This window comes from Allobosea sp. (assembly GCF_035999205.1).
GTDB lineage: Bacteria > Pseudomonadota > Alphaproteobacteria > Rhizobiales > Beijerinckiaceae > Allobosea.
The window spans coordinates 56,322-168,149 of record NZ_DASYHA010000026.1 but is presented as its reverse complement, the minus strand read 5'-3'; the positions used below and the strand labels follow the sequence as shown (position 1 = coordinate 168,149).

The following is a 111,828-nucleotide window of genomic DNA, read 5'->3' as shown; positions in this document are numbered from 1 at the left end:
CGGCCATCGTGGTCGCCTCGGTCGCAGCCTTCCTGCTGTCGGAGCTGGCCGATTTCGCCGTCTATACCCCGCTGCAAAAGCGCCGATTTGTCACCGCAGTGTTCGCCTCCAGCATCGTCGGCCTGGTGGTCGACAGCATCGTCTTCCTGCAGCTCGCCTTCGGCAGCCTCGATTTCGTCAGTGGCCAGATCATCGGCAAGGCCTGGATGGTGCTGCTGGCCCTGCCGCTGATGTACCTGCTGCGCCGGCGCGACGAGAAGCTCGGTCTCGCGGCGGCCTGAGCGCCGCGACGCCTGCGGGCTTGAGATCGCGGCGCTTTTCGCTTATGAGCCTGCCAGCGCCCGACTGACACCCTTGGAGGCACGGGCGCGAAACGAAATGGCCGCCGGCAGGCGGCCTTGTCATTTGAAGCAAGGACATACCATGACCGCCGTGAAGCAAATCGAGGCTTCGGCGCGCGCACAGGTCGGCAAGGGGGCCGCCCGTGCAGTTCGTCGTCAAGGCCTGACACCCGCCGTGATCTATGGTGGGGGCGCCGCTCCCGAAGCGATCGCGCTCGACGCCAACAAGACCCGCCTGATGATCTATGGCGGCCACTTCCTGACCACGATCTTCGAGATCTCGATCGGCGGCAAGAAGCAGCGGGTCATCCCGCGCGACTACCAGCTCGACCCGGTCAAGGATTTCCCGATCCATGTCGACTTCCTGCGGGTCGCTGCCGGCCAGACCGTGACGGTCGAGGTTCCGATCCACGTCGTCGGCCAGGACGCCAGCCCCGGCATCAAGAACGGCGGCGCGGTCCAGATCGTCGAGCACTCGCTCGAGATCACCGTCGAGCCGGAGCTGATCCCCGAGTTCTTCGAGGTTTCCGTCGCCGGTCTCCAGATCGGTGGCTCGCTCGAAGCCAGCGTGATCAAGCTGCCGAAGGGCGCCAAGCTGACGGTCGGCTCGGACGCCACCATCGTGACCATCGTTCCGCCGATGGCGGAAGAGGCCACCGATGCGGCCGCCGCTCCGGAGGCCGAGGCCAAGGCCTGATCGGCCCCATCCTCGCGACAGAACGACAGACGGCCGGGTCATCCCGGCCGTTTTGCTATCGGCAGCAATGCCTCCAGTCATAAGCGCTCGTCATGCTGATCTTCGCAGGCCTGGGTAACCCGGGCTCCCGCTATGCCGGGAACCGCCACAATATCGGCTTCATGGCGCTCGACGAGATCGCGCGCAGGCACCGGGCCTCGCCCTGGCGCGCGCGCTTCCAGGCCCAGGCCTGCGAGGCGACGCTCGGGACCGAGAAGGTCATCCTGCTCAAGCCGCAGACCTACATGAACGAATCCGGCCGCGCGATCGGCGAGGCCGCGCGCTTCTTCAAGGTCGAGCCCGCCGACGTGATCGTCTTCCATGATGAACTCGACCTCGCCCCGGCCAAGCTCAGGGTGAAGATCGGCGGCGGCAATGCCGGCCATAACGGCCTGCGCTCGACCACGGCGGCGATCGGCAACGACTATCGCCGCGTCCGGCTGGGCATCGGTCATCCCGGCCTGAAGGAACTCGTCCACGCCTATGTGCTGAACGATTTCGGCAAAGCCGAGCTGCCCTGGGTCGAGGATCTCTGCACGGCCTGTGCCGACAATGCCGAGCTGCTGGCGAAGCACGACGATGCCGGCTTCCAGAACAAGGTGCATCTTTTCATGGATGCTCGCGGCCACGCCGCCGTGAAGCGCCTCGGCGAGAAGGCGACCGATTGAGGCGCAGCGCGCTTCAGTAGGGCAGTTGCGCGCCGGCCTTGGCGATCGTCACGCGGCTCGCGCTGAAACTGCCATCGGCCTGCTTTGTCGCCGTCATCGCGACCTGCACGCCGGCCACGAGTTCCCCCGCCTGTGCGGGCACCGCCATGATGATGTTGGCCTCGGGCGTGATCGTCACCTTCTGCTCACCGCCCGGATAGGTCAGCATGATCGTGGAGCCGTCGACGCGCGAAACCGTCTCGGCCACGGTCGCATTGGTCATCGTACTTTCCGGCAGCACGCTCCAGGGACGATGCCCCTCCCCCGTACCACGCATCGCTTCGGAGAAAATGAAGACCTGCACCGCCAGCAGCGAGCCATCCAGCTGTGGCCGCGCTCCGACACCGACGAAGCTGCCCTTCTTGATATCCGCCGCCGTTGCCTTGACGACGCCGCCGACCGCATAGCCGGAAGCCAGCGCGACCTGTGCCGAAGCGCCGTCGACTGTCTTGACGACAAGTGCATTGCCCTCGGCCTTCTCGACCTCGCCTCGAATGCGCGTCGTCAGCGACTGGGCCTGCGCCGCCGCCGTCAGTCCAAGAATGAAGAAGGCGGCAGCGAGAGAACGCATCGGCAAGGCTCCATCGTCCGGGAGAAGGTCGCGCCCCCAGTCCTGCGCCCCCGCGGGCAGGCGTGCCACGCACGTTCGTGTGATCCGCCGATGGCTGGTCTGCACCGTGCCATCTTGTGTTTGTCGCGCCTCGACGCCAATAAGACCCCAAATCTTCAACGCATCGACGAGCCCCGCATCCGGCGGCTCCGCAACGGATCGGTCTCATGGGTTTCAAATGCGGTATCGTCGGCCTGCCGAATGTCGGCAAGTCGACCCTCTTCAACGCGCTGACGCAGACGGCGGCCGCACAGGCGGCGAACTACCCGTTCTGCACGATCGAGCCGAATGTCGGCGACGTCGCCGTGCCGGACGACCGGCTTGAGAAGCTTGCCGCCATCGCCGGCTCCAAGGAGATCATCCCGACGCGGCTGACCTTCGTCGACATCGCCGGCCTCGTGCGCGGCGCCTCCAAGGGCGAAGGCCTCGGCAACCAGTTCCTCGCCAACATCCGCGAATGCGACGCCATCGCCCATGTCGTGCGCTGCTTCGAGGATGGCGACATCACCCATGTCGAGGGCAAGGTCGCGCCGATCAACGACATCGAGATCATCGAGACCGAGCTGATGCTGGCCGACCTCGAAAGCCTCGAGAAGCGCGTGCTGCCGCTGGAGAAGAAGGCCAAGACCGGCGACAAGGACGCCAAGGAAGCGGTCGAGCTGATGAACCGCTGCCTCGTGCTGCTGCGCGACGGCAAGCCGGCCCGCCTCGTCCAGGTCGCACCGGAAGAGCGCCGGGCCTTCGACATGCTCGGCCTGCTCTCCTCCAAGCCGGTGCTCTATGTCTGCAATGTCGAGGAGGCCAGCGCCGACAAGGGCAACAGCTTCTCCGACGCTGTAAAGAAGCGTGCTGCCGAGGAGAACGCTGTCGCGGTCGTCGTCTCCGCCAAGATCGAGAGCGAGATCGCGGTGATGCCCGTGGAGGACCAGAAGGACTTCCTCGAGGCCGTCGGCCTGGAGGAACCTGGTCTGAACCGCGTCATCCGCGCCGGCTACGCGCTGCTCCACCTCGTGACCTACTTCACGGTTGGTCCGAAAGAGGCCCGCGCCTGGACCATCGAGAAGGGCACCAAGGGCCCGGCCGCTGCCGGCGTGATCCATAGCGATTTCGAGAAGGGCTATATCCGCGCCGAAACCATCGCCTATGACGACTACATCGCCAACAAGGGCGAGTCGGGCGCGCGCGAAGCCGGCAAGTTCCGCCTCGAAGGCAAGGAATACGTCGTCGCCGACGGCGACGTGCTGCATTTCCGCTTCGCCAACTGAGCCAGTCCGCTAACGAGCAAGGCCGCCGACGCGATGCTGTATTTCGAGGATTTCATCGTCGGAGAGACGGTCTCGGCCGGCAGCATCGCAGTCTCGCAGGACGACATCATCGCCTTCGCCTCGCGCTTCGACGCGCAGGACTTCCATGTCGATCCGGAAGCGGCGAAGGCGAGCTTCGGTGGCACGCTGATCGCCTCGGGCTGGCATAGCTGCTCGCTGCTGATGCGATTGATGGCGGAGAGCTTCCTCCTGAACTCCTCGGGCATGGGTGCGCCCGGTATCGAGGAGGTGAAGTGGCTCCGTCCGGTCCAGCCCGGCGACCTGCTGCATGGCCGCCGCACCGTGACGGAGATCAGGCCCTCGCGCTCGCGCCCGGATATGGGACTGATCCGCTTCCGGCTCGAACTCGTCAACCAGCGCGAGGAGCCAGTGCTGGAGCAGGCGAACTGGATCATGTTCGGCCGGCGCGGCTCCGATGCGGCGCAGCCCGCAGGCGACTGGCTCGCCCATCCGCCACGCTATGTCCCGCCGGTCTTTGCCTCGCCAATCGAACCGCCGCTGAAGCCGACGCAAGCCGCCCGCTTCTTCGACGACATCGAGATCGGCCAGCGTTTCGAGCTCGGCAGCTGCGTCTTCACCGCCGACGAGATCGTCGCCTTCGCGCGCGCCTTCGATCCGCAGCCTTTCCACATGGACGAAGAAGCGGCGCGGGCAAGTTCCTTCGGCCGCCTCGCCGCTTCCGGCTGGCACACCGCCGCCGTCTGGATGGCGACGATGGTGACGCATCGCCAGCGCCAGCTCGCCGCCTTCGGGCCCGGACGCGCGCCGCGCCTCGGCCCCTCCCCGGGCTTCAAGAACCTGAAATGGTCGAAGCCCGTCTTTGCCGGCGACCGCATCACCTATCACTCGGCGGTGACGGACAAGCGCGCCAGTGCCTCGCGGCCGCAATGGGGGCTGTTCTTCCACCACAACACCGGCGTGAACCAGAATGGCGAGGAGGTGTTCAGCTTCGACGGCTGTGTCTTCATCGAGCGGACACCCTCCTGACGACACTTCCCGATCTGTGTCACAGGCCGATGGCCTGTGCGGCCGCGATGCTTCTGCAAGCGCCCCCTACCCTGTAGGCAAGAAGGTTCAAGGTCGCGATCACGGCGGCCGGACAAGAACCTCCAGGGAGAAACCGATCCGTGCCGACCGGACGCGTCTTCAATACCGCCCAGATGGCCGCGCGCGCCCGCAAGCGCCTGCCCCGGGCGATCTTCGACTTCATCGAGGGCGGCGCTGGCTCCGAGATCGCAGTGGCCCGGAATCGCGCCCGCTTCGAGCAGATCGCCCTGATGCCTCAGGCCCTGCGCGATTGCTCAGCCGCTCATTCCGAGGTGACGATCTTCGGCCGTCGCTACGCCGCTCCTTTCGGCATCGCGCCAATGGGCTTCGCCGATCTGGTTTGCCCCGGAACAGACCGCGCTCTGGCTCAGGCGGCCCGGGCAGCGAATGTGCCCTATACGCTGTCCACGGCGGCAACGACCTCGATCGAGACGATAGCCCCGATCGCGCAAGACAATCTCTGGTTTCAGCTGTATCCGGGCTCGGATGAGGCCATCGCAGCCGGGCTGATGCAGCGGGCGCTCGCTGCCGGCGTGACCACGCTCCTGGTCACGATCGACATCCCCGTGCCGGCCAGGCGCGTCCGCGATCTGACCAACGGGCTGGCGATCCCACTGCGGCCATCGCTGCGTACCGTCCTCGATGTCGCGCGCCACCCGGCCTGGCTGCTGCGGGCGGCGCGCGGCGACCGCCCGGGCATGGCCAACTTCGTCGACGGAAAGGGCTCGCTGAGCGGGCTCGCCCATGCCGAATTCGTTTCGCGCCAGCTCTCCTTCCCCGGCCTCGACTGGCGCCGGATCGAGGCCATCCGCAAGGCTTGGCCGTATCACCTCGTCATCAAGGGCATCCTGAACCCGCAGGACGCCGTCATGGCCGAGCGCATCGGCGCCGACGGCCTCGTCGTCTCCAACCATGGCGGCCGCCAGCTCGATGCCGCCCCCTCCTCGATCGAGGTCCTGCCCGCGATCCGGGAGGCCTGCGGCGACCGGCTGAAGCTGATCCTCGACAGCGGTGTGCGTACGGGAGACGACATCGCGCGCAGCCTCGCTTCGGGAGCGGATTTCGTCCTGCTGGGACGGCCCTTCCTGTTCGCCGTCGCGGCCCTTGGCCTCGCGCACGGCCCGGCCGCGATCATCGACATGCTTCGCGCCGAATTCCTGAATACGCTGATCCATCTCGGCTGCGCCGACCCGGCCGAACTCGGCAGCGACCATCTCTGGCCGGGACGCCATCTCTCGCTGAGACAGGGCTCGAATCGATGAAGATCGCGATCATGGGAGCCGGTGCCGTCGGCTGCTATTACGGCGCCATGCTGGCCCGGGCCGGCCATGAGGTGACGCTGATCACCCGGCCCCAGCATGTCCATGCGGTCCGCGAGCGCGGCCTGGTCTTCGAGAGGCGTACGTCGACCGAGAAGCTGCCAGTCGCAGCGGCAACGGACGCTTCCGGCGTCGCCGGCACCGACGTAGTCCTGTTCTGCGTGAAGTCCGGCGATACCGCTTCGGCCGGCCGGGAGATGGCGCCCCATATCGCTGCTGGGACAACGATCTTGAGCCTGCAGAACGGCGTCGACAATGCCGAGCGGCTGCAGGAAGTTCTGGGGCGGCCAGTCATTCCGACCGCCGTCTACGTCGCATCGGAAATGGCGGGCCCCGGCCATCTCCGCCATCATGGTCGCGGCGAACTCGTCATCGGGTCTGGCGCGTCGAGTGCGGAGATCGCCGAGGTTTTCGGACAGGCCGGCATTCCAACCGAAATCTCTGGCAACGTCGTCGGCGCGCTCTGGTCGAAGCTGATCGTAAACTGCGCCTACAATGCCCTCTCGGCCATTCCGCAGCTTCCTTATGGGCGGATGATTGCAGTCGACGGCGTCCGCGCCTGCATGAAGGAAATCGTCGCCGAATGCGTTGCCGTCGCCAGACAGCGAGGGGTCGAGGTCGATGACGACATCCTCGATAAGGTGCTGGCGCTCGCCGCAGCGATGCCCGACCAGTCCTCCTCGACCGCCCAAGACCTCGCGCGCGGCAAGACGACCGAGATCGATCACCTCAACGGCTACGTCGTTAGGACCGGCGCGAAGCTCGGGATCGCCACGCCGGCGAACCGGCTTCTCACCACCATCGTCAAGCTGATGGAGGAAAGCGCACGCGCCTGAGTGACACGCCGACGTCGGCGGCGAAGCGCCGGGTGGGCATGCAGCCGCGCGCATTGTCGCACGTCGAAGACCCATGCCAAGCTGCCCGCAAACCGGTGGCGGTCAAAACAAGAAGCACCGGGCAGGAAACGAACTCCAAGGAAACCAACTCAATGAAGCGCAGATCCTTTTTGAAGGGCGCCGGCGTCGGCGCCGCCGCCGGCATCGCATCGCCGGCGATCGCACAGGGCACGCCATCGATCACCTGGCGCCTGGCTTCGAGCTATCCGAAGTCGCTCGATACGCTCTATGGCGCCTGCACCTATCTGTCGGAGGCTGTCTCTGCGGTCACGGATGGCAAGTTCAAGATCCAGGTCTTCGCCACCGGCGAGATCGTGCCGGCCCTGCAGGTCGCCGACGCCGTGACCAACGGCACCGTCGAGATGGGTCATTCCGGCTCCTACTTCTACATCGGCAAAGATACCGCTTTCGCCTTCGGCACGGTGATTCCGTGGGGCCCGAACAGCCGGCAGATGCAGGCCTGGCTGTTTCATGCCGGCGGTCTCGAACTGCTCAACGAATTCTACGCCAAGTTCAACATCTACAACCTGCCCGCCGGCAATACCGGCGCGCAGATGGGCGGCTGGTTCCGCAAGGAGCTCAAGTCAGCGGCCGATCTCCAGGGGCTGAAGATGCGCATCGGCGGGCTCGGCGGCAATGTCCTGCAGAAGATGGGCGTGGTGCCGCAGCAGCTCGGCGCCGGCGACATCTATCCCGCCCTGGAGCGCGGCGTCCTCGACGCAGTCGAGTTCGTCGGCCCCTATGACGACGAGAAGCTCGGCTTCGCCAAGGTCGCGCCCTACTACTACTACCCCGGATTCTGGGATGGCTGCGCCGAGCTCAGCTTCTTCATCAATCTGGAAAAGTGGAACAGCCTGCCGCCGACCTACCAGAAGGTGCTCAAGAACTGCGCCATGGCCGCCGGCCACGACATGCAGGCGAAATACGACGCCCTCAACCCGCCCGCCCTGAAGCGGCTGATCGCCGGCGGGGCGCAATTGCGGCCGCTGCCGAACGACATTCTCAAGGCGAGCTATAAGCACACCAAGGATCTCTACGCCGAGATGTCGGCCGCCAATCCGAACTTCAAGAAGATCTACGATCACCTCTGGGCCTTCCAGCAGGACAGCACGCGCTACTGGCAGATCTCGGATCTCTCGTTCGACCTGATGTCGGCTACGGCACTGCAGCAGCGCTGGCAGGACGGCTAAGCTACGACGCCGACCTGAAAGAAGCCGGAGGCCTGCGAAGCGGCCTCCGGCATACCTCGCCTAGCACGACGATTACTCCAAGCTTGGCCTGTCCGGGTTTCGGTCGGATTCCGTTGGGCAGCTGAAGCCCTCATCCAGCAGAGCCATTGAAGGGCCGTCTCGGCCGATGTTCCAGGAACACCCGAGCCATCGGGGGCGCCGGAGCATCGTTCGAGGCGGCCCTTCTGCGTCCGGCATGAGGGTTCATCCGCTCCGTCGCATAAAAAATTGCATATTGGAGATTTTATCCAATTGACAAGCGGGAGCGATCTCCCGTCTTTTAGGCACGCTTTCGAGGGTCCGAAGAACCGAGAAACCGCATGATCGCGCCCCTGCCCACCCGTGCGAAGCAGCCGCAGTTCCGCCAGACCATGACCGGGGCGGCGGTCGCGGAGCTGCGCCGGCGCATCCTCTCCGGCTCGGTTGCCGCCGGTGAGGCCTTGCGGCAGGACGCGCTGGCGAAGGAGTTCGGCATCAGCCGCATCCCGATCCGCGAGGCCTTCCACCAGCTCGCCGCCGAAGGGCTGGTGACGCTCCACCCGCATCGCGGCGCGGTCGTGACGGCGCTCTCGGCCGCGGACATCGCCGAGCTCTTCGACCTGCGTGCCATGCTGGAGCCGGACCTGATCCGGCGCGCCGTGCCGCGACTGCAGCCAAGTGACTTCGCCCGCGCCGAAATCATCCTCGCCGAATACGACGCCGCGATCCGCGAAGGCGACCTCGATGCCTATGGCGAGCTGAACACCGAGTACCACCTCTCGCTCTACCAGGTTGCCGGCCGCCAGCAGACGCTCGAGCTCGTGCGCGTCCTTCTCGCCAATACCGACCGCTACACTCGCGTCCAGCTCACCATGTCGGATGGAGCGACCACACGGGCCAAGCGGGAGCATGCGGCACTGCTGGATCTGTGCCGCATGGGCGATGCGGAAGGGGCGGCCCGATTGACGCTCGACCATGTGCTCGCGGTTCGCCACGACCTCCTCGAGCTCCTGCAGGATGCCGACGATGCCGAGGCTCAGCCATCCGGCATCGCGGACGGCTTGCCGGCCGCCTGACCACCCGGCGCTTTCGACCACGATTTCTCAAGACAGATCAACGAGGACAGCAGGCATGACGATCGGAGTGGGGGGCTCGAGCTTCGAGGCGGAACTCGCAAAGCTGAAACCGATGACGGACGGCATCGAGCCGATCGCGGTCAAGGAATTCAAGGAGCGCATCGCCAGGGCGCAAGCCCTGCTGCGCGAGCAGGGCCTGCAGGCGCTCTATCTCGATACCTCGACGAGCCTGGCCTATTTCACCGGCATCCAGCTCGGACTGAGCGAGCGGCTGCATGGCGCGATCATCCCGGTCGAGGGCGAGATCGCCTACCTCAGCCCGGCCTTCGAGGAGCCGAAGACGCGCGAATACATGAAGTTCGGCGACGACGTCCGCTGCTGGGAAGAGCATGAGGACCCGACCGAGCTGGTCATCGAGACGATCCGCAGCATGGGCTATGAGAGCGGCCAGGTCGCGCTCGACCCCCAGACGCCGTTCTACATCGCCGATGGCCTGCGCAAGGCCGGCAACCGTTTCTCCTTCGTCCATGGCAATTCGATCACCGCGACCTGCCGGCAGCTCAAATCGACCGCCGAGATCGCGCTGATCCAGCGCGCCATGGACATCACCATGGAGGTGCACCGCGCCGCCGCACGCACGCTGCAGGTCGGTGTCACCACGGCGCAGGTCAAGGAATTCCTGGCCCAAGCCCATCGCAAGCTCGGCATGAGCACGTCTTTTGGCGCCGCCCAGTTTGGCGAAGCGACCGCCTATCCGCATGGCGTACCCTATGAGCAGACGCTGCAGGATGGCGACATGGTCCTCATCGACATGGGCACCAAGCTCGGCGGCTACTGCTCCGACATCACCCGCACCTATGTCTTCGGCGAGCCGACCGAGCGCCAACGTGACATCTGGGATCTGGAGAAGCGCGCCCAGCTCGCCGGCTTTGCCGCCGCCCAGCTCGGTGCCCCCTGCGAGAACGTCGATTTTGGCGCGCGCGGCGTCATCGAGGCCGCCGGCTACGGCCCCGGCTACAAGGTGCCGGGCCTGCCCCACCGCACCGGCCACGGGCTTGGCCTCGACATCCATGAGGAGGCCTTCATGGTGAAGGGCAACAAGACACCGCTCCAGGCCGGCATGTGCTTCTCGGTCGAGCCGATGATGTGCATCTACGGCGAATTCGGCGTCCGCCTCGAGGACATCGCCTACATGGCCGAAGACGGCGCGCGCTGGTTCACCCAGCCCGCGCACTCAGTCGACGATCCCTTCGGCTACCAAGCCTGAGCCATCACGCGGCGCAGGCTCCGCACTCACCCGATTTTTCCCACCATCAAGCCAGCCCAAGAACACGCAAAGGAAACACCATGGCTTCGAATGTCTTCGTCGGCACGATTCCGGCCCTCATGACGCCTTGCAAGGCGGACCGTTCGCCCGATTTCGACGCGCTCGTCCGCAAGGGCCAGGAACTGATCGCCGCCGGCATGTCGGCAGTGGTCTATTGCGGTTCGATGGGCGACTGGCCCCTCCTGACCGACGAGGAGCGCATGGAGGGCGTGGCCCGGCTCGCCAAGGCCGGCGTGCCCGTCATCGTCGGTACCGGCGCGCAGAACACGCAGCGCGCCGCGGCCTTCGCCAAGCATGCCAGCGATGTCGGCGCCAAGGGGCTGATGGTGATCCCGCGCGTGCTCTCGCGCGGCCCCTCGCCTTCCGCGCAGGAGGCCCATTTCGCCGCAATTCTGGAGGCTTCCAACGGCCTGCCGGCGGTGATCTACAACAGCCCCTATTACGGCTTCGAGACCCGCGCCGAGCTGTTCTTCAAGCTGCGCGCGAGCTTCCCGAACCTGATCGGCTTCAAGGAGTTCGGCGGCGCCAAGAGCCTGACCTACGCGGCCGAATACATCAGCGGCCAGTCTGACGACATCACCCTGATGGTTGGCGTCGACACCCAGGTCGTGCACGGCTTCGTCAATTGCGGCGCCGCCGGCGCGATCACCGGCATCGGCAACGTGCTGCCCAAGCCCGTCCTCCATCTCGTCGCGCTCTGCGAGAAGGCTGCGAAGGGCGATGTCGCGGCGCGCCGCAAGGCGCAGGAGCTGGATGGCGCGCTCGGCGTCCTGTCGAGCTTCGACGAGGGGCCTGACCTGGTTCTCTATTACAAGTATCTGATGGTTCTTGAAGGCAACCCGGAATACGAGCTGCACTTCAACGCCTCGGACGCGCTGAGCCAAGCCCAGAAGCACTACGCCCGGACCCAGCTCGAGCTGTTCAAGAGCTGGTACGCGGCCTGGGCCAAGGCCTGATACGAAGCCCGATTGGCACGCGAAGCGAGCCAAAGAGCCCCGACGCCAGCGCGCGGGGCTCTCGTCGCCTCAGCCGACCTTGCCGTAGCCCGCGAATTTTGCGGCGACCCGCGCCATCTCCTCCTCGTCGAGGATGACGGGTTCCAGCCCCGAGGCGAGGATGTCGAGATACTGCCCGGCAAGGTTCTCCACCTCGGCCACGATCTGGTGCGCCCCCGCGAGCGAGCCACCGAGCGCGATCACGCCATGGTTCGCGAGCAGCACCGCCTTGCGCCCCTCCAGCGCCCTGACCGCGTTCTCGGCCAGTTCCGGCGTGCCGAAGGTCGCATAGTCCGCGCAGCGCACATCGGCGCCGCCGCAGAGCGCGATCATGTAGTGGAAAGCTGGAATCCCGCGCCGCGTTGAGGACAGCGCCGTCGCGCGCGGCGAATGCGTGTGGACGATCGCCTGGGCCTCCGGCCGCGCCCGGTAGATCGCGGCATGGAAGGGCCATTCCGAGGACGGCTTGCGGCTGCCTGATACCACTGTCCCGCCCAGCGAGAGCTCGATCAGATCCTCGGGCGTCGTCTGCGCATAGGGCAGGCCCGATGGCGTGATCAGGAAGCCGGCTTCCGTCCGCGCCGACACATTGCCCGATTTCGAGGGACAGAAGCCCGCCTTGTCGATCGCCTGCGCGACCGCCACGATCCCGGCCCCGAGTTCATTCGCCTTCATCGTCCTGCCTCGTTCAACCCGCCGCCCCGCTTCCCCGTTCGGGGAACAGCCGGGCCAGCCCCTCCGCGCTCGCCGCAGCGACGCCGCGCTCGGTGATCAGCCCGGTGACCAGCCGCGCCGGCGTCACGTCGAAGGCCGGATTTGCTGCATTGCTGCCGGGAGCGACGACACGGAAGGCCCGCACCTCGCCATCCTCGCTCACCCCGGTCAGATGCGTGACCTCGCGCGCGGAACGCTCCTCGATCGGGATGTCCCGCAAGCCGTCAGACAGGCTCCAGTCGATCGTCGGCGACGGCAGCGCGACATAGAAGGGCACGCCGTTGTCATGCGCCGCCAGAGCCTTGAGATAAGTGCCGATCTTGTTGGCGACATCGCCCGTCGCGGTCGTCCGATCCGTGCCGACGATCACCATGTCGATCTGGCCCTGCTGCATCAGATGCCCGCCGGCATTGTCCGCGATCACGGTATGCGGCACCCCATGCGCGCCGAGCTCATAGGCGGTCAATGCAGCGCCTTGATTGCGCGGCCGGGTTTCGTCGACCCAGACATGGACGGGAATGCCCGCGTCATGGGCGAGATAGATCGGCGCCAGCGCGGTACCCCAATCGACAGTGGCGAGCCAGCCCGCATTGCAATGCGTGAGGATGTTGAGGGCCTTGCCCGCCGGGCGCTCTGCCGCGACCGCGCGGATGACCTCGAGCCCATGCTCGCCGATGGCCCTGCACAGCGCGACATCCTCGTCGCAGATCGCGGCGGCTTCCGCATAGGCGGCCTCGACGCGCTCGCCGGGTGCCAGCGACGCGAGCGCCGCCCGCATCCGGTCTAGAGCCCAGTGCAGGTTGACCGCCGTCGGCCGCGTCGCTCCCAGCAGGCCGAGCGCCCCATCCAGCGCGGCGTCGGACGCGTCGACCCGCATCGCCAGCGCCGTGCCATAGGCCGCCGTCGCTCCGATCAGCGGCGAACCGCGCACGACCATGCTGCGGATCGCTTCGGCAGCCGCCTCGCAGGAGGACAACGTCACGGTCTCGAAACGGAAAGGCAGCCGGGTCTGGTCGATGACGCTGACGCGCCAGCCATCCTGTGCCAGCCAGATCGTGCGATAGGCCTGACCGTGGATTTTCATGCGCCTGCCGCCTCCTTTGCCGTCATTGCTTCGCTGCGCTCGCAATGAGCAATGACCCCATAAGGCTCAATGCCCGGGGAATGAGACCAGCGTGCGGACGGGAACGCCGAGGCGCCTGATCCGGTCGGCGCCGCCGAGATCGGGCAGGTCGACGATGAAGCAGGCGGCCACCACCTCGGCGCCCAGCCGGGTCAGTAGGTTCACCGCTCCTTCCGCCGTGCCGCCGGTCGCGACCAGATCATCGACCAGCAGCACGCGCTCGCCGGGCGTCACGGCATCCTTGTGAACCTCGATCTCGTCTGTGCCGTATTCCAGCTCATAGGTCACGCTCACCGTCTCGCGCGGCAGCTTGCCCTTCTTGCGCACGGGCACGAACCCGGCCGAGAGCTGATGCGCCACCGCTCCGCCGAGAATGAAGCCGCGCGCCTCGATACCGGCGATCTTGGCGATCTTCAGCCCCGCGAAGGGCTGCACCAATTCGTCCACGGCACGACGGAAGGCGCGCGCATCGCCGAGCAGCGTGGTGATGTCGCGGAAGACGATGCCGGGCTTGGGATAGTCCGGGATCGAGCGGATGGTGTCGGCGAGTTTCATCTCGTCAGGCCGCCTTCAGGATGCGTCCCGCCACGGCGTCGAGCTTGGCGAGCAGCGTGGGATCACGGAAATCGGGCGCGGTGATCATGGCATTGTCGAGCGCGTTGTGGGAGCCGGCCGGACAGGGCACGCGCTCTGCCGGGAAATCGGCGGCCAGCCGAGCGACCAGCCGTTTCGCCTTGTCGGCGTTCTCGTGCAGCACCTTGACCACGGCTGCGACGTCGACAGGCCCGTGCTCCTCATGCCAGCAGTCGAAATCCGTCACCATCGCCACCGTCGCATAGGTGATCTCGGCCTCGCGAGCGAGCTTGGCCTCGGGCATCGCGGTCATGCCGATCAGGTCGTAGCCCAGCCCCTTGTAGGTCATCGATTCCGCATAGGTTGAGAATTGCGGCCCCTCCATCGTCACCAATGTACCGCCCTGGACGAAGGCCAGCCCCTCGGCCGTGGCGGCGTCGGCGATGCGCGCCCGCAACGCCGGACCGACCGGCTGGGCGAGCGAGACATGCGCGACGCAGCCCTTGCCGAAGAAGGAGCTCGGCCGGCCGCTGGTGCGGTCGACGAACTGGTCCACCAGCACGAACAGGCCGGGATAGAGCTCCGCCTTGTAGGAGCCACAGGCCGAGAGCGAGACGAGATCAGTCACGCCCACTCGCTTCATCACGTCGATATTGGCGCGGTAGTTGATCTCCGAAGGCGGGATCGCATGTCCCCGGCCGTGGCGCGGCAGGAAGACGATCTTGGTCGTCCCGATCCGGCCGATCCGCAGCACGTCGGACGGCTCGCCCCATGGGCTCTCGATACGCTCCTCGCGCAGGTCCGTCAGCCCCGGCAGATCGTAGATGCCCGACCCGCCGATGATCCCGAGAACGGCTTCGCTCATGCGTGATTCTCCAGTCAAATGCGCGACGCAAAGCAGGCTTCTGTGAAGGTCTTATCAAACGGTCGCGGCGGCGAACGCAACAGGGCACCTCAAACGAAAAGGGCCCCGTCTCCGGGGCCCCTCTCTGGATACTTTGTGCGGTCAGTGCACGGCCGAACCATCGGGCATGCGCGACCAGACCTTCTTCTTCGTATAGTAGAGCAGCCCGGCGAAGATCATCAGGAAGAGCATCACCTGCAGGCCGATGCGCTTGCGCTGCTCGAGATGCGGCTCGGCCGCCCAGACAAGGAACGCCGTGACGTCCTTGGCGTACTGCGCCACCGTCTCCGGCACCTGCGGCTGGCCGTCGGCACCCTTCGGGTACTCGACCTGCCCGTCGCTCAGCGGTTTCGGCATCGCGATCAGATGGCCGGGCATATAGGTGTTGTAGTACTGGCCCGGCAGCAGGGTGACGCCCTCCGGCGGCGGATCCTTGTAGCCCGCCAGCAGCGCCGCAATGTAGTCCGGCCCCTGCTCCTGATACTGCGAGAAGATGTCGATGACGAAGCGCGGGAAGCCTCGCTCATAGGTCCGCGCCTTGGCGATGACCGAGAGATCGACCGGATAGGCCCCGCCATTGGCGGCGCGCGCCGCCTGCTCGTTCGGGAACGGCGACGGGAAGGCGTCTGCCGGGCGGCCGGGCCGCTCGAACATCTCGCCCGAGTCGTTCGGGCCGTCCTTGATCTGGAAGGTCGCGGCCAGGGCCGTGACCTGGCCGGCCGAGAACTCGGGCCCGCCGGGCTGCGACAGGTTGCGGAAGCGCAGCAGCGAAGCCGCATGGCAGCTCGCGCAGACCTCCTTGAACACCTTGTAGCCGCGCTGGAGCTGGGCCCGGTCGAACTTGCCGAACGGCCCGGAGAAGGACCAGCTCAGCGAGGGCGGGATGACGCGGTCGCCGGCGGCCTGAGCCGTCAGCGGCAGGGCCGCAAGCAGGAGGCCGAAGGCGGCCGAGCGGAGCGAAATCTTGCTCATGGTTTCGTCTCAGCCCTTGGCGTTGGGTTCGGCAGCGGTTGCGAGGGCCATCCGGCTGCCCGAGGCGCCCTCGAGCGAACCGAGCACGGAATCGGCGATCGAGTTCGGCAGCGCCTTGGGCCGTTCGAACAGGCCGACGACGAAGAGCGCCACGAAGAAACCGAAATACAGCGCCGTGAAGATCCGCGAGGCCACGACATAGCCGCCCTCGGCCGGCATCGCGCCGAGCCAGCCGAGCCCGATGCAGACGACGAGGAACGCCCAGAAGAGCTGGCGGCCGATCGGACGGTAGCTCATCGACTTGACCTTGGAGGTGTCGATCCAGGGCAGGAAGGCGAGCACGACGATCGCCGCGCCCATGGCCAGCACGCCGCCGAGCTTGTCGGGGATGGCGCGCAGGATCGCGTAGAACGGCAGGAAGTACCACTCCGGAACGATATGCGCCGGCGTCACGGCGGGGTTCGCCGGGATGTAGTTGTCGGCATGGCCCATGAAGTTGGGCTGGTAGAACACGAAATAGGAGAACACGAAGATGAAGCAGACCATCCCGAACAAGTCCTTGATGGTCGCATAGGGCGTGAACGGCACGGTGTCCTTCGCGACGTTCTTCACCTCGACGCCGGTCGGGTTGTTCTGGCCGACATGGTGCAGCGCCCAGACGTGAAGGATGACCACGCCGAAGATCATGAAGGGCAGCAGGTAGTGCAGCGAGAAGAAGCGGTTCAGCGTCGGATTGTCGACCGAGAAGCCGCCCCACAGGAAGGTCACGATCGTCTCGCCGACCACGGGCAGGGCCGAGAACAGGTTGGTGATGACGGTCGCACCCCAGAACGACATCTGGCCCCAGGGCAGCACGTAGCCCATGAAGGCGGTCGCCATCATCAGCAGGAAGATCACGACGCCGAGGATCCAGAGCACCTCGCGGGGCGCCTTGTAGGAGCCGTAGTAGAGGCCGCGGAAGATATGGACATAGACGGCGACGAAGAACATCGAGGCGCCGTTGGCGTGCAGGTAGCGCAGCAGCCAGCCATAGTTCACGTCGCGCATGATGTGCTCGACGGAATTGAACGCCATTGTCGCATGCGGGGTGTAGTGCATCACCAAGATGATGCCGGTCACGATCTGCGCGACCAGCATGAACATCAGGATGCCGCCGAAGGTCCAGAGATAGTTCAGGTTGCGCGGAACCGGATAGGACACAGCCGAATCATGCGCGAGGCGAATGATCGGCAGGCGCGCATCGAGCCAGCGCTCGATTCCGGTCTTCGGGACGTAGGAACTGTGACCACTCATGCGGATTGCCTCGGGGCTGTCTCTTCCAGGCGGGAACGTGCGGAGCGCATCGCTCAGCCGATCCGGATCTTGGTGTCGGCGCTGAACGCGTAGGGCGGCACCGGCAGGTTGAGCGGCGCCGGGCCCTTGCGGATGCGGCCGGACGAATCGTAGTGCGAGCCGTGGCAGGGGCAGAACCAGCCGTCATAGTCACCCTTCGGGTCGCCGGGCGAGTTGCCGAGCGGCACGCAGCCGAGATGGGTGCAGTTGCCATAGACCACGAGGAATTGCTCATGGCCGTCCTTGACGCGAGCCTGGTCGGTCTGCGGATCGGGCAGCGTCGCGACATCGACCGCGCGGGCCTCGTCGATTTCCTTCTTGGTGCGGTGGCGCACGAAGATCAGCTTGCCGCGCCAGAACAGCTTGATCGCCTGTCCTTCCGCGATGGGAGAGAGATCGAGGTCGATCGGCGCGCCGGCAGCGACCGTCTGCGCGTCGGGGGCAAGCTGCATCACCAGCGGCACGGCAACCGCACCGAGGCTGACGACGCCGGCTGCGCCGGTCGCCAGCATGAGGAAATCGCGGCGGGTGGTTTCGGTCGATTTCGTATCGGTCGCGTGCGCCACGATCCAATCCTCTGCGCGTCAGTCGAGCTTTGGAACAACTCGAAATTTCAGTCTGGCGCCCCTCTTAGGGGCGCGCCGCAACGGCCGCAATGCGGCGGCACGTCACTGCCGCGCTCTTTGGCATGCAGTTTGGACGAAGTCTACTGTTGCGCCCCATTCCCGCCACAGCCCGCTGACGCTTTCGCAGGAGTGGCGCGATTTCGCCGCAACGCCATGCCGGCAGGGAAAAATTAACCAACTTCCCGCGATTTGTGCGGTGTACGTCCTCTGCCCGAGTTTCGCGACACGATGCGCCTCTCCACCTGGCTCCCCGCGACAGCGATCGCGGCCGCGTCGACAGTCATGATCCCCGTTCTGGCCGCCCGCCCGCTGGACGCAACTCTCGCGGCAGGCGTGTTTCCGCCCTGGTGGAGCGAAAGCGAGATCATCGACGCCGCAGCGCGGGCCGGCGCGGTTCTGGCCACCGGGACACTGCCCTTCGTCGTCATCATTCGTGCCGAAGGCGGCGACGCGGCCCGGCGCCTGAGCGACCAGGGCGCACTCTTCTCGCTCGATCCCGCTGGCGCTGCCATGTGTGCAAGGATTCAACGCTGATGGCGAAGACCATTTTTGACTTCCGGCGGCTCGGAAACCGCGTCATCGTCGCCGCGATCTGGGCTGCGGTGCCGACTGTCCTGCTGGTCGCGAAGGCGCCCGGCACCATCGGTACCTGCGCCGCCATCCTGGGCGCCTGCGCGACCGCGCTGGCCTGGTTCGACCGGGGCGAGGCCGGAACGCGCGTCGCGCTCGGCGTGTCGCTGATGGTCGCGGTCTCGCTGGTCGTCGCCGCGCTCGCTGGCCATCCCTGGCAGATCGACCTCCACATGGCCTATTTCGCCGCCCTCGCGATGCTGATCATCTATTGCGATTGGCTGGTCATCGCCGCAGCGGCGGCGCTCGTCGCCGTGCATCATCTGCTCCTGGCCGTCGTCATGCCCGGGCTCGTCTTCCCGGGCGACAGCGCCTTGGGGCGCGTCGTCGTCCACGCCGTGATCCTGGTCGTCGAGGCCGTCACGCTGGCCTGGGCGGCGCAGACGATTCGGGCTACCCTCGCGACCGCCGAACATTCGCTCCGGCGGGCAGACGAGGCACTCGGCGAAGCTTCAGCCGCACAGCTGGCGGCCGAGACGGCGAGCGATCGCGCCGATCGGGCCCGCAATGCGCAACAGATATCGGTGGCGGAGAGCGCAGCGTTGCAGGAGGCCATCGATCGCGAACGCGCGCTCGTCGTCGCTGGGCTTGCGCAGGGTCTCGACAGCCTCGCGCGCGGCGACCTGACCCATCGGATCACCACCGCCTTCCCTCCCGACTACGAGAAGCTGCGCTCGGACTTCAATCACGCGTCGGACAAGCTGAACGACACGATGCAGAGCATCGCGCGCGTGGCCAAGGCGATTCGCGGCGCGGGCGAAGAAATCAGCACCGGCTCTCTCGACTTGTCGCAACGCACCGAGCAGCAGGCCGCCTCGCTGCAGGAGAGCGCCTCGACCGCCGAACAGCTCGCGGCCTCGGTGAAGCTGACCACGCAATCCGCCCAGCAAGCCCTCGCGCAGGCCCGCAATGCGACGGACATTGCCGAGAAAGGTGGCGAGGTCGTTGGATCGGCGGTGCGCGCCATGGCGGAAATCGAAAGCTCGGCGCAGAAGATCTCCGACATCACCGGCGTCATCGACGACATCGCGTTCCAGACCAATCTGCTCGCGCTCAACGCAGCCGTCGAAGCCGCCCGCGCCGGCGAGGCGGGCAAGGGCTTTGCCGTCGTCGCCGCCGAAGTGCGGGTGCTGGCGCAGCGTTCCGGCGCAGCGGCCAAGGACATCGAAGCCCTGATCGCCGCCTCGAACCGTCAGGTGGTCGAGGGCGTGCTGCTGGTCCGCTCCTCCGGCGAGGCCTTGCAGGATATCGTCCGCGCCTCCGACGGCGTTGCCGCCATGGTCTCAGAAGTGTCCGAGGCCTCGGTCGAACAGGCGCGCGGCATCGAGGAGATGAGCCGGACCGTCGCGAAGCTCGACGAGATGACCCAGCAGAACGCCTCCCTGGCCGAGGAGAGTTCGGCCTCGGCCATGTCGCAAACCAGCCAGATCGAGACCTTGACGAAGCTGGTCACCAGCTTCCGGACCTCGGACCAGATGGGTCTCGTGCGACCGACTCCGGTCGCGGCCCCGCTCAGACAGAGCGCCTGACCTCGAGCTCCGCCTGTGCCAGCGCTCAGGCGGAGAGCTTCTCCGGATCCGATTCCGCCAGGAAACCGCCGGACTGGCGCGACCAGAGGCGGGCATAGAGGCCGCCCCGCGCCACCAGCTCGGCATGGCTGCCGACATCGACGATTCGGCCCTTGTCGAGCACGATCAGCCGGTCGAGCGCGGCGATGGTCGACAGCCGATGCGCGATCGCGATCACGGTCTTCCCCTGCATCAATGCCGTGAGCTGTTCCTGGATCGCCGCCTCGACCTCCGAGTCGAGCGCCGAGGTCGCCTCGTCCAGGATCAGGATCGGCGCGTCCTTCAGGAGAACGCGGGCGATCGCGATGCGCTGGCGCTGGCCGCCGGAGAGCTTCACGCCCCGTTCGCCGACGCGCGAATCGAAGCCTCGCCGGCCGTCCTGATCGCTGAGCCCCTGCACAAAGTCATGCGCCGAAGCCTGGCGCGCCGCCTCGGCGATCTCGGCCTGCGTCGAGCCCATCCGGCCATAGGCAATGTTGTCGCCGATCGAGCGATGCAGCAGCGAATTGTCCTGCGTCACCATGCCGATCTGCGCGCGCAAGCTGTCCTGCGTGACATGGGCGATGTCCTGCCCGTCGATCAGGATCCGGCCACCCTGCAGCGGGTAAAGCCGCAGCAGGAGGTTCACCAGCGTCGACTTGCCTGCCCCCGACGGGCCCACGAGCCCGATCTTCTCGCCAGGCTTGATCTCGAGCTCGAGCCCCTCGAACAGCCCCTCGCCCTTGCCGTAGTTGAAGCGGACCGCGTCGAATCGGATGCCGCCACGTTCGACCACGAGCGGCTCGGCGTCCGGCGCATCGGTCAGGTCATGCGGCCGGGCGATCGTCTCCATGCTCTCCTGCACCGAACCGAGGTTTTCGAAGACGCCGCGCACGAGATGGATCAGCCAGCTCGACATCTGGACCAGCCGCAGCACCAGGCCGATCGAGGCCGCGATGGCACCCGGCGTCATCTCGCCATGGCTCCAGAGCCAGAGGCAAAGCCACGCCGTCACCACGACGAGCAGGCTGTTCATCGTCTGCAGGATCACGCTGACGCCGGTGATCAGCCGCGACAGATGCAGGAAGGACGCGTTCCAGCGCGTCAGCGAGTCGCGCACGGCCGAGCGCTCGGCATCGGCGCGGGCAAAGAGCTTGACGGTCAGGATGTTGGTGTAGGCATCGACGATCCGCCCCGTCGTCGAGGATCGGCCGAGTGAATTCGCCTCCGAGCGCTTCTTGGCACGCGGTACGAAATAGACCAGCAGCGTCACATAGGCCGCGAGCCAGACGAGAACGGGGAGCGCCAGCCAGAGCGACGTCGAGCCGAAGAAGCCGATCGCGACCGAGGCAAAGATCAGCGCGTACCAGAGGTCGTCGATGACCTCGATCGTGGCGCCGCGGATCGACTGCCCGGCCTGGATCACGCGGGCCGACAGCCGGCCGGCGAAGTCGTTCTGGAAATAGCCGAGCGCGTGGCCGAGCGTATAGACATGGTTGCGCCAGCGAATCTGGTTGGTGATCTGCGGCACCACGACCTGGTCGACGATGGCGTGATTGGCGAAATAGACCAGCGGCCGGACCACGACGAGCAGGAAAGCCGCCCCCGCCAACAGCCAGCCATGGTCGCGGAAGATCGTCGCCGGCGATTGGGTGGTGAGCAGGTCGACGAACCAGCCGACCATCAGATACATCGCCGCCTCTATGCCGCTGAAGCCGAGCCCCGTCAGCATGATCAGGGCCATCCAGCCCTTCACGCCCTTGATGTGGTGCCACATGAAGGGCCAGACGCCGCGCGGCGGAGTCTCGCTCTCATTGAAGGGAGCGAAGACGTCGATCCGGCTCTCGAGCCAGCGGAACAGGGCGGTGAACATGGCCGCCCTCCTCTGGACCGGCATGGCGACGAAAACGGGGCGCGACACCAAATCGAGCGACGCGAACTCGGCCTGATATGGGGCGCCTCACCCGCGAAGGCCAGCGCGTGTGACGCATGGCCGTCGAAGATCAGCGTCTTGACGCATGTCCAGCCGTCATCCCATGACAGCAGCCGAAATGACCACACCGATGCTGCGTCTCGCCCTCTACCAGCCCGACATCCCGCAGAACGCCGGCACCATGATCAGGATGGCGGCCTGTCTCGGCATCGCGGTCGACATCGTCGAGCCCGCTGCCTTCGACGTCTCGGACCGGCATTTCCGCCGCTCGGGCATGGATTATCTCGAACGCGCCGCCGTCGCGCGCCATGATTCCTTCACCGCTTTTGAAAGCTGGCGGCGCGCAGCAGGCCATCGCCTGATCCTCGCCGAGACCGATGGCGCGGCGCGCCATCTCGATTTCGCCTTCCAGCCGGGCGATATCGTCATGGTCGGTCGGGAATCGGCCGGTGTCGCGCCCGAGGTCCATGCGGCGGCCGATGCCAGCGTCCATATTCCCATGCAGGCCGGCTTGCGCTCTCTCAATGTAGCGCTCGCCGCCGCAATGGTATTGGGCGAGGCGCTGAGACAGACCGGCGGCTATCCGCCCCGCCACGGAACGGAACCATGAGCCAGCCCAGCCGCGTCGAGACGCCCCCCGCCGATCCTGCCATGGTCGCGGCCATGAAGCCGCGCGCTCAGGCTTGGTTCGAGACGCTACGGGACCGGATCTGCACTGCCTTCGAGGCCATCGAGGACGAGGCGACTGGCCCTTTCCCGCCTGAGACCGATGTCCCCGGTCGCTTCGAGCGCACGCCCTGGCAGCGGACCAACCATGACGGCGCGCCCGGCGGCGGCGGCGTCATGTCGATGATGCACGGGCGTGTCTTCGAGAAGGTCGGCGTCCACGTCTCGACCGTGCATGGCACCTTCATGCCGGAGTTCGCTGGCCAAATTCCCGGCGCCGCCGAGGATCCGCGCTTCCATGCCACCGGCATCTCGCTGATTGCCCACCCCTGGAACCCGCATGCGCCGACCGTGCACATGAACACGCGCTTCGTCGTCACGACGAAGCCGTGGTTCGGCGGCGGCGCCGATCTGACGCCAGTGCTGAACGCGAGGCGCAGCCAGGACGACCCCGACGCGATCGCCTTCCATGCCGCGATGCGCGAGCCCTGCGAGCGCTGCGCTCCGATCTCCGACTACGAGCGCTTCAAGGCCTGGTGCGACGAGTATTTTTTCCTGAAGCACCGCAACGAGCCGCGCGGCATCGGCGGCATCTTCTACGATTATGTCTGGTCCGGCGACCCGGAGGGCGATCTCGCCTTCACCCAGGCCGTCGGCGAAGCATTCCTGAAGGCCTATCTGCCGATCCTGCGGGCCAATATGAGCAAGCCCTGGTCGGAGGCCGAGCGCCACGAGCAGCAGGTCCGTCGCGGCCGCTATGTCGAGTTCAACCTGCTCCACGACCGCGGGACGATCTTCGGGCTGCGCACCGGGGGCAATGTCGACTCGATCCTGTCCTCGATGCCGCCGACGGTGCGCTGGCCGTAGGCGCCTATGGCTCGCCCGGGAGTGCGGCGACCGCGCGCGCGACGAAAGCCATCTGTGCGGCGCGATCCGCCGGAACAGCGGCCTCGATCCAATCTCGCCTGGCGGCATCCAGCACGAGCCCGACGCGTGGCCCGGCCGGTACGCCGAGCGCGATGACGTCCCGTCCGCTCGGCAGGAACGGCGGTGTGCGGCCCAAAGCGGCGATCAGATCCTGCGTCCGCCGCGCCCCGGCCTCGTCGGCAGGAGCTGCCAGCAGCACGAGCCCGGCGGCCACGGCATCATCGCCGATGCGATGGGCGAGGTGGCGCAGAAGGGCGATGTTCGGAGGCGACGCGCGTCCCGCCAGTAGCTCCAGCGCTCCAGCGATCCGCTCGATGCGGTCGAACTCCTCGTTCGACAGCCGCAACCCCTCCCTCAGCCGCAGCGCATCCTCGCGCACGCTCACGGTGAGCGCCGCCAGCCGGAACGCCGGATAGACCAAGCCCGCGTCGCCGTCGGACGCGACCGCCGCGAAGCGCGACAGATAAGGCACGCCACCGATCACCGGCATCAGCAGGCCCGACGCGGCCATCGTCTCGATCACGGCCACGGCCCCGGGAGCGATGAGCAGCTTCATCAACTCCGCCCTCACCCGCTCGCGTGACAGATCGCCGAGCCCGGCGCGCCCGGCAATGCAGGCCGTCAGCCCCTCCCCATCGGGAGCGCCAAGCCCGAAGCGGGCATGGAAGCGAAAGAAGCGCAGGATGCGCAGATAATCCTCACGGATACGCGTCCCCGCGTCGCCGATGAAGCGGATGCGCCGCTCGGCGAGGTCTGCCAACCCGCCGCAGTGATCATGGATCGTGCCATCGCGACCGAGCGAGAGCGCATTCACGGTGAAATCGCGCCGCAGCGCATCCGCGACGAAATCGCGCCCGAATTTGACGGTGGCCCGCCGGCCATGGGTCTCGACATCTTCGCGAAGCGTCGTCACCTCGAACCCGGTGCCCTCGCGGACGAGCGTCACCGTGCCGTGCTCGATCCCTGTCGGCACCGCCTTGAAGCCGGCTGCCTTGCCGCGCCGGATCGTCTCCTGCGGCAGGGCGGTCGTGGCGAGATCGACATCGCCGACCGGCTCGCCCAGCAACAGGTCGCGCACCGCGCCTCCGACGACACGGGTCTCCTCACCCTCCCCGTTCAGCGCATCCAGCGCCGAAGCAAGCGCTGGCCTCGCCAGGAAATCGGCAATGCGCGCCTGCGACGCGCTCATTTGAAGCGGCCGGGGACCAGCTTGCCGTTCTCCATATGCGGCGGCTCATAGGCGCCCTTGCTCTGCGGCGCGGTCCAGCCGCCATAAGCGACGAGCGCGATGGCCAGCAGCAGGCCGACGATCGCCAGCCAGAAGACGTGCCGGCTCCAATGCTCGACATCGAGCGGGTTGCGGCGGTTGACGATGAGATACCCCGCGAACACGCAGAAGGGCAGGACGAAGAGCAGGACCTCTTCGATGATCGCGCGCAGCATGGGCCTGACGTCCAGTCGATTCAGCCGGCGAGCCGCTCATAAAGATTGCGGATCATCCCGGCGGTTGCTCCCCAGATATAGCGATCCCCGAACGGCATCGCATAGTAGGTGCGATACATGCCCTGCCATTCACGGCCCTCGCGCCGATGGTTGGCCGGATCGAGCAGGAAGGAAAGCGGCGCCTCGAAGGCGTCGTCCACCTCATGGGCGTTCAGCACCAGCGAGAAGGGCGGCTCGACCAGCGCCACGACCGGAACGATGCGATAACCGGTCCCGGTGAGATAGGCGTCGAGGAAGCCCAGCGTTCGGACGCGCTCGCGCGGCAGGCCGATTTCTTCCTCGGTCTCGCGCAGCGCCGTGACGACCGGCGAGCCGTCGACGGCGTCGACGCGCCCGCCCGGAAACGCCACCTGAGCCGAATGGCTGCGCAACGCTGCTGCGCGCTGCGTCAGCAGGACGGTCGGCCCGTCCGGGCGCGGCACGATCGGGATCAGAACCGCGGCCGGGACCGCAGCCTTCTCGTCGGGAGGCGCGATCGGCTGCGGCTGCATTTCATGGTCGCCACGCGGGCGGCTGATCACGTCGCCGAAGGAAGGCGGCTCCGGCCGCAGCCGCCGCTTCGCCAGGGCAATGAATTCGTCGGCCGTCAGATTCAGCGCCTGCATCACGGTCTCTAGATCTCGCTTTCGATCTCGCTGGCCGGGACGGCCGGGTAGAACCGGCCGGCGGCTCCAACGCCGAACATCCGCGTGCCATCGACATCACGGACCTCGCCCAGCGCCAGCAGGTCATAGGTCAGCGCGCGGGTCAGGCGCGCCCAAAGCCCCCTGCGGACATGCACATAGGGCTTGAGCCCGTCGCCTGCCTCGCGTTCGAAGCGAATCGCATGCTCCGGCCCCACGCTGACGAGATCATCGACCTGCGTCCGGAACGCGACGGAACGCTCCGCCCCCTCCCCCTCGACGGCCATCTCGACCGCCTGGAAGGGTGCGTCCTCCACCACGATCCCGAGTTTTTCGACCGGGGTCACGAGAACGTAATCGTCGCCGTCCCGCCTCAGAACCGAGGAGAAAAGCTTCACCAAGGCGGGCCGACCGATCGGTGTCCCGAGATAGAACCATGTCCCGTCGGAAGCGATTCTCATGTCGATATGGCCGCAGAAATCGGGATTCCAACGCTCGACGGGCGGCAAGCCGCGCGTCCCGCCGTCCCGCAGCGCTGCGACCATACGTTCCATCGCATTGCCCGTTCCGGTCATCGAAAAGCCCGTCTGCGCCGCATGCGGCATATTGGTTGCATCGCCGCCTCTGCCTTGAACTCCACATAATCGTGAAGCCGAGTTCTGTGCACCCGTGTCATTCGGCGCTTGAGCCGGCTTGGCGCCCCGTCCACATTGAACGGCTCAGGCCGTTGCAAGGTTGCAAGACACAGGTTCCAACGCTGCGAGCCGCGACCCGAGGGTGAAGGAGATCGATATGGTGGCGCAAGTCCGTCAGGCGGAGACCAACCCGCCGATCAGCCTCGATACCGGCATCGTCGAGGCTGCGGAAGCGGCGCTGGGCGCCATCGGCGCGGCCCGCACCGAGATCGGCCAGGTCATCTTCGGCCAGCAGAAAGTCGTCGACCTATCGCTGATCACACTGCTGGCCGGCGGCCACGGCCTGCTGGTCGGCGTGCCCGGCCTCGCCAAGACAAAGCTCGTCGAAGCCATGGGCACCGTTCTCGGGCTGAGCGCCCGGCGCGTCCAGTTCACGCCCGACCTGATGCCCTCCGACATCCTGGGCTCAGAAGTTCTCGACGAGAGCGCCGACGGCAAGCGCCATTTCCGCTTCATCAAGGGCCCGGTCTTCGCCCAGCTGCTGATGGCGGACGAGATCAACCGCGCGAGCCCGCGCACCCAGTCCGCCCTGCTGCAGGCGATGCAGGAGCACCACGTCACGATCGGCGGCGAGCGCTACGACCTGCCCGCCCCCTTCCACGTACTGGCGACGCAGAACCCGATCGAGCAGGAAGGCACCTATCCCCTGCCTGAGGCCCAGCTCGACCGCTTCCTGCTGGAGATCGACGTCGATTATCCCGACCGCGAGGCCGAGCGCCGCATCCTGACGGAAACCACCGGCGCCTCCGAACACAAGCCGGTCCAGGCGATGACGGCCGAGACCTTGATGTCGACGCAGCGGCTGGTGCGGCGCCTGCCCGTCGGCGAGAACGTCGTCGATGCCATCCTCGACCTCGTCCGCTCCGCCCGCCCGGGCGAGGGCAGCGATGCCTCGATCACCGGCAAGCTTGCCTGGGGTCCCGGCCCGCGCGCCAGCCAGTCGCTGACGCTGGCCTGCCGCGCCCGCGCGCTGGTCGAAGGCCGGCTCGCCCCTTCCGTCGACGATGTCGTGGCGCTTGCCATCCCCGTGCTGAAGCACCGCGTCGCGCTCACCTTCGCCGCCCGCGCCGATGGCGAGACCGTCGAGGGCATCATCGGCAAGCTCGTCGAACGGCTGGGATAGGGGGCCGAGGGCGATGCTGCGCACGCGCGTTCTCGGGTCCGCCGAACGCCAGCCCGCCAGGCCGGTCGTCACCGCCTCGCTCGATCTTGCGGCGCGCCTGCCCCGGCTGATCCTGGAAGCACGCCGGGTCTCGGCCAGCGTTCACGGCATTCATGGCCGCCGCCGCGCCGGGCCGGGAGAGACCTTCTGGCAGTATCGCCCGCTTGTGACGGGCGAGTCCTCCTCGCGCATCGACTGGCGCCGCTCCGCTAGAGACGGCCATCTTTTCGTCCGCGAGCGCGAATGGGAGGCCTCGCACGCCATCTGGCTCTGGATCGACCGCTCGGCCTCGATGGGCTTTGCCTCCTCGCTCGCCATGGCGTCGAAGGTCGACCGCGCGCTGGTCGCGGGCTTTGCGCTGGCCGAGACGCTGGTCGAGGGCGGCGAGCGCGTCGGCCATCTCGGCCTGACGCGAGCGCTGGCCTCGCGCCGCATCGTCGAAACCCTGGCCCAGGCGATCCTGGTCGATGTGAAGGGCGCCGAGGCAGACCTGCCGCCGGATGCCCCCCTGCCGCGCCTCGCCGATGCGATCATCATCACCGATGGCCTATCGCCGGCCGCCTCGCTCACCAGGCGCATCGCCACCATGGCGTCGAGCGGGGCGCGCGGACATGTCCTGCTGATCGCCGACCCGATCGAGGAGACCTTCCCCTTCACCGGCCAGGCAGAACTCTTCGATCTCGAGGACGGGCTGTCCCTGCGCGTCGGCGATGCCGGCGCCTGGGGCGAGCAGTATCACCAACGGCTGGAAGCCCATCGCGACGCCATCAGGGAGGCCTGCCGCAAAGCCGGCTGGACCTTGACGCTCCACCGCACGGACCGGCCGGCGAGCGAGGGGGTGCTGCGCATCGCCAGCCTCGTCGCGGCCGCGCGCGGAACGGGGAGATAGCCATGCTGAGCTCGCTGCCCCTCGCCTTTTCCGCCCCGCTCGCGCTCGCAGCTCTGGCCCTGTTGCCGGCGCTGTGGCTGATTCTGCGTGTGACGCCGCCGCGACCGCGCCGGATCGACTTCCCGCCGCTGAAGATCATGGCCGACCTCGTCGCCAAGCGTGAGATGCCGGCCCACACGCCTTGGTGGCTGCTGGCGCTGCGCATGCTCGTGGCGGCGCTGGCGATCCTTGCCGTCGCGGGCCCGGTCTGGAATCCGCCTCGCGAGGCCGGGCCGCTACGCGGCCCGATGCTGCTGCTCATCGACAATGGCTTCGGCGCCGCGACCGACTGGCCCGCGCGGCTTCTGGTCGCGGAATCGCGCGTCGCCGCCGCCGCCCGCGAGGGCAGGCCGGTGGCGATCGTCGGCCTCGCCGAGAACCCGGCCGAGATCACGCTTTCGGAACCGCGCGCTGCGCTCGACCGGCTGCGCGCCTTCGCGTTGCAGCCGCATGCGCCCGACCGCTCCGCCCATCTGCCCCGCATCGAGGCCTTCCTGCGCACAGCGCCGGATGCGGAGCTCGTCTGGGTCGCGGACGGATTGTCTGTGGCGGATGATTCCGCCTTCCTCGCTCGCCTGAAGCAGGAGGCCGATGCTCGGCGTCTCTCGATCCATGCCGGCCCGATCGACCAGCTTGCCCTGTCGGCTCCCGAGAACCTCGCCGGCGCGCTCGCCGTCAAGGTGCTGCGTCCGACGTCGGCGGCGGCCGCCAGCGGCCAGGTCCGCGCGCTAGACCTGAAGGGCCTGCCGCTCGGCGACGCACCGTTCGTCTTCAATGGATCGGAATTGCAGACGACAGCGCGGCTGACCCTGCCGATCGAGGTCCGCAACGCAGTCTCGCGGCTGGAGATCGTCGCAGAACGCAGCGCGGCCGCCGTCGCCCTGCTCGACGACCGGGCCAAGCGCCGCCGCGTCGGCATCGTCTCCGGCGCGACAACGGACACGGCCCAGCCCCTGCTCTCGCCGACCTACTACGTCTCGCGCGCGCTCCAGCCCTTCGCCGAGATCCGCGAGCCACGTCCGGGCTCGACCGACCCGGTCGGCGAATTGCTGGCCCAGAACCTGTCTGTCCTGGTGCTCGCCGATATCGGCGCGCTCGACGCCGACACCGCCGGCAAGATCAATGCCTTCATCCAGCGCGGCGGCGTGCTGCTGCGCTTCGCCGGCGCGCGTCTGGCCGCGGCCACCGACGACCTCACACCGGTTCGGCTGCGCCGGGGCGGCCGCACGCTCGGCGGCGGGCTCTCCTGGGAGACGCCGCGCAAGCTCGCCCCCTTCACCCGCGAGAGCCCCTTCTTCGGCGTCGTCGTCAATGACGACGTTCGCGTCAGCCGCCAGATCCTGGCCGAGCCCGAGGCGGACCTCTCGCGCAAGACCTGGGCGGCGCTGGAAGACGGCACTCCGGTCGTCACCGGCGAACGGCGTGGCGACGGCATGATCGCGATGATGCACGTCACCGCCGACACGACCTGGTCGAACCTGCCGCTCTCGGGCCTCTTCGTCGAGATGTTGCGCAAGATCGTCGGGCTTGCCGGCACCGGCCCGGCCGAGGCCCAGGGCGAGGATGCTCGCGTGGATACACTCTCGCCGACCCGCGTCCTCGACGGCAACGGCGTCTTCCGCAGCCCGCCCGCCACCGCCCAGCCCGTCGCCCGCAGCTTCGCCGGCCGCGCCACGCTGGCCCACCCCCCCGGCATCTATGGCCCGGCCGACGGCTCGCTCGCCGTCAATGCCCTCAACCCCGCCGACACACTGCGCGCGATCGACCTCGCCGCGCTGGGCGCCCCGATCCTGCCGGTCGACAAGCCCGTCGCTCTCGATATCCGTCCGCAGCTTCTGGTGCTGGCGCTGCTGCTGCTGGTCGCGGACACGCTGGCGACGCTCTGGCTCGGCGGCAGGCTTTCTGTCCGCAGGCCCCGCCGTGCCGCTCCCGCGGCTGTCGTGCTGGCGCTGGCGCTCGGCGGAACGGCGTTCCTGCCCGAACCCGCCCGAGCGCAGACTCCGGCACAGCCGCCAGCCGTCGCGACCGCGCCCGCCGACCAGCGCCCGCCGATCCCGCGCGAGCTCTTCGCGGCCGGGGCGGTGACGCGGCTTGCCTATGTCGTCACCGGCGACAAGGCCGTCGATGACATGTCGAAGGCCGGGCTGGCTGGCCTTAACATCGTGCTCGGCGCCCGCACCGCGCTCGAACCGGGCGAAGCCGTCGGCGTCAATGCCGACCGCGACGAGCTCGCCTTCTTCCCGGTCCTGTACTGGCCGATCGTCGCCGGGCGGCCGATCCCGAGCGCCGAGACGCTGCGCAAGCTGGAAGCCTATATGAAGGGCGGCGGCCTCGTGATCTTCGACACCCGCGACGCGATTAGCGCCCGGCCCGGCGGCGGCACCACGCCCGAGGGCGAGCAGCTGCGCCGCATGCTGCAGACGCTGGACATCCCCGAACTGGAGCCGCTGCCGCGCGACCACGTCCTCACCAAGACCTTCTACATCCTCGATGGCTTCGCCGGCCGCTATGACACCGGCACGACATGGGTCGAGATCCTGCCGCCTGCCGGCGCCGATGGTCGGCGCCCGGCCCGCGCTGGCGACAATGTCTCGCCCATCGTCATCACCTCGAACGACCTCGCCTCGGCCTGGGCCGTGAACCGGCGTGGCGAGCCGCTCGTGCCGCTCTCGGGCTCCGATCCGCGCCAGCGCGAAATGGCGCTGCGGGCCGGCGTCAACCTCGTCATGTACGCGCTTACGGGCAACTACAAGGCCGACCAGGTCCATGTCCCGGCCCTGCTCGAGCGTCTGGGACAGTAGGATATGTGGAGCCTCTCCTTCGCCCCCCTCGTCCCGCTGCCGCTGCTGGTCGGCCTTGCCGTCCTGGCCGCCCTCGCAGCAGGCGCAGCGATCGTTCTGGCCGGCCGCAGCGCGATCCTGCGTGCGCTCGCGCTCGCCGTGCTGACGGTGACGCTGGCCGACCCCTCGCTCGTCTTCGAGGACCGCGAGCCGGTGAAGGACGTCGTCTCCGTCGTCGTCGATCGCTCAGCCTCGAACCGGCTGGCCGATCGTGCCGCGCAGACGGAAGCCGCCCAGACCGAGGTCGAGCGCCAGCTCCGCGGCATCGGCAATGTCGAGACGCGGATCGTCGAGGTTCGCGATGCACAGGGCTCGGGCGACGGTACGCGCCTGTTCGAGGCGCTGGCGGCGAGCCTCGCCGACGTGCCCTCCGAACGTGTCGCCGGCGCCATCGTCATCAGCGACGGCCTCGCCCATGACGCCCCGCCCAACGCCGAGGCGCTCGGCCTGCGCGCGCCGCTGCATGTGCTGACGACTGGCCGCAACGCCGAGGTCGACCGGCGCATCGTGCTGGTCGATTCGCCCCGCTTCGGGATTGTCGGCAAGGACCAGACCGTGCGCCTGCGCGTGCTCGAAAAGGGCGGCACCGGCCGCGCCGGTCTGACCATCCGCCGCGATGGCGAGATCGTCGCGCGCCGTGAGGTCACCGTCGGCCAGACCGTCTCCGTCCCCGTGCGCATCGACCGTGGCGGCCCGAACGTCGTCGAGATCGAAGCCGCCCCGCTCGACAATGAGCTGACGCTCGCCAATAACCGCGCCGTCATCACGATCGATGGCGTCAGGGACAAGCTGCGCGTGCTCCTGGTTTCAGGCGAGCCACATCCGGGCGAGCGCACCTGGCGCAACCTGCTCAAGGCCGACGCCAATATCGATCTCGTCCATTTCACCATTCTGCGCCCGCCGGAGAAGCAGGACGGCACGCCAATCAACGAGCTGTCGCTGATCGCCTTCCCGACGCGCGAGCTGTTTCAGGTCAAGATCAAGGAATTCGACCTGATCATCTTCGATCGCTACGCCAACCAGTCGATCCTGCCGCTCGTCTATTTCGACAACATCGTCCGCTATGTCCGCGAGGGCGGTGCGCTCCTGATCGCGGCCGGCCCCGAATATGCCGGTTCCCAGTCGCTTTCTCGAACGCCGCTCAGCCAGATCCTGCCCGCGGTGCCGGACGGCTCCGTGATCGACGAGGCCTATCGCGCCCGCGTCAGCGAGCCTGGCAAGCGCCACCCCGTCACCCGCGACCTACCGGGTGCCGAAGTCGAGCCGCCGCAATGGGGTGAGTGGCTGCGTATGGTCGGCGCCCGGCCCCGTACCGGCTCGCCGGTGATGACCGGGCCGGGAGATCGCCCGCTGCTGATGCTGGCCCGCGAGCAGAAGGGCCGCGTCGCACTCTTCCTGTCCGACCATGCCTGGCTCTGGGCTCGCGGTTTCCGCGACGGTGGTCCGCATCTCGATCTGCTGCGTCGCCTCGGCCACTGGCTGATGAAGGAGCCGGATCTCGAGGAGGAGGCCTTGCGCGCCGTCGCGCGCGGCGGCGTCATCGAGGTCGAACGCCAGACGCTGGGCGACAACCCCGCCCCGGTCGTCATCACCGGCCCTGATGGCCAGTCGCGCTCCGTCCCGCTTGAGCCTGGACGTCCCGGCCTGTTCACCGCCCGGATTCCGAGCGGCGAATTCGGCCTGCATCGCATCTCCGGCGACAATCTCGTCGCCTTCGCCAGCGTTGGGCCGGAGAACCCGCGCGAACTGATGGAGGTCGCCAGCAACCCGGCTGCGCTTCAGGCGCTCGCAGAGGCGACCGGCGGCTCCTCGCGCCGGATCGGCCAGGAAAGCGGTTCGGGCGTGACCGTGCCGCGCATCGTGCCCGTCCGCGCGGGCAGCCAGTTTGCCGGTGCGGACTGGATCGGCCTGCGCATCAGCGATTCCGGGATCGTGCGCGGCGTCCAGATCTCGCCGCTCTTCGTCGGATTGCTCGGCCTTGCCCTGCTCTTCGGCGCGCTGGTCGCCGGCTGGCTCGGTGAGAGCGGCCGGAGATTCAACCGGCGGCCGGACGCGACGGCTTGAGCGCCTCACGCATCAGGGCCGGGTTTGTCCGGACCATCCGGGTCTTCGCGGATCGAATGCCGTGCAAGGTACGCATGCTCGCCACAAGGGCGAGCATGACGGCACGGTTCAGCCACCGATCCTGAACACCGTCACGGCCCCGCGCCGCTGCGCGAGCACGCCCTCGACCAGTTCCAGCGCGAGAAACCGTGCCGGATCGGCCGGCCCCGGCAGCACGAGCTGTTCGGGCGGGATGACCCTGAAGCCGAAGCGCGCGTAATACGGCGCATCGCCGACCAGCAGGATCAGATCGTAGCCCGCCGCGCGCGACGCCTCGATCGAGCGGTTCATCAGGGCCGCGCCGATGCCCCGGCCCTCGAAGGCGGGATCGACCGTCAGCGGCCCCAGCATCAGCGCTGTTTGGCCGCCGGCATTGACCGGCGTCACCCGGATCGAACCGACCAGGAAGGTGCCGACATGCGCCGCGAAGGTCAGGGCCGGATCGGGCGGCACCCCCTCGCGCAGGCGGAAGGCCGTGCGTGCAAATCGACCGGGCCCGAAGGCGCGTTCATGCAGGCGCTCGATTGCGGCCGCATCGACGGGAAGCTCATGGCGAATGGTTAGGGGAAGCGAAGTCATGACGGCGGACCTGCGGACGGGCAGAAGACTGGACGTGATGAAGGCAGGGTCAGCGCAAGGCGCGGCCATGCCGGAAAGCGCGTTCAGCGCGCCGGTCGTCGCAGCAGGGAGATCGGGTGCCCGTTCGTCATGGTGCAGGCGCTGTAGCAGAGCGGCCGGTGGACGTCTATCGGCAAGGGAGACTTACCAGTCGGTGCTCGACGGGGCTCCCTCGACGATCTCCGCCAGCCGCCGCCTTGTTCCCCCCGTCAGCCCCTGCGGCAGCGCGGCGAGCGAAAAGAAGCGCGCTTCAGCGATCTCCATGTCCGGCTTCTTGGCTTCGTCAACAGTAAACGCTCTGACGACATAGACCGCCACGTGGTCGCGGCGCGAGATCTTGCGGTTGAAGTAGACGCCGAACAGTTGTGCCGGGCCTGTCAGGCTGATCCGCGCCTCCTCATGCAGTTCCTTGGCGAGGGCCTCGGCCATCGTCTCCCCAACCTCGACGCCACCGCCGGGAAACTGCCAGCCCGGCGTGTAGGTATGGCGGATCAGGAAGACCTCGCCGGCCTCGTTCAGCACGACCGCACGCACCCCCAGTGTCATGCCGCGAGCGAAGCGGAAATAGGTGTGCAGGACCCTGCTCCGCATCCGCTGGAACCGTGTCAGCCTAGCCTGCCCCTCGCCGGCTGCTCCCTCGTTCGAACGCCTCATCATGCCCGCCGCCTCGGCCGGCCGCTGATTTGTCTATGCAATTGACGCATGGCGGATGCTCGTTTTCGGTTCCGTTACGTCACAAACGCGCCGCAAACGAGGCAGATATCCTCGCTTCATCGCTGGGGTATTTTGTCATGCTGCTCTCTTTCATCATCGCTCGCCTGAAGGCCAAGCCGGCTTACGTCTGGAAGCCCGCCCTGACCCTGACCGATTCGCGCATCGTTTCCGAACTGACCGGCGCGGCCAACTGAGCCGCCCCGGACTGCGGGTCCCGTCGACGCAGGCGCATCTGCGCGCTTGACGAGCGCATGCCTGCGAGGGCAAGCGCTTAGGCTGTGTTCAAGCTCGCGCATCTGTCCGACCCGCATCTCGGCCCGCTGGCGGGCTTTTCGCTGCATCAGCTCATCGGCAAGCGTGCGACAGGCTATGTCAACTGGCGCCGCAAACGTCGCCATGCGCACGACATGGAAATCCTGGCGCTGATCGTCGCGGATATCCGTGCGCAGCTGCCGGACCATGTCGCCTGCACCGGCGATGTCGCCCATATCGGCCTGCCCGACGAGTTCAAGACTGCGGTGGCCTTCCTCGACACGCTCGGTCCGCGCGAGGCGGTGAGCTTCGTGCCGGGCAACCATGACGCCTATGCCCGCTCGTCGCTGAAGGCGCTGGCGAGCCACCTGGCCCCCTGGGTCGCCAGCGACGATGGCAGCATCGGCTATCCCTGGTATCGCCGGCGCGGCAATGTCGCGCTGATCGGCCTCAACACCGGCATCCCGACCCTGCCGCTGATGGCGACAGGACGAGTCGGCCGCGAGCAGATCACCCGGACCGAAGCATTGCTCGAACGAGCCCGCGACGAGGGCCTGATCCGCGTCGTGCTGATCCATCATCCGCCCTATGTCGGCGGTGCCAGGCGATCGCGGGAGCTGGTCGATTCCGCAGCGTTCGAGACCATGCTTGCGCGCAAGGGCGCCGATCTCGTCTTGCACGGTCACAATCACAAGTTTTCGGTAGCCTGGCGCCGTGGCGTCGAGCGCGACGTTCCGATCGTCGGCGTGCCCTCGGCCTCGATTGGCCCGCTCGGCCATGGCGAAATGGCGACCTGGCACCTGTTCCATATCGAAGGCGATGCCGCCTCGCCCCATATCACGCTCGAGCAACGCGGCTTCGAGCTCGACGGCACGGTCATCCTGCGCCAGCAGATCGCGCTGCATACGAAGCCGGTGTGATTGTCAGACGCGCTGCCTGAGAGCGTCTGAGAATTCGTCAGCGTGAGTCGGCTGGCGCGGTGTTCGAGAACCGGAGCGGAGCGGACATCGGTCCGTGAGCACCGGAAGAGCAGAACACCGCGTCAGACGGCCGCGATGGCGGATTGGCGGGCGCTCTCAGATGCAGCGCCCGCCATCGACGGCCAGCACCGTGCCCGTCACCATGTCGGCCTCGTCCGAGCAGAGATAGAGCGCGGCATTGGCCATGTCCTGCGGCGTGGAGAGCCGGCCCCACGGAATCGACGCCCGGAACTGGGCGCGCTTCTCGGGCGTATCCTCGCCCATGAAAGTCGCGAGCAGCGGCGTTTCGCCAGCGACGGGGGCGATCGCGTTGACGCGGATGTGGTCCGGAGCCAGCTCCACCGCCATCGACTGCGAGAGCAGGTTCACCGCGCCTTTCGAGCCGTTGTACCAGGTCAGGCCCGGACGCGGGCGGATGCCTGCGGTCGAGCCGATGTTCAGGATCACGCCGCCGCCATGCTCGCGGAAATGCGGCACGGTCGCCAGCGCCATCAGGTAGATCGACTTGACGTTGACGGCGAAGACCCGGTCGAACACATCCTCGGGCACCTCGGTCATCGGCATGTTGCGATGGGTCGTACCTGCATTGTTGACGACGATGTCGAGCCGCCCGAACTTCGCGATGACGCGCGCCACCGCCTTGTCGACGCTCTTGCCCTTGGCGACGTCGCAGGTCACCGCGAAAGCCTTGCGACCGATTGCCTTGGCCGCCTCCTTGGCCTTGTCGCCATTGAGGTCGAGCACAGCGACGCGCGCGCCCTCCCTCACGAAGGTCTCGGCGATGCCGAACCCGAACCCCTGTGCCGCGCCGGTGACCAGCGCCGTCTTGCCCTTGAGTCTCATGCTGTATCCTCGTGGTCTTCTGTGCGGCGACTTTTGAGGGGATTTGCCTCGAGCAACAAATGCGTTTTCGCCATTGCGCGGATACGGAATTGTATGGCGCGACGTCCTCGACAAAGGGGCTCCACTCACCGCCTATTTCAGGCGCCGATCTCTTCCCTCAGCATCTCCAGTTCCAGCCAGCGCTCCTCGAAGCCGGCGATCTCCCGCGTGACCTCTTCGAGCCGGGTCGTCGCCTTGGCGAAGAGCTTCGGATCGCGCGTGTAGAGGTCGCCTGCGAGCGCCTGATTGAGCTTGGCGGCCTCGGCCTGGAGCACTTCGATCTTCTTCGGCAGCGTCTCCAGCGCGTGTTTCTCGTTGAAGGACAGCTTGCGCTTCGAGGCCGGGGCAGCCGCCGCGACGGACGGCGCCGGGGTCGGTGCATCGGCCTGCGGCTTGGCCGCCGGTGCCCGGAGCTTCGCGCCGACGCCGCGTCCGCGCTGCGCCAGCATGTCGGTGTAGCCACCGGCAAATTCGGTCCAGACGCCGTCGCCGTCCGAGATCAGCACGCTCGACACCACCCTGTCGATGAAGTCACGGTCATGGCTGACCAGCAGCACGGTGCCCTGATAGTCGGAGAGCAGTTCCTGCAGCAGATCGAGCGTCTCGAGGTCGAGATCGTTGGTCGGCTCGTCCAGCACCAGCATGTTCGAGGGCTTGGCCAGCGCACGCGCCAGCATCAGCCGGCCGCGCTCGCCGCCCGAGAGCGCGCCGACCGGCGTGCGCCGCTGCAGCGGCTGGAACAGGAAGTCCTTCATGTAAGCGATGACATGGCGCGGCGTTTCACCGACCATGACCTGGTCGGAGCCGCCTCCGGTCAGCGCATCGCCGAGCGGCGTCGCCGGGTCGAGGCTCTCGCGACGCTGGTCGAGCGTCACCATCTCGAGCGAGACGCCGAGCTTCACCGTGCCGGAATCCGGTTCGAGTGCGCCGGTCAGCAGGTTAATCAGCGTGGTCTTGCCGGCGCCGTTGGGGCCGACGATGCCGATCCGGTCGCCGCGCGCAACACGGATCGACAGGTCCTTGACGACGACATTCGAGCCGAAGGCCTTGGCGACGTTGGTAGCCTCGATCACCAGCTTGCCCGATGTCTGCGCCTCGCTGGCCTCCAGCTTGACGCTGCCGACGGCGAAGCGGGCATTGCGGCGCTGCTCGCGCAGCCCGTGCAGTTCGCCGAGACGGCGTTGGTTGCGGGTGCGGCGCGCGCTGACGCCGTAGCGCAGCCAGTCCTCCTCGCGCGCGATCTTGCGATCGAGCTTGTGGCGCTCCAGTTCCTCCTGCGCCAGCACCTCGTCCCGCCAGGCTTCGAACTCGCCGAAACCCCGGTCCGTTCGTCGCGTCAGGCCGCGATCCAGCCAGATCGTGGCGCGCGACAGATTGGTCAGGAAGCGGCGGTCGTGGCTGATCAGCACCATCGCCGAGCGCAGCGATTTCAGCTCCTGCTCGAGCCATTCGATGACGGGCAGGTCGAGATGGTTGGTCGGCTCGTCGAGCAGCAGGATATCGGGCTCCGGCGCCAGGACGCGGGCCAGAGCCGCGCGGCGCGCTTCGCCGCCCGACATCGTCGCGGGATCCTCCTCGCCTGTGAGGCCGAGCTCGCTGACCAGATACTGCGCACGATAATGATCGTCGCCCGGCCCGAGCCCGGCCTCGACATAGGCGAGCGAGGTCCTGTAGCCCGTGAAGTCCGGCTCCTGCGGCAGATAGCGCACCGTCGCGCCCGGCTGGACGAAACGTTCGGCCGAATCCGGCTCGACCAGCCCGGCCGCGATCTTCAGCAAGGTCGACTTGCCCGAACCGTTGCGACCGACGAGGCAGACGCGCTCGCCTGCGGAAACCGCGATCTCCGCGGCCTCCAGCAGCGGCTGTCCGCCGAAGGTGAGCGCGACGTCGCGCAGATGGAGCAAGGGGGCCATGGCATGTCCGTGAAGGGGGAGCAGGCGGGATAGACCGACAAGGTCGCGGAGTCACGCGCGCAGGCGCGGCATGCCCCTTGCTTGTCCTCTTGCCAGGGGCGACCCGGCCCGTATCGTGATGCCACTGCGTCCGTGAGTCCGCGAACCATGCCCCAGCCCCGCCCGATCGGGATCGGCCATAACGGCGGCCCGCCGCTGAAGGAGCGCAAGCGCCGCTCCTCGAGCAGTAGCGGCAGCATCGGCCGTTTTTTTGACTGGCGCTTCGCCCACCGCAAGGCCTGGAAGAAGCCGCGCGACATCGCGTTGCGCCGCGAGGAGAAGGCCGAGGCGCTCGGCCTGACCTATGAGGAGTACTCGCTGGAGATCATGGAGCGCGGCTACCATCCGCAGCCCGAACATGCCGACGCGATCAAGGCGAAGCGCGCCGAGCGCCGCCGCTCCGGCGGCGTCGTCGGCCAGTCGCTGAAGGGCAGGCGCCTCAAATAGGTCTGCCTTCAGAGGGGCTGGGCTTGGCTCTCAGGCGAACCACAGCCGCGCGGGATCATCGAGACCGAAGCGCTCCGGTGCGGCGGCGATAGCGGCCAGCCCCTGCTCGGCGCCATCATGGGCCGTGACGACGTGGAGCGAAAAGCGCGCTGCCAGGTCCTCCATCGGCGGCTTCCCACTGAAAACCGCCTGGATCTTCGCCTGATCGGCGAGCGGCAGCAGCCGCGGCACGATCCCGCCGGAAATGTAGACGCCTCCCGTCGCCTTGAAGACGAGCGCGAGGTCACCCGCGACCCGTGCCAGCAGCCGCCAGAAGCAGACCACGGCCATCAGCGCGGCCGGGTCGCCGTCGAGCGCCAGCGTCGTGACATCCGCGGCGCTGACATCCGGCTCCAGCATCCCGGTCTCGCTGGCGACGGCGCGATGGAAGCGCACCAGCCCATCCCCGCTCAGCAGATCCTCGACCGTGACGCGAGGCAGTCCCGCCGTCAGCGCCGGCCAAATCTTTGCCTCGGTGAGATCCTCGGGCCCGACCCCGATATGGCCACTCTCGGTCGGAACCAACACCCCACGCCGGCCCCGCTTGATCAGCGCAGCCGCACCGAAGCCCGTGCCTGGCCCCAGCACCAGCCGCACACCGTCCGGTTCCGGCTCGCCCGCGACAAGGGTCGTGACATCGGTCGGACCGAGCACGGCGAGCGAGGCTGCCTGCGCCTCGAAATCATTGACCAGCAGACCCTGCTTCAACCCGAGCGCGCGCCCGATCAGAGGCCCGTCGAAATGCCAGTTCGCATTGGTCAATTGGGCGCTGCGCCCTTCGAGCGGCCCGGCGACCGCGAGCACGGCCGAGCGTGGCCGCTGAGTCAATGTCACCAGAACCGCTTCGAGCGCAGCCTCCGGCGTCGTATGGCTGCCGGTCCCGATCCGCGCCAGCGGCTGATGCGGAGCGCCGGCGTCCTCGACCAGCGAAAGACGGCAATTCGTGCCGCCGACATCGGCCACCAGCACCGGGTAGGAAAAGTTGCTCATCACGCGGCATCCAGCGGGTTGGGCTTGTGATGGTCGGGCTTGCGATACTCCGCAAACCAGCCGAGCCCTTCGAGCGTGCCGGCGCGCGGCCGATACTCGCAGCCTACGAAGCCGTCATAGCCGAGCTCGTCCAGCAGCGCGAACAGGCTGGGATAGTCGGGGCCCGTGCTGTCGGGCTCGTTGCGGCCATTGGCGCTGGCGATCTGGACATGGCCGACCAGCGGATAGAGCGCCTTCAGCTTGCCGGCGACGTCGCCGTGGATCAGCTCGCAATGATACATGTCGAACTGCAGCCGGACATTGGAACGGCCGGATTCGCGCACATAGCTGGCCGCCCGGTCGAAATCGTTGAGAAAATAACCCGGCATATCCTTGCCGTTGATCGGCTCGAGTAGCAGGTCGATGCCGTGCGGCGCCAGCGCATCCGCCGCATGGGCGAGCGAAGCCCGGTAGGTCGCCTGCGCCACGGGATCGTTCGGATCGGCCAGGCCCGCCATCATGTGGAGGCGCTTCACGCCGGTCTCGTGGGCGTAGGCGAGAGCGGTCTCGATCCCTGCCTTGAATTCGGCCTCACGGCCCGCCAGCGCGGCGATGCCGCGCTCGCCCTTGGCGAAGTCCCCCGGCGGGAGATTGAACAACGCCTGTTCGAGCTCCCCGCCCGTCAGTGCCAGGCCGACCTGCTCGGCCGGATGTTCATAGGGGAACAGGAACTCCACGGCCGCGAAACCGGCATCCGACGCCGCCTTGAAACGGTCGAGGAAGGCCCACTCGTTGAACATCATCGAGAGATTGGCGGCGAAGCGAGGCATGACGGTCCCAAGGCTGGTGAGGAAGCGCAAGGCTAGCGCGATGCGCGGCCCGCGTCATGAGGCAACGTCGTGGACAGTCGTGCGTTCCGTGTCGCCCCCGCGCCGCATCAATCCGGCCAAGCTGCGAAGCGACCGGAAGACGCCCCTGAAACGCCGATCACGGCTTCTTCGAGGGCGGGTTCGGATCCTTCGAGAAATTCCGGAAGACCATGTCGGGCGAGGAGGTGTTGTGGCGCGAGTGGGTGGTGCGACCCATCCAGATGTCCGTCGCCTTGCTGCCGGAGAAGGGCATCAGCAATTCCTCGCGCCAGCCCTTGGCGCCTGGCTCGCGGACGGCGATCCGGGCCACGTCATTGTTGAACTCGGTGACATACATCGAGCGCAGCGCGACGAAGGCCTTGCCGCCACTCACCGGCTTGCCGAGCACGGCGTCGAGGACCATGCGGTTCTCATCGACCGAATCCAGCTTGAGCGTACCGGCGGAGCCGTCCTTGAAATCGAGCTTGAAGGACAGGGTGGCGGGGTCGAACGAAATCTCCTTGATGTTCACGACCGGACGGCCGGCATCCTGCTCGATCGGCCCGAACAGGAAGGACGAGCCATAGGCGGTCGCCGACAACTGCTGCGGCGGCAGCGGCCGCACGCGCCAGTAGCCATCCTGCGGATAGACGACGAGCATCTCGTAGGAGCCGGTCTTGCCGAGCTTCCAGAGCTGGACGAGATGAAGCCCCTTCTCGACACGGTCGCCCACCTTGAATGTCGTATCCGCCGGCCGCCAGAAGGTCGGGAAGGTGTAGCCGACCAGCCAGTACTCGATGCTCTCGTAGAAGGTGACGCGGCGCGGCGGAACGGGCGCCTTGAAGACGGGGTCGCCTGTCATGTCGCAGGCCGTCCAGTCCGCATCCCAATTGTCGCGCAAAAGCCCTGCGATATAGGCCGGATGCGCCGCCTCGATCTGGAATCGGCGAACCTCGGGCGAGATCGCCTTGATCGTGACATTGTCCTTCTCGGCGCAGAGCACGGGCTCCGACTCGTTCTTCACTTCGACGGCGACATCGCTGGCCGCGAAGGCGGGCGAACCGGCGCAGGCGAGGACCAGAAGGGCGATGCGGAGATGGGCGGCGAAATTCGTCATGAAAACTCAGCTCTCGAGGATGGCATAGACATCGCCTGAATTGGCGGCGTGGGGAAGCGCGCGCAGAAAGCTGCCCATCGCCTCGGCGCTGACGAACTGGCCCAGCTCGAGCCGTTGGCTTTCGCCGAGCGCGACATTGAAGCGGTAGGGACCGAGCGTTTCGAGCAGCGCGAGGCAGGCTTCGGCGACATCGCGCTGGATCGTCGTGAACTCGAAGGAGATCGCCGGCACGCGCCGAGTCAGCCCCGCGAGCACATGCGCCTCGAAGCCTTCGACGTCGATCTTGAGCAGCGTCGGCAGGCCATGGCGAGCGATCAGCGAATCAAGTGTGGTGCAGCGGACGGCGATCTCGTGGTCCCAGACCTGCCCCTCCCAGCCGCCCGCACCATGCGCCGCGCCGATGAAGGCGTTCGACGCTGTCGAAACCGTAGGATTGGCGCTGTTGATCCGCAGGGTGACCGAGCCGTCATGGTCGCCGCAGGCGGCCTCGACCAGCGTCACCTGCGGATCGCGGCCATGGATCAACCTCAACACCCGCGCCGGCCCCGGCTGCGGCTCGAGCGCGACGACACGCGCACCAAGGCGGCGGAAGGACGAGACGCGGTCGCCGACATGCGCCCCGATGTCGAAGGCAAGTTCGCCGGGTCGAAGGAAGCGGCCATAGAGCGCGTCCATAGCGGCATTGCGGGCGGCATCGCCGTGATAGACGCGCAGCGAGCGCGACAGCGCCTTGGCTGTGCCCTTGGGATAGAGCGCCGCGTTCATGCGCCCTGCCCCTGCCGGATCGCGACGAGTTCGGCCGGCGCGTCGAAATCCTCGGGAATGCCGCAGAGGCCGAAGCGCGCAAACCAGTCCCCGAGAGCCGGCAGGGCGGTGGCCATCGCGAAGGGGATCGCCAGCAGATAGCCGGCTGTCAGCGGCAGCGACCAGAGCAGCACGACGGGCGACAGCACGAGCAGCGTCCCGAACAAATAGGCCGCGAACAGAAGATGCGGCCACAGGCCGGCGAAGGCCGTGACGAAGGACAGGGCACGGGCGTCGCGCGCCTGCCCGTTCCAGCCGATGCGCGAGCGGCCGAACAGGAGCCCGACCATGAACAGCGTGGTGCGGAAGCTCGACACCGCGCCCTGCAGGAAGGCGAAGACAACCTCGATCACCACCGAGGCGATGAAACGTGGACGCCCGCCATAACGAGTGGCACCGCCCTTCGTCAGCAGGATGTCGGCGAATCCGGCGAGTTTGGGCGAGAGATACATGGCGAGGAACAGCAGATAGAGGCCCATCGCCAATCCCGCCGGATAGTCCGCGATGGCGCGATCCTCGATGACCTTGAGCGGCAGGAGCGCGATCATGAGCGTCCAGGCCGGCAGGCCGAGGAACATCAGGATCGCCCAGACCAGCTGGAAGCGGCTCATCGGGCGCAGGCCGGGAATGTCGAGCAGCTTGAGATATTGCAAGTTGCCCAGGCACCAGCGCAGGTCGCGCTTGGCGAAGTCGAGCATGGTCGGCGGGTTCTCCTCCCAACTTCCCATTTCCAGAGGCAGCACGCGCACCTCATAACCGGCGCGGCGCATCAGCGTCGCCTCGACCTGGTCATGGCTCATCACCGCGCCACCGAGCGGCGGCCCGCCGGACAGCACCGGAAGATGACAGCCGTCGCGGAAGGGCGCGATGCGGACCATCGCATTGTGGCCCCAGAACGGCCCGCAATCGCCAATCCACCACGCAGAGCCCATCGTGTAGGGCCGCATTCCCTGGCGCATGCCGAATTGGAACACGCGGGCGAATGCGGATTGGCTCGGCATACCCACGACCAGGCTCTGCAGGATGCCGAGCCGCGGATAGGCCTGCATCATCCGCGTCAGCTTCACGATCGCCTCGCCCGACATCACGCTGTCGGCGTCGAGCGGCAGCATGACCTCGTAATCGCCGCCCCAGCGCTCGCAGAAATCACGGACATTGCCGGCCTTGAAGCCGGCATTGTCGATGCGGCGGCGATAGACGATGCGCCCTCCCCCGCCGGTCTCGCTCTGCCATTGCGCAGCTAGCCGTTCCTCGACGGCAGCAACCGTGGGATCGTCGCTGTCCGACAGGATGAAATAATCGAACCAGCCACCTTCGCCTGTGGCGTCGAGGCTGTTCTTGACCACCCTCAGCCGGTGGAAGGCGCGGGCGGGATCCTCGTTGCGCAAGGTCATCAGGATCGCACTGCGGATCGCGATCGGCGTCGGCGCGTCGCCAGCGGCGGCGAAGGGCGCCACGCTCGCCATGCCGTCCTTGACCCCATGCAGCAGCCAGAGACCGATCACAGCGTTCCAGAAGCCGAGCACAGTCCAGGGCGCGCCGAACAGGAAGGCGATGAAGATCGCGGCATCCGCAGCAGTCCAGCCGCCGGCGCCGAGCACCTGCGCAAGCCCGTAGAGGAGCGCCGCCAGCGTCGTAAGATTCAGGACGAGAACCAGCCGGCGGCGCCTTGCCAGCGCGGCTTCCGACTGCAGCCCGGCCGGTGTCATTCCCGGGACCGGATTTGCGAGGCCTTGCGCCGCCGGCTGGAACGTGGTCGGAGCGGGACGCTGGTTCATGGCGGTCTCTGTCATGCGATCGGTCTGGGCAAGGCGGGGCCTGGACAAGGTGGACTGGCAGAGCGGACGGGAGACGGCGACATGGCGCAAGACGACACGGCGCAGCAGCTAAAGCCGGCATCTTCGTCCATGGCAAGCACACCGGCGACGGCACTTTGGTATGTGGCGCCGCGTGAATGCGCCCTGAACACGGAAACGCTGCCCGAGCCCGGGGCGCAGGACTGCCTCGTCCGCACGCTCTGGAGCGGCATCAGCCGCGGCACCGAACGACTCGTCTTCGAGGGGCGTGTTCCCGGCTGTGAGCATGAGCGCATGCGGGCTCCCTTCCAGCAGGGCTCTTTCCCCTTCCCGATCAAATACGGCTACTGCGCTGTCGGCGTCGTGGAGGCAGGGCCGTCGCATCTGCGGGGTGAAACGGTGTTCTGCCTGTATCCGCATCAGGATCGCTTCATCGCCCCGGCCGACAGGCTGACGCGTGTGCCTGGGAACGTCCCCGCCCGCCGCGCCATCCTCGCCGCCAACATGGAAACCGCCCTGAACGCCCATTGGGATGCCGGTTCCGGCCCGGCCGATCGGATCGTCGTCGTCGGCGGTGGGGTGATCGGACTGCTCGTCGCCTGGCTGGCGGCGCGGTTGCCGGGCGCAGAGGTCACTCTGGTCGATATCGACGAGGGCCGGGAGGTGCTCGCGCAGCGGCTCGGCTTCGGCTTCGCCGGACCCGACGCCGCGCCGGCGGATGCCGACACCGTCTTTCATGCCAGCGCTTCCGCTGCCGGCCTCGAAACGGCGATCGCCTGCGCCGGCATCGAGGGCCGTATCGTCGAACTAAGCTGGTACGGCGAGGGATCGGTGGCCGCGCCCCTCGGCGGCGCGTTCCATTCGCGCCGGCTCCAATTGGCGTCGTCCCAGGTTGGCCGGATCTCGCCTTCGAGACGCCCGCGCTGGGATCATGCCCGCCGGGCCGAGGCCGCCATGGCGCTGCTGGCGGACGACCGGCTCGACGCCCTGATCACCGAGGAGATCGCATTCTTCGAGGCGGCCCTGCGACTTCCCGCGATCCTCAGCCCCTCCTGGCCCGGGCTGACCGCCGCCCTGCGCTATTGACCTGTCGCGGCCATCCTGGCCAAGACAGCCGAGATCTGCCGGCCGGGACGCCGCCGGCCAGCAGGAGCCCTGACATGTTCTCCGTCGAAGTCCGCGACCGCATCATGATCGGCCACTCCCTGCCCGATCCCTTCTTCGGCCCAGCCCAGAACATGCATGGCGCGACCTTCGTGGTCGATGTCGCCTTCTTCCGCGAGAGGCTGACGCGCCAGAACGTCGTGGTCGACATCGGCGCCGCGCTCGACGTGCTGAACAAGACGCTGAAGCCGCTGAACTACCAGAATCTCGACGCGCTGCCGCAATTTGCGGGCGTACTGACCACCACCGAATTCCTCTGCAAATACATCTTCGACGCTATGGCCGATGCGGCGAAGTCGGGCGCACTCGGGGAGGACGCTGCCGGCCTTGCCCGCATCCGCGTGACGCTGCACGAGACCGATCTCGCCCGTGCGAGCTACGAGGGCGCGCTCGCGTGAGCGCCATAGCCTTCGCGATTCCGGGCGACATCGACCTGCCGACCGGCGGCTACGCCTTCGATCGCAGGCTGCTGGCCGAGTGGCGCGAAATGGGCATCGAAGCCAGGCACCTCGCCTTGCCGGGCTCCTTTCCCTTTCCGACCGAGGCCCACCTCGCGCAGACCGGCCACGCGATCCTGTCGCAGCCCTGGGACGACACCCTGCTGATCGACGGGCTGGCCTATGGCGCCTTTCCCGAGGGCATCGCCGCCGGGCTTGCCGGGCGCGTCGTCGCCCTCGTGCATCACCCGCTCGGGCTGGAGACCGGGCTCGCGCCGGAAACGGCGCAGATGCTGGTGGCGCGCGAGACCGCGGCGCTGCGTTATGCCCGTGCCGTCGTGACGCCGAGCCCGGCGATGAAGCGTCTGCTCGCCGCCGATTTCGGCGTCGAGGAGGCGCGCATCACAGTCGCCCAGCCCGGTGTCGATCCCGCTCCGCGCGCGACCGGCGGCCCGAATGACGGCCCCCTGCAGCTGCTTGCCGTCGGCTCTGTCGTGCCACGCAAGGGCTATCACGTGCTGGTCGAGGCTCTTGCGTCCCTCTGCGACAGGAACTGGCACCTCACCATCGTCGGAGCGACCGACCGCGCCCCCGAGACCATGCGGGCTCTAGCGGGCCAGATCGCGGACGCAGGGCTTCAGGACCGCATCTTGCTTGCAGGGGCCGTGGACGACACGACGCTTGCGGCCGCCTATGATCGCACCGACCTCTTCGTGATGCCCTCGCTGTTCGAGGGCTATGGCATGGTGTTGACCGAGGCGCTGGCGCGCGGGCTGCCAATCGTCTGCACGACGGGCGGCGCCGCGGCCGAAACGGCGCCCGACGACGTTGCGCTGAAAGTTCCTCCGGGGGATGCCGGCGCGCTGGCCACGGCACTGGCGATCCTGATTGATGCGCCGGACCGGCGCAGGGCGCAGGCGGATGCGGCCTGGGCCGCGGCGGCGACCTTGCCGCGGTGGCGAGATACGGCGGCGATCGTCGCCGGCGTTTGCCTGCCCGGACTCGGGCGAAAGGTAGGTTGATGGGCGGTTTCTCACCCGAATGGCTGGCTCTGCGGGAGCCGGCCGACCATGCGGCCCGCAATCCGCAGGTCCTGGCCGCCGTCGGCGCGCATTTCGCGGCCAAGGCCTCGCTCACCGTGGTCGACCTCGGCTGTGGCGCGGGCTCGAACCTGCGCGGCAGCTATGCTGCCCTGCCGGCGCGACAGCACTGGACGCTGGTCGATCTCGACGCCCGCCTCCTCGCAGCCACGCGCGAGACGCTTGCTGGCTGGGCCGACGAAGCACGCGAGCAGGGCGAAGAGCTGGTCCTGGCCAAGGGCGAACACATCATCACGGTCGATACCCGCCAGGCCGACCTGAACAAGGACCTCGAATGGATTCTCGGCTGGCAGCCCGATCTGGTCACGGCCGCCGCCCTGTTCGACCTCGCCTCGAAGCGCTGGATCGAGCGCTTCGTCGCGGCACTGACGAGCCAGCGCCTGCCGCTCTATACCGTCCTGACCTATGACGGGCGCGAGACCTGGCAGCCGTCGCACCCTGCCGATGCCGCGATGCTGGCAGCGTTCAAGCATCACCAGCGCAGCGACAAGGGCTTCGGCCCGGCAGCCGGCCCCGACGCCACCGAATTCATGGCGGAGGCCTTCCGCAAATCGGGTTTCGCAGTTTCCACCGGCGACAGCGCCTGGCAACTCGACGGCAGGCAGGGAGAGCTGAGGCAGGCCCTGGCGCAGGGCATCGCCGATGCCGTGCTGGAGACCGGGCAGGTCGATCCGGCGACCGTCGGCGACTGGCTCGCGGCGAAGGCGGGAAATACAACGGCCCTGATCGGCCATTTCGATCTCTGGGCGCGGCCGGTCTGACCGCGTTTGCGCCGCCTATTTCAGCCCCGGCAGCATGCGGCGCAGGACACCGTCCTTGCGAATGAAGTGATGGTACAGCGCGGCGGCGATGTGCCCGCAGGCCAGGAGCGCCATCGCGATGGCGAGCTTGCCGTGAACGCCCAGAACAGTCTTGGCCAGCTCCTCGTTCGGGCTGGCGAGGGCCGGCAGGTCGACGAGCCCGAACAGTGTCAGTGAAGGGTAGAGCGAGACGCCGATCCAGCCGAGCAGCGGCACGACGATCAGCAGGCCGTAGAGCAGCCAGTGCACCAGATGCGACGCGGCCTTGTGCCACCACAGCAGCGTCGGCTCGTCCGGTGGTGCGCCCTTGATCAGCCGGTAGGTCAGCCGGCCGGCAACCAGCCAGAGCACGAGGAAGCCGAGGGTCTTGTGCGAGCTGTAGAGCGCGTCGGTCAGCCCATCCCAGATGTCGAGCGTGTTGCCGCGATAGCTCATGGCAAGACCCAGCGGCACCATCACGAGGACGGCGCCGGCGGTTGCCCAATGCATGTGCCGGGCGGCGGAGCCGTAGACACCATGTCCCGGCGCTATCGTCGCCTTGTCATGATCCTGCGTCATTCCCCTCTCCCGCTTGCGAGACTGCCGGATCGACGCATGGATGCCCACATTCATCCCGCGTTCAAGGTGGCGAGCCTATACGGCCTGCCCACGGATCTGGATGGCTCGACGGCAGGGCGCCGAAATTTCTGCTCGATGGAACTGCTCTCGCCTCAAGCACGTTTGGTGGAAAATGATGCAGCGCGGATCTATATCGACGATCCGCACGTATAAGCCTAACCTCCCGCCGGGCCGAAGCCTTCCTGGACAAGGCCCTATCTGACGGACAATCCGATGCCTCAGTCGCGTACCCTTTTCGGACGCCCGCTCGAGACGAGCCTCGTAGCGGTTGATCGGGCCATTTCCGAATTTCGGGCCGGCAGGCCGGTGCTTCTGCGAGCGGGCGAGCATCTCGCGCTCGCACTTTCGGCAGAGTTGGCCGAGGGCGATCTGGTCGGACGCCTCGATGATCTCGCGGGCGGCAAGGCCTATCTCGCGTTGAGCGCGGCCCGGCTGCGCCGGCTCAGCGGGAAGAACCGCGCCGAGACCGGCATCCTGGCGATGCCGACGCTCGATCTGGCCCGCATCGAGATGCTCGCCCTCAAGATCGACGGCAAGGTCGACGCTCCCGTGGCGCCCGCTTCCGCGATCGACGATGCCGCGCTCGAACTGGCGCGGCTTTCGCTCGTCCTGCCGGCCGCGATCATTGTCCCGGTCTCGGCCGAGCTCATCGACGGCGAGCCGCTGGTCGAGGTCGAGATCGACGCCGTCAACGGCTATCGCGCCGCCCAGGCCGCAACGCTGTCGATCGTCGGACGTGCCCCGGTGCCGCTGGAAGGAGCGCCTGAGACGGAGTTCGTCGTCTTCCGTGGCGGCGAGGGCCTGCGCGATCAGGTCGCGATCATCGTCGGCAATCCCGATCTCTCGGCCGCCGTGCCGGTGCGTCTGCATTCCGCCTGCCTGACCGGCGACCTCTTCGGCTCGCTGAAATGCGATTGCGGCGACCAGCTCCGCGAAACCGTGCAGTGGATGGCCGAGAACGAGGGCGGAATCCTGCTCTATCTCGACCAGGAAGGCCGCGGCAACGGCATCTCCAACAAGATGCGCGCCTACAAGCTGCAGAGCCAGGGCTGGGACACCTACGATGCCGACGAGGTCCTCGGCTTCGATCTCGACCAGCGCCATTTCGACTTCGCTGCGACGATGCTGAAGCAGCTTGGCGTGAACAGCGTCACCGCCCTCACGAACAACCCGCTCAAGGTCGGGGCGATCAAGGCGGCGGGCCTCGAGGTCGCGGCGACCCAGCGCGTCCTCGGGCGGCCGAACGTCCACAATGTCCGTTATCTCGCCTCCAAGCGGGACCGGGCCGGCCATTTCATCGACATGGACGCGCTGATGGCGCGGGCTGCCCCCAAAGATTGAGCAGGCGATGATCGAACGGGCTGGCCCGTCCCTTGGCTGACCCGGAGGCCTTGATCGCCAGGGCGACTTCAGGCACCGCAACCTGATGTCGAACGGCATCGACCCGCAACACGGATCTGCGCCACGCTGGCCGCTCGCCAGGGTGATCGCCATCGTCGTCATCGCCTGGCTCGCGCTCTCCTGGCCATGGCTGTCCGGCATCGTCACGATCCCCTGGGACGCCAAGGCGCATTTCCAGCCGCAGCTCCAGTTCCTCGCCGAGGCCTGGCATAGCGGTCGCTCGCCGTTCTGGACGCCTTACGTCTTCTCCGGCTCCCCGCAGGTTGCCGATCCGCAATCCCTTATCTTCTCGCCGCCCTTCGCCCTGATCGCAGCGCTGGAACCGGTGCCCGGCTTCAGGCTCGGAGATGGCGCCGTGCTCGGCACCTTGCTCGCGGGCGCACTCGCCTTCGTGGTGATCTTCCGCGACCGCGACTGGCATCCCGCCGGTGCCGTGGTCGCGGCCCTGGCTTTCGCCTTCGGAGCCGCGGCAGCCTGGCGCATTCAGCATGTCGGTCAGGTCCTCAGCCTCGGCTACTTCGCCGTCACGCTCGCCCTGGTGGCGCGCGCGCTCGAACGCGGCTCGCTGGCCTATGGCTTCGCGGCCGGCGTCGTCGCGGGATTCATGGTTCTCGGCCGCGACCAGGTCGCGCTGATCGGCGTCTATGTCCTGGCCGGACTCGTGATCGCCGCGATCGCGATGGCGCGCAGTCCCTGGCAGGCCCTGCGCAGCAGCCTCCTGCCCTTGCTCGCGGGTACACTCGGCGCGGTTCTGGTCGCCACAGTGCCGATCCTGCTCACCGCGTTCCTGGCCGAGGAATCGAACCGCCCGGCGATCGACCTGATCGGCGCCGGCAAGGGCTCGCTGCACCCCGCCGCCCTGCTGACAGGCCTCTTCGCCAATCTGTATGGCGCAGCCGGCCCACTCGACAATTTCTGGGGCGCGCCCAGCCCCGCCTTCGAAGCCCGCTTCGGCCCGCAGGATCTCTATCTCGCCCGCAATATGAGCCAGCTCTACCTAGGCCTGATCCCGATGGGGCTGGTGCTGACCGTGGGGATTGTGCGCGGCGCATTGCTGCGCCGCGAGATCGTGGCGCTCAGCTTGGCCGCGCTGATCGTGCTGATCTATGCGCTCGGACGCTTTACGCCGGGCTTCCGCCTGCTCTTCGAGCTACCCGGCGTCGCCTTCTACCGGCGCCCGGCCGATGCCCTCTTCATCCTGGGCGCGCTCGTCGCCCTGCTCGGCGGCTATCTCGTCCATCTCGTGATGACCGACACCGCCCCACGGGCGCGCCCCTGGCAACGCATCGTCGAGATCGCGCTCTTCGCCGGCGCTCTCGCCTTGGCGGTCTGGCTCGCCTGGACGGTCGGGCGCCTGTCCCTGGCTATCGTGCCGCTGGTGACGGCCCTGCTCTGCGCCGTGTTGAGCCTTGGTGCCCTCGTCGCCGCGCGTGGGCTCGCGCTGCGCGGAGCAGGGCTGGCCGCCACCATCATCCTCGCCGCGACGCTGGTGGTCGATCTCTCCGTCAACAACGGCCCGAGCGAGTCCACCGCCCTACCCTCTCAGGATTTCGACGTGCTGCGCGCCGACAGCACCAACGAGACCATCGCGCTGCTGAAGCGCGAGACCGCCCGTACCGCCGGGCCCGACCGGCGTGACCGCATCGAGCTCGCCGGCATCGATTTCCACTGGCCCAATGCCAGCCTCGTTCACAAGCTCGACAACACGCTGGGTTACAACCCCCTGCGGCTTGGGCTCTACAGCAAGGCCACAGGCGCAGGTGACCACGTCGCCTTGCCTGACCAGCGCACCTTCTCCGCCTTGATGCCGGGCTATCGCTCTCTGCTTGCCGACATGCTCGGCCTGCGCTTCATCGCGACCGGCGTCCCTGCCGAAATGATCGACAAGGCGCTCAAGCCCGGCGATCTCGTCCGGATCGCCCGGACGCCCGACGCCTATGTCTACGAGAACCCCCGTGCCCTGCCGCGCGTGCTGCTGGTGCCGAAGGCCGAGAGGGCCGATTTCGACGCGATCCTGACGACCGGGCAATGGCCGGAAGGCTTCGACCCGCGCCGGACGGTGCTGCTCGAGCGCGCCGTGCCGCCTTCGCCGCCAAGCCCGGCATCGGCTGCCCAGCCCCAGGCGGCTTCCGTCCGCATCGCCGATTACGGCACCACCGAGATCACGCTGAAGGTCGATGCGCCGCAGGGCGGCTATGTCGTCCTGAATGACGTCTGGCACCGCTGGTGGCAGGTCGAGGTGAACGACGTTCCGGCCCCGCTGCTGCGAGCCAATGTGCTGTTCAGGGCCGTCGAGGTACCGCCCGGCCGTTCGACGGTGCGTTTTGTCTTCAGGCCGCTCCACGGATTGTTCGCGGACATCGGCAAGCGGTTGCGGGCGCGACGCAGCTGACCGCTTCGGTCAGCCCAAGCAGGGTTCGTCGCAAGCTCGTCTGGACCGCTCCTGCGCCGAGCTGTTACCCAGTACCCCCCGCGCGAATCCACGCCCGCGCGTCAGCAATCCAGTGATCCCGGCCACAATGGAAACGCAGGTTTCTCACGAGCTCTTCCCCCATGTCCGCATCGTCATGGGCATGGTGATCGGCCTCGCCATGGCGCGCCTTCTCACCGGCATCGCCGGGCTGATCCAGCATCCGGGCCGCTATCGGGTATCGGCGCTGCATCTGCTCTGGGTGGGGTCGATCCTGATCGAACTCGTGCTGTTCTGGTGGTGGGAATTCGCACTGTCGCGGGTTGATCGCTGGAGCTTCGGCGTCTTCCTGTTCCTGATTACCTATGCTGTGCTTCTGTATCTGCTCTCGGCGCTGCTCTTCCCCGACAACATTAGCGAGTATGGCAGCTACGAGGACTTCTTCCTCAAGCGAAGGCGCTGGTTCTTCGCGCTCTTCGCGCTGACGTTCCTGTTCGACATCATCGACACGCTCATCAAGGGAGCGGACTACTTCAACGCGCTGAACCGCGACTACCTGATCCAGGTACCGATCGGGCTGACCCTGTGCCTGGTCGCCTGCACGTCGAAGAAGCGCAACCTGCAGATCGGCATCGTGCTGCTCCATCTCGCCTATCAGGCCTACTGGATCAGCCGCACCTTCGGCGCTCCGGTCTAGCGCGACCGCAGCCGCCTACCCCAGCGCCCCCATCGCAGCGACCGGCTTGACCACCAGGCCCGCGAGCACGCTCTCCAGCCCCGCCTTGTCGACCGCTCCGTCGCGGATCGTCTCGTCGCGGTGGATGCCGCCGGCGATGAACAGGCTGTCGAAGCCCATTAGCCGGGCGCCTGCCAGATCGGTGCGGACGGCGTCGCCGATCACCAACACTTTGGCCGGATCGGCCGGGTGGCCGCCGCGTGCCGTGCGCGCCGCCTCCAGCGCGAGGTCATAGGCCGGGCGATAGGGCTTGCCGGCCCAAGCGACGTTGCCGCCCAGTTCCTCGTAGATCGCGGCCAGAGACCCCGCACAGGGCAGCAGGTCATGCCCGACATGGACGACGAGATCGGGATTGCCGCAGATGAACGGCACGCCTCGGGCCGCAAACCGCTCCAGCAGCGGGCGATACTGCTCGGGCGTCTCGGTGCGATAATCGTTGAGCTCGGTCGCGACGACGAGATCGGCCTCTTCTTCGCCGACCAGCTCGATCTCGGCTCCGGCAAAGACCGAGCGGTCGCTCTGCCAGCCGATATGAAAGACCTTGCGGTGGTGGCTCTCGGCAATCAGCGAGCGCGTCACGTCGCCCGAGGTCACAAGCTTGTCCCAGGCACCACGCGGCACGCGCTTTTTGTCGAGGAGTTCGGCGACCTGTCCGGACGGCGCCGGCGCGTTGGAGAGCAGCACCACCGCGCCGCCGCGCTCGCGGAAGGCCGTCAGTGCGGCGCAAGCCGGGGGCAGCGCCCAGACGCCGTCATGCACGACACCCCAGACATCGCTGATCACCACGTCATAGCGAGCGAGCAGCTTGCCCGCCTGGTCGAGAATCGGAACGCCCATCAACCTGCCTTCTTCGCCTCGAGAACCATGCGTGCCTCGACATCGGCACGGCGCGGCAACGGCGCGACGGCGCCGAAGCCCTGCGTCGAGAGCGCGGCCGCGACATTGGCGTAGGCACCGGCCGCGAAGGCATCGCCGGTGCGGATGTATTCGGCGAGGAACGCGCCGTCGTAGCAGTCGCCGGCTCCGGTGGCGTCGATCGCATCGACCTTGATCGGCACGAGGCGCTGGCGCTGATCCGGCGTCGCCACCAGCGAGCCCTCATGGCCGAGAGTCAGCGCGACGATCTTCGCACCCAGCCGCAGGTAGAAATCAGCGATCGCGTCAGCATCGCTGAGCCCGGTGAGCTGGGTCGCGTCGTCATAGCCCGGCAGCACGATGTCGGCCATGCCGCAGGCTGCGTTGATGATCGCCTTCGCGCGGGTCAGCGGCCAAAGCTTGAGGCGCAGGTTGGTGTCGTAAGCCGTCGTCACACCGGCCTCCCGGGCCAGCGCGAAAGCCTCGAAGACGGCGTCGCACGCCGAAGCCGAGATCGCCTGGCTGATCCCGGACGCCTGAACGATGCGCGCCGAGGTGATCAGGTCGCGCGGGAAGTCGCGCGGCCCGACCAGGCTCGCGGCCGAGCCGGCACGCAGATAGGAAAAGACATGGCCGCTCGGGCCGTGATCGACGAAATAGAGCCCGGTCGGCGCACTCGGATGCGTCGAGACATGGGCGTCATCGACGCCTTCGCGGCGCCAGAGATCGCGGATCGAACGGCCCGCCATGTCGTCGCCGAGCGCGCCGAGATAGGCCGCCTTCGCACCCTGCCGGGACGCCGCGATGGCGCAGTTCGAGGTGTCGCCGCCATGGCCGAACTGGAAGGCGCCGGTCTCGGCCCGGGTCGCGTTGAACTCGCCCAGCGGCTCGCCGATGCAGAGAAGATCGAAGCGGGGTTCTGTCACGGGGTGGCAGCCATCTTGGATAGGAATCGGAAGCGCGCACCGCTCGGCCGGCGACGGCGCACGCATGAGCGCGCGCTTTCCTAGAGCATCGGCCCGAAAAGTGGAACGCGGATTTCGGAGAAGGCCGATGCCAAGAAAGTGCGATGGAGCATGATCGCGAGCGGGGAACGCCGCGTTCGGGAGCAGGCGGCGCTACTCGGCCGCCTCCCGCTTCGGCGGCAGCGTCATCAGTCGCTCGGCGACAGCCATGATTTCCTTGCGCAGCGCGGCATGGGTCTCAGGATCGGCTGCGGCAGCGGCCGCCTTGCCGGCCTGCCCGGCCTCGCGCTTCAACCTGGTTCTTTCCGCGCGCGATTCCTCCAACGCCCCGTGCAGCGTCTGCACCTCGGCATGCACGGCCTCGAGCTGCGTCTCGCGGGCCAGCAGGTCCTTGCGCAGATCCGCGACCTCCTGCGACACGCGTCGGCGCTCTGCCTCGAGCCCCGCCTTCGCCTGCGTCAACTCCTGCTCCATCGCCTGCCTCGCTTCGCTTGTCGCCCCGAGCGCTTGCGTTTCCTGCGCCAGCAGCGCCTGGATTCTCGCCGCCTCGGTGCCAGCCGCCACGGCGCGTGCATCCGCAGCCGCGAGCCCGGCCTCGGCCTGTGCCGCTCGCGCCGCCAGCGCATCGGCCCGCAACCGCTCGCTGTCGCGATCGACGATCATCGCCTTCAGGGCAGCCTGGCTGGAATCAAAGGCCAGCTCCTTCGCGGACAGCCTGTCGGTCAGATCGCGCCCGGAGCCTTCAAGCACCATGATCCTGGTACGGTCCTCGACCTGCGCCACCCGGAGCTGATCATGGTCCTGGCGCAGCTTCGCGAGCTCGTCGTCTCGTTCGGCCAGAAGCGCCTGGGTGCGACCGAGGGTTTCGCGCTCCGCCGCCAACTCGCCCTCCCGGGCCGAGAGATCGGAACTGGTGCCCGTCAGCGCCGAGCGCGTTTCCGCGAGCGTGCTTTCAACGCTCGCCAGATCGGCGATCCTCTTGTCAAGCGTCGCGGCCGTCTCGGCCAAGGCCGCGGCTTCGCGAGCCAGTGCAGCGAGCGTTCCGGCCAGTTCACCGCGCGTCTGATCGAGGTCGTCCTCCAATCCGGCGATACGCCCGTCTCGGTCGCGCACGACGCCTTCGAGCTCGCCGATCTTCATGTCCCTTCGGCCGAGATCCTGCATCGCACCGGCCTTGGCAGCGAAGCCGCGTTCGGCCTCCTGCTCGAGCGTACGGGCACGCAGGGCGAGCTCGGCACGGAGATGGTCGCGGTCGGCGGCGATCTCGGCGAGCGAAAGCGGAAAGGCCGCTTCGGCGCGCTTGCGTGCCAGCCTGTCGGCCCGTCGCGCCAGCGCCGGCACGGCCGCCAGCGCAAGCAGGCTGGCCGACAGGAAGCCGAGCGTGACGAGCATGATAGCTTCAATCAAGACGTGCGGTTCCACATCCGGGGGGACGGCAGGTTAGGACATCGCGACGGAAAGGGGAAATCTGTTCTCGCCTGCCCGCCTTCTTCTTCTCTCGTTGCGGAAGCTCATCCCAGCTTCGGGCGATTCTGCCTTGCCCCTCGCGAAGACGCTCAGAACGGATTCCAGGTCGCCTGCGGCGTGAACTTCAGATAGCCGAGATTGACGCCGAGGCGCCAGCCGAGGCCGGTGCGGATCGGCACGACGGTGACGCCCTCGGCGTTCAGCGCAGTGAAGCCGAAGCCGCCGACGAAGTAGGCCGAGCCGTCGATGCCGGCGAAGCGCTGGTAGAGCGCCTCGACTGCGGGCAAGCCATAGACCAGCATCATCGTGCGTGCGCCCTCGCCACCGAAATCGAAGCCGATCGAAGGCCCCTGCCAGAACACCTTGCGGTCACCGGCATTGCGGGTGAACAGCGTGCCTTCGCCAAAGCGCAGCCCGCCGACGAAGGCGCCCGAAGCCTCCTGGCCGAGGACATAGCCGTTCGGCTCGCCCCAGCGCCTGACGGCCTCCTCGACCACCAGCGCAAGCCCGCGCGAGACGTTCCCGAAGAACTGGTGTCCCGAGGTGACCAGTTCGTTCTGCGAGAACGACCGGCTCTGCCCATAGGATTGCTGCGCGAGCGCGGGCAGCGGCGACTGGGAGAGGCCGGCAGCGGTCAGCGCGAGACCACCCTTGATGAGGCCACGGCGGGTTTGCGTCATGAAATCGGTCTCCGGGTGGGGCGCCAGCTTGCGCCGACGGTCCGCTCCGACGTTTCGATCCCCGGGCTTCCGTCAGCCCGCAGCGATCGCGCCGGAACGGTGGGTGAGTGACGCCGAGGCCGGGCCATCCGGGAAAATCCGGACCCCGGACACGATGTCGCGCAAATGCGAACCAGTTCCGTAACCAGTTTGATACCCTCGAAAGTGTATCCAACCCGTGAAGATTGCAGAGCGGGCTCCGGTTCCGGCGTCAGCACGGTTTTGAGGATTTGCCCGCGATGAAGGCTGCAACAAGGCAGCAACGGCTTGCCATGGCCCTATGCGTGCTGAGCGCATTGGCGGTTGCGTTGCCCGGTGCCGTTTTCGCCGATACGCCCGGGCTGCCCGCCGGATTGCCGGAATTGCCGTCGCTGGGCGAATCGATGCAACGCGACATCCATTCGGGCCTCGCGCTGAGCGGCTACGATCCGATCGCCTATCGGCTCGAAAAGCGCGCCGTGGCCGGGCAATCCGACTACGAACTCGTTCATCGCGGCGTGGTCTGGCGCTTCGTCTCGGCCGCCAACCGGGAGGCGTTCCGGGACGCTCCCGACGTCTATGAACCCGCCTTTGCCGGCTTCGATGCCTCGGCGGTCGCCGACGGGCGCGCCGTCGATAGCGACCCGCGCCAGTTCGCCATCATCGATTCGCGGCTGTTCCTGTTCCGGACACCCGAGAACCGTCGCCGCTTCGTCGAGGATGCCATCCTGCTTCAGATGGCGGAAGGCAATTGGCGCAGTGTCGCGCAAAGCATCGCCCGCTGACCGCGCGGCGTGAGGGCCCGCTCAGATCGTCGCGGCAGCGGCGACCGCGCGCCTCGCCAGGGCTTCGCTCGAGGCCGCGATGAAGGGCGGATTGCAGAAGCCGCGATCCGTCCGGCCATAGCGCGGCAGCAGCCCGTCGAGCGTCAGGACGATGCCTCCGGCGGCGCGCAGGATCACGTCGCCCGCTGCAATATCCCATTCCATCGTCTGGCCACCGCGCACATGCAGATCGGCCTCGCCGGATGCGATCAGGCCGAATTTCACCGCCGACGACACCGGCAGCGTCGCGCTGGAGCCCATCGCGGATGCGACGCCATCGCTCAGCCGATCGCCATGGAAGCGACTGACCAACGTCTGCGGTCCCAACGCCGGCAGGGGGCGCACGGCGATCCGGCGAGCATCGCCGATCGTCGCGCCGTCCGCAGCCAGGGCTTGGGAAAAGGCCTGCTCACCGGCGAACCACAGGCGGCCACTCGCCGGAGCAGCGATCGCGCCGGCAACCGGCCTATCGCCGCAGATCACGGCGATCGCAACGCAATAGCTGTCTCCTCCGGCCAGGAACTCGCGCGTGCCATCGAGTGGATCGAGCAGGATGAAGACGGGCGCAGGGGGAACGTCCGCGACGCTCTCCTCGCTGATCACGGGAATCCCGGGAAGGAGCCGCTCCAATTCGCGCTTGGCGGCTTGGTCGGCGGCCATGTCCGCCGAGCAGACGGGTGAGCCGTCCGGCTTGAGCTTCACATCGCATGCCGCGCGCATCGCCAGCAGGACGGCCCCGCTGAGCCGCGCCGCTTCCGCCAGCCGCCGCGCCAGATCATTGCAGTCGGCAAGGCGCGGGTCGCTGATCAGCGGATCCTGTTGGCGCACCTGCTCCTGGGCCTTCATCACCTTGGCGTGTCCTTCGCTTCGCCCGGCCGTCAAATGGGGCTTAACCACATGAAAACCAAGATGCCACCATATCTCATGGAAACGGCGCTCAGTTCGCCGCGAGCGCCACGCAGCAATGACCCCAGGACATAACCATGACCGCCATCTCGCTCGAGCCGCTCGATCTGGCAGCGCTCCTTTGCAGCCGCGTCTGCCATGACGTGATCAGCCCGGTCGGCGCCATTGTCAACGCGCTCGAGGTGCTGGAGGAAGACGATCCCTCGATGCGCGACTTTGCGCTTGAACTGATCAAGAAGAGCGCGCGCAACGCTTCGGCCCGGCTACAGTTTGCCAGGCTCGCCTTCGGCGCAGCCGGCTCGGCCGGAGCCATGATCGATCTCGGCGATGCCGGCAATGTCGCCAATGGCTTCCTCAACGACGAAAAGCTCTCGCTCGATTGGGAAGCACCTCGCGCCCTGCTGCCGAAGAACCAGGTCAAGCTGCTGCTCAACCTGCTGGTCCTCGCCGCCCAGGCCGTACCGCGCGGCGGCAAGCTGGTTTCGCGCGCCACCGTTGAGGGCGAGCAGGGCAGCTTCACGATCAGCGCGACGGGCTCGCATGCACGCATTCCCGCCCATGTCGAAGACCTGATCGCTGGCCGCTCCGAGACCGGGACGATCGACGCCCACGCGGTCCAGCCGCTCTATACGGGGATGGTCGCCCGCGCCGCCGGCATGGTCATCACCTTCGCGATCGAGGGCGACACCGTCACGATCACGGCGAACAAGGCCGCATAACGCATCGCACCGCCGAATAACGGCGGTCGTCGCGATAATCTCAACCGATCATAAACCCTTCTGCTGCTTAGCTTGATGCAGTGTGTTGTCGCGTTGAGTGGTGGTCCCCCGTATGGACGACTTGCTGCAAGAGTTCCTGACCGAAACCGGCGAGAATCTCGACACGGTCGATCGGGAACTCGTGCGTTTCGAACAGGAGCCGAACAACCGCGACATCCTGCGCAACATCTTCCGGCTGGTCCACACCGTCAAAGGCACCTGCGGCTTCATTGGATTGCCCCGGCTGGAGGCCTTGACCCATGCCGCGGAGTCCGTGATCGGGCAGTTCCGCGACGGCGCCAGCGTGAGCGCCATCGCGGTCACCGCCATTCTGGAAACCATTGACCGCCTCAAGGACATCCTCTCCGAACTTGCCGAGAAGGGGGAGGAACCGCCCGGCAATGACGAGAATCTGATCCGCGAGCTCCATAACCTGGCCGAGCATGCCAAGGCCGAGCTGGGGCAGAAGCAACCGCCGCCGGGCGATCTTGCCGACCCGGTCGCCGCCTATCTCGCCCGCCACGGCGGGACTGCGTCGGACAAGCCGGCAGAGGACGGACTCGACCTTGTCTTCCGGAACGCGCCGGAGCCGCAGCGAGGCCGCGACGGTCGCATCGAGCGGACCGACGCCGGCGACCATGGCGACGACACCGGCACCCGTGAGACCCGGCCGACCGGCCCTGCCACCCTGCGGGTCAATGTCGACACCATCGAGCATCTGATGACGATGGTCTCGGAACTCGTGCTGACGCGCAATCAGCTGCTGGAAATCTCGCGCAAGCAGGACGACACAGGCCTGAAGGCACCGTTGCAGCGCCTTTCGCTGATCACGGCCGAGCTGCAGGACGGCGTGATGAAGACGCGCATGCAGCCCATCGGCAATGCCTGGTCGAAGCTTCCGCGCATTGTGCGCGACCTCGGCGCCGAACTCGGCAAGCGGATCGAGCTGGTCACCGAAGGTGCGGACACCGAACTCGACCGGCAGATTCTCGACCTGATCAAGGATCCGCTGATGCACATGGTCCGCAATTGCGCCGACCATGCCATCGAAGCTCCGGCCGAGCGCCGGGCCGCGGGCAAGGCCGAGACCGGCACGATCCGCGTCGCCGCCTATCACGAGGGTGGCTCGGTCACCATCGCGGTTGCGGATGACGGGCGCGGCCTCGACATCGAGCGCATCCGCCGCAAGGCCCTTCAGCAGGGGCTCGCGAGCGAGGCCGAGATCGAGCGCATGTCCGATGCGCAGATCAGCCGCTACATCTTCCATCCGGGCTTCTCGACCACCGAGAGCATCACCGCGATCTCGGGGCGCGGCGTCGGCATGGACGTCGTGAAGGTCAATGTCGATGCGGTCGGCGGCCTAATCGACATCGTCAGCAAGCCCGGCCTTGGCACGACGATCACAATCAAGATCCCGCTCACGCTTGCTATTGTGGCGGCTCTGATCGTCGTTGTCGGTGACCAGCGTTTCGCAATCCCCCAGATCGTGGTCCGCGAACTCGTCCGGGTGAAAGCCGGCGCGGATCACCGCATCGAGGAGATCAACGGCGCACCGATCCTGCGATTGCGCGGGCGCCTCTTGCCGATCATCGCGCTGTCTGGGCTGATGGATACGCAGGAACGTGCTCCGGACGACGGTTTCATCGTGGTCACGCAGATCGGCGAGCGCCAGTTCGGCATCCTGGTGGACGGCGTGTTCCACACCGAGGAAATCGTCGTCAAGCCGATGTCGAGCAAGCTTCGGCACATCCCGATCTTCTCCGGAAACACGATTCTCGGCGATGGCGCGGTCGTGCTGATCGTCGACCCGAACGGCATCGCAGGCTTGGTCGGCGCCGCCGGGGCAGGCGATGCCTTCCAGGCCGAGACGCATGCGGCCGCCACGGCGCCCACGATCGAGAAGACCACCGTTCTGGTGTTCAAGACCGGCTCCGATGGTGTCAGGGCCGTGCCTCTCTCCCTCGTGACACGGCTCGAAGAGGTCGATGCCGGGCAATTCGAGAAGGGCAGCGGCCGCACCTTGCTGCACTACCGCAACCGCCTCGTCCCGGTCGTTCCGATCGGCGAGACGAGGCTGCGTAGCGAAGGGCTGCAGCCACTCGTCATCATTTCCGAAGGCGACATGACGGCCGCGCTGGCCGTCGACGCGATCGTCGACATCGTCGATGAGGTGCTCGACATCGAAATGGCCACCGCTCAGGACCGCGGCATCGTCGGCTCCGCGATGATCCGCGGCCGCGCCACGGACATCATCGACCTCGCCTATTACCTGCCGTTGCACGAAAGCGGCTGGCGCCATGCCGCCGCCGATCGCGCCGACCCGTCAGCGACGGCGCAGATCCTGCTCGTCGAGCCCTCGACCTTCCTGCGCGAGATGCTGACGCCGGTGCTGAAGGCCTCGGGTCATCGCATCACAGTCGCCACCGGCTTCGAAATGGCGCGCCAGCAACTCGCCGACGGCGCGGTCAACACGATCCTGCTCGACATCGACGGCGACATCGAGGGCGCCTTCGCCTTCGCCGCCGCGCTGCGCGACGCTCCCGGCGGCGACAGCCTCCGTCTCATCGGCATGACCGCATTGGTAACGCCCGATCTGCATATGCGCGCCGGCCAGGGACGGATCGACGAGGTCGTTGCCAAGTTCGACCGGCGTGCCTTACTCGGAGAACTGGCGGAGCGCCGCCCCGGCATGAGGGAGGCGGCATGACCTTTCAGCATACCGATGCGCCGCACCAGTCGGCCCCGCATCCCCGGGCAGCACGCCACGCGGCGACGGAGGCGCCCGTCGGCACCTTCGAATCGCTCGACTATGTCACCGTGATGATCGGCGACCAGATGCTCGGACTGCCGATCGGGCGTGTGCATGACGTCTTCATAACCAACCGCATCACGCTCGTGCCGCGGGCACCGTCCGAGATCATCGGCCTGCTCAATCTGCGCGGCCGCATCGTCACTGCGATCTGCCTGCGCAAGCGCCTCGGCCGTCCGGTCACCCTCAGGCAAGATCGCGAAGGCAAGACCGAACTGGTCGCCGTCGGCATCGACCATGACGGCGAAGCCTATGCACTGATCGTCGATGCCGTCGGAGAGGTCATGCGACTGGACCAGTCAACCTTCGAACCACCCCCGGTTCATCTGGACCGCGGCTGGGCGGCGCTCGCCACAGGCGTGCACCGCCTCGATGATCGCCTGCTCGTTGTTCTGGACGTCGACGCCATCCTCGCACTTGACCTGCCTGCCGCGGCTTGACGCGTCGCCGCACCGATCTGGAGATTTCACCATGAAGTACTGTCTCGTCGTCGATGACTCCGCCGTGATCCGCAAGGTCGCCCGGCGTATCCTTGAGGGCCTCCAGTTCCGCATCACGGAAGCAGAGGATGGCGCGCGCGCCATCGATTCCTGCAAGGGCGAGATGCCCGACGCCGTGCTGCTCGACTGGAACATGCCGATCATGGACGGCTACGATTTCCTGCGCACACTGCGCCAGATGCCCGGCGGAAAGCGGCCCAAGGTCGTCTTCTGCACCACGGAGAACGACATCGCCCATATCGCGCGGGCCATGCATGCCGGCGCCGACGAATACATCATGAAGCCCTTCGACAAGGAGATCGTCGCCTCCAAGTTCCATCAGGTCGGGCTGCTTTGATCACGGCTGCGGCAGCAGCGAATACCGGAAGCGCCCCGTGGCGCATTGGCTCGGATGCGGGGCGCAGCAAGGCTGCGACCGGCTGGCAGCGCAGCGGAATGTGTGACGTATGAGCAGCCCCCTGCCGGCAAGCGCGCAAAGGCACAAGACGGTCGTGATCGCCGACGACTCGGTCGTCGTGCGCGGCCTTTTTGCTCGCTGGCTCGGTGAGAGCGGACAGTTTCATCTCGTGGCCGTCGCCGGCGACGGCGAGACCGCGGTCGCCCATGCGGGGCGCTTCAAGCCCGACGTGATGGTGCTCGACCTCGACATGCCGGGCGTCGACGGCGCCACCGCCCTGCCCCAGATCCTCAAGGAAAGCCCCCACACCGGCATCCTGCTGGCGACGACGCTGACCGAGCGCAACACGCGCATCGCGCTGGAATGCATGACCAAGGGCGCCATGGACGTCGTCTCAAAGCCCGAGAGCCGCGACGGCCTGACACTGTCCCTCGATTTCCGCAGCGAGTTCCTGCTCAAGCTCGGCAACATCGCTCAGACCCGCGTGCGGCCGGGCGCCCTGCCACCTGACATCGACGTCGACTTCACCTCCCTGGGCCCTACCAGCCTGCGCCAGCTCGTCTCGGTCGTGCCCCGCTATCTCGTCATCGGCGCCTCCACCGGCGGCCCGCGTGCCGTGGCCAGGGTGCTCTTCGACATTGGCGATGCCCTGCAGGACCTGACGACGATCGTCGTCCAGCACATGCCGCCGCTCTTCACCGCCTCGTTCGCCGAGCAGATCACCGGCTATATCGGCATTCCCGCCCGCGAACCCTTCGACGGCGAGCGCCTCGCCCGCGGCACGATCTATGTCGCGCCTGGCGGACGCCATCTCGGCATCGATCGTCGGCTCGGCCACATCACCGCCAGCATCAGCGACGCCCCGCCCGTGCGCTTCTGCCGGCCCGCAGTCGACGTTCTCTTCAACGACGCCGCTCGCCATCTCGGTCCGGCCGCGCTCGGCATCGTCCTGACCGGAATGGGTGCGGACGGTACCGAAGGCGCTGGCGCCCTGCGTCGGGCCGGCGCGGCTGTCATTGCCCAGGACGAGTGCTCCAGCACGATCTGGGGCATGCCCGGGTCGGTCGTTCGCGCACAGCACGCCAGCGCCGTCATTCCGCTGGATGACATCGGCGGCGCGATCCGCGGCCTCGTGCGTGCGGGTCAGCTCGCATGACGGAAGCCGATTTCAACTTCCTGCGCCTGCTGCTCCATCTGCGCTCGGGCCTCTCACTCAGCCCCGAGAAGCGCTACCTGGCCGAGAGCCGTCTGGGCATCCTCTGCCGCCGGCGTGGCATCGACGGGCTTGCGACGCTCGTCCACCAGCTCCGCCAGGGTAGCGACGCGACGCTCGAGAACGCCGTCGTCGAGGCGATGACGACGAACGAGACGCTGTTCTTCCGCGACCACACACCATTCGACCTGTTCCGCAATGCGATCCTGCCGGAGAAACTGGCCTCGAATGCTTCGAGCCGCTCGCTGCGCATCTGGTGCGCGGCGGTCTCGACCGGCCAAGAAGCTTATTCGCTGGCGATGATCCTCGACGAGATGGCGCCCCGCCTCGCGGGTTGGAAGGTCCAGATCATTGGCACCGACATTTCGGCCGAGGTGCTGGAACGCGCTCGCACGGGCCTCTACAGCCAGTTCGAGATTCAGCGCGGCCTGCCGATCCAAATGCTGCTGAAGCACTTTCACCAGAACGGCGACAAGTGGCAGGTCTCGGAACGGCTGCGCGCGATGGTCGAGCTGAAGCAGCACAACCTACTCGAGCCCAACAGCCATCTCGGCCAGTTCGACGTGATCTTCTGCCGCAACGTGCTGATCTATTTCGACGTCCCGACCAAGGCCAAGGTGCTGGGCCTGATTGCGCCGCGCCTGGCGCCTGAGGGGGCGGTCGTCCTCGGTGCAGCCGAGACCGTGATCGGGATTTCCACGACGATCGTGCCCGACGGCAAGCATCGCGGGCTCTTTCGCGATCGGCGTTCGGCCCATGCGGCGAGCATGACCCTGCCGCTCGAGCCCCGCCTGGCGCAGGGTGGTGCCCGCTACTAGCGGTCGCCGACGCTCAGCGGCCGCCTCCCCTGCTCAGCCCAAACAAAAACCCCGCCTCTCGGCGGGGTCCCCGTCAACCTGTCGTGTACATCCGACGATCAGGCCGCGATCTTTGTGGCACCGGAACATGACCGCCGCATGACGGCTGTTCCGCCCCGGCCTCAGGCCGGGATGCGTTCCTCGGCATCGGACGGCTCGCGCAGCACATAGCCGCGGCCCCAGACCGTCTCGATGTAATTCTTGCCGTCCGACGCGTTGGCCAGCTTCTTGCGCAGCTTGCAGATGAAGACGTCGATGATCTTCAGCTCGGGCTCGTCCATGCCGCCATAGAGGTGGTTCAGGAACATTTCCTTGGTGAGCGTCGTACCCTTGCGGAGCGAGAGCAGCTCCAGCATCTGGTATTCCTTGCCGGTGAGGTGGACGCGGGCGGCGTCGACTTCCACGGTCTTGGTGTCGAGATTGACGACGAGGTCGCCCGTCGTGATGACCGACTGGGCATGGCCCTTGGAGCGGCGGACGATCGCGTGGATGCGTGCGACCAGCTCGTCCTTGTGGAAAGGCTTGGTCAGGTAGTCGTCGGCGCCGAAGCCCAGGCCCTTGACCTTGTCCTCGATGCCGGCGAGGCCCGACAGGATCAGGATCGGCGTCTTGACCTTGGCCACGCGGAGCGAGCGCAGCACCTCGTAACCGGACATGTCGGGCAGGTTCAGGTCGAGGAGGATGATATCGTAATCGTAGAGCTTGCCGAGATCGACGCCCTCTTCGCCGAGATCCGTCGTGTAGACGTTGAAGCTCTCGGATTTGAGCATCAGCTCAATCGACTGGGCGGTCGCGCTATCGTCCTCGATCAGCAGAACCCGCATGTCCACGTCCCCAATTTCGCCCGCAGGCAAGCCGACCTAATGATTCGCCCGAACCCGCACGGCCCTGAGCGAGGAAGGCGCTTGCCCGATGAAACTTCACGCGACACGCTACGGGCACAATGGTTAACAAACCGTGATTCCCGTGCGCAAGCGCTTCTTGGGAGAAAGACGACGATCCTTGTCGAGGTGAGTCGAATTTGACACGGATCGTTTCGCTATTCGCCCGCGAAATCGCTCTTTCGCGGAGGCTGCTTCGTGGAACGGGGTCAAAATGCCCCGCGTCGCGACGCAGCCTCGAAACACAGTGTTAATCACCCGGGTAAATGAAAGGTTTACGGAAGCCATTATGAACAGCGCTGCGCATGGCCATGATCGCCTTTCCGGCCTCGCCGCGACGATCGCCGGACTGGACTCCGTCACGGTCTACGGCCGCGTGATCGCCGTGCGTGGACTGCTCGTCGAGGTCGCCGGTCCGATCGGCGCGATGAGCCTTGGCGGCCGCATCGAGATCGAGATCGCACCCGGCAGCCGCGTTCCCTGCGAGGTCATCGGGTTTTCCGGCGAGAAGGCGCTTGTGATGCCCTATGGCGGGCTCGACGGCGTGCGCCGCGGCTGCCCGGCCTATGTGGACAAGGCCCCGCCCGGCATCCGGCCGACATCGGCCTGGCTCGGGCGCGTTGTCGATGCGCTCGGCCGGCCAGTCGATGGCGGCCCGCCCCTGCCGCAAGGCGAAGAGCTCTTCACGTTCCGCAACGACCCGCCACCGGCCCATTCGCGCCGTCGCGTTGGACGGCCGCTCGATCTCGGCGTGCGCGCCATGAATGCATTCCTGACCTGCTGCCTGGGCCAGCGCATGGGCATCTTCGCCGGCTCCGGCGTCGGCAAGTCGGTGCTGCTCTCGATGCTGGCGCGCTACGCCCGCGCCGACGTCAACGTCATCGGCCTCGTCGGCGAACGCGGGCGCGAGGTCCAGGAGTTCCTCCAGGACGATCTGGGACCGCAGGGCCTAGCCCGCTCCGTCGTGGTCGTCGCGACCTCCGACGAGCCCGCCCTGATGCGCAAGCAGGCAGCCATGACGACGCTGACGATCGCCGAGTACTTCCGCGATCAGGGCAAGCAGGTGATGTGCCTGATGGATTCGGTGACGCGCTTCGCCATGGCGATGCGTGAGATCGGCCTCGCGGCGGGCGAGCCGCCGACCACCAAGGGCTACACGCCGACTGTCTTCGCCGAACTGCCGCGCCTGCTCGAGCGCGCCGGCCCCGGCGTCGGCGACGGCGCCATCACCGGGCTTTTCACCGTGCTGGTCGACGGCGGCGACCATGACGAGCCCGTCGCCGACGCGGTCCGCGGCATCCTCGACGGCCATATCGTGATGGAGCGCTCGATCGCGGAGCGTGGCCGCTATCCCGCGATCAACGTGCTGAAATCGGTCTCTCGAACAATGCCGCGCTCCAGCGACCCGGCCTTCTACCCGGTCGTCCAGAAGGCACGCGCCACGCTCGCGACCTATGCCGACATGGAGGAACTGATTCGCCTCGGCGCCTACCGCCAGGGCGCCTCGGCCGAGGTCGACGAAGCGATCCGCCTCAATCCCGCGCTCGAAGCCTTCCTGAAACAGGCCAAGGACGACGCGACCAGCCTGCCGGACTGCTATGCCCGGCTCGCCGCGATCATGAACAGCTAGGGCATCGGCTCGAAAAGCCGGCTGCGGCTTTCGGAACGGCCGATGCCGCTCTCGTCAGGGCCGGGCCAGCAGGCGCACCAGCGCCGCCATGGCCAGCAGCCCGACGAGCTGGATTGCCGCCGAGCTGACCAGGGCCAGATCCCGCCCCAACCGCTCGATCATCGCGGCGACGAGCAAGGGCGCGGCGGCAAAGGCGAGGTTCTGCGGCACGGTCAGCCGGCCGAGCATGGCGCCGAGGCCGCTGCGCCCGAACAGTGCCAGCGGCAGCGTCGCTCGCGCCACGGAAATCACGCCCATCGCCGCGCTGAAGCAGATCACGAAGCCCGCCGCGGTGAGCGCAGAACCCGGCGCTAGAACCAGCAGGAAGCAAGACAGCGGCCCGAGCACCAACCCTGCCAGCGCCGTCCGCTCGACGGGCAGCCTGTCCCCGACGGTCGCATCGACCAGCCGCGCCAGCAGCGTCGCCGGCCCGCTGAGGGCGGCGATGCCGACCGCCTCGGCCTCGCCGATGCCAGCGTTGCGCAGCAGCTCGATCAGATGCAGCGGCAATCCCCATGACACCAGCCCGCTCGCCGAAAACGCGATGGCGACCAGCCAGAAGGCCGTACGCCGATGCGCGGGTGGGACGCGCCCCTCATCGCTCTCGACAGGCGATGGTATTGCGGCAGCCGCGGTAGCCGGATGCCGGTGGCGCGGGACCGCGGCGTAGATCGGCAGGACGATGGCGATCTGCATCGCAGCGAAGGCAAACCAGGTTGCGCGCCAGCCAAATTCCGCGTCCAGCACGGCCGTCAGCGGCCAGAACACGGCCGACGAGAGCCCCGTCGCGAGCATCATCAGCCCGATGACCCTGCGCGTGCGCGGGCCCATCAGATGAGCGACGGTGACGCTGCCGACATTCCCCAGCGAGAAGGCATGGCCGATCCCGATGGCGACCCAGCCCGCAAGATAGCTCACCGGCCCCTGCGCCACGCCCAGAAGCGCCAGCCCCGCGGCGCAGGCCAGCGCGCCGATGCACATCGCCCGGCGGGTGCCCTCGCGGTCGAGCTGCCGGCCGACGGCAGGCGCCAGCGCGGCCCCGGTCAGGAGCAGCACCGTGATGCCACCGAACACCACCGTGACGTCGAGCCCGAGATCCCGCTGGATGTCGCGCGCCAGCACGGACAGGGCGTAGAAGGTCGAGCCCCAGCCGATGATGCGCGTGACGACGAGGCCGCAGATCAGCAGTCCATGTTCCGGAAGGCGCGGAAAGGCGGGCAAGGGAGGCAATCCACGGGCGACGCAGGAGAGCCCTGCGAGTCGGTTTCAATGGCAGAGCTAGTAGACCGCCGCGTCCGCGCGCGTCAGCAGCACGCGCGCGGCCATCCCATGCATCAAAAGCGGCGTTCTTTGGTAAGGAACGGTCAACCTCCTTGCCCCATTGTGCTTTTTGTCTCGCGGTATGGAGTTCCGGTCGCACGCCGAGGGGTCGGCGTTCGGCCAATGCGTAATCAGGAGTTGGAAACGACATGAAGTCGCGAGAGACACTTTTGCGTCTCAAACGCTTCCAGGTGGACGAAAAGCGCCGCCGGGTAAGCCAGATCGAGATGATGATCGCGGATTTTCACCGCATGGCGACTGATCTGGACCGCGAGATCCAGAGCGAGGAATCGCGGGCCGGCATCTCCGACCCGGCCCATTTCGCCTATCCGACCTATGCCAAGGCCGCGCTCGGCCGCCGCGACAACCTCCGCCAGTCCGCCGACAACCTGAAGGGCCAGCTCGACGAGGCCAAGGCCGAGCTTCAGGAAGCCTTCGAGGACATGAAGAAGGTCGAGATCCTCGACGACCGCGAGCGTGCCACCGAGCGCGCCGCCGAGGCCGCCCGCGACCAGGCGATGATGGATTCGATTGGCCTGCGCCCGCGCGCCTGAGCGGTCGTTAGAGTTCGGCATTCGAGAGCCCGCCGATTACTCCGGCGGGCTTTTCCATTGGGCGCTTGGCCTCCGGCGGGCCGACACCAGGAATGTCATTGGCGAAGCGTGGCGCGCACGAAGGCCCCCACCTCCGCCAGTGCCCGGCGGCCATCGCCAAGCTGTGCGTAATACAGGTGCCAGCCATGGATCATGTGCGGCCAAACCTGCAGCGTGGTCCGCACGTCTGCTGCCGCCGCAACACCGGCCAGCCGGATCGCATCATCCAGCAGAGTCTCGTTGGAGCCGACCTGAATCAGCAGGGGCGGCAATCCGCGCAAATCCGCGTAGATCGGCGAAACCATTGGCAGGCGCGGATCGCCGCCTTGCAGATACGCCGCCGCGAGCTCATGCAGATAGGGTCCCTGAATCAGCGGATCCACCGCCGCCTTCGTTTGGATCGTGGCACCCGACATCGCCAGATCCGTCCAAGGTGAACTGCACCAGGCACAGGCCGGCAGAGGCATGCCCGCTTCGCGCAATGAAACCAGGGTCGCGATCGTCAGCCCGCCGCCGGCGCTCTCCCCGGCCATGACGATGTTCGCCGGCAGAAACCCTTGCGACAGCAAGAACCGGTAGCCTGTCAGCGCATCCTCCAGCGCCGCCGGAAAGGGATGTTCGGGCGCCAGGCGGTAACCGAGCGCCAGCGTGCGCGCACCCGCCTCCCGCCCGGCTTGCGCAATCATGTGGCGATGGCTTTTGATCGATCCGGAAACATAGCCGCCGCCGTGCAGGAACATGATGACGCGCGCAGGGTCGGCGGCCGGCGTGGTGGTCCATTCCGCCTTCACGCCATTCGCATCAACCGGCTCGACGACAACATCCTCCGGCATGTCGTAGCGTGCCGTCAGGTCATCCAGCCGCTGGCGGCGACCGGGAAGATCGCTTGGCCGGGGACCGGCCGCCAGCATCGCCCTTATGGCGGCGAGTTCGGTATCGGTTTGCGTCAAGCTGGCCCCCTCCTCAATGAAGCACGATCGGCGTGCGCACATGCGAGTAGACATAATCAGGCCGCGGCTCCTGACCGAGAGCCGGACGTATTGCGCCGCGACCTGCTGCAGGCCGGGATCGCCGAATGCAGCGTGCAGTCCGTTCGAGTTGTAAGCCCGAACTTGCAGGCGCCCAAGCGCCTCATGACCTCCGCCCGCCGCTATTCGATGATCGGATGATGCGGGACGCTGTCGCGCCGCATCTTGCCAGCGAGCCGGGGATCGTCGTCGACCTCGACGCCGCGCTTGAACACCACGAAGCCGGAGCGCTGGTAGAATTCCGGCGCGCTTTGGTGGTCGAGCGTGCAGGTGTGGACCCAGAAGCGCGCGATCGGCTTGACCCAGGCCAGTGCCAGCGCCCGGTTCATCAGCCAGCGCCCCGCGCCCTTGCCCAGTACGCTCTCGTCGAGGCCGAAGAAGGCCAGCTCCGCCTCGCCCGACACCCGGAAATCCAGTTCCAGCAGCCCGACATCGGCGCTCCCGTAGCGGACCACGAAAGTCTCGACATTGGTGTCGGCGAGAATCGCCTCGACCTCCCCCGCCGGTTTGACCAGCCGGCTGAACCACATCCAGCGCTCGCCGAGCCGGCGATACATGGCGAGGTAGCGCGGGAGGTCCGGCGCGCCGATGCGCTCCAGCGCGAAGCCGTCGACACCGGGAGGATCGGGGCGGACCGGCGGCTGCGCCCTCATCTCGAGCGAGGTCACGATGGCGGCGATCTTGCCGGGCGGCAGATCGGTGGTGCCGGTCAGGCTGATGGTCAGGGTCGATGTCATCGCGTCAATTTCAGGAATCAGGCAGTTATCGGGAATCACGGAAGTGGCGATGCGCCACGCCGCGATCATGACATGATCGCGGCGGAAAGATCAGGGCATGACGAGGCAGAGCCATCCTTCGATATCACGCACGGGCCGCATGGCGCTGATGCGCCTCGTCGTGGCACTGGCGGTGATGCTGCTCGCCGTCCTGCCGCATGCCACGCTCGCCGCCTCCGCCTTCCATGCCGGTAAGGCCGCCCCATTGCCGTCCATCGCGAAGCCTGACGGCTCGCACGCGATGCATGGTCAGGCGACACCGACGCCCTGCCATGAGAGCGACGACAGTACCGGCAAGCAGAGCCCGACAATGCCCTCCTGCTGCATTCTCGGTTGCGGCCTGCTCGCTTGGCCCCCGGCGCTCGATGGCAAGAGCCTGCCGACACGCTGGCGACTTCTGTCCCCGCCCCCCGTTCTGGCGATGAGCGAGGCCGCGCCGGAGCCAGCCGAGCGACCTCCGCGATCCCGTCCGGATCGACGCATCATCTGAAACTGACCGATCTCGACGAGTGGCTCCGCCAGGCCGAGCAGCCGGCGCGGCATCGTCTCGCAACCTCAAGGACACATCAATGAACCGCATTCTCGCAACCGGCATCGCCGCCGCCATCCTGAGCACACTCAGCCTCGGCGGCCTCGCCCTTGCCCAGCAGCACCAAGGCCATTCCGGCCATGCTGCTTCGGCCGCCACGAGCCGCGACAGCGCCGCGACCACGGCCTACAAGGCCGCCAACACCAAGATGCACAAGGACATGGACATCGCCTTCACCGGCGATGCCGACGCCGATTTCGTGCGCGGCATGATCCCGCATCACCAGGGCGCGATCGACATGGCGAAGGTCATCCTCGCCCATGGCAAGGACCCCGAGTTGAAGAAGCTCGCTACCGGCATCATCGCCGAGCAGGAGAAGGAAATCGCGATGATGCGCGAATGGCTGAAGAAGAACGGCAAATAGCGCCTCCCGGCAGGCAAGCGGCGGCAACGCCGCTTGCCCTCGCCCCGGCCCGCTGGCACACAGGCGAAGGTTCGCGATCCTCATCCGATCTTCGCGGGTCTGCCTGCCTCACGCCTCCTCGCAGCCCGCGGATCTCATGAAACGCTATCTCGACTATCTCTGGCCGATCATCGGGCTTGTCGCGGTCGTCTGGTCGGTCGATCTGCTCTGGGACAAGCTCAAGGCGGAAGCGGGAACGGATGCCGCCATCGAGGCCCTGCTCGAACAGGGCAGCCTCTGGGACAACCTTCGCATCGTCGCCAGCCGCATTGGCCAGAAGATCGCGGTCATCCCCGCCGAGGCCTTCCTGCATGCGGCGCTTGCGACCCTCGTCGCCTATGCGGCACTCGCCTGGTACGACCGCATCGCCCTGATCCATCTCGGCAAGGAGAAGGGCATCTCCTGGTTCTATGTTTCAGTCTGCTCCTTCGTGACCTATGCGCTGTCGCACAACATCGGTGCCTCGGTGTTTTCGGGCGGCATGGTGCGCTATCGCGCCTATACGGCGAAGGGCCTGACGGCCGGCGAGGTAGCCGTGCTCGTCGCTCTCTGTTCCTTCACCTTCGCCTTCGGCACGATCCTGCTGATGGGTCTCGTCCTCCTTTATGAACCCGAGATCCTGCGCCCGCTCGGGCGGCTCTCGAAATGGTTCACGATCGGGGACGGCACGGCGCGACTGATCGGTGCGGGCCTGCTCGCCTTCGTCGCGCTCTACACCATCGGCTCCTGGCTCAAGTTCAGGCCGCTCCGCATCGGCACCTTCGAGGTCATCTATCCGCGCCTGCGCATCGTCGCCCGACAATATCTCGCGGCGCCGCTCGAGCTCGCGGGCGCGGCAGGCATCATCTATTTCGCGCTCCCCGAACAGGGCAATCCCGGCTTCCTGATCGTGCTCGGCGCCTTCCTGCTCTCCTTCTCGGCCGGGCTGCTCAGCCAGGTTCCAGGTGGCGTCGGCGTCATGGAGGCGGTCTTCCTGGCGGTGATGCCGGGCATTCCGGCACCCGCGGTCTTTGCCGCGCTGCTGATCTGGCGGCTGTTCTATCTCATCCTACCGCTGGTGATCTCGCTGCCAGTCGTGCTCGCCTTCGAGCGCGACCAGCTCAAGCGCCACACCCGCATCGCACCGCCGCCCTGAACAGGCTCGTTCAGCGTCGCACCGCTATTGCTGCGGCGGCGAACATCAGCAGCGCGCCGACGGCCTCGCTCGGGCCGAACGGCTCTCCGAGCAGCAGCACGCCGGCGATGACTGCAATCACCGGACTGACGAAGGCGTAGAGCCCGGCCCCGAAGGCGCCCCAGTCCCGCAGCAGCCGGATGTAGATCGTGAAGCCGATCAGCGAACCTGCGACCACCAGGAATGCCACCGAGGGCGCGACCGGCCAGCGCAGCAGAACCGCGAGTTCTTCCATCCCGACCGGTTCCAGCGCCAGCGTGACGGCAACGAGGCCGACCGCGCCGATCGCCGTCTGCCAGCTCGCGAGTGTCAATGTCGGCATCGTCCCCGCGATCTTCCGGCTCAGCACCGCCCCCACGCAGTAGCACAGCGTTCCGAAGGCAACCGAGGCCAGCCCCCAAGCCTCCAGCGCATCGCGCGAGGCGCCGCCCGCACCCATGAGGCGCTGCGCGAAGAGGAAGCCGAGCCCGGAGCAGCCCAAACCGATCGCGAGCACACGCCGGCCGGTGATCTTCTGTCCCTCGATGATGCGGCTTGCGAGGAGCGTCCAGATCGGGATCGTCGCCATGTTGACGATTGCGGAGAGGCCGGAGGAGGCGTGGGCCGCGCCCCAGAACAGGAAGGCGTAATTGGCCGTATTGACGAGCAGCGAGGTGCCGATCAGCCGCGGCCAAGCCGCAGGCGGGACCTTCGTAACGTCGCGCCCGGCCCAGGCGAGCAGCAGCGCGCCGGCGATGACGAAGCGCGCCGAGGCCAGGAGCAGTGGCGACGTATGCGCCGAAGCGATCCTCACCGGAAGGAACGTCAGCCCCCAGACCAGGCACAGGGCGGCGAACAGCAGGGCGTTCCGCGAAAGGACGCGACTACCTGTCGGCTGGGGGCCCGTGAGAGCGCTCATCACAGGAAACGCTGCAGGATCACGAGATCGAGCCAGCGATCGAACTTGCGTCCGACCTCGCGGAAGCGACCGGCCTCCTCGAAGCCGAGCCGCTCATGCATCCGCAGCGAACCCACATTGGCCGCGTCGATGCCCGCGATCATGACATGCTTGCCCAGTTCGGCCGCAAGAGGAAACAGGGCGGAAACCAGCGCGCTGCCAATGCCCTTGCCGCGTTGGCCGTCACGGATATGCACGCTGTGCTCGACCGTGTGACGATATCCCGGCCAGGGCCGGAAGTCGCCGAAGCTGGCATATCCGACCACCTCGCCCCGCTCCTCGGCGACGAGGACCGGATAGCCCTGCTCGCTACGGGCCTGGAGCCAGTCATGACGGTCCGCGAGCGTCGCAGGGGTTTCGGTATAGACAGCGGTCGAGCTTGCGATCACCGCATTGTAGATCGCGAGGATCGCGGGAAGGTCGGGCTCGCGCGCTGGTCGTATCATATCGGCTTGCATTCGTTATCATCCACTATAGAAGATACATCGCTATGATAATGGATGATCTCACGTCAAGGCTCGCCGAGCGCATACGGATCGAGCGCGAGATGCGCAGCTGGAGCCTGAGCGACCTCGCCGAACGCTCCGGCGTCTCGCGAGCCATGATCAGCAAGATCGAGCGAGGCGAGGCCAGCCCTACGGCAAGCCTGCTCGGCCGGCTGTCCGGTGCCTTCGGGTTGACGTTATCGAGCCTGCTGGCGCGCACGGAGACGGAGGACGCCGGGCGCCTGCGCCGCCGCGACGAGCAGCCGACCTGGCGCGATCCGGAGACAGGCTTCACGCGCCGCGCGATCTCACCAGCCGGCACTGCGGGCATCGAACTGGTCGAGGCGGAGCTGCCGCCGGGCGGGCGCATCGGCTATCCCGCCAGCGCTTACGCCTTCATCCGGCAGCAGATCTGGATTCTCGCAGGCACGCTCGATTTCATCGAGGGAGGAGCCAGCATGCGGCTCGGGCCGGGCGACTGCCTGGAGCTCGGCCCGCCGAGCGATTGCGTCTTCACCAATGCAAGCGACGAGCCCGTTCGCTACCTGGTCGTCGTCGTCAGGCGCTGAACCGGCTCAGACCGTCCCCACCGTCTTCAGACGCACGCGCGGGTGGATTTCGGCCTGCGACAGCACCGGCGTCTCGCGCCGGAAGCGCTCGATGATCTGGCGCACGAAGGGGCGCGCCATGCCGGAGGTGACGAGGGCCGGCATCTCGCCGATGCGGGCCGCATCCTCGAACTTCTCGCGGACGTGATGCACGAATTCCTGCAGCCGCGACGGCTGCATGGCGAGATGACGTTCCTCGCCCTGGCCGATGATCGATTCGGCGAAGACGCTTTCCCAGGCCGGCGAGAGCGTGATGATCGGCAGAAGCCCCTGCATGTTCGAGAACTGGGCGCAGATCTGGCGGGCGAGCCGCATGCGGACATGCTCGGCGATGTCGCGCGGGTTCTTGATGCCACCGGCGACCTCCGCGATGCCCTCGACGATGGTGGCGAGATCGCGGATCGAGATGCGCTCGGACAGGAGGAGTTGCAGAACGCGCTGGATGCCGGTGGTCGAGATCTGGCTCGGCACGATCTCCTTGACGAGGTCGGCATGGTCCTTGGGCAGCTCGCGCAGAAGCTTCTGGACCTCGCCATGCGAAAGCAGTTCAGGCATGTGCGACTTCAGCACCTCGGTCAGATGCGTCGAGATCACCGTCGCCGCATCGACCACCGTGAAGCCGCGCAGCTGCGCCTCGTCCTGAAGCGCGCCGTCTATCCAGGTCGCGGGCAGGCCGAAGGTCGGCTCCAGCACGTTATGGCCCGGCAGATTGACGCTGCCGCCCATCGGATCCATCGCCATGTACTGGCCGGCATAGACGATGCCGTGGCCCGCATCGATCTCCTTGATCTTGATATAGTAGTGGTTCGCCTCGAGCTGGACGTTGTCGACGATGCGCACCGCCGGCATGACGAAGCCGAGCTCGGCGGCAAGCTGCCGGCGCAGCGCCCGCACCTGGTCGGTCAGGCGGTCCTGCCCGCCGGCCGAGTTGACCAGCGGCAGCAGGCCGTAGCCGATCTCGATCTTGAGCTCGTCGAGCTTGAGCAGGTCGTTGAGGGTCTCCTCCTTCGGCGTGCCATCAGCCTGCAGCGGCGTGCCATCCGGCGCGGCCATCGAGGCCTCGGCCTCCCTGGCCTTGGCCAGCTTGCCGAAATGCCACGCGAGCCAAGCCGAACCGCCGGCCAGCGTGAGGAACGGCAGCATCGGGATGCCGGGCAGCACCGCGATCAGCAGCATCACCGCCGCCGACATGCCGAGCGCCTTCGGATAGCCGGAAAGCTGCTTGCCCAGCGCCTTGTCGGCGGCACCGCGCACGCCCGACTTGGACACGAGCAGGCCCGCCGCCGTCGAGACGATCAGCGCCGGAATCTGGCTGACGAGTCCGTCGCCGACCGTGAGCTGCGTGTAGTTGTGGGCAGCTGCGCCAAAGCTCATGCCCTGCTGCGCAACGCCGATGATGATGCCGCCGAGCACGTTGATGAAGGTGATCAGCAGGCCGGCAATCGCATCGCCGCGCACGAATTTCGAGGCACCGTCCATCGAACCGAAAAAGTTCGCCTCGTCCTCCAGCGCCTTGCGTCGGACCTTGGCGACCTCTTGGTCGATCAGCCCCGCCCCGAGATCGGCGTCGATCGCCATCTGCTTGCCGGGCATGGCGTCGAGGGCGAAGCGCGCCGCGACCTCGGCGATGCGCCCCGAACCCTTGGTGATGACGACGAAATTCACGATGATCAGGATGGTGAATACGATCACCCCGATCACGAAATTGCCGCTCATCACGAAGTTGGCGAAGGCCTCGATGACGTGGCCTGCCGCCGAGGCGCCCTCATGGCCATGCGCCAGGATCAGTCGCGTCGAGGCCAGGTTCAGCGCCAGCCGGAACATGGTGACGATCAGCAGCACGGTCGGGAAGGCGGAGAACTCGAGTGGCTCCTCGATGAACAGCGCCGTCATCAGGACCAGCACCGACAGGATGATCGAGAGCGCCAGAAGCAGGTCGAGCAGCAGGGCCGGCAGCGGGAAGATGAGCACCACGAGGATGCCCATGACGCCGATCGCCAGGAACAGGTCGGGCCGATTGAACAGCTTGTTCATCGCGCCGCGGCTCAAATCGAAGCCACCGCCCGTCCCCGCCGTCACATCGCTCATCGACCAGCCCGCTCCCTGCGCCGGAGGGCGCACAACCCGGCAATTCTTGCCGGGCATATGGTGAACGAGTGGTTAAGACGGCCGGAAAAACGGCCTCGGGAACCTTTCCCTGAACGGACCGTTATCGAACTGCCCCGTTACGGCCTCAATCTCTGGACCTACTTGGCGCGGGTCGGAAAGTTTGATTTGGCCGATCCGGAATTATTGGAGAAAGACTTGGATAGACGTTCTTTTGTAGTGAGTCTTTTCGGCGGTCTTGCCGCTGCGAGCCTCGGCGGCATCGCGATTGCGCAGGCTGCCTCGCCCAAGACTGAGGTTGCACCGGCGGCTCCGACCGACGCTGAGATCGACGCCACGACCAAGGCCAGCCTCGACCAGGCCGAAGCCGAGTTCAGCCAGCATCGCGGGCACCATCGTGGACCGCGCCATCACCCCCACCATCCCCACCGCCCCCGCCATCATCGCCCGCCGGTCCACCGGCACGTCTACCGCCGTCCGCGCCGAGTCGTGAGGAACGGCCGGGTCTACTACATCCGCTGAGGCGGTTTCGATCACGAGGCGGCGCCGGCCCGGCGTCGCCCTTTCGCCAGCGAGGCCAGCGGCCTGAGGCAGAGGCCCGCACATCGGGAGGACGCCGGCATGACAGCGCTTGCAACGGACTCGCCACGCACGATCGCCACTGATGTCCCGGCCCGGCTCGACCGGCTGCCCTGGTCGCGCTTCCACACGCTCGTCGTCGTCGCCCTCGGCGTCACCTGGATTCTCGACGGCCTCGAGGTCACGCTCGCGGGCTCGGTGTCCGGGGCATTGAAGGAAAGTCCGGCACTTCGCTTCACCAACACCGAGATCGGCATGGCGGGCGCCGCCTACATCGCCGGCGCCGTCCTCGGCGCGTTGTTCTTCGGCTGGCTGACCGATCGCCTCGGCCGCAAGAAGCTCTTCACCATCACCGTCCTGGTCTATCTCGCGGCCACGGCCGCAACGGCCTTCTCCTGGAATTTCTGGAGCTTCATCATCTTCCGGTTTTTCACCGGCATGGGCATCGGCGGCGAATACACCGCGATCAATTCGACGATCCAGGAACTGGTTCCGGCCCGCGTGCGCGGCTGGGTCGACCTCGTCATCAACGGCTCGTTCTGGGTCGGCGCGGCGCTCGGCGCCGTCGGCGCGATCGTGCTCTTGAACCCGGCCGTCATCGACCCCGAAATCGGCTGGCGTCTCGCCTTCTTCATCGGCTCCGCGCTTGGGCTCGGCATCCTGATCCTGCGGCAATGGATACCCGAAAGCCCGCGCTGGCTGATCAGCCATGGCCGCGCCGACGAGGCGGCCGCCATCGTCGCCTCGATCGAGGCGCGTGCCGGCGTGACCTGGAACGCCGGCGAGAAGCTGGCACTGACGCATCTGCGCCCGCGTTCCTCGACACCGCTCGGCGAGGTCTTCCACGCGCTCTTTGTGGTCCACCGCCAGCGCGCGCTCGTAGGCCTCGCCCTGATGGTGTCGCAGGCCTTCTTCTACAACGCGATCTTCTTCACCTACGCCCTGATCCTGACCGACTTCTATCAGGTTCCGTCACAGGCCATCGGCTGGTTCATCCTGCCCTTCGCCGCCGGCAACTTCCTCGGCCCGCTCATCCTTGGCCGCCTCTTCGATACGGTCGGGCGCCGGACGATGATCGCCGCGACCTACGCGCTGTCGGGCCTGCTGCTGACCGGCACGGGCTATCTGTTCTGGCGGGACCTCCTGACGGCGCAGCAACTCACCCTGTGCTGGAGCATCGTCTTCTTCTTCGCCTCGGCGGCGGCGAGCTCGGCCTATCTCACGGTGAGCGAAACCTTCCCGGTCGAGATGCGCGCGCTCGCGATCGCGGCCTTCTACGCCGTCGGTACGGGCGCGGGCGGTGTGGCCGGCCCCTGGCTCTTCGGCATCCTGATCGACACGGGCTCGCGCGGCAGCGTCTTCGCCGGTTATCTGTTCGGCGCCGTCTTGATGTTGGCCGCGGCGCTGATCGCAGCCTGCTACGCCGTCAGGGCCGAACGCAAGCCGCTGGAAAGTGTCGCGCGCCCCCTGAACGCGGTCGACGAGCCCGCAAACTAGCAGGACATCGGATGCCCAGCCGCGCGCATCACGAACGGGAAACATCATGCCCGGTCCTATGAGCGGGAATCATTCGCAGGGAACAATGCGTCATCCAAATGCATTACCCCTCGCCCATGTTTTCGCTCTATGAAGACAATGGAAGATGCGGAGAACGACAGCTTCGGAGGATGCCTTGGATAGACGATCATTCATCATGACCCTGATCGGCGGCATGGCCGCTGCCAGCATTGGCGGCGTCGCGGTCGCGGAAGCCGCGCAGCCCAAGCCTGCGCCAATGCCCGCGCCAGTGCCGGATGCTACGCCCGCGCACGACGACGAGGCCGTGACGGCCGAGGTCAAGGACGCCCTCGACGAGACCGACGCTGAGTTCAGCCAGTATTATTATTATCGCCGGCCGCGCTATTATGCCCGCCCGCGCTACTACTACCGCCCGCGGGTCTACTATCGTCCACGCGTCTATTATCGTCCGCGCTATTATCGTCGGCGCTACTATTATTGAGCCGCCAGCAGCTCGGCTGGCCGCAGCTTGCTGGCCAGCCGGATGCGGGACAACGGGTTGAGGTCAGAGCGCGTTGACGCGCGCCTGGCCGGGTTCTGCCACCGGTATGCCGGCAGAGGTGTATTCGCTGAGCTTGTTGCGCAGCGTCCGGATCGAAATCCCTAGAATCTTGGCCGCATGGGTGCGGTTGCCGAGGCAGTGGTCGAGCGTGTCGAGGATGAGCTCGCGCTCGACATCGGCAACCGTGTGGCCGACGAGCGAGCGTGTCACGGCCTCTGCCGTCTGCGCCGCGCGTGCGGCGGTGTCGCGGCCGGCCGCAGGGCCGAGCGTCTCGCCCTCGGGCGTCATGACCGCATCCGCCCCGATTTCAGTGCCCTTGGCCAAAAGCACCGCCCGGTGGATCGTGTTCTCCAGCTCGCGGACATTGCCGCGCCAGGCATTCGCGAGCAAAAGCTTGCGGGCGTCCGCAGCGACGGGACGCAGCGGCATGCCGTTGAGCTCGGCATATTTGCGGGCGAAGTGATCGGTCAGCGCCAGGATGTCGCCCGGCCGCTCGCGCAGTGCCGGCAAGCGCAGATGCACGACGTTTAGGCGGTAGAACAGGTCCTCTCGGAACGAGCCCTCGCGCACGGCATCGCCGAGATTGCGGTTCGAGGTGGCGATGATGCGCAGGTCGACCTTCACCGCCTGGGTGCCGCCGACGCGATCGATCATGCGTTCCTGCAGGGCGCGCAGCAGCTTGGCCTGCAGGCGGACATCCATCTCCGAGATTTCGTCCAGCAGCAGCGTGCCGCCATTGGCCTCCTCGAACTTGCCGATGCGGCGCGCGATGGCGCCGGTGAAGGCGCCCTTCTCATGGCCGAACAGCTCGGATTCGAGCAGGTTGTCGGGAATGGCAGCGCAGTTCACGGCCACGAAGGGCTTGTCCTTGCGCAGCGACTTCTGGTGCAGGTAGCGCGCGATCACCTCCTTGCCGGTGCCGCTCTCGCCGGTGACCAGAACCGGCGCGTCCGAGCGGGCGATCTGCGAGGCCAGCTGGACGACCCGCTCCATCGCCGGATCCTTCCAGATCAGGCTCGACTGGTCGGCGGCGACCGCCTCGAGCACGGCGGCAATCAGCTCCGGATCGGGCGGCAGCGGCACGTATTCGCGCGCACCGGCCTGAATCGCGGCAACCGCGGCGCGCGCATCGGTCGAGGTGCCGCAGGCCACGATCGGCGTGCGGATACGTTCGGCTTCCAGCGCCGCGACATAGGCCGCAACCGGCTGCACGACATCGATCATCAGCAGATCGGCGCCCTTGGCACGCAGCACCGCGAGCGTCTGATCGAGCCCTTCCGTATGCGTCACCGCCGCTCCGTGCGACATCGCGATCTTGGCCGCGGCGATGATCTGTCCCTTGAGACCGCCGGCGATGATGAGGCGCATGGCTCAGGCCTTTCTGCGAAAATGCGTGTCGGGTCGGCCGGTGATCACCGGTCGGCCTTGATGATTTCGGTCATGGTGACGCCGAGCCGTTCCTCGACGACGACGACCTCGCCACGCGCGACCAGGCGCTCGTTGACGAAGATGTCGATCGCCTCGCCGACGCGCCGGTCGAGTTCCAGCACGGCGCCGGGCACGATCTGGAGCAGATCGCCGATCGCGATCTTCGAGGAGCCGAGGACGGCGGAGACGTTGACCGGCACGTCGAAGACCTGCTCAAGGTCCTCGGCCGTCTTCACCGGGATCGGTCCCGAGCGCGCCACCGACATGTCGTTGTTGTCGAAGGACAGGTCGGCCGGGTTCAGCGGTGGCAGGTTGAGGTCGTTGTCCGGGCTCATCTGTCGTCCCTATTCTGAGGGGCACGGAAGCCGGGGAAGGCGTTCGCGACCGCCTGATCCACCAGCCGCGCCAGCTGTTCCGACTCGATGACGAAGCCGCCATCGGCCCATTCGAGGCGCCCGTCGCCCGGCGCGATGCCAGGGTCGCCCAGCACGACGAGGCGGCCCGCGAAGCCCATTTCCTGGGCCAGGCGCTTGACCAGCCCTTCGGCCGCCTCGACGGCGCCGTCATTCACCCGCATCACGAGATGCGGCGCGTGGCGGGCATGCGACAGGCACTCCCGTAATCCGTTCTCCAGCGCCGCCAGCGGCCGCTCCGTCAGGGCCGCGCCAGCCAGGGCTTTCGCAGCGACGATGGCGACGTAGGCCGCCTGGGCTTCGACCTCCCCGGCATGGGCCGCTTCCTGCGCGATCAGGCGCTCGGCCGCGCGCGCCAGTTGGGCGATCAGGCTGTTGATCTGGCTTTCGGCTTCGCGGCGTCCTTGCTCGCGGCCGGCAATGACACCTTCGGCCCGCGCGGCGGCGATATCCGCCTCGCCCGCCGCACGCCGTCCGCCTTCGCGGAAATCGGTGCCGAATGTGAATTTCTTGGCACTGCTCATCATCAATAGACCAGTTCGTCTTCCGCATTGCCCTTGGACAGGACGATCTGGCCCTTGTCCGCCAGGTCCTTGGTCAAGGTGACCAGCTTGGTCTGCGCCTCGTCGACCTCCTTGAGGCGCAGTGGCCCGAGGCTCTGCATGTCGTCCTGCATGTTCTTGACGGCGCGCTGCGACATCGCGCTGAAGAAGAAGTTCCGCATCGTCTCGCTGGCGCCCTTGAGCGCGCGCGCCAGGGTATCCTTGTCGACCTGCCCCATCAGCGTCTGCAGCCCGGCGGGATCGAGCTTGCCCAGATCCTCGAAGGTGAACATCAGCGCGCGGATGCGCGAGGCCGATTCCTGGTTGGAAACGTCGAGCGCCGACAGGAAGCGCATCTCGGTCTGACGATCGAAGCCGTTGAAGATCTCGGCCATCATCTCGTGCGGGTCGCGGCGGCGCGTCTGGGTCAGCGTCGCGACGAACTCGGTACGCAGCGTGTTCTCGATGTGGTCGAGGGCTTCCTTCTGCACCGATTCCAGCCGCAGCATCCGGCCGACAACCTCGATCGAGAGATCGTTCGGCAGGTTGCGCAAAACGTTCGCCGCATGTTCCGCCCGGATCTTCGACAGGATGACCGCGATGGTCTGCGGATATTCGTTCTTCAGGAAATTGGCGAGCACGATGGCATCGATGTTGCCGAGCTTCTGCCACATGTTCCGCCCGGCCGGACCACGGATTTCCTCCATGATCATCGCGACCTGATCGCCGGGCAGGATCTTCTCGAGCAGCGAGATCGTCCTGTCGAAGGAGCCGGTCACGGCGCCGGCGCTCGACAGCTTTCCGACGAAGTCGAGCATCAGCCTCTCGACGTCGTCGGAGTCGACCGTGCCCAGTTCGGCCATGGCGCGGGTGATGATGCGGATCTCTTCGTCGTCGAAATCCGACCAGATCGCGCGGCCGTGCTCCTCGCCCAGGACCAGGAGGATGACCGCAGCGCGCTGCGGACCCGTCATCGTCGCGATGTCGGTGACGCCGATGCCGCCGCCCTCGATCGTCCCGACGTCGCGGCCGCCCGAGTTTCGCGTGGCGATGGAACGTGGTTCGGCCATGCTTCAGAGCCCCGTCATGCCGCGGCTTTTTCGTGGATCCAGGTGCGCAGCACCGCAATGCTGTCAGCCGGATTCTGCGCGACCATCTGACCGATCTTCTCGACCGACTGCGCCTTGAGCTGGCCCTTGATCTGGGCGACGGCAAGCATGCGTTCGGACGGCGCATCGACGTCGAGCGGCATGCCCTCGGACACCGTGGCGAGCGCCTGCGATCCGGCCGGATCGCCGGTCGTCTCCTCCGATGTCACCAGCACGCCATTGCGCATGAAGGCCGGCAGGGCCCTGCCGACGCCGGCCTCGGGCGCCAGTACCTGCTTAAGCAGCGGCCGCACGACGACCATCAGCACGATCAATGTCAGCAGGGAGATGACTCCCAGTTCCGCGAAGCGGACGAGATCTTCCTTGGTGAAGGAGAGCAGCTGCTGCATCAGACTCTGCTCGACCAGATCGGTCAGCGCCGGCGGCGCCTCGGCAAAGCGGAGGTTGACGACCTCGATCTTGTCACCACGCCCGTCGTCGAAGCCTACCGCCGTGCGGACCAGCTGCCCGATGCGCTCGAGATCCTCGTTGCTGCGGGGCTGATAGGAGACCTCGCCGTTCGGGCTGCGCGTATAGGTGCCGTCGACCAGCACGGCGACCGACAGCCGCTTGACCCGGCCGCCTTCCAGCACCTCGGTGCGGGTCGTGCGCGAGATCTCGTAGTTGACCACTTCCTCGTTCTTCTGCGAGGCGTCCTTGGGCGCCGGCGTGCCGCCCTGGCCCTGCTGGGCGCCCGGCAGCTCGTTGCCGACGGTAACGGGGCCGCCATTCTCCGACGTCGTCGAGGCCTCGGTGCGGTTCTGGCTCGAACGCACCACCCGGCTCTCGGGATCGAAGGTCTCGGAGCGGCTCTCGATCCGGTTGCTGTCCAGCGCCGCCGAAACCTGCACCCGGGCCCGGCCATGGCCGACGATGCTGGCGACGATGTCCTCGATCTGGAGCTTCAAGCGCTTCTCGATGCCGACCTGCCGCTCCTCGATGCCGAGGCCGGCGAGGCCATTGTCGGTCTGGGCGCCGTCGGCCAGCAGCCGGCCGCGCTCATCGACGATCGAGACCCGCTCGGGTTTCAGCCCGTCCACCGCCGAGGAGACCAGGTGACGAACGGCCCGCACCTGCGCCGCATCGAGCTCGCCGGCGAGCTTCAGCGCGATCGAGGCACGCGGCGGCTCGCGGTCGCGCTCGAACAGACGCTTCTCCGGGATGACGAGATGGACCCGCGCCGCCTGGACGCGGCTGATCGACCGGATCGTCCGGGACAGCTCGCCCTCGAGTGCGCGCAGATGGTTGATGTTCTGCACGAAGCTGGTCGAGGAGAAGGCATCGCCCTTGTCGAAGATCTCGTAGCCGACGCCGCCCCCGGCCGGTATGCCCTTGCTGGCGAGGTCAAGGCGCAGGCGCGGGACGTCCGCCTTTGCGACAAGTACGGTCTGGCCGTCGCTGCGCAGCTCATATTTGATGTTGCGCGTGTCGAGTTCCTTGAGGATCGCGCTGACGTCCTGCTGCGACAGATCCGAGAACAACACGCTCATCGCCGGCTGGGACATCCTCAGCATGACGAAGGCGAAGAAGCCGACGAGCGCGAGCGTCACCGCGAGCATGGCCGCCAGGCGCGCCGCTCCGAACCGCTGGAACTGTTGGACGATGCCGCTCACACCGCTATCCGTTTCACAAAGCCGTCGTGGCCGGGAATGGAAGCGGCGCACTAGGCAAGTTTTTCCCGGTGCATGGTTAGCGTCTGGTTAATTTTTGCCGGGCCGGCGTTAAAGATTGTCTCGCCGGGCTCCCCGGGACACGGCCGCCACGGCCTCGAAACGACGAAAAGGCGCCGATCCCGAAGGACCGGCGCCTTGAAAAATTCAGCGCTAGATGAACCGCTTACTGGCGGTAGTGCTGGATGCGTGTCGTTCTCAGCCCGGCGAGCCCATGCTGGTCGATCGACATCTGCCAGCTCAGGAATTCATCGACTGTCAGCGTGTAGCGCTGGCAGGCCTCTTCCAGGCTGAGCAGGCCGCCGCGTACGGCGGCGACGACCTCTGCCTTGCGCCGGATTACCCAGCGGCGCGTGTTCATCGGCGGCAAATCGGCGATCGTCAACGGACTTCCGTCCGGTCCGATCACGTACTTCACCCGTGGTCGCAAAGGCTCGGTCATGGTACACTCACACAACTCAACAGAGCTACTTGTGCTGAGCATAGGCCTGCGGCTTTAAAAATTGCCTAAGGCGAAGACGCTGGCTTTCTGCATCTCCTCCGAAGCCCACTCACGGGCAGGACTGCACGGCGCCCACGACGCGATCACTTGCGGACGACGCTCTTGATCTGCTCGACCGGCACCGAGAGGTCGCCGATCTTGAGCACCACCGCCCCGCCGCTGAAGTCGACCCCGTCGACCATGCCGCTGATGGTCGTTGTCGGTGTCACGACCGCGCCGCTGGAGTCCCTGGCCTCGATCGAGATGGTGTACTGACCGTCCGCCGCCTTGGATCCCGTGGAGGTCGTGCCGTCCCAGGTGAAGGCTTGGCTGCCGGAATCGAGTGTCTTCGTCACGGTCTGGACGGTGCTACCATTGGCATCCTTGATCGCGATGATCGCGGTGCCCGTCCGCGGCATGTCGATCTTCCATTCCGCCTTGTTGTCGGCGAGCTGAGTCGTGGCACCAGTGGCCTCGATCTCGGTCCCGACGAAGTTCACCGCGTTGATCGCCGTGTTTGCCGAGTTCAGGCTGAGCAGCGAGGTCAGGGTCTCGTTGGTCTTGAGCTGCTGCTCCACGCCGGCGAACTGCACGAGCTGGGCCGTGAACTGATTGGTGTCGAGCGGGTCGAGCGGCGACTGGTTCTTGAGCTGCGTCGTCAGCAGCGTCAGGAACTGGTCGAAGTTATTGGCGATCGACGTTCCGCCCGTCACCGTGCTGGTATTGGTGGTCGTCGATGTGCTGCTGCTGGTGTTGGAGACGGTCATGGCGCTCCTCCTCTGATCAGACGCTCATATCCACGCCGCCGAGCCGCACGAAGCGGCGAACGGGCGCGGGCTGCGCGATAATGGGTTTGTCGTCAGTCATCTCGGCTCCAGCGGCGAGGACGCGCGCACGCTGCGGCGCCTCGTCCTGCTGCCGGTTCTGGCGGAAACCGGACTGGTCTGACGGATCGCGAAGGGTGATGTCGACGCCGGCATCGGACGGCTTCAGCCCGGCCTGCTCGAAGGCGCGTTCGAGCGTGCGCGCGTCCCGCTGCAGCAGGTGCAGCGTCTCGACACGATCGACGACCATCTTGGCGCTGACTTCACCGCTGTCGGAGATCGACAGGTTGACGTCGACCCGCCCCAGTTCGCCGGGGTCGAGCCTGATGTCGAACTGGCGTGCGCCGGCAAGGGCCCGCAATCCGATCTCGATCGGCAGCACATGGAGCGGCGTCGGCGGGCCGCCTGCGGCGGTCTGAGTTGGCGTGGCGAGAGTCGTCTGAGCCGCGATCTGGTCCGGGGTCGTCAGGATGCGCAGCGGTTCCGGTCGGGCGCTTCCCTGCTGCCCCAGCGCCGAGACATCGATCGGGTTCAATGCCTGCTGGAGCGCCTCGATCGGCTTCAGATCGGCTGGGGCTGAAGCCTGTGCAGGGGCCTGGCTCTGTGTCTGGCCCTGGATCGGCACAGCCTTCTCGGTGCCGGCCGCCACCGTTTCGGGCGTCGCGACCTGGCCGTCATCGATCGGCAACGCCGACGCCTCGGAGGTCGCGACGGGCAGCCCCTTCTTCGGCGCTGGCGAGGCCGCGGCGCCTACCATCTCCTGGCCCGGCACCGTCGTTTCCGAAGCCGCCGCGGGCAGGGTCTCGCGTGCCGCCATGACGGTCAGCGCCGCTTGAGCGGCGGCCGTCCCGGCCTTTCCGGACAAAAGATCGCCTTCCCCGGCCGCCTCGGCAGCGGCAGTCGCCGGCTCGACCGGCAGCGTCGGGACCGGTCCCGGCGTAATGAAAACAACCGGCTGGGTCACGGGAACGATGACCGCGGCTTCGGCTTCGGCTTTCGGCTCCGCGGCAGCCGCACCCGCCTCTCCCTCGACCTTCTGCGAATCGGGCTTGTCACCCGCCGATTCTGCAGCCTTGCCCGCCTGTGCGGGCTGGCCCTCGGCCTGCGTGGCGATCGCGATGCTGACGAGCGCCCCGACATCGGGGGTGGGCGTTGCCGGCTGAGCGCCAGGCGCGGTCACCGTCGAGGCGGGTTTGCCGGCTGGCTTGACCGTCTCGGTGGCCGATGCCTCCGACGCTGCCTGCTCGGCCGCGGGCTTGGCGGCCGTGTCGGACCGCTTCTCCGCTGCCGTGGTCACCGGCTCATCGGCTGAGCGTTGCGCCTCGGCGCTGTCCCGCCCCGTCTCCCGCGCGCTCTCCCGCGCAGGCGCGGCAGCCTCAGGCGCAGCCTCCTCCTGCGGCAGGACGAAGCTCTCCTTCTCGGCTCCCGTATCGCGCTCGGCCGCGCGCCGACGCGAGATCGCAGGCTCAGCGGCGGCAGAGGCATTCGGCAGAGGCTGAATCGACATGGGTTCGTCCAGAAGACGCAGGGCGCGCCGAGACCTGTCCAGCAAATGCCGAGCCAGCGGCCTGGCGAAATATTTCAATGCCTTAGCCGAGACACACCGAGGAGACTTCGGCAAGATCAGCCGCTCCGCCCGGGCCGGGCGGCAGGTTTTGCCCATCGCGGCTGGCCGCCGCGCCTCAAAGCCGGTATAGAGCCGGCGATGGCCCGCCTTCACGCCGGAACCCGCAGCCTGCCATGACCACGCCCCGCAATTCCCTCGACATCGCCAAGCCGCCCGCGGCCACGCGCGTCGTCGCGGCAATGTCTGGCGGGGTCGACTCGTCCGTGGTCGCGGCGTTGCTGCGGCGCGAGGGCTACGAGGTCATCGGCGTGACGCTGCAGCTCTACGACCATGGCGCCGCCGTGCACCGCGCCGGCTCCTGCTGCGCCGGCCAGGATATTCATGATGCACGCCGCGTCGCCGAGCAGATCGGCATCCCGCATTACGTGCTCGACTATGAGAGCCGCTTCCGCGACGCGGTGATCGAGCGCTTCGCCGAAAGCTATCTGTCTGGCGAAACGCCGATTCCCTGTGTCGAATGCAACCGCACGGTCAAGTTCCACGACCTGCTCGGGCTCGCCCGCGAACTCGGCGCCGATGCGCTGGCGACCGGCCACTATGTCGTCGGGCGCGAACTGCCGAACGGCCGGCGCGGCCTGTTCCGCGCCGCCGACCCGAACCGCGACCAGAGCTATTTCCTCTATGCGACGACGCAGGAGCAGCTCGACCTGCTGCGCTTCCCGCTCGGCGGCATCGACAAGGCGCAGACCCGCGCGCTGGCGGCCGAACTCGGCCTCGGCATCGCCGACAAGCCCGACAGCCAGGACATCTGCTTCGTTCCGAATGGTCGCTATGCCGACGTCATCGAGCGGCTCAAGCCGGGGGCGGCGCGCCCCGGCGACATCGTCCATCTCGACGGCCGCGTCCTCGGGCGCCATGATGGCGTGCTGCGCTACACCGTCGGCCAGCGCAAGGGGCTCGGCCTCAGCACGCCAGAGCCACTCTATGTACTTCGCCTGGACGCCGACGCCGCCCGCGTCATCGTCGGCCCGCGCGAAGCGCTCAGCGTCCGCGAGATCAGGCTGCGCGATCTGAACTGGCTCGGCGAGACCGCACTGGACGCCCTGCCGCCGGAAGGCCTCGACGTCGCCGTCCGGGTCCGCTCGACGCGCCCGCCGCGCGAGGCGAGGCTGCTGCGCGACGATACCGGGCTCAGGATCGAGCTCGCGAACGACGAGGAGGGTGTCTCCCCCGGCCAGGCCTGCGTGATCTATGCCGATGCCGGTCCGGGCGCCCGCGTGCTTGGCGGCGGCACCATCCTGCGGCCGGAACTGCCGCTGCCCACCTCGCGGGCCACCCCCGCCCTCGCCCTCTCCTGAAGCCGGCCCGGCCGGCCCTGCCACCTTCCTCCCGCGAGAGCCGCTGCATGCCGGTGTCCGACCATCTCGAAGGCCAGAAGCGCGTCTACGCCGTCTGGGCGCGCATCTACGACAAGATCTACCAGCGCCTGCTGGCCGGGCCACAGCGCGAGGCGGTCGAGGCAGCCTGCGCCTGTGGCCCCGACATTCTCGAGATCGGCGTCGGCACCGGCCTGACGCTCGCCTATTTCACTCCCGAATCGCGCGTCCTCGGCGCGGACCTCTCGCTCGACATGCTCAAGGTCGCGAACCGCAAGGTCGCGAGCCAGAAGCTGACGCATGTTCGCGGCTTGATGGTGATGGATGCCTGTCGGCTCGGCTTCGCAGCAGAGCGCTTCGACGCCGTCACCGCGCAGTTCGTCATCACCCTCGTACCCGACGCCGAACTGGCCCTGGCCGAGATGGACCGCGTGCTAAAGCCCGGTGGCGAGATCGTCATCTCGAGCCGTCTCGTCGACGATGGCGGGCCATTTGCCGCGGTCTGGACCGCGCTCGCCCCGCTCGCGCGCGCCGTCGGCTGGAGCTCCGATTTCAAGGTCAGCCGTCTGACCGGCTGGGCCGCAAGGACCGGCCGGTATGAGACGGTCCATATCGGCTCCGGCTATTTCAAGGTCGTGCGGCTGCGCAAGCTCGCTTCCGCCAGGCTCTCTGCTGCAGAGGCTTGACGAGCCCCTGCCCCTCCCCCTATATCGCGGCCTCCGACGGATCGCCGTTCAACGGTGAACCGATCTGTGGGGCGGGGTAGCTCAGCTGGTTAGAGCAGCGGAATCATAATCCGCGTGTCGGGGGTTCAAGTCCCTCTCCCGCTACCATCTTCTTACAAGCGATTGAAATCGCTTACCTTCCAGGATCCACATCGGTTAAGCCGCGACCGCTCCCTTCCGCGGGGATCCGGGCGCGTCGGGCCGCCGCGTTGCGGACGATCATCGGCGGTGCCCGGCGGCGGCAAAAGACCACCGCCGGGGCGAAACTCAGAACCTGACGGCCAGAACGCCCTTGAAGGCGTGGTCCTGCGCATCCTCGGCGAGCTGGCCAGTGTAGGCGACGCCGAGCGTCGCGTTCCGGCCGACCGCGACATCCAGCCCTGCCTCGACCAGCGCGGAATCGCGGGCGATCGGCAGGCCCACGACCCTGAACGCGTTGGATCCGGCGAAGGCCAGCGTCACGGCCGGGTCGACGTCGCCGAAGGCATGGCGCCAGGCCAGCCCGCCGCGCAGTGTCAGGTCCACCCCCTGCAGGTCGAAGCTGGTCGAGGCGCGCAAGCCCAGCGTGGAATAGCCGACGCCGGTGTCGTCTCCCTGGCCGACTAGCGCCGATGTGGCGCCGGTCTCGCTGAAACCATCCGTGCGCAGGTGGACATAGGTAAGGCCTGCGAAGGGTTCGAGTCCGACGCGGCCGACATCCATGCGGTAGCCCGCCTCGCCGAAGATCTGCGCCGTGCCGGCGTCGTAGCTCGCCCGGGGATTGCCGCCGAGGAAGGCGGAGGCGACGGTCCGGCTCGTCTCGACGTCATGCCAGCTATAGCTCGCGCCGGCCCGCAGGTTGATCGCGCCCCATCGGCCGCCGCCATAGATCCCGAGGTGATAGTTGTCGATCTCGCCCGATGAGAGCCGATTCGTCACGTCAAAGTCGCTGCGGCTGTAGCCGGCGACGAGGCCGAAGCGCAGGTTGTCGAACACCGCCGCATCAGCGCCGAGCAGGACGCCACCGGTCGAACGCGTCATCTTCGCGGCATTGCCGTCGCCGTCGGCATTCCCCCAGGAGCCGTAGCCCTGCCCCCAGACCGCAAAGAGCTCGCTGCGCAACGCAGGCATCGCCCCCTTCACGCTGGCTGACCGATCTGCCGTGAAGCCATAGTTGAGCGTTGCCATAGGGGCGGCCCCGACACTGCCGAAAGCGGCGCGCAGCCTGTCGTTGACCGCGGCGCGCAGCAGCCAGCTCTCATCGATCAGGGCGGTCCTGGCAGACGCGTGGATCTCGCCGGAAAGCTGGTTCAGGGCAGCCCGCGCCGCATCGATGCTTGGCTGGTTCAGCACGCCGGTCTGCACCGAATTGCCGGCGGGCAGACTGTCGACGCTCTTGCCGACCTCGACCTCGTTGGGGGTGCCGCCGACGTCACCGACGCTGCGAGCCTGGACCACCGCCAGATACGCGTTGTTGGCGTCGTAAGCGTCGCGCAGGCTGAGGAAGGCGGTCAGCGCCTGCTCTCCGAGGCCATAGGTTCCCGTCAGCCCGGTCGAGGAGAGGACGGTGTAGCGCTGGCCGGGGACATAGGCCGCCCCGGTATAGTTCACGACGCTCAGCGCCGCGCCGCTCGCCAGCGTCGCGGTGCCGTTCACCTTGATCAGGTCCGACGTCACCATCCCCGGGTCGAGTTCGACCTGGTAGGTCGCGCCGGCCGCCTGCACGAAGGCGCCGTTCACGGTGAGCGTGCCGATCGAATTGCCGGGCGCGATGGTGCCGCCGGTGGCAATCGTGGTCGCGCCGACCGCGCCTGAGCCGCCGAGCGTGGCGCCGGACGCAACCATCACCGCCGAGCCCGCCAGCGAGCCGTTCACCAGCAGCTTGCCGGCGAGGATCCTTGTTGCGCCGGCGAAGTCGCCGCTGCCGCTAACCGTCCAGGTGCTGGTGCCGGTTTTCTCCAGCGTGTCGAAATTCCGGTACTGGCCGGCACTGCCGACGCCGCCGTCCAGCGTCCAGTTGGCATCGCCACCGAGGCGGAGCAGGTCGACGGTGCCGGCTGCATTGGCAACGACGTTGCCCTCGATGACGGAGCCCGCCCGGAGGTCCAAAGTAAGCGTGCCGGTTGTAGGCGTGACGCCTGTCTGCCAGCCGAGCGCGTTTTGGCCGGAACCTGCCCGGATCGTGCCGCTGTTGACGACATCGAGCGAGACGGTCGCGCCATTGGCCCAGATCGCAGCCGCGTTGGTCCCTTCGATCAGCCCGGAATTGACGATCGGATTGTTCCCGATTCGAACGAGAACGCCGACGCCGCCGATCGACCCTCCAACGCCATTTCCCGGGCCGGAGCCGCCTCGGATCGTGCCGCTGTTCGTCAAGGAAGAGGCAGACCCGCTCGGCCCGCCCAGATCGACGCCCATGCCGCCGCCCAGGCTGGAAGCATCGCCGCCCTGGATCGTGCCGAAGTTGGAGATCGTGGATACCTGCCTGACCTGCAGGCCGGTACCGCCCTGAGTCACGCCATTTCCACCGATGATTGTTCCATTGTTCGTGAAAGCCACGTTCCCGAACAGATTGGCGCCCAGTCCACCGCCGGCAGTTGAGGAGGCGCCGCCGAACACCGAGGCACTGTTCGTGATGAAGCTTGGAGCGCTCGTCGTTCCCTGGATGAAGGCGGTTCCACCAGCCCCCGCTTGGGACGTACCTCGGAAGGTGCCTTGCAGCGTCAGGCTTGCCCTCGCATTCGGAACAGCCGTGAGGCCATTGATCGTGAAGCCGTTGGTCTCGATGATGAGGTTCTTGGACGGTGCACTCAGATTTCCTGTCGTCGTGATGTCCTGAGTGAGGATGATGGTCGAGCTGTCATCCGCACTCGCATTGGCGGAGGCTACGGCGGAGAAAAGTTGACTATAGTTTCCGACGTAGAACGTCTCGGCGAAGGCTGAGGTCGTGGCGCCGCAGCCGAGCGCCAGCGCAACGGCACTCACAGTCGAAAGAAATTTTACAGTAATTTTGAAATAATTCGGACCGATCGGCATCCGAAATCCCCCAGGCAGCGCCGCCCGAACGATTCGAGCGGCACGAGACCATGCCTAGAACCTGGCCGCCAAGGGAATGTTAACACCTGACTTCTATACGGCATTGGGGGAATGCGCCCAGTGCACGACACTCATCCGGCCAGGGCCAGCAAGTGCCTCCGGTCGACGCGCTGGCCTCTGTCGATCATCTGCGGTTCTCGATGGCGGCACACCCGCATCCGGGCAATTCATCGCTCGGCGCTAGCTCCCCGGAGCTCTGCCCATTCGCGACGGCGGGGGGCCGCTCAACACGACGCCCCCGCTCGTCAGTGCCGCTCGAAACACAAGCAGCGCGGCAGATCCTAATGCCCGCTGAATACGAGCGTCTGGATCGGCAGGATGAGAGCCTGGATCCGCAGCAGCAGCGCATGCACGAGGCCGACTGCATCGACCGCATGCAAGACGATCTTGCGCCCGGTCGAGAGCTTGCCCGAGGCGATCAGCTCATGGTTGCTGGAGTAGGCGTTGGCGATGCAGCTGCTGCCCGGCGTGACGCCCTCGAGGCCGCCCTCATGCAAGGGCTCCAGCAAGGCGAGCAGCGTCCCGGGCTTTGCGACTTGCTGCACATCGAGCAACTGCTCGCCGCTGCGGAACTGGCCCGCCGCGATGAAGTCCTGCACGCCGGTCACGACCATCGGGATCACGACCCAGGGCTTCGACATGCAGGTCGCCTCGGCGACCATGCCGACCTTCATGACCTGCGCCTCGATTTGCGAGAATCCGGCCTGCAGCGTCGTCCGCCCTGCCTCCTCGGGAATGAGCACGCCGGCCGGCCGCATGAAGGGATTGACGACGTCGCCGACGCGCAAGGTGAACTGCTCGACGCGCCCGTTCACCCCGGCTCGGATCACGGTCTTGTCGAGATCGGTCTGCGCCTGCGCGAGGGCAGCCTCCGCGCTCGCCTTCTCGGCCGGGAGCAGCGTCGAGATGCGCGTCTGTGCAGCGCCCTTTGCCGCCACTGCGGCTGCCACCGCGGCCTCGCGTCCGGCCACAAGATTCTCGAGCCGCTCGATCTCGCGTCGGGCAACAATGTCGTCGTTGCGGCGCCGGAGTTCCTGCTTGGTCTCGAGCTCGTCGAGCGCCTGCTTCTGCTGGCTTCTCGCCTCCTGGATCTTGCCCTCGTCGGCCAGGATCTCGGCCTGCGCGACGACAAGCGCCGCCTCGACCTCGGCGATCTTGCGCCGAGCGGTCTCGACGGCAGCCTCCTGCTTGCTGCTGTCGAGCCGGAAGAGGGGGGCCCCCTTCGCGACAGCGCCGCTGACACCGACGTGGACCTCGGCGACGCGCCCATTCGTTTCGGGAACGATCGGCACGGTGCGGAACAGGACGGTGGCGGAGGTCGTCGACGGGTGATTGTAGAAGATCACCGTGATCAGGCCGATCGTCAGCATCATGCAGGAGATGATGCCCCATCTCAGCTCGAACCAGACCGAGTAGAAGGTGATCTCCTTGCCGAGACGTTTGCCCTGCCGGTAGCGCCTGTAGAGGTAGTCCGGCACGATGGTGAGCAGAGAGCAGACCAGGAGCTCAAGCATGGGTAGGCTCCGTGCGGTTCTGCGTTTGCTGCTGGTTCGAGCCATGATCGGCCGCGGCGGGCTCTTGCGGTGCGTCATCGACCGGCTCTGACCGGCGCGGCGCCATCCCGGCGATCCGCTCGAGCGCATGGGCCATGCGCCCGAACAGGCCGGAGAAATCCGGGACGTCGATCAGGGCAAGCAACAGGCCCGCGACCCAGAACAGATGGATATGGGTGAACAGGGCGAGCAGGCCGAGCACGGCCACGATCTCGAACTGGAGCTTCTGCGACTTGTGCGCCATGCGCTCAGGCAAGGTGTGCAGCCGCAGGAACAGCAGGCCGACGCCGAGAACCGCAGCGAGCAGGATCAGCGCGGTCACGATCATTAGGACGTCGGTTTCCCCGGGCGCGGTAATGAAGGCCGGCAAGTGATGTGGTGCCAGGGGATGAAGGCCAGCGGCCATGGGAACACTCCAGCGTCTGCGCGAATCGTGACCCAGGGTCACGGGTCGATGGACAATGGCGCCGCTCTCCGGCCCGCGCAATCGGAGCGCGCGCTGACTCACCCGGCCCTAGCCGATCCAGTTCCGCGCAAAATTGGCTTCCTCGTAGCCATCGGGCTTCTGCCGCTTCGGCAGCTTGACCTTTTCCCTCGGCGGCGCCTCGTAAGGGACCGAACTGAGGATATGTTCGATGATGGCAAGGCGCGCCTTGCGCTTGTCGTCGGAATGGACGGCATACCAGGGCGCCCAGGACGTATCGCTGGCCCGGAACATCTCGTCGCGGGCACGCGAGTAGTCATACCAGCGCGAATAGGACTTCAGGTCCATCGGCGAGAGCTTCCAGATCTTCCTGGGGTCGGTGATGCGCTCCTCGATGCGGCGCGTCTGCTCTTCCTGGCCGACTTCGAGCCAGTACTTCAGCAGGATCGTGCCTGAATCGACGATCGCCTTTTCCACGGCCGGCACGATCTGGAGGAAGCTCTTGGCCTGCTCCTCGGTGCAATAGCCCATGACGCGTTCGACGCCCGCGCGGTTGTACCAACTGCGATCGAAGATCACGACTTCGCCCCCGGCCGGCAGATGCGGCAGGTAGCGCTGGACATACATCTGCGAGCGCTCGCGCTCGGTCGGGGGCGGCAAGGCGACGACACGGAAGACCCGGGGACTGACCCGCTCCGTGATCGCCTTGATGGCGCCACCCTTGCCGGCTCCGTCCCGCCCTTCGAAGACGATGCAGACCTTTGCGCCGGCATGCTTGGCCCATTCCTGGAGCGCGACCAGCTCGGCATGGAGGTCCCGCAGCTTTTTTTCGTAGGTCTTCCGGTCCATGGGTTCGCTGGCATTGGCCTTCATCACCGGCCTCCTTCAACGTCAATGCATGCACCGATCGGGCGCTAGGACCAGCTCAGGAAGAAAGCGACATCGCCCGGCAAGCCGCCCGGCCAATCGATGATCATGGCGCGCAGCTTGTACTTGGCGGGCTGGAGATGCTCCTTCCAGAATTCGTAGGCCTGCCGCGGACGCCCGGTCAGCGTCGTCGGCCAGTCGGCTTCCGCATTGTTGATCGCCCGCCCCTTGTCCGTGCAGAGCGCGCTCGGGAAGCGCATGACGAGGACTTCGCTCTCGCCGCGCCCGGCCGCGGCGCGGGTCTTGTTCGCCAGGCTCTGCTTGATCTCCGCGATCTTCTCGGGCGTCACGTCGATCTCCTGACGGAGCGTCGCGACGAGCTTCTTGCGCGCCTCCTCCGCCTTGTCCATGGCGCCCAGCATCTTGGACGCCTTGGCCATTTCGAGTTCGGTCATGTAGGCGCGCAAATCGTCCGCCGACATGAAGCTCTCGTCGCCGAGCTTTCCGGCCTCGATATTCTGGCTTGCGCTCGACATCACTTTTTCTCCTCGCTTGAGCTTCGTCTCTTCATTCGGGCCGCCCGCTGCGGCCCGAATGAAGCCGGGGCCAACATCAGATCTTCAGGAAGTGGAACCCTTCCGCGAAGGTCAGCTCGATCATGTCGCCGCGCCGGAGACGCGTGAGATCCTGCTTGATGACCGGGTCGACCACCGTCAGCGAGCGAGCGCCCCACGGTCCCACATAGCTGACGAGGCCGGTGGCTGGGTCGAAGCCCTGGAACCGCGCCGTCAGCGTCAGCGTGCGCACGACGAACTTGTCCGGCAGGTTCTGGAAAGACCCCTGGCTGACTGCTTCTGTATAGACGATACCGGGCTTGGCCCCCTTGCGTGCCCGCTTGGCACCCAGGATCGCGCCCTCGACGCGCCGGATCTCGACCCTGTCACCGGGCTGGATGTTCTGCAGGTTGCCGAACACCGCCGGCACCGCGACATGCCAGGAGCGAGCGCCCTGCCGGACGACCACGATGCGCTCGGCCGGCTGGACGTCGACGATCTCGACATCGAGCTGCTCGACCTCGACCGGCCCGACGCCGGCAACGATCACGGTGCTGGTCGTCACCGTGGGGTTGGACGCACAGCCCGCAATGCCCACCGCCAGCGCAAGCGCCAGGATCCAGTTCATCCGCTTCGACATCGGAAACTCCCCACTGTTGAAATCAACGCCGCGTTAACTTCGGTTCAAACTCGTTCTCCGTCTCCGGATCGGCGCTCCCGCTCGCGGATCGCTTGCCGAAGCTCGGCCTCCAGCCCGTCGACGAGGTGCCGATATTCGACGCAGCGTTCGGCGTGTCCGGCGGCACGGGAACTTTGCCAACGCCGAAGCGCCTGTTCCGCCTCGGCGAGATCCCCGCACAGGGCGCGGAAGCTCTCATTGCTGAGAACCAGTTCCTCAATGGCTCGCTTGTGTCTCGGCAAAAGCCGGATGGCAGCCAGAACGCCCGGATCCATAGAAACGAGCCCCCCTTGGAATGCCGGAACTATCTAGCCTGGGCAGAGGATTGGGAGTAAATAACGGTATGTTACGGGGAGAATTGCTTCCCTGCCGCTATGTTTGCGCGTGGATGTCGGCCGGGGGGCTGTCCATGGAACGGCAACGTTTGAAGCGGACGACCGTCGAGACCTGCACGCATAGCGTGCCGGGTCCGACCGAGATCGACGTGCGCACGCAACTCGATCGCATTCTGGCCAGCGCCGAATTCAGTGTGCCGCAGCGTGTGCGGCAATTCCTGATCTATGTCGTCGGCAAGGCGCTGGCCGGCGAGGCGGAGCGCATCAAGGCCTACACGATCGCCGTCGAGGTCTTCGGCCGCGACGCGAATTTCGATGTCCAGAACGACCCTGTCGTGCGGATCGAGGCGGGTCGTCTCAGGCGCGCGCTCGAACGCTATTATCTCCTCGACGGACATTCCGCTCCGGTTGCCATCGAAATACCCAAGGGCGGCTACGTACCTACCTTCAGCTGGCGCGAGAATCCCGTCGATGATCGCGACGAGCCCGCCTCGCTCACGCCGCCCGGAGAGATCGGCCCCGGCCCCACGGTCGCCGGCCGGCAAAGGCCCCGGTGGTTGGCTGGATCGGCCATAGCCGCGGCGCTGGCCTGCGTGATCGCAATCGCCTGGACGGCCGACACGCCGAGGATCGAGACAGCGGCCAGGGCACTGGCCAGGCCCGATGCCCCCATTCTGACCGTCAAGCGGTTCGCGAACGTGTCGCGCAATTCGGAAGCAGACCTCTATGCCGCGGGATTGCAGGACGAGTTGCTGACGCAGCTGGCGCGCTTCAAGGAGATGACCGTCGTTCGGCAGGACACCTCCAGCAGGGATGCCGAAGAGGCGACGACGACGCCGAACCAGCAGCAATTCGGCAACCGCCATGTGCTGGAAGGCGGAATACGCGCCGCGGATGGCAAGGTACGGGTGACCGCACGCTTGCTCGACGCCAGTACCTCCGCCATCGTCTGGACGGCCAGCTACGACACTGAGCCAGGTAAGAGCGGTGGCGTCGAGGCCGAAGCGGCCATCGCTTCGAAAATCGCGACCGTGGTCGCTCAGCCTTACGGCGTCGTCTTCAGCCTCCCACCGCAACCGGCGCTGGCGCGCAACGCGCAGAGTCTGGAAGCGGCGGCATGCGCGCATCGCTTCTATCAATACCGCATGGGGCTGGGCTTCGCCGAGCATGCGCAGATGCGCGAATGTCTGGAGCGCGCGGTTGCGCTCTACCCCGAGCATTCCACGACCTGGGCGATGCTGGCCTATCTTTATCTCGACGAGGATCGCTTCCAGCTCAATCGCCGGCCCGGCTCGCCCAAGCCGCTTGAGCGGGCACGGGAAGCAGCCAAGCAAGCAGTGCGCCTCGATCCGGAGAATGTCCGTGCGCTGCAGGCGCTGATGTCGGTGCTCTATTTCAGCCGGGAACCCGCCGAGGCGCTCAAGCTCGGTGCGCAGGCGATCGCGATTAATCCCAATGACACGGAGCTGCTGGGCGAGTTCGGCAGCCGGCTGGCGCAGTCGGGCGAATGGGAGCGCGGGGCGGCCATGCTGGACGAAGCCCTGGCCAGAAATCCGGGCCACTCCGACTACTACATCGGACTGCTGGCGCTCGCCGCCTATATGCAAGGCGATGATCCGCGATCGGTGGACCTGATCCGCCGCGCCAATCAGCGCCAGTTTTCGATCTACCATTTCGTCGCGGCGCTGATCTTCGCGAGGTCGGGTCTGCAAGCGGAGGCGGCACAAAGCCGCGCGCAGTTCCTGAAGCTGCGCCCCAACTTCTTCGACGACTTCGACGGCGAACTCGACAAGCGCAACTTCATTCCACGGGACCGTGCAATCCTGCTGCGGGGCGCCATCCAGGCCGGGTTTCCGGTGCGGCCCCGCTTCGCCGCCGGAAGCGAGTAGGCCGGGTCGCGCCGATATCGAGAGCGGCCCGTATGCAACCGTAAATTACTACCTGCCTGCGCGATTGTGGCGTTGATTTCCGGCGCTGGCGGAGTGCGGGTTGCCAATGCGGGTTGCAGGAAAAGCCTATTGCAGGAGAGGTCGGCGGAGCCATCGCTCCCTTTCACCCCCGCGGTCGCTGCCGCCGAGGTCCGCTCTCGGCACCAGACTCGGCACCAGACGTGGAAGGGTTCGATGATATGATCGGTCGCCTGACCTTGTTCGTTCTCGCCTTGAGCGTGGTCTCGCCGCAAGCGCTCGCGCAAGCGGGCCCGCTTGAAGGAGCGTGGGTCGAGGAGGGCACGGCTTGCACGACCGTCTTCGTATCGGCGTCGCATGTCGGGTTCAGGCGACCAGCGAGCGCATTCGCGCCGGCTTTCATCATTTCAGGCAAGCGCCTGACGACCCCGCTCGCGACCTGCCGGATCGCCGGCGCCAGGACGAGCGGCCAGCGCCACCTCCTGGCCCTGCGTTGCACGACCACGGTTTCTTCGTCGTCGGCTCTCGCCGTGCTCGCCCCGGCCGAGGGCGGGGGGCTCAATCGTTTCAGTGCCGCGGAGGGCGGCATCGCGACAAGATATCAGCGCTGCACGCCGGAGATGCTGAAGGCGCCCTGACAACTGGCCTGGCGCCCGACATCACTCGGACGCAGCGCGCGGACAACATGGAATCGGGGGATTCACCATGTCAGCCATTGTCCACATCATCGACGGCGACCCCGCCTCTCCGGCCGGGATCGACCGTCTGCTGCAATCTTGCGGTTACCGGACCAAGGCCTATTGCAGCGCCGACGAGATCCTCAGGCGGATTCCAGCGAATGAAGACGGGAGCTGCCTCGTCATCGACATCATGTCGGCGGACCGCGGCGTTCCGGACCTGTTCGACCGGCTGAGCAGGGCCGGGTCCAGCCTGCCCGTCATCCTTCTCGCCGGTGACAGCGACGTCAGGACCGGCGTCAAGGCGATCCAGGCAGGCGCCGAGGACTTCTTCACCAAACCGGTCGCCACGGAAGACTTCATCGGAGCGGTCGAGCGCGCGATTTCGCGGCACCGTCTCGCCAGCGAGCGCGAGGGCTGGCTGCGCACGGCGATGATGCGGCTGCGCCGGCTGACCCGGCGCGAGCGGGAGGTCCTCGAACACATCGTTCAGGGCCGGATGAACAAGCAGATCGCCTTCGAGCTGGGCACGACGGAACGCACCGTGAAGGCCCATCGCCAGAAGGTGATGGAAAAGCTGCAGATTCGCTCGGGGATCGAGCTCGGCTCCTATGCCGAGCGGCTTGGCCTGCTCGAAGCGAACTCGCGTTAGAACCGACAGGCCGTCGCAAGCCCGCATCCTTTTCGACGAGGCTCGCATCGTGCCGCGCCCCCGCCCCACTCCGGAAGGACTGAAGACGCCGCGGGCCGCGGCCGTCGCTGGCATCCTGTTCTCCGTATTGCTGCTCCTGGCGATCCTGCTCATCCTGCAGACGCTGCGCCTGCATCCACGAGATCCGGGCGAGTGGCTCGGCGCCCAGGCCTGGAAGGTGGCGCTGGCGCTGAACCTGATACCCTTCGCCGGCATCGCCTTCCTCTGGTTCATGGGGGTGTTGCGGGATCGGATGGGCGCGCAGGAGCACAAGCTGTTCGCGACGGTCTTCCTGGGCAGCGGCCTGCTTTTCATCGCCATGCTGTTCATCGCCGCGGCCGCGATCGGCGCCATCCTGATCACCCATGGAGCCCTGCCGCGGGAGCTCACCGGCTCGGTCACCTTCATGCTGGCACGGGCCTTCGCCTACAACCTGACGAGCATCTACGCATTGAAGGTCGCGAGCGTCTTCCTGCTGACCGCCTCGACGATCGTTCTGCGGACGGGCATCACGGGGCGCTGGACCGCCTTCGTCGGCTATGCGGCCGCCGCCTTCCTCCTGATCGGCAGCCATGCCGTCGACGGGGCCTTCCTGGTCTTCCCGGTCTGGGTCCTGCTCGTCAGCATCGACATCCTCCTGCGCGAATTCGCACACAAGGACGGGGCACCCTGACGCCCCGGCGAGCGTTTACGCTTTCGGGCCGGCGATCGCGCGCGCCGCATCCTCGAGATCGTCGAAGGCGGGCGTCGCATCCGGGCCGTCGAAGAAGCCGGAGCGCCTGAGAATCTCGCTCGGTTCCTTGTGAAGCTCCGCAATCGCGAGCGTCATTCCCGCCTCGGCCAGATCGCCTCGCAAGCGCCGCAGCATGGCCGCGCCCGTCGTGTCGATCTGCGCAACCGCGCTGGCGTCGAGCACGAGCCACTTCGTCCCGGGTGGCGCCTGGTCCGCGACGGTCTCGAAGCGCTCGCAGATGTAGTCGGCATTGAAGAACAGGATGCTGCCCTGGACCATGTAGATGACCATCCCCGGCACCGGCGCGGCATCCACCGCTCGATGCAGCTTGAAGAAACCGGGCCGCCCCGGGATACGCCCGAGCAGGGCGTCACGCGGGCGCATCTCCTTGAGCAGGACATGCAGCAACGTGCCGGCAATGGCGATGACGACACCGCTGAGCACGCCGAGGCTGATGGCGCCCCACATGCTGATCAGCGCAAAGGCGAACTCCAGCCGGCTGACGCGCCAGATTTCCCTGAAGCCCTGGACATCGATCAGGTTCAGGGCGGCGAAGACCAGGATCGCTCCGAGGGCCGGGTTGGGCAGCAGGCTGAGCGCGTTGTTGAGGAACAGCAGCAGGATCGTCAGCGCCAGGGCTGCGATCAGCCCCGAGACCTGCGAGCGACCGCCCGTCGCGATGTTGATCGCGGTGCGCGAATCCGAAACCGTGACTGGAAAGCCGCTGAACAGTCCGGAGAACACGTTCGCGGCGCCCAGCCCGGTGAGCTCGCGGTCGGCATCGACCTCGAAGCGGTCCTTGGCGCCGAAGCTGCGCGCCGCGACGAGCCCGGAGCTGACGGCGACGAGCCAGATCGCAGCAGCACCGAGCAGGATCTCCTTGAGCGGCAATTGCGAGATGTCGGGAAGCGCGAGTTCCGGCATGGCGCTCGGCAGGCTGCCGATCACCTTCATGCCACGGCCCTGGAGATCGAACAGGGCCGAGGCGAGGCCGGCGAGCACCACGACCACGAGAGGACCCGGAACAGGCGAGCGCAGGCGCGCCAGCAGGACGAGCAGCGCCAACATGACGCTGCCGAAGGCGACGGAGGGCCAATGGATCAGGTCAGCTTTGCGGACGATCTCGAGCAGCGGCTGCACGAGCCCGTCCGACTCGATGCGCACGCCGGTGAAGCGGCCGATCTGGCCGATCAGGATCGATATCGAAATCCCGGAGATGAACCCGATCAGGATCGGTCGGGACAGGAATGAGGCCACGACACCGAGACCCAGTCGGCCCGCCAGGAGACACATGACGCCGACCATCAACGCCAACGCGGCGGCAGCCGCGACACGCCCGGCCGGAGTGTCGAACGGAATGTTGGCAAGCGCCGCCGCAAGCACCGTCATGGTGGCGGCATCCGGGCCAACCATCAGCTTGCGGGAGGGCCCCAGAATGGCATAGCCGACCAGCGGCAGGATGCTCGCATAGATCCCCATCTCGGCCGGCAAGCCCGCGATCGCCGGGTAGGCGATGGCGCTGGGAATGGCGACCGCCGCGACGGCCAGCCCCGCCGTCACGTCAAAGCGCAGCCATTCGAGCTTGTAGCCCCGCATGCCGTCGGCGATTGGCAATCGCTCGATCATGGGCATCTCTCCCGGGGCGCGCGCCACGCGATCAGGACATTATCGCGCAAGGGCTGCCAGTTCATCTCTTGCCTCGGCAGCCCGGTCGAGCATCGCGGTGGGTTCGAAGCTACAGGTCGCCGCGGCGAGTCCGGCCGCGAACAGCGCCGCCTCGTTGCCACCGTCCCCTGCCCTTTCCCGGGCATAGGCCAGCGCGATGGCACGGTTGACGCGGGCGTCGTTGAGTTCTCCGAGCAGGTCCTGCAGTTGCACGAGCCTCGCCGTCAGCTGCCGGCCGCGCTTCCCGCCGAGGACCGGATGGAAGGCCTCTGCGGCATAGCGCAGCTTCTTGGCCTTGACCCGGATGCGGTGCTGGCGATCCGGGGCGCAGTGCTGCAGATGTCGGCTCTCTTTCAGGAACGCTCTCAGGCGGCCGTGCAGGCGGGCCCGCGCAAACCCGGCGACCGTGCGTTCGCCCCACGGCGGATGCCCGGCCGCGTCCGGTTCGGACACCGACAATGTGGCGAGGCCATCGACGATATCGAGGCTGAAATCGAGCATTGCCGGCGATCGAACGAAAGCCATGACCTTCTCGTGCTCCTCTTGCCGGCGCCGGTCGAAGACCTCGAACAGAGCTTCCACGCCGGGAGCATCCGGATCGTCCCGCCGGAGCGGCGCCAGCAATTGATCGCAGAAGACGTCGAGCTCGCGCGCGCCTCCGAGGAACTGGGCAAGCGAGCGCAAGCGACCGGACAGGATCGCCGCCTGAGTCCCGAAGACCGGCTTGAGGAACCATAGCAACGCGCGCAGCCGCCTGATCCCGATCCTCGTCCGGTGCAGCGCATCGCGCCCTCCCCCGGACGACAATTGCGTGAGGTTGTCGAGCAGGGCCGCCGTGCAGCTCCGGCAGATGCCGTCGGCAGCCTCCCGGGCCGTCATCGCATGGTGGATGTCGACGGACCGATGATCACCTGCCGGCCGATCGGTCCGGGCGGACAGGAGCCGAAGGCCCCTCTCACCCGGCGGACGCAGCGTGAGAGTCAGCGGCACGGCCGAGCCGAGTTCGCGGGCGAAGTCGAACACGGCAGCTGGCGCCCCAGCGACAAGCTCCAGCCGCAACTCGCAGATCGGTTGGACGATCCCCTCCGCGGCGATCGAACCCGCGTCGAAGCTCGCGGCGATGCTGGAACCGGCGCGATAGACTACGCTGGCACTGCGCTGGATGTCGATGGAGAAGGCCGGCTTCAGCTTCCCCGCCACGCTGTCACCGAGGATGCCTTCGAGCGGCGTGCCGCCGAGTGAGGCGCGGCCCGGAGCGCCGTCCGCGCCATCCGTAGTCCTGTCGGGGATGGAGACGGAGTGCATCGTCCCATCGGGGGCCTCGATATCCTGGAAGCGCTTGCGCCCCTGCGTCCGGACGGACAGGCGATAGCCGGCGCGAAGCAGCCTTTGCCGCCTGGTATCGTAGTAGACCGACCTCAAAACCTGCGCCCGCCCGCCCTGCCGCATGTCGACGGCCCGAAGGTGTTTGAGGAGACGGGACCTGTCGCCTTCGGCGCAGCAAAGCCAGAACACCCCGAGACCCCGGCCAGCCGCCGGCGCCTGCGCTGGGAGGGAAGCCAAAGAGTGATCCATCGCTGTCGAAGCCCGCAGTCGCGCCGGCCTATTTCTGAGGAGCGACCTTCTCCCAGCCCTTGTCAGGGTTGAAGCTCTGCATGCGTCCTGCGATGCGGCCGGTGTTGGGTCCGAGATCCTTCTCGTAGACGGTCCCGTCGTGATTGAGCATGAAGCTCTTCACGCCGGAGCGGCCGTATTCCGCCGGATAGGCGAGGAGGCCGAAGCCCCCGATCATCCTGCCGCCGGCGACATAGTCGATCGCGCCGCCCGGCGCGGACGGTCCCTGCCGCGTCAGGATCTTGTAGTAGTAGCCGTGGAACGGCCGGCGCGTCTCCTCGGCCCGGTAGCCTTCCGCCGCCGCTCCGGCCGCGAACTCTCCCAGCGGGCTCGGCTCCTCGCCGGCAGCGCTGTCCCAGTAGAGTCCGTCCTTGGCGCCGGCGCGGCTGACGATCCGCTGCGCATAGATGCCACGTCCCTGGCCTGTGCGATCCTTGGCGGCGTATTCCTGTTGTGCGTCGAAATAGGCGAGGCTCGCCTGGATCGCGGCCAGCTCGTTGCGGCCGATCCGTCGCGCGAGGATCTCGCTGCGACCTGCTACGCCATCAAAGCTCCAGCCCTTGTCGCTGCGCATGATCGGGATCGGGAACGGAAAATCGTCCGGCCCCACCAGCAGCGTCGCCTTGTCGCCCTGCTCGCTGACGGAGTGGCGGCTGTCATAGGCCTCGATGAAGCGCTTGCGATCGGCCGCATCGGCGACATCGTCGCCGGAATGCAGCGTATCGCGCCCGACGATCCCGAGGATGCTACGCAACCGCTTCTCGTCGGTGCCGCGCGCCGCTTCAACCAGCGCGGTCGCCGCCTCCGCAGGCGTCTTGAAGGCTTGCTGCGCGCTCGCGGCCGTCGCCGTCGCGACAAGGCCGGCCACGCAGATCAGGCGAGATAGCGTTCGCACCGCCGGCCATGCCATCATCATGGAACTGCATCCCCAACAGTTGAGACATCGGCCGAAGCCGGCGATCCTTTTCAGTGCCAGTCGTTACCGGCCGGCAACCGCGCTCCGGAGGCCTTCCATTGCTCGAAGGTCTGGAACGGTACGCCGAGCTGGCGGTAGTCGACGCGCAGATAGCCGTCCGAGCCGCGGCGCACCGCCCAGGGCGCGACACCCTGGACCTCCTGCGCGATCACGCCGACATAGGCACGTTGCGAGCCGTTATAGGCGAAGCGATAGAAGCCGAGCCCGTTATCCATCCAGCCGAGCAGCAAGACGTCGTGCTTGAGCTGGATGTCGGAACGCCGGCCACCACCGCCGCGCCCGCCGCCACCGCGTCCGCCGCCGCCGCCAACCCGGCCGCCGCCGCCACCACCGCCGACGCGGCCGCCTCCGCCATAGCCCCCGCGGCTCATGGCCGCCCCGCCGCCACGCATGGCAGGGCCGCCGGCATGCATCGCGCGCGCCCCGCCACCCGGTCGGGCGCCCATGCTGGCATGACCGCGTTGCGATTGCAGGTTCGCGCCGCGCCCCGCCTGCGTGTTGAAGGCACCGTCGCGCGAAGGGCCCGGGCGGTTGGCTCCGGCGCTCGGCCGGGTCGCGGCCCGTGCCGCCCCGTCACGTCCGCCGCCACCTCCGGGCCGTGCACGGTCCCCACCCGGGCGATCCACCCCGCCAGGGCGGTCCGGCCGGTTGCCGGCGCCGGCACGATCTCCGGGCCCGCGATTGCCAGGTCCGCGATCACCGGGTCCGCGGTCACCGATATTGGGGCGGTCGCCGGGCCGTTGGTCTGGTCGTGCGCCGCCGCCGAAATCGCCGCGCCCCCCCTCTGGACGGAGCACCTGGTCACCGCTACGTCCGCGGAAGTCCATCCGCTCGCCCGCACCGGCCCGTATGTTGTTGTTGCCCGCGAACCGCTGCTGCACATTGGTGTTGCGGTACTGGACGCCGTGGCGGTGTTGCGGATTGTGCTGCCAATTCGTCACGCGGTTGCGGTCGATATTGATGTTGTTGTTGTTCCAGTTGACGTTGCCGCCCCAGTAGTTGCCGTTGTTCCAGCGCCCGAGCGCATAGCCGGCCCCGAAGGCGAGACCGGTCGCAACGACGCCGGCCGCGATATAGCCGGTGTAGGGGAAGTAGTAGGGCGGATAGGCCGGATAGGGCCAGGAGCCGTAAACCACCGCCGGGTCGTAATAAGGTACATAGACGGTATCGGGCTGGGTCGGCTCGATCACGATCGTCTGCCTGCCGCTGTCCTGCCGGACGGTGACCTTCTGCTGGGGTCCAGAGGACAGCTTCTTGTTCTCATGGGCCCGCGTCCTCATGCGCTGGACCCCGTCCATCACGTCGGGTTGCTGCGCGAGCACCGCGTCGCCGAGCTTCTGCGTCCAGTCGAGGTTCTTGCTCATCATCTCGAGCACCGAAGGCGTAGCGACGAGCGACTTGACGCTGTCGTCCCATGCCTGCTTTTCGGCCTCAGCCTTGAGCGCGTCGCCCTTGAGCTTCTTGTTGGCTGTAACCCATCTGTCCGCCTGCACCACTTCGAGCGGATAGGTCGAGGCCATCAGAACCTGCGCCAAAAGAGTGTCCGGATAGAGCGCGATCGGCGCGACGAGCGCGTCCAGTTCAGCACTGCTCAGCAATTGCTCACCCTGGCCCGCCGGCACGCTGGCGGGCGCAGCCGTCGGTGGAGGCGGTGTCTGAGCAAAGGGCTGGGGCGCCAGGCCGACCGCAACGACACATGCCAACACGATCCTCACGGACATGCCATTCTCCCGTGTCAGCGCCCGGCCCGGCCGGCGCCCTCGAAGTCTACAATGACGACACAGGCCGACGCCGGCAACGTCGGAGTTGCCGTGTGACCCGTGGGACGGCTCAACCTAGCGCCTGCTCTGCTTCGACTGGTTCGATTGCTCGGCTTCACGCATCGCGCGGAACGCTTCCATGTTGGCGCGTCCCGCCTTCATGGCTTCGTCCATCCGGCCGTCATGCATCATCTTGTAGTCCTCATAGAGGACATCGTAGGTGCAGCCCGTGCTCTTGGTGCAAGCCGATGCCGGGCTCGGGCTGGCCGCAATGCCAAGAAGAGCGATCGCCGATGACGCTCCCAAAAGCATCCATCTGATCATGGCTTGAGTTCCCCTTTGGGACATCCCGCCCACCAGGTCCCGGCACTCACACGAGCGAGGATCCCTCGCTTCGGCCGCACCGAGACACTCGGGCAGCCGTCATTATAGCCCACTATCGACAGGAGGGACTTGTCCCCGAGGACAATACGTCGCGAGCCGCGCCTGTGCTCAAATTCCCGATGCGGATGCGGCCTCTCCCGGCCGCGTTGTCGGCTTGGCGAAGGAATTCGAGATGGCTCCGGCAGTTCGGGATTCGCGCTCCATCGACCACTTCTTCTCGGCACCGTCCGGCCGCACGGATAGCTGGAGGGACCTCCACGCGGTCGCGCGCAGCTGGGCCAGCGGCGGCAAGGCCCGTGGCGACGTGGAGGCCGCGCTGAAGGATCTCGGCGCGGCCGAGGAGTTCCATGCGTTTCCTGGCCACGAGCTGATCGGCGGCCTGTGGGAACGGCTGCAGAACGACGATGCCAATGGCTTCCTGGCGCTGGCCAAGCGTATCTCGCTCGCAATCATCACCGGCAACTACAAGCACGATTCCAAGGAATGGCAGGCGGTCGACCTTTCGCTGGCCGACCCCGTCGACGTGCTGCCGTCCTCGCTCGGTGAGACACCGACCCACCGGCCCTATTTCGAGATGCTGGCGGTGACGCCGGCCCCCGCCGGGCGCTGGCCGCATCTGGCTGCCGAGTTTCGACGGCTCCGGCGCGCGGAAGATGCCTTCGTCTACGAGACTGTGCTCGTCGGCAGCCTGGAGGATGCGGTCTGCGCCGCGGTCGTGAATCCGGACATCGCCGCGGTCGCGATCTATGAGGGCTTCGCGCTCAAGTCGCGCCATGACGCGCCGGTGCTGCGCAGCGTCCTGGCCGCCCAGCAGCCCCTGCTCGCCACGGCCGACGAGGCCGACCTGGCGCTGCGCCTTGCGGCCGGGCTGCATGCGATCCGGCCCGAGCTGGACATCTACCTGCTATCGGACCGTCGCGTCGAAAAGCTCGCCGGCGATCCGCGCGCCGCCATGATCCGGCGCGTCATGTACCAGATCGAGGAGCCGCTCGAGCTGCATCTCTCCGTACTGGAGGGCATCAAGGCCCGTTTCGAGACGCCGTTCTTCGACAATCTCAAGCTCTACGCCCAGAGGCCGATCGGCACCTTCCACGCCTTGCCGATCGCCCGCGGCAAATCGGTCTTCCGCTCGCCCTGGATCCGCGACATGGGCCAGTTCTACGGCCTCAACCTGTTCCTGGCGGAAAGCAGCGCCACGACCGGTGGCCTGGACAGCCTTCTCGAACCGACCGGCAACATCAAGAAGGCTCAGGAGAACGCCGCACGCGCCTTCGGCGCCGATCACGTGTTCTTCGTGACCAACGGCACGAGCACCTCGAACAAAATGGTGCTGCAGGCGCTGATCGCGCCCGGCGACATCGTCATCCTCGACCGCAACTGCCACAAGTCGCATCATTACGGCCTGGTGCTGAACGGTGCCCAGCCCTTCTATGTCGAGGCCTTCCCGATGGTGGAATACTCGATGTACGGGGCCGTGCCGCTGCATACGATCAAGAAGGCCCTGCTCGACCTCAAGGCCGAGGGCCGGCTCGACCGCGTCAAGATGGTCGACCTGACCAACTGCACCTTCGACGGCCACATCTACAACACCCGCCGCGTGATGGAGGAATGCCTCGCCATCAAGCCGGACCTGATCTTCCTCTGGGACGAGGCCTGGTTCGGCTTCGCGCGCTGGTCGCCCTTCCTGCGCCCGCGCACCGGCATGGGCGCGGCTGCCGATATCGAGGCCTGGGCCGGGGGGCCGGACGCAGTCGCACAATACGAAAAGCAGCAGAAGGAACTCGGCGCCAACCCGTCGCACGAGAAGCTGCTGGACACGCGCCTCCTGCCCGATCCGCGTGCCATACGACTGCGCGTCTACCAAACCAACTCAACCCACAAATCCATGTCGGCGATCCGCCAGGGCTCGATGGTGCTGGTCAGGGACGTCGACTTCCACAAGGTCGAGGCCCAGTTCCACGAGGCGGTCTTCACCCATGCCTCGACCAGCCCGAACCAGCAGCTCATCGCCAGCCTCGACGTCGCCCGCCGGCAAATGGAGCTCGAGGGCTATGGGCTGGTGATGAACGCAATCGAGGTCGCGCTCGACATCCGGCGCGAGGTCGCCACGCACCCCATCATCTCGAAATACTTCAAGGTCGTCGGCGCCGACGGGATGGTGCCGAAGGAGTTCAGGAGCAGCGGCTTCGTCGACTTCCTCGATCCCGAGACACGTTGGGACGACCAGCTGCGCAGCATGCGCGAGGACGAGTTCTGCCTCGATCCGACCCGCATGACGCTGGTCTGCGGCACGGCCGGCTTCGACGGCACCTCCTTCAAGGGCCTGCTTGCGTCGCAGTACAATATCCAGGTCAACAAGACCTCGCGCAATTCGGTCCTGCTGCAGTCGAACATCAACAACACGCGCAGCGACGTCGCACTGCTGATCAGCGTCCTGCTCAAGATCTGCAACGAGATCGAGACGCGCCTGCGTCAGGGCGGCGACAGCGAGCGAAAGCTATTCGAGGCGCGCGTTCAGAATCTGATGAAGGACGTGCCGGACCTGCCGAATTTCAGCCACTTCCACGACGCGTTCCGCACCGACGCCGGCAAGACGACACCGGAAGGCGACATCCGCACCGCCTTCTTCAGCGCCTATTCGGAAGAGAAGTGCGAGTATCTGCCGATCAACAGCCCGGACTGCGACCGCCGCATCGACAAGGGTCCGGCACTGATCTCGGCCAATTTCGTCATCCCCTACCCGCCCGGCTTCCCGATCCTGGTCCCCGGCCAGGTCGTGACGCATGAAACGATCACCTTCATGCGCAAGCTCGATGTGAAGGAAATCCACGG

General features: G+C 67.0%; 108 protein-coding genes and 1 tRNA gene (2 of these 109 running past the window's edge). 54 read left to right on the top strand and 55 right to left on the bottom strand.

Going from position 1 to position 111,828, the window contains the following annotated elements; translation table 11 throughout:
* The 3 genes from VGN82_RS22695 to pth form a co-directional block, all read left to right on the top strand.
* On the top strand, positions 1-281 hold the final stretch of the coding sequence (locus tag VGN82_RS22695) for a VUT family protein (RefSeq protein ID WP_327529346.1). 283 nt of this gene lie to the left of the window's left edge; the window shows 281 of its 564 coding nt (coding positions 284-564); its start codon lies beyond the left edge, outside the window; its stop codon occupies positions 279-281.
* Positions 282-423: 142 nt separating this feature from the next.
* Positions 424-1,038 carry a 50S ribosomal protein L25/general stress protein Ctc gene (locus VGN82_RS22690; protein WP_327529345.1) on the top strand — a complete coding sequence of 205 codons (615 nt, stop codon included), beginning with the start codon at positions 424-426 and terminating at the stop codon, positions 1,036-1,038.
* A 92-nt stretch (positions 1,039-1,130) separates the two neighbouring features.
* The gene (gene pth / locus VGN82_RS22685; RefSeq protein ID WP_327529344.1) at positions 1,131-1,745 is read left to right on the top strand and encodes an aminoacyl-tRNA hydrolase; all 615 of its coding nucleotides are present in this window, start codon (positions 1,131-1,133) and stop codon (positions 1,743-1,745) included.
* A 13-nt stretch (positions 1,746-1,758) separates the two neighbouring features.
* On the opposite strand, the gene VGN82_RS22680 is transcribed toward pth, so the two are convergent.
* Positions 1,759-2,355, bottom strand: coding sequence for a hypothetical protein (locus VGN82_RS22680; protein ID WP_327529343.1), 597 nt, complete (start codon positions 2,353-2,355; stop codon positions 1,759-1,761).
* A 206-nt stretch (positions 2,356-2,561) separates the two neighbouring features.
* Here VGN82_RS22680 and ychF point away from each other — a divergent pair, with 206 nt between their 5' ends.
* The 8 genes from ychF to VGN82_RS22640 all read left to right on the top strand — a co-directional run bounded on the left by ychF (position 2,562) and on the right by VGN82_RS22640 (position 11,548).
* Positions 2,562-3,659, top strand: a complete 1,098-nt coding sequence (ychF, locus tag VGN82_RS22675; protein ID WP_327529342.1) for a redox-regulated ATPase YchF — start codon at positions 2,562-2,564, stop codon at positions 3,657-3,659.
* A gap of 33 nt (positions 3,660-3,692) precedes the next feature.
* Entirely contained in the window at positions 3,693-4,706 is a 1,014-nt protein-coding gene (locus VGN82_RS22670; RefSeq protein WP_327529341.1) for a MaoC family dehydratase, read from the top strand.
* Between the two features lie 140 nt (positions 4,707-4,846).
* Positions 4,847-6,028: an alpha-hydroxy acid oxidase gene (locus VGN82_RS22665; protein ID WP_327529340.1), complete on the top strand. Its 1,182-nt coding sequence runs from the start codon at positions 4,847-4,849 to the stop codon at positions 6,026-6,028.
* Entirely contained in the window at positions 6,025-6,921 is an 897-nt protein-coding gene (locus tag VGN82_RS22660; RefSeq protein WP_327529339.1) for a ketopantoate reductase family protein, read from the top strand. Before VGN82_RS22665 ends, VGN82_RS22660 begins: the two co-directional genes overlap by 4 nt.
* Positions 6,922-7,073: 152 nt before the next feature.
* Positions 7,074-8,171, top strand: a complete 1,098-nt coding sequence (locus VGN82_RS22655; RefSeq protein WP_327529338.1) for a TRAP transporter substrate-binding protein — start codon at positions 7,074-7,076, stop codon at positions 8,169-8,171.
* 359 nt (positions 8,172-8,530) lie between these two features.
* Complete coding sequence (locus VGN82_RS22650; RefSeq protein WP_327529337.1) at positions 8,531-9,265, top strand: GntR family transcriptional regulator; 735 nt, start codon at positions 8,531-8,533, stop codon at positions 9,263-9,265.
* Positions 9,266-9,320: 55 nt separating this feature from the next.
* Complete coding sequence (locus VGN82_RS22645; protein WP_327529336.1) at positions 9,321-10,532, top strand: M24 family metallopeptidase; 1,212 nt, start codon at positions 9,321-9,323, stop codon at positions 10,530-10,532.
* Positions 10,533-10,612: 80 nt separating this feature from the next.
* Complete coding sequence (locus tag VGN82_RS22640) at positions 10,613-11,548, top strand: dihydrodipicolinate synthase family protein (RefSeq protein WP_327529335.1); 936 nt, start codon at positions 10,613-10,615, stop codon at positions 11,546-11,548.
* A gap of 69 nt (positions 11,549-11,617) precedes the next feature.
* Here VGN82_RS22640 and VGN82_RS22635 read toward each other — a convergent pair whose 3' ends face one another.
* The 7 genes from VGN82_RS22635 to petA form a co-directional block, all read right to left on the bottom strand.
* Positions 11,618-12,262 carry a class II aldolase/adducin family protein gene (locus VGN82_RS22635; protein WP_327529334.1) on the bottom strand — a complete coding sequence of 215 codons (645 nt, stop codon included), beginning with the start codon at positions 12,260-12,262 and terminating at the stop codon, positions 11,618-11,620.
* Positions 12,263-12,275: 13 nt separating this feature from the next.
* A complete protein-coding gene (gene mtnA / locus VGN82_RS22630) occupies positions 12,276-13,385 on the bottom strand; it encodes an S-methyl-5-thioribose-1-phosphate isomerase (protein WP_327529333.1) in 1,110 nt (369 codons plus the stop codon).
* A gap of 66 nt (positions 13,386-13,451) precedes the next feature.
* A complete protein-coding gene (locus tag VGN82_RS22625) occupies positions 13,452-13,979 on the bottom strand; it encodes an adenine phosphoribosyltransferase (protein ID WP_327529332.1) in 528 nt (175 codons plus the stop codon).
* 4 nt (positions 13,980-13,983) lie between these two features.
* Positions 13,984-14,862: an S-methyl-5'-thioadenosine phosphorylase gene (locus VGN82_RS22620; protein WP_327529331.1), complete on the bottom strand. Its 879-nt coding sequence runs from the start codon at positions 14,860-14,862 to the stop codon at positions 13,984-13,986.
* 141 nt (positions 14,863-15,003) lie between these two features.
* On the bottom strand, positions 15,004-15,873 hold the full coding sequence (locus VGN82_RS22615) for a cytochrome c1 (RefSeq protein ID WP_327529330.1): 870 nt from the start codon (positions 15,871-15,873) through the stop codon (positions 15,004-15,006).
* A 9-nt stretch (positions 15,874-15,882) separates the two neighbouring features.
* Positions 15,883-17,166 carry a cytochrome b gene (locus VGN82_RS22610; protein ID WP_327529329.1) on the bottom strand — a complete coding sequence of 428 codons (1,284 nt, stop codon included), beginning with the start codon at positions 17,164-17,166 and terminating at the stop codon, positions 15,883-15,885.
* Positions 17,167-17,219: 53 nt separating this feature from the next.
* Positions 17,220-17,771, bottom strand: a complete 552-nt coding sequence (gene petA / locus VGN82_RS22605) for a ubiquinol-cytochrome c reductase iron-sulfur subunit (RefSeq protein ID WP_327529328.1) — start codon at positions 17,769-17,771, stop codon at positions 17,220-17,222.
* Positions 17,772-18,059: 288 nt separating this feature from the next.
* Between petA and VGN82_RS22600 the strand changes: the two genes are divergently transcribed.
* Both VGN82_RS22600 and VGN82_RS22595 read left to right on the top strand, forming a co-directional pair.
* Entirely contained in the window at positions 18,060-18,365 is a 306-nt protein-coding gene (locus tag VGN82_RS22600) for a hypothetical protein (protein WP_327529327.1), read from the top strand.
* Entirely contained in the window at positions 18,365-19,990 is a 1,626-nt protein-coding gene (locus tag VGN82_RS22595; RefSeq protein ID WP_327529326.1) for a methyl-accepting chemotaxis protein, read from the top strand. Before VGN82_RS22600 ends, VGN82_RS22595 begins: the two co-directional genes overlap by 1 nt.
* Positions 19,991-20,015: 25 nt before the next feature.
* Here VGN82_RS22595 and VGN82_RS22590 read toward each other — a convergent pair whose 3' ends face one another.
* Positions 20,016-21,881, bottom strand: a complete 1,866-nt coding sequence (locus VGN82_RS22590) for an ABC transporter ATP-binding protein (RefSeq protein ID WP_327529325.1) — start codon at positions 21,879-21,881, stop codon at positions 20,016-20,018.
* A 190-nt stretch (positions 21,882-22,071) separates the two neighbouring features.
* Between VGN82_RS22590 and VGN82_RS22585 the strand changes: the two genes are divergently transcribed.
* On the top strand, positions 22,072-22,551 hold the full coding sequence (locus tag VGN82_RS22585) for a tRNA (cytidine(34)-2'-O)-methyltransferase (RefSeq protein ID WP_327529932.1): 480 nt from the start codon (positions 22,072-22,074) through the stop codon (positions 22,549-22,551).
* A gap of 41 nt (positions 22,552-22,592) precedes the next feature.
* Positions 22,593-23,474 carry an oxygen-dependent coproporphyrinogen oxidase gene (hemF, locus tag VGN82_RS22580; protein WP_414644395.1) on the top strand — a complete coding sequence of 294 codons (882 nt, stop codon included), beginning with the start codon at positions 22,593-22,595 and terminating at the stop codon, positions 23,472-23,474.
* Positions 23,475-23,478: 4 nt separating this feature from the next.
* Here the strand turns inward: hemF and VGN82_RS22575 are convergent, their stop codons facing one another.
* From VGN82_RS22575 to VGN82_RS22560, 4 genes are read right to left on the bottom strand one after another with little or no spacing between them, the layout of a single operon-like run.
* The gene (locus VGN82_RS22575; protein WP_327529323.1) at positions 23,479-24,723 is read right to left on the bottom strand and encodes a CCA tRNA nucleotidyltransferase; all 1,245 of its coding nucleotides are present in this window, start codon (positions 24,721-24,723) and stop codon (positions 23,479-23,481) included.
* Positions 24,720-24,977 carry a DUF6111 family protein gene (locus VGN82_RS22570; protein WP_327529322.1) on the bottom strand — a complete coding sequence of 86 codons (258 nt, stop codon included), beginning with the start codon at positions 24,975-24,977 and terminating at the stop codon, positions 24,720-24,722. Before VGN82_RS22570 ends, VGN82_RS22575 begins: the two co-directional genes overlap by 4 nt.
* 20 nt (positions 24,978-24,997) lie before the next feature.
* Positions 24,998-25,642 (bottom strand): CoA pyrophosphatase, encoded by a 645-nt coding sequence (locus VGN82_RS22565; RefSeq protein ID WP_327529321.1) that lies wholly within the window; start codon positions 25,640-25,642, stop codon positions 24,998-25,000.
* A gap of 8 nt (positions 25,643-25,650) precedes the next feature.
* On the bottom strand, positions 25,651-26,265 hold the full coding sequence (locus VGN82_RS22560) for a DUF1285 domain-containing protein (RefSeq protein ID WP_414644369.1): 615 nt from the start codon (positions 26,263-26,265) through the stop codon (positions 25,651-25,653).
* A gap of 187 nt (positions 26,266-26,452) precedes the next feature.
* Between VGN82_RS22560 and VGN82_RS22555 the strand changes: the two genes are divergently transcribed.
* From VGN82_RS22555 to VGN82_RS22540, 4 genes are read left to right on the top strand one after another with little or no spacing between them, the layout of a single operon-like run.
* Positions 26,453-27,478 carry an AAA family ATPase gene (locus VGN82_RS22555; protein WP_327529319.1) on the top strand — a complete coding sequence of 342 codons (1,026 nt, stop codon included), beginning with the start codon at positions 26,453-26,455 and terminating at the stop codon, positions 27,476-27,478.
* Positions 27,479-27,491: 13 nt separating this feature from the next.
* Positions 27,492-28,406 (top strand): DUF58 domain-containing protein, encoded by a 915-nt coding sequence (locus VGN82_RS22550; RefSeq protein ID WP_327529318.1) that lies wholly within the window; start codon positions 27,492-27,494, stop codon positions 28,404-28,406.
* Positions 28,407-28,408: 2 nt separating this feature from the next.
* Positions 28,409-31,246 (top strand): DUF4159 domain-containing protein, encoded by a 2,838-nt coding sequence (locus VGN82_RS22545; RefSeq protein WP_465247924.1) that lies wholly within the window; start codon positions 28,409-28,411, stop codon positions 31,244-31,246.
* A 3-nt stretch (positions 31,247-31,249) separates the two neighbouring features.
* The gene (locus tag VGN82_RS22540; protein WP_327529317.1) at positions 31,250-33,349 is read left to right on the top strand and encodes a hypothetical protein; all 2,100 of its coding nucleotides are present in this window, start codon (positions 31,250-31,252) and stop codon (positions 33,347-33,349) included.
* Between the two features lie 108 nt (positions 33,350-33,457).
* Here the strand turns inward: VGN82_RS22540 and VGN82_RS22535 are convergent, their stop codons facing one another.
* Entirely contained in the window at positions 33,458-33,967 is a 510-nt protein-coding gene (locus tag VGN82_RS22535; RefSeq protein ID WP_327529316.1) for a GNAT family N-acetyltransferase, read from the bottom strand.
* A gap of 183 nt (positions 33,968-34,150) precedes the next feature.
* On the bottom strand, positions 34,151-34,663 hold the full coding sequence (locus VGN82_RS22530) for an NUDIX domain-containing protein (RefSeq protein ID WP_327529315.1): 513 nt from the start codon (positions 34,661-34,663) through the stop codon (positions 34,151-34,153).
* A 32-nt stretch (positions 34,664-34,695) separates the two neighbouring features.
* Between VGN82_RS22530 and VGN82_RS22525 the strand changes: the two genes are divergently transcribed.
* Positions 34,696-34,914, top strand: coding sequence for a hypothetical protein (locus VGN82_RS22525; RefSeq protein ID WP_327529314.1), 219 nt, complete (start codon positions 34,696-34,698; stop codon positions 34,912-34,914).
* Between the two features lie 84 nt (positions 34,915-34,998).
* Positions 34,999-35,892 carry a metallophosphoesterase family protein gene (locus VGN82_RS22520; protein WP_327529313.1) on the top strand — a complete coding sequence of 298 codons (894 nt, stop codon included), beginning with the start codon at positions 34,999-35,001 and terminating at the stop codon, positions 35,890-35,892.
* Positions 35,893-36,048: 156 nt separating this feature from the next.
* Here VGN82_RS22520 and VGN82_RS22515 read toward each other — a convergent pair whose 3' ends face one another.
* Together VGN82_RS22515 and VGN82_RS22510 are read right to left on the bottom strand one after the other, a co-directional pair.
* Entirely contained in the window at positions 36,049-36,795 is a 747-nt protein-coding gene (locus VGN82_RS22515) for an SDR family oxidoreductase (RefSeq protein WP_327529312.1), read from the bottom strand.
* Positions 36,796-36,932: 137 nt separating this feature from the next.
* Positions 36,933-38,747 carry an ABC-F family ATP-binding cassette domain-containing protein gene (locus VGN82_RS22510; RefSeq protein ID WP_327529311.1) on the bottom strand — a complete coding sequence of 605 codons (1,815 nt, stop codon included), beginning with the start codon at positions 38,745-38,747 and terminating at the stop codon, positions 36,933-36,935.
* A gap of 147 nt (positions 38,748-38,894) precedes the next feature.
* Here VGN82_RS22510 and VGN82_RS22505 point away from each other — a divergent pair, with 147 nt between their 5' ends.
* Complete coding sequence (locus tag VGN82_RS22505) at positions 38,895-39,233, top strand: hypothetical protein (RefSeq protein ID WP_327529310.1); 339 nt, start codon at positions 38,895-38,897, stop codon at positions 39,231-39,233.
* 30 nt (positions 39,234-39,263) lie between these two features.
* Here VGN82_RS22505 and VGN82_RS22500 read toward each other — a convergent pair whose 3' ends face one another.
* The 5 genes from VGN82_RS22500 to mdoH all read right to left on the bottom strand — a co-directional run bounded on the left by VGN82_RS22500 (position 39,264) and on the right by mdoH (position 44,788).
* The gene (locus VGN82_RS22500; RefSeq protein WP_327529309.1) at positions 39,264-40,262 is read right to left on the bottom strand and encodes a glucokinase; all 999 of its coding nucleotides are present in this window, start codon (positions 40,260-40,262) and stop codon (positions 39,264-39,266) included.
* A complete protein-coding gene (gene otnI / locus VGN82_RS22495; protein WP_327529308.1) occupies positions 40,262-41,071 on the bottom strand; it encodes a 2-oxo-tetronate isomerase in 810 nt (269 codons plus the stop codon). Before otnI ends, VGN82_RS22500 begins: the two co-directional genes overlap by 1 nt.
* Before the next feature lie 157 nt (positions 41,072-41,228).
* Positions 41,229-42,206 carry a hypothetical protein gene (locus tag VGN82_RS22490; RefSeq protein ID WP_327529307.1) on the bottom strand — a complete coding sequence of 326 codons (978 nt, stop codon included), beginning with the start codon at positions 42,204-42,206 and terminating at the stop codon, positions 41,229-41,231.
* Positions 42,207-42,212: 6 nt separating this feature from the next.
* On the bottom strand, positions 42,213-42,971 hold the full coding sequence (locus VGN82_RS22485; protein WP_327529306.1) for an FkbM family methyltransferase: 759 nt from the start codon (positions 42,969-42,971) through the stop codon (positions 42,213-42,215).
* Positions 42,968-44,788 (bottom strand): glucans biosynthesis glucosyltransferase MdoH, encoded by a 1,821-nt coding sequence (gene mdoH / locus VGN82_RS22480; RefSeq protein ID WP_327529305.1) that lies wholly within the window; start codon positions 44,786-44,788, stop codon positions 42,968-42,970. The genes VGN82_RS22485 and mdoH overlap by 4 nt, the downstream gene beginning before the upstream one ends.
* 81 nt (positions 44,789-44,869) lie before the next feature.
* Between mdoH and VGN82_RS22475 the strand changes: the two genes are divergently transcribed.
* From VGN82_RS22475 to VGN82_RS22460, 4 genes are all read left to right on the top strand, one after another.
* Positions 44,870-45,892, top strand: a complete 1,023-nt coding sequence (locus VGN82_RS22475) for a zinc-dependent alcohol dehydrogenase (protein ID WP_327529304.1) — start codon at positions 44,870-44,872, stop codon at positions 45,890-45,892.
* A 74-nt stretch (positions 45,893-45,966) separates the two neighbouring features.
* Positions 45,967-46,368: a 6-pyruvoyl trahydropterin synthase family protein gene (locus tag VGN82_RS22470; protein ID WP_327529303.1), complete on the top strand. Its 402-nt coding sequence runs from the start codon at positions 45,967-45,969 to the stop codon at positions 46,366-46,368.
* A complete protein-coding gene (locus VGN82_RS22465) occupies positions 46,365-47,429 on the top strand; it encodes a glycosyltransferase family 4 protein (RefSeq protein ID WP_327529302.1) in 1,065 nt (354 codons plus the stop codon). Before VGN82_RS22470 ends, VGN82_RS22465 begins: the two co-directional genes overlap by 4 nt.
* Positions 47,429-48,268, top strand: coding sequence for an SAM-dependent methyltransferase (locus VGN82_RS22460; protein ID WP_327529301.1), 840 nt, complete (start codon positions 47,429-47,431; stop codon positions 48,266-48,268). Before VGN82_RS22465 ends, VGN82_RS22460 begins: the two co-directional genes overlap by 1 nt.
* Positions 48,269-48,283: 15 nt before the next feature.
* On the opposite strand, the gene VGN82_RS22455 is transcribed toward VGN82_RS22460, so the two are convergent.
* The gene (locus VGN82_RS22455) at positions 48,284-48,865 is read right to left on the bottom strand and encodes a cytochrome b (RefSeq protein ID WP_327529300.1); all 582 of its coding nucleotides are present in this window, start codon (positions 48,863-48,865) and stop codon (positions 48,284-48,286) included.
* Positions 48,866-48,901: 36 nt separating this feature from the next.
* Here VGN82_RS22455 and VGN82_RS22450 point away from each other — a divergent pair, with 36 nt between their 5' ends.
* The 4 genes from VGN82_RS22450 (at position 48,902) to VGN82_RS22435 (ending at position 53,433) form a co-directional block, all read left to right on the top strand.
* Positions 48,902-49,078, top strand: coding sequence for a hypothetical protein (locus tag VGN82_RS22450; RefSeq protein ID WP_327529299.1), 177 nt, complete (start codon positions 48,902-48,904; stop codon positions 49,076-49,078).
* 60 nt (positions 49,079-49,138) lie between these two features.
* Complete coding sequence (gene ribA / locus VGN82_RS22445; RefSeq protein WP_327529298.1) at positions 49,139-50,266, top strand: GTP cyclohydrolase II RibA; 1,128 nt, start codon at positions 49,139-49,141, stop codon at positions 50,264-50,266.
* An 85-nt stretch (positions 50,267-50,351) separates the two neighbouring features.
* Positions 50,352-52,718: a hypothetical protein gene (locus tag VGN82_RS22440; protein ID WP_327529297.1), complete on the top strand. Its 2,367-nt coding sequence runs from the start codon at positions 50,352-50,354 to the stop codon at positions 52,716-52,718.
* A 127-nt stretch (positions 52,719-52,845) separates the two neighbouring features.
* On the top strand, positions 52,846-53,433 hold the full coding sequence (locus tag VGN82_RS22435; protein ID WP_327529296.1) for a hypothetical protein: 588 nt from the start codon (positions 52,846-52,848) through the stop codon (positions 53,431-53,433).
* Positions 53,434-53,448: 15 nt separating this feature from the next.
* Here the strand turns inward: VGN82_RS22435 and VGN82_RS22430 are convergent, their stop codons facing one another.
* The 4 genes from VGN82_RS22430 to VGN82_RS22415 all read right to left on the bottom strand — a co-directional run bounded on the left by VGN82_RS22430 (position 53,449) and on the right by VGN82_RS22415 (position 57,439).
* A complete protein-coding gene (locus tag VGN82_RS22430) occupies positions 53,449-54,309 on the bottom strand; it encodes a TIGR01459 family HAD-type hydrolase (protein WP_327529295.1) in 861 nt (286 codons plus the stop codon).
* Positions 54,309-55,253: a sugar kinase gene (locus VGN82_RS22425; protein WP_327529294.1), complete on the bottom strand. Its 945-nt coding sequence runs from the start codon at positions 55,251-55,253 to the stop codon at positions 54,309-54,311. Before VGN82_RS22425 ends, VGN82_RS22430 begins: the two co-directional genes overlap by 1 nt.
* A gap of 192 nt (positions 55,254-55,445) precedes the next feature.
* A complete protein-coding gene (locus tag VGN82_RS22420) occupies positions 55,446-56,699 on the bottom strand; it encodes a coiled-coil domain-containing protein (RefSeq protein WP_327529293.1) in 1,254 nt (417 codons plus the stop codon).
* Between the two features lie 149 nt (positions 56,700-56,848).
* Entirely contained in the window at positions 56,849-57,439 is a 591-nt protein-coding gene (locus tag VGN82_RS22415; protein WP_327529292.1) for a DUF1134 domain-containing protein, read from the bottom strand.
* 278 nt (positions 57,440-57,717) lie between these two features.
* On the opposite strand from VGN82_RS22415, the gene VGN82_RS22410 reads away from it, so the two are divergent.
* Positions 57,718-58,242, top strand: a complete 525-nt coding sequence (locus tag VGN82_RS22410) for a YHS domain-containing (seleno)protein (RefSeq protein ID WP_327529291.1) — start codon at positions 57,718-57,720, stop codon at positions 58,240-58,242.
* Between the two features lie 21 nt (positions 58,243-58,263).
* Here the strand turns inward: VGN82_RS22410 and VGN82_RS22405 are convergent, their stop codons facing one another.
* Complete coding sequence (locus VGN82_RS22405; protein ID WP_327529930.1) at positions 58,264-59,127, bottom strand: 3'(2'),5'-bisphosphate nucleotidase CysQ family protein; 864 nt, start codon at positions 59,125-59,127, stop codon at positions 58,264-58,266.
* Between the two features lie 137 nt (positions 59,128-59,264).
* Between VGN82_RS22405 and chpT the strand changes: the two genes are divergently transcribed.
* From chpT to VGN82_RS22375, 6 genes are all read left to right on the top strand, one after another.
* Positions 59,265-59,906, top strand: a complete 642-nt coding sequence (gene chpT / locus VGN82_RS22400; protein ID WP_327529290.1) for a histidine phosphotransferase ChpT — start codon at positions 59,265-59,267, stop codon at positions 59,904-59,906.
* A 112-nt stretch (positions 59,907-60,018) separates the two neighbouring features.
* Positions 60,019-62,652 carry a hybrid sensor histidine kinase/response regulator gene (locus tag VGN82_RS22395; RefSeq protein ID WP_327529289.1) on the top strand — a complete coding sequence of 878 codons (2,634 nt, stop codon included), beginning with the start codon at positions 60,019-60,021 and terminating at the stop codon, positions 62,650-62,652.
* The gene (locus VGN82_RS22390) at positions 62,649-63,194 is read left to right on the top strand and encodes a chemotaxis protein CheW (RefSeq protein ID WP_414644368.1); all 546 of its coding nucleotides are present in this window, start codon (positions 62,649-62,651) and stop codon (positions 63,192-63,194) included. The genes VGN82_RS22395 and VGN82_RS22390 overlap by 4 nt, the downstream gene beginning before the upstream one ends.
* Positions 63,195-63,225: 31 nt before the next feature.
* Positions 63,226-63,591 carry a response regulator gene (locus tag VGN82_RS22385; protein ID WP_327529288.1) on the top strand — a complete coding sequence of 122 codons (366 nt, stop codon included), beginning with the start codon at positions 63,226-63,228 and terminating at the stop codon, positions 63,589-63,591.
* Positions 63,592-63,700: 109 nt separating this feature from the next.
* Positions 63,701-64,807 (top strand): chemotaxis-specific protein-glutamate methyltransferase CheB, encoded by a 1,107-nt coding sequence (gene cheB, locus VGN82_RS22380; protein ID WP_327529287.1) that lies wholly within the window; start codon positions 63,701-63,703, stop codon positions 64,805-64,807.
* Positions 64,804-65,682, top strand: coding sequence for a CheR family methyltransferase (locus VGN82_RS22375; RefSeq protein ID WP_327529286.1), 879 nt, complete (start codon positions 64,804-64,806; stop codon positions 65,680-65,682). Before cheB ends, VGN82_RS22375 begins: the two co-directional genes overlap by 4 nt.
* 161 nt (positions 65,683-65,843) lie before the next feature.
* On the opposite strand, the gene ctrA is transcribed toward VGN82_RS22375, so the two are convergent.
* Positions 65,844-66,545, bottom strand: coding sequence for a response regulator transcription factor CtrA (gene ctrA, locus VGN82_RS22370; protein ID WP_055729421.1), 702 nt, complete (start codon positions 66,543-66,545; stop codon positions 65,844-65,846).
* A 346-nt stretch (positions 66,546-66,891) separates the two neighbouring features.
* Here ctrA and fliI point away from each other — a divergent pair, with 346 nt between their 5' ends.
* Positions 66,892-68,232 carry a flagellar protein export ATPase FliI gene (gene fliI / locus VGN82_RS22365; RefSeq protein WP_327529285.1) on the top strand — a complete coding sequence of 447 codons (1,341 nt, stop codon included), beginning with the start codon at positions 66,892-66,894 and terminating at the stop codon, positions 68,230-68,232.
* A gap of 54 nt (positions 68,233-68,286) precedes the next feature.
* Here the strand turns inward: fliI and VGN82_RS22360 are convergent, their stop codons facing one another.
* The gene (locus tag VGN82_RS22360; protein ID WP_327529284.1) at positions 68,287-69,492 is read right to left on the bottom strand and encodes an MFS transporter; all 1,206 of its coding nucleotides are present in this window, start codon (positions 69,490-69,492) and stop codon (positions 68,287-68,289) included.
* Positions 69,493-69,740: 248 nt separating this feature from the next.
* Here VGN82_RS22360 and fliJ point away from each other — a divergent pair, with 248 nt between their 5' ends.
* Positions 69,741-70,145, top strand: coding sequence for a flagellar export protein FliJ (gene fliJ, locus VGN82_RS22355; protein ID WP_327529283.1), 405 nt, complete (start codon positions 69,741-69,743; stop codon positions 70,143-70,145).
* A gap of 95 nt (positions 70,146-70,240) precedes the next feature.
* Here fliJ and VGN82_RS22350 read toward each other — a convergent pair whose 3' ends face one another.
* Complete coding sequence (locus tag VGN82_RS22350; RefSeq protein WP_327529928.1) at positions 70,241-71,095, bottom strand: alpha/beta hydrolase; 855 nt, start codon at positions 71,093-71,095, stop codon at positions 70,241-70,243.
* A gap of 239 nt (positions 71,096-71,334) precedes the next feature.
* Positions 71,335-71,949, bottom strand: coding sequence for a GNAT family N-acetyltransferase (locus VGN82_RS22345; RefSeq protein WP_327529282.1), 615 nt, complete (start codon positions 71,947-71,949; stop codon positions 71,335-71,337).
* Between the two features lie 97 nt (positions 71,950-72,046).
* On the opposite strand from VGN82_RS22345, the gene VGN82_RS22340 reads away from it, so the two are divergent.
* The 3 genes from VGN82_RS22340 to VGN82_RS22330 all read left to right on the top strand — a co-directional run bounded on the left by VGN82_RS22340 (position 72,047) and on the right by VGN82_RS22330 (position 74,115).
* Positions 72,047-72,478 carry a hypothetical protein gene (locus tag VGN82_RS22340; RefSeq protein WP_327529281.1) on the top strand — a complete coding sequence of 144 codons (432 nt, stop codon included), beginning with the start codon at positions 72,047-72,049 and terminating at the stop codon, positions 72,476-72,478.
* A gap of 79 nt (positions 72,479-72,557) precedes the next feature.
* Positions 72,558-72,941, top strand: coding sequence for a CopM family metallochaperone (gene copM, locus VGN82_RS22335; RefSeq protein WP_327529280.1), 384 nt, complete (start codon positions 72,558-72,560; stop codon positions 72,939-72,941).
* Positions 72,942-73,077: 136 nt separating this feature from the next.
* Positions 73,078-74,115, top strand: a complete 1,038-nt coding sequence (locus tag VGN82_RS22330; protein WP_327529279.1) for a lysylphosphatidylglycerol synthase transmembrane domain-containing protein — start codon at positions 73,078-73,080, stop codon at positions 74,113-74,115.
* A 10-nt stretch (positions 74,116-74,125) separates the two neighbouring features.
* Here the strand turns inward: VGN82_RS22330 and VGN82_RS22325 are convergent, their stop codons facing one another.
* Together VGN82_RS22325 and VGN82_RS22320 are read right to left on the bottom strand one after the other, a co-directional pair.
* Entirely contained in the window at positions 74,126-75,052 is a 927-nt protein-coding gene (locus VGN82_RS22325; protein ID WP_327529278.1) for a DMT family transporter, read from the bottom strand.
* A complete protein-coding gene (locus VGN82_RS22320) occupies positions 75,052-75,549 on the bottom strand; it encodes a GNAT family N-acetyltransferase (RefSeq protein ID WP_327529277.1) in 498 nt (165 codons plus the stop codon). Before VGN82_RS22320 ends, VGN82_RS22325 begins: the two co-directional genes overlap by 1 nt.
* Before the next feature lie 32 nt (positions 75,550-75,581).
* Between VGN82_RS22320 and VGN82_RS22315 the strand changes: the two genes are divergently transcribed.
* Positions 75,582-76,145, top strand: coding sequence for a helix-turn-helix domain-containing protein (locus VGN82_RS22315; RefSeq protein ID WP_414644367.1), 564 nt, complete (start codon positions 75,582-75,584; stop codon positions 76,143-76,145).
* A 6-nt stretch (positions 76,146-76,151) separates the two neighbouring features.
* Here VGN82_RS22315 and flhA read toward each other — a convergent pair whose 3' ends face one another.
* Entirely contained in the window at positions 76,152-78,272 is a 2,121-nt protein-coding gene (flhA, locus tag VGN82_RS22310) for a flagellar biosynthesis protein FlhA (protein WP_414644366.1), read from the bottom strand.
* A 216-nt stretch (positions 78,273-78,488) separates the two neighbouring features.
* On the opposite strand from flhA, the gene VGN82_RS22305 reads away from it, so the two are divergent.
* From VGN82_RS22305 to VGN82_RS22295, 3 genes are all read left to right on the top strand, one after another.
* Positions 78,489-78,812, top strand: a complete 324-nt coding sequence (locus VGN82_RS22305; protein ID WP_327529275.1) for a hypothetical protein — start codon at positions 78,489-78,491, stop codon at positions 78,810-78,812.
* 99 nt (positions 78,813-78,911) lie between these two features.
* Complete coding sequence (locus VGN82_RS22300) at positions 78,912-80,366, top strand: MFS transporter (protein WP_327529274.1); 1,455 nt, start codon at positions 78,912-78,914, stop codon at positions 80,364-80,366.
* Between the two features lie 175 nt (positions 80,367-80,541).
* Positions 80,542-80,868 (top strand): hypothetical protein, encoded by a 327-nt coding sequence (locus VGN82_RS22295; protein WP_327529273.1) that lies wholly within the window; start codon positions 80,542-80,544, stop codon positions 80,866-80,868.
* A 63-nt stretch (positions 80,869-80,931) separates the two neighbouring features.
* Here the strand turns inward: VGN82_RS22295 and flbD are convergent, their stop codons facing one another.
* From flbD to VGN82_RS22255, 8 genes are all read right to left on the bottom strand, one after another.
* Positions 80,932-82,296: a sigma-54-dependent transcriptional regulator FlbD gene (flbD, locus tag VGN82_RS22290; protein WP_327529272.1), complete on the bottom strand. Its 1,365-nt coding sequence runs from the start codon at positions 82,294-82,296 to the stop codon at positions 80,932-80,934.
* A 44-nt stretch (positions 82,297-82,340) separates the two neighbouring features.
* Positions 82,341-82,691: a flagellar motor switch protein FliN gene (fliN, locus tag VGN82_RS22285; protein WP_327529271.1), complete on the bottom strand. Its 351-nt coding sequence runs from the start codon at positions 82,689-82,691 to the stop codon at positions 82,341-82,343.
* Positions 82,688-83,296, bottom strand: coding sequence for a FliH/SctL family protein (locus VGN82_RS22280; RefSeq protein WP_327529270.1), 609 nt, complete (start codon positions 83,294-83,296; stop codon positions 82,688-82,690). Before VGN82_RS22280 ends, fliN begins: the two co-directional genes overlap by 4 nt.
* Positions 83,296-84,381 carry a flagellar motor switch protein FliG gene (gene fliG / locus VGN82_RS22275; protein ID WP_327529269.1) on the bottom strand — a complete coding sequence of 362 codons (1,086 nt, stop codon included), beginning with the start codon at positions 84,379-84,381 and terminating at the stop codon, positions 83,296-83,298. Before fliG ends, VGN82_RS22280 begins: the two co-directional genes overlap by 1 nt.
* Positions 84,382-84,395: 14 nt before the next feature.
* Positions 84,396-86,072: a flagellar basal-body MS-ring/collar protein FliF gene (gene fliF / locus VGN82_RS22270; RefSeq protein ID WP_414644365.1), complete on the bottom strand. Its 1,677-nt coding sequence runs from the start codon at positions 86,070-86,072 to the stop codon at positions 84,396-84,398.
* 223 nt (positions 86,073-86,295) lie between these two features.
* Positions 86,296-86,571, bottom strand: a complete 276-nt coding sequence (sciP, locus tag VGN82_RS22265; protein WP_038359348.1) for a CtrA inhibitor SciP — start codon at positions 86,569-86,571, stop codon at positions 86,296-86,298.
* A 143-nt stretch (positions 86,572-86,714) separates the two neighbouring features.
* Positions 86,715-87,377 carry a flagellar hook assembly protein FlgD gene (locus VGN82_RS22260; protein ID WP_327529268.1) on the bottom strand — a complete coding sequence of 221 codons (663 nt, stop codon included), beginning with the start codon at positions 87,375-87,377 and terminating at the stop codon, positions 86,715-86,717.
* Positions 87,378-87,393: 16 nt separating this feature from the next.
* Positions 87,394-88,941 carry a flagellar hook-length control protein FliK gene (locus VGN82_RS22255; protein WP_327529267.1) on the bottom strand — a complete coding sequence of 516 codons (1,548 nt, stop codon included), beginning with the start codon at positions 88,939-88,941 and terminating at the stop codon, positions 87,394-87,396.
* Positions 88,942-89,174: 233 nt separating this feature from the next.
* Between VGN82_RS22255 and mnmA the strand changes: the two genes are divergently transcribed.
* The 3 genes from mnmA (at position 89,175) to VGN82_RS22240 (ending at position 91,210) form a co-directional block, all read left to right on the top strand.
* The gene (mnmA, locus tag VGN82_RS22250) at positions 89,175-90,359 is read left to right on the top strand and encodes a tRNA 2-thiouridine(34) synthase MnmA (RefSeq protein WP_327529266.1); all 1,185 of its coding nucleotides are present in this window, start codon (positions 89,175-89,177) and stop codon (positions 90,357-90,359) included.
* Between the two features lie 47 nt (positions 90,360-90,406).
* Complete coding sequence (locus VGN82_RS22245) at positions 90,407-91,063, top strand: class I SAM-dependent methyltransferase (protein ID WP_327529265.1); 657 nt, start codon at positions 90,407-90,409, stop codon at positions 91,061-91,063.
* A 70-nt stretch (positions 91,064-91,133) separates the two neighbouring features.
* Positions 91,134-91,210 (top strand) — tRNA-Met (locus tag VGN82_RS22240).
* A 159-nt stretch (positions 91,211-91,369) separates the two neighbouring features.
* Here VGN82_RS22240 and VGN82_RS22235 read toward each other — a convergent pair.
* From VGN82_RS22235 to VGN82_RS22205, 7 genes are all read right to left on the bottom strand, one after another.
* Positions 91,370-94,066: an autotransporter outer membrane beta-barrel domain-containing protein gene (locus tag VGN82_RS22235; RefSeq protein ID WP_327529264.1), complete on the bottom strand. Its 2,697-nt coding sequence runs from the start codon at positions 94,064-94,066 to the stop codon at positions 91,370-91,372.
* Positions 94,067-94,458: 392 nt separating this feature from the next.
* On the bottom strand, positions 94,459-95,691 hold the full coding sequence (locus tag VGN82_RS22230; RefSeq protein WP_327529263.1) for an HlyD family secretion protein: 1,233 nt from the start codon (positions 95,689-95,691) through the stop codon (positions 94,459-94,461).
* The gene (locus VGN82_RS22225; RefSeq protein WP_327529262.1) at positions 95,684-96,136 is read right to left on the bottom strand and encodes a hypothetical protein; all 453 of its coding nucleotides are present in this window, start codon (positions 96,134-96,136) and stop codon (positions 95,684-95,686) included. Before VGN82_RS22225 ends, VGN82_RS22230 begins: the two co-directional genes overlap by 8 nt.
* A 108-nt stretch (positions 96,137-96,244) precedes the next feature.
* Positions 96,245-97,027 carry a polyphosphate kinase 2 gene (gene ppk2, locus VGN82_RS22220; protein WP_327529261.1) on the bottom strand — a complete coding sequence of 261 codons (783 nt, stop codon included), beginning with the start codon at positions 97,025-97,027 and terminating at the stop codon, positions 96,245-96,247.
* A gap of 41 nt (positions 97,028-97,068) precedes the next feature.
* On the bottom strand, positions 97,069-97,557 hold the full coding sequence (locus VGN82_RS22215) for a hypothetical protein (protein ID WP_327529260.1): 489 nt from the start codon (positions 97,555-97,557) through the stop codon (positions 97,069-97,071).
* A 76-nt stretch (positions 97,558-97,633) separates the two neighbouring features.
* A complete protein-coding gene (locus VGN82_RS22210; protein ID WP_327529259.1) occupies positions 97,634-98,215 on the bottom strand; it encodes a hypothetical protein in 582 nt (193 codons plus the stop codon).
* A 44-nt stretch (positions 98,216-98,259) separates the two neighbouring features.
* Positions 98,260-98,529, bottom strand: a complete 270-nt coding sequence (locus VGN82_RS22205; protein ID WP_327529258.1) for a hypothetical protein — start codon at positions 98,527-98,529, stop codon at positions 98,260-98,262.
* 68 nt (positions 98,530-98,597) lie between these two features.
* On the opposite strand from VGN82_RS22205, the gene VGN82_RS22200 reads away from it, so the two are divergent.
* From VGN82_RS22200 to VGN82_RS22185, 4 genes are all read left to right on the top strand, one after another.
* Positions 98,598-100,478 (top strand): adenylate cyclase, encoded by a 1,881-nt coding sequence (locus VGN82_RS22200; RefSeq protein WP_327529257.1) that lies wholly within the window; start codon positions 98,598-98,600, stop codon positions 100,476-100,478.
* 239 nt (positions 100,479-100,717) lie between these two features.
* Positions 100,718-101,134: a hypothetical protein gene (locus VGN82_RS22195; protein WP_327529256.1), complete on the top strand. Its 417-nt coding sequence runs from the start codon at positions 100,718-100,720 to the stop codon at positions 101,132-101,134.
* Positions 101,135-101,201: 67 nt separating this feature from the next.
* On the top strand, positions 101,202-101,825 hold the full coding sequence (locus VGN82_RS22190; RefSeq protein WP_327529255.1) for a response regulator transcription factor: 624 nt from the start codon (positions 101,202-101,204) through the stop codon (positions 101,823-101,825).
* Between the two features lie 49 nt (positions 101,826-101,874).
* A complete protein-coding gene (locus VGN82_RS22185) occupies positions 101,875-102,537 on the top strand; it encodes a hypothetical protein (RefSeq protein WP_327529254.1) in 663 nt (220 codons plus the stop codon).
* 15 nt (positions 102,538-102,552) lie between these two features.
* Here VGN82_RS22185 and VGN82_RS22180 read toward each other — a convergent pair whose 3' ends face one another.
* From VGN82_RS22180 to VGN82_RS22160, 5 genes are all read right to left on the bottom strand, one after another.
* The gene (locus VGN82_RS22180; RefSeq protein ID WP_414644364.1) at positions 102,553-104,229 is read right to left on the bottom strand and encodes a SulP family inorganic anion transporter; all 1,677 of its coding nucleotides are present in this window, start codon (positions 104,227-104,229) and stop codon (positions 102,553-102,555) included.
* Positions 104,230-104,262: 33 nt separating this feature from the next.
* Entirely contained in the window at positions 104,263-105,285 is a 1,023-nt protein-coding gene (locus VGN82_RS22175) for a CYTH and CHAD domain-containing protein (protein WP_327529252.1), read from the bottom strand.
* Between the two features lie 580 nt (positions 105,286-105,865).
* Positions 105,866-106,792: a DUF2950 domain-containing protein gene (locus VGN82_RS22170; protein ID WP_327529251.1), complete on the bottom strand. Its 927-nt coding sequence runs from the start codon at positions 106,790-106,792 to the stop codon at positions 105,866-105,868.
* Between the two features lie 50 nt (positions 106,793-106,842).
* Positions 106,843-108,573: a DUF3300 domain-containing protein gene (locus VGN82_RS22165; protein ID WP_327529250.1), complete on the bottom strand. Its 1,731-nt coding sequence runs from the start codon at positions 108,571-108,573 to the stop codon at positions 106,843-106,845.
* Positions 108,574-108,687: 114 nt separating this feature from the next.
* Positions 108,688-108,936, bottom strand: coding sequence for a hypothetical protein (locus VGN82_RS22160; protein ID WP_327529249.1), 249 nt, complete (start codon positions 108,934-108,936; stop codon positions 108,688-108,690).
* Between the two features lie 232 nt (positions 108,937-109,168).
* Here VGN82_RS22160 and VGN82_RS22155 point away from each other — a divergent pair, with 232 nt between their 5' ends.
* Positions 109,169-111,828: the 5' portion of a decarboxylase gene (locus VGN82_RS22155; protein ID WP_327529248.1), read on the top strand. It continues 64 nt past the right edge of the window; the window shows 2,660 of its 2,724 coding nt (coding positions 1-2,660); the start codon lies at positions 109,169-109,171; its stop codon lies off the right edge, out of view.

Bases quoted from the DNA above. Each gene is read 5' to 3' on its own strand.
- VGN82_RS22385 (WP_327529288.1), top strand. From the start codon at position 63,226: ATGAAGTACTGTCTCGTCGTCGATGACTCCGCCGTGATCCGCAAGGTC.
- hemF (WP_414644395.1), top strand. From the start codon at position 22,593: ATGGTCGCGGCCATGAAGCCGCGCGCTCAGGCTTGGTTCGAGACGCTA.
- VGN82_RS22325 (WP_327529278.1), bottom strand. From the start codon at position 75,052: ATGAGCGCTCTCACGGGCCCCCAGCCGACAGGTAGTCGCGTCCTTTCG.
- VGN82_RS22655 (WP_327529338.1), top strand. From the start codon at position 7,074: ATGAAGCGCAGATCCTTTTTGAAGGGCGCCGGCGTCGGCGCCGCCGCC.
- VGN82_RS22165 (WP_327529250.1), bottom strand. From the start codon at position 108,573: ATGTCCGTGAGGATCGTGTTGGCATGTGTCGTTGCGGTCGGCCTGGCG.
- cheB (WP_327529287.1), top strand. From the start codon at position 63,701: ATGAGCAGCCCCCTGCCGGCAAGCGCGCAAAGGCACAAGACGGTCGTG.
- VGN82_RS22245 (WP_327529265.1), top strand. From the start codon at position 90,407: ATGCCGGTGTCCGACCATCTCGAAGGCCAGAAGCGCGTCTACGCCGTC.
- VGN82_RS22180 (WP_414644364.1), bottom strand. From the start codon at position 104,229: ATGCCCATGATCGAGCGATTGCCAATCGCCGACGGCATGCGGGGCTAC.
- chpT (WP_327529290.1), top strand. From the start codon at position 59,265: ATGACCGCCATCTCGCTCGAGCCGCTCGATCTGGCAGCGCTCCTTTGC.
- fliJ (WP_327529283.1), top strand. From the start codon at position 69,741: ATGAAGTCGCGAGAGACACTTTTGCGTCTCAAACGCTTCCAGGTGGAC.
- VGN82_RS22660 (WP_327529339.1), top strand. From the start codon at position 6,025: ATGAAGATCGCGATCATGGGAGCCGGTGCCGTCGGCTGCTATTACGGC.
- VGN82_RS22490 (WP_327529307.1), bottom strand. From the start codon at position 42,206: ATGACGAATTTCGCCGCCCATCTCCGCATCGCCCTTCTGGTCCTCGCC.
- VGN82_RS22690 (WP_327529345.1), top strand. From the start codon at position 424: ATGACCGCCGTGAAGCAAATCGAGGCTTCGGCGCGCGCACAGGTCGGC.
- VGN82_RS22510 (WP_327529311.1), bottom strand. From the start codon at position 38,747: ATGGCCCCCTTGCTCCATCTGCGCGACGTCGCGCTCACCTTCGGCGGA.
- VGN82_RS22170 (WP_327529251.1), bottom strand. From the start codon at position 106,792: ATGATGATGGCATGGCCGGCGGTGCGAACGCTATCTCGCCTGATCTGC.
- VGN82_RS22320 (WP_327529277.1), bottom strand. From the start codon at position 75,549: ATGCAAGCCGATATGATACGACCAGCGCGCGAGCCCGACCTTCCCGCG.
- VGN82_RS22555 (WP_327529319.1), top strand. From the start codon at position 26,453: ATGGTGGCGCAAGTCCGTCAGGCGGAGACCAACCCGCCGATCAGCCTC.
- VGN82_RS22500 (WP_327529309.1), bottom strand. From the start codon at position 40,262: ATGAGCAACTTTTCCTACCCGGTGCTGGTGGCCGATGTCGGCGGCACG.
- VGN82_RS22345 (WP_327529282.1), bottom strand. From the start codon at position 71,949: ATGACATCGACCCTGACCATCAGCCTGACCGGCACCACCGATCTGCCG.
- VGN82_RS22590 (WP_327529325.1), bottom strand. From the start codon at position 21,881: ATGTTCACCGCCCTGTTCCGCTGGCTCGAGAGCCGGATCGACGTCTTC.
- VGN82_RS22635 (WP_327529334.1), bottom strand. From the start codon at position 12,262: ATGAAGGCGAATGAACTCGGGGCCGGGATCGTGGCGGTCGCGCAGGCG.
- VGN82_RS22475 (WP_327529304.1), top strand. From the start codon at position 44,870: ATGGCGCAAGACGACACGGCGCAGCAGCTAAAGCCGGCATCTTCGTCC.
- VGN82_RS22560 (WP_414644369.1), bottom strand. From the start codon at position 26,265: ATGCCGCATGCGGCGCAGACGGGCTTTTCGATGACCGGAACGGGCAAT.
- copM (WP_327529280.1), top strand. From the start codon at position 72,558: ATGAACCGCATTCTCGCAACCGGCATCGCCGCCGCCATCCTGAGCACA.
- VGN82_RS22505 (WP_327529310.1), top strand. From the start codon at position 38,895: ATGCCCCAGCCCCGCCCGATCGGGATCGGCCATAACGGCGGCCCGCCG.
- VGN82_RS22570 (WP_327529322.1), bottom strand. From the start codon at position 24,977: ATGCTGCGCGCGATCATCGAAGAGGTCCTGCTCTTCGTCCTGCCCTTC.
- VGN82_RS22610 (WP_327529329.1), bottom strand. From the start codon at position 17,166: ATGAGTGGTCACAGTTCCTACGTCCCGAAGACCGGAATCGAGCGCTGG.
- VGN82_RS22405 (WP_327529930.1), bottom strand. From the start codon at position 59,127: ATGAAGGCCCAGGAGCAGGTGCGCCAACAGGATCCGCTGATCAGCGAC.
- mdoH (WP_327529305.1), bottom strand. From the start codon at position 44,788: ATGAACCAGCGTCCCGCTCCGACCACGTTCCAGCCGGCGGCGCAAGGC.
- VGN82_RS22565 (WP_327529321.1), bottom strand. From the start codon at position 25,642: ATGCAGGCGCTGAATCTGACGGCCGACGAATTCATTGCCCTGGCGAAG.
- VGN82_RS22210 (WP_327529259.1), bottom strand. From the start codon at position 98,215: ATGTCGAAGCGGATGAACTGGATCCTGGCGCTTGCGCTGGCGGTGGGC.
- ctrA (WP_055729421.1), bottom strand. From the start codon at position 66,545: ATGCGGGTTCTGCTGATCGAGGACGATAGCGCGACCGCCCAGTCGATT.
- VGN82_RS22620 (WP_327529331.1), bottom strand. From the start codon at position 14,862: ATGAGCGAAGCCGTTCTCGGGATCATCGGCGGGTCGGGCATCTACGAT.
- VGN82_RS22585 (WP_327529932.1), top strand. From the start codon at position 22,072: ATGCTGCGTCTCGCCCTCTACCAGCCCGACATCCCGCAGAACGCCGGC.
- VGN82_RS22315 (WP_414644367.1), top strand. From the start codon at position 75,582: ATGATAATGGATGATCTCACGTCAAGGCTCGCCGAGCGCATACGGATC.
- flhA (WP_414644366.1), bottom strand. From the start codon at position 78,272: ATGAGCGATGTGACGGCGGGGACGGGCGGTGGCTTCGATTTGAGCCGC.
- VGN82_RS22485 (WP_327529306.1), bottom strand. From the start codon at position 42,971: ATGAACGCGGCGCTCTATCCCAAGGGCACAGCCAAGGCGCTGTCGCGC.
- VGN82_RS22330 (WP_327529279.1), top strand. From the start codon at position 73,078: ATGAAACGCTATCTCGACTATCTCTGGCCGATCATCGGGCTTGTCGCG.
- VGN82_RS22390 (WP_414644368.1), top strand. From the start codon at position 62,649: ATGACCTTTCAGCATACCGATGCGCCGCACCAGTCGGCCCCGCATCCC.
- VGN82_RS22205 (WP_327529258.1), bottom strand. From the start codon at position 98,529: ATGGATCCGGGCGTTCTGGCTGCCATCCGGCTTTTGCCGAGACACAAG.
- VGN82_RS22160 (WP_327529249.1), bottom strand. From the start codon at position 108,936: ATGATCAGATGGATGCTTTTGGGAGCGTCATCGGCGATCGCTCTTCTT.
- otnI (WP_327529308.1), bottom strand. From the start codon at position 41,071: ATGCCTCGCTTCGCCGCCAATCTCTCGATGATGTTCAACGAGTGGGCC.
- VGN82_RS22375 (WP_327529286.1), top strand. From the start codon at position 64,804: ATGACGGAAGCCGATTTCAACTTCCTGCGCCTGCTGCTCCATCTGCGC.
- VGN82_RS22230 (WP_327529263.1), bottom strand. From the start codon at position 95,691: ATGCTTGAGCTCCTGGTCTGCTCTCTGCTCACCATCGTGCCGGACTAC.
- fliN (WP_327529271.1), bottom strand. From the start codon at position 82,691: ATGAGCCCGGACAACGACCTCAACCTGCCACCGCTGAACCCGGCCGAC.
- VGN82_RS22340 (WP_327529281.1), top strand. From the start codon at position 72,047: ATGACGAGGCAGAGCCATCCTTCGATATCACGCACGGGCCGCATGGCG.
- VGN82_RS22410 (WP_327529291.1), top strand. From the start codon at position 57,718: ATGAAGGCTGCAACAAGGCAGCAACGGCTTGCCATGGCCCTATGCGTG.
- VGN82_RS22190 (WP_327529255.1), top strand. From the start codon at position 101,202: ATGTCAGCCATTGTCCACATCATCGACGGCGACCCCGCCTCTCCGGCC.
- VGN82_RS22435 (WP_327529296.1), top strand. From the start codon at position 52,846: ATGGAAACGCAGGTTTCTCACGAGCTCTTCCCCCATGTCCGCATCGTC.
- VGN82_RS22535 (WP_327529316.1), bottom strand. From the start codon at position 33,967: ATGACTTCGCTTCCCCTAACCATTCGCCATGAGCTTCCCGTCGATGCG.
- mnmA (WP_327529266.1), top strand. From the start codon at position 89,175: ATGACCACGCCCCGCAATTCCCTCGACATCGCCAAGCCGCCCGCGGCC.
- VGN82_RS22255 (WP_327529267.1), bottom strand. From the start codon at position 88,941: ATGTCGATTCAGCCTCTGCCGAATGCCTCTGCCGCCGCTGAGCCTGCG.
- VGN82_RS22195 (WP_327529256.1), top strand. From the start codon at position 100,718: ATGATCGGTCGCCTGACCTTGTTCGTTCTCGCCTTGAGCGTGGTCTCG.
- mtnA (WP_327529333.1), bottom strand. From the start codon at position 13,385: ATGAAAATCCACGGTCAGGCCTATCGCACGATCTGGCTGGCACAGGAT.
- pth (WP_327529344.1), top strand. From the start codon at position 1,131: ATGCTGATCTTCGCAGGCCTGGGTAACCCGGGCTCCCGCTATGCCGGG.
- VGN82_RS22545 (WP_465247924.1), top strand. From the start codon at position 28,409: ATGCTGAGCTCGCTGCCCCTCGCCTTTTCCGCCCCGCTCGCGCTCGCA.
- VGN82_RS22550 (WP_327529318.1), top strand. From the start codon at position 27,492: ATGCTGCGCACGCGCGTTCTCGGGTCCGCCGAACGCCAGCCCGCCAGG.
- ribA (WP_327529298.1), top strand. From the start codon at position 49,139: ATGCCTCAGTCGCGTACCCTTTTCGGACGCCCGCTCGAGACGAGCCTC.
- VGN82_RS22215 (WP_327529260.1), bottom strand. From the start codon at position 97,557: ATGTCGAGCGCAAGCCAGAATATCGAGGCCGGAAAGCTCGGCGACGAG.
- VGN82_RS22200 (WP_327529257.1), top strand. From the start codon at position 98,598: ATGTTACGGGGAGAATTGCTTCCCTGCCGCTATGTTTGCGCGTGGATG.
- fliI (WP_327529285.1), top strand. From the start codon at position 66,892: ATGAACAGCGCTGCGCATGGCCATGATCGCCTTTCCGGCCTCGCCGCG.
- VGN82_RS22530 (WP_327529315.1), bottom strand. From the start codon at position 34,663: ATGATGAGGCGTTCGAACGAGGGAGCAGCCGGCGAGGGGCAGGCTAGG.
- ppk2 (WP_327529261.1), bottom strand. From the start codon at position 97,027: ATGAAGGCCAATGCCAGCGAACCCATGGACCGGAAGACCTACGAAAAA.
- VGN82_RS22650 (WP_327529337.1), top strand. From the start codon at position 8,531: ATGATCGCGCCCCTGCCCACCCGTGCGAAGCAGCCGCAGTTCCGCCAG.
- VGN82_RS22670 (WP_327529341.1), top strand. From the start codon at position 3,693: ATGCTGTATTTCGAGGATTTCATCGTCGGAGAGACGGTCTCGGCCGGC.
- VGN82_RS22415 (WP_327529292.1), bottom strand. From the start codon at position 57,439: ATGACGCAAACCCGCCGTGGCCTCATCAAGGGTGGTCTCGCGCTGACC.
- VGN82_RS22575 (WP_327529323.1), bottom strand. From the start codon at position 24,723: ATGAGCGCGTCGCAGGCGCGCATTGCCGATTTCCTGGCGAGGCCAGCG.
- VGN82_RS22540 (WP_327529317.1), top strand. From the start codon at position 31,250: ATGTGGAGCCTCTCCTTCGCCCCCCTCGTCCCGCTGCCGCTGCTGGTC.
- VGN82_RS22440 (WP_327529297.1), top strand. From the start codon at position 50,352: ATGTCGAACGGCATCGACCCGCAACACGGATCTGCGCCACGCTGGCCG.
- VGN82_RS22600 (WP_327529327.1), top strand. From the start codon at position 18,060: ATGCGCCTCTCCACCTGGCTCCCCGCGACAGCGATCGCGGCCGCGTCG.
- VGN82_RS22470 (WP_327529303.1), top strand. From the start codon at position 45,967: ATGTTCTCCGTCGAAGTCCGCGACCGCATCATGATCGGCCACTCCCTG.
- VGN82_RS22260 (WP_327529268.1), bottom strand. From the start codon at position 87,377: ATGACCGTCTCCAACACCAGCAGCAGCACATCGACGACCACCAATACC.
- VGN82_RS22515 (WP_327529312.1), bottom strand. From the start codon at position 36,795: ATGAGACTCAAGGGCAAGACGGCGCTGGTCACCGGCGCGGCACAGGGG.
- VGN82_RS22395 (WP_327529289.1), top strand. From the start codon at position 60,019: ATGGACGACTTGCTGCAAGAGTTCCTGACCGAAACCGGCGAGAATCTC.
- VGN82_RS22430 (WP_327529295.1), bottom strand. From the start codon at position 54,309: ATGGGCGTTCCGATTCTCGACCAGGCGGGCAAGCTGCTCGCTCGCTAT.
- VGN82_RS22350 (WP_327529928.1), bottom strand. From the start codon at position 71,095: ATGCTGGCGGCCGGTCCCCGGCCAAGCGATCTTCCCGGTCGCCGCCAG.
- VGN82_RS22615 (WP_327529330.1), bottom strand. From the start codon at position 15,873: ATGAGCAAGATTTCGCTCCGCTCGGCCGCCTTCGGCCTCCTGCTTGCG.
- VGN82_RS22450 (WP_327529299.1), top strand. From the start codon at position 48,902: ATGGATGCCCACATTCATCCCGCGTTCAAGGTGGCGAGCCTATACGGC.
- ychF (WP_327529342.1), top strand. From the start codon at position 2,562: ATGGGTTTCAAATGCGGTATCGTCGGCCTGCCGAATGTCGGCAAGTCG.
- VGN82_RS22645 (WP_327529336.1), top strand. From the start codon at position 9,321: ATGACGATCGGAGTGGGGGGCTCGAGCTTCGAGGCGGAACTCGCAAAG.
- VGN82_RS22300 (WP_327529274.1), top strand. From the start codon at position 78,912: ATGACAGCGCTTGCAACGGACTCGCCACGCACGATCGCCACTGATGTC.
- flbD (WP_327529272.1), bottom strand. From the start codon at position 82,296: ATGCGCCTCATCATCGCCGGCGGTCTCAAGGGACAGATCATCGCCGCG.
- VGN82_RS22460 (WP_327529301.1), top strand. From the start codon at position 47,429: ATGGGCGGTTTCTCACCCGAATGGCTGGCTCTGCGGGAGCCGGCCGAC.
- VGN82_RS22625 (WP_327529332.1), bottom strand. From the start codon at position 13,979: ATGAAACTCGCCGACACCATCCGCTCGATCCCGGACTATCCCAAGCCC.
- VGN82_RS22280 (WP_327529270.1), bottom strand. From the start codon at position 83,296: ATGATGAGCAGTGCCAAGAAATTCACATTCGGCACCGATTTCCGCGAA.
- sciP (WP_038359348.1), bottom strand. From the start codon at position 86,571: ATGACCGAGCCTTTGCGACCACGGGTGAAGTACGTGATCGGACCGGAC.
- VGN82_RS22595 (WP_327529326.1), top strand. From the start codon at position 18,365: ATGGCGAAGACCATTTTTGACTTCCGGCGGCTCGGAAACCGCGTCATC.
- VGN82_RS22680 (WP_327529343.1), bottom strand. From the start codon at position 2,355: ATGCGTTCTCTCGCTGCCGCCTTCTTCATTCTTGGACTGACGGCGGCG.
- fliG (WP_327529269.1), bottom strand. From the start codon at position 84,381: ATGGCCGAACCACGTTCCATCGCCACGCGAAACTCGGGCGGCCGCGAC.
- VGN82_RS22455 (WP_327529300.1), bottom strand. From the start codon at position 48,865: ATGACGCAGGATCATGACAAGGCGACGATAGCGCCGGGACATGGTGTC.
- VGN82_RS22640 (WP_327529335.1), top strand. From the start codon at position 10,613: ATGGCTTCGAATGTCTTCGTCGGCACGATTCCGGCCCTCATGACGCCT.
- VGN82_RS22525 (WP_327529314.1), top strand. From the start codon at position 34,696: ATGCAATTGACGCATGGCGGATGCTCGTTTTCGGTTCCGTTACGTCAC.
- VGN82_RS22225 (WP_327529262.1), bottom strand. From the start codon at position 96,136: ATGGCCGCTGGCCTTCATCCCCTGGCACCACATCACTTGCCGGCCTTC.